Annotated in this window: 108 protein-coding genes, 1 other RNA gene and 3 pseudogenes (1 of these 112 running past the window's edge); 61 read left to right on the top strand and 51 right to left on the bottom strand. The window is 36.2% G+C overall.

Annotated features, from left to right (window positions below):
* Positions 1 to 433 precede the first annotated feature (433 nt).
* Entirely contained in the window at positions 434 to 982 is a 549-nt protein-coding gene (locus DK866_RS01375; RefSeq protein WP_109407417.1) for an NADPH-dependent FMN reductase, read from the bottom strand.
* Between the two features lie 439 nt (positions 983 to 1,421).
* Here DK866_RS01375 and DK866_RS01370 point away from each other — a divergent pair, with 439 nt between their 5' ends.
* Together DK866_RS01370 and DK866_RS01365 are read left to right on the top strand one after the other, a co-directional pair.
* Positions 1,422 to 1,919, top strand: coding sequence for a hypothetical protein (locus tag DK866_RS01370; RefSeq protein WP_244179635.1), 498 nt, complete (start codon positions 1,422 to 1,424; stop codon positions 1,917 to 1,919).
* A 5-nt stretch (positions 1,920 to 1,924) separates the two neighbouring features.
* Complete coding sequence (locus DK866_RS01365; RefSeq protein ID WP_109407415.1) at positions 1,925 to 4,741, top strand: sugar transporter; 2,817 nt, start codon at positions 1,925 to 1,927, stop codon at positions 4,739 to 4,741.
* A 56-nt stretch (positions 4,742 to 4,797) separates the two neighbouring features.
* On the opposite strand, the gene DK866_RS01360 is transcribed toward DK866_RS01365, so the two are convergent.
* Positions 4,798 to 5,691 (bottom strand): T3SS regulon anti-activator ExsD domain-containing protein, encoded by an 894-nt coding sequence (locus DK866_RS01360; RefSeq protein WP_109407414.1) that lies wholly within the window; start codon positions 5,689 to 5,691, stop codon positions 4,798 to 4,800.
* A 66-nt stretch (positions 5,692 to 5,757) separates the two neighbouring features.
* Positions 5,758 to 6,594 (bottom strand): helix-turn-helix transcriptional regulator, encoded by an 837-nt coding sequence (locus DK866_RS01355; protein WP_109407413.1) that lies wholly within the window; start codon positions 6,592 to 6,594, stop codon positions 5,758 to 5,760.
* A gap of 1,170 nt (positions 6,595 to 7,764) precedes the next feature.
* Between DK866_RS01355 and DK866_RS01350 the strand changes: the two genes are divergently transcribed.
* Positions 7,765 to 8,280: a bactofilin family protein gene (locus DK866_RS01350; RefSeq protein ID WP_227335824.1), complete on the top strand. Its 516-nt coding sequence runs from the start codon at positions 7,765 to 7,767 to the stop codon at positions 8,278 to 8,280.
* A gap of 74 nt (positions 8,281 to 8,354) precedes the next feature.
* A complete protein-coding gene (locus DK866_RS01345) occupies positions 8,355 to 8,927 on the top strand; it encodes a GNAT family N-acetyltransferase (RefSeq protein ID WP_109407411.1) in 573 nt (190 codons plus the stop codon).
* On the opposite strand, the gene DK866_RS01340 is transcribed toward DK866_RS01345, so the two are convergent.
* Positions 8,890 to 9,255 (bottom strand): nitrous oxide-stimulated promoter family protein, encoded by a 366-nt coding sequence (locus tag DK866_RS01340; RefSeq protein WP_109407410.1) that lies wholly within the window; start codon positions 9,253 to 9,255, stop codon positions 8,890 to 8,892. The genes DK866_RS01345 and DK866_RS01340 overlap by 38 nt on opposite strands.
* A gap of 178 nt (positions 9,256 to 9,433) precedes the next feature.
* Here DK866_RS01340 and DK866_RS01335 point away from each other — a divergent pair, with 178 nt between their 5' ends.
* Positions 9,434 to 9,679 (top strand): DinI-like family protein, encoded by a 246-nt coding sequence (locus DK866_RS01335; RefSeq protein ID WP_162556965.1) that lies wholly within the window; start codon positions 9,434 to 9,436, stop codon positions 9,677 to 9,679.
* 119 nt (positions 9,680 to 9,798) lie between these two features.
* Here DK866_RS01335 and DK866_RS01330 read toward each other — a convergent pair whose 3' ends face one another.
* The gene (locus DK866_RS01330) at positions 9,799 to 10,038 is read right to left on the bottom strand and encodes a YecH family metal-binding protein (protein WP_109407408.1); all 240 of its coding nucleotides are present in this window, start codon (positions 10,036 to 10,038) and stop codon (positions 9,799 to 9,801) included.
* Positions 10,039 to 10,149: 111 nt separating this feature from the next.
* Positions 10,150 to 10,365 carry a DUF465 domain-containing protein gene (locus DK866_RS01325; protein ID WP_109407407.1) on the bottom strand — a complete coding sequence of 72 codons (216 nt, stop codon included), beginning with the start codon at positions 10,363 to 10,365 and terminating at the stop codon, positions 10,150 to 10,152.
* A 252-nt stretch (positions 10,366 to 10,617) separates the two neighbouring features.
* Here DK866_RS01325 and eco point away from each other — a divergent pair, with 252 nt between their 5' ends.
* The gene (gene eco / locus DK866_RS01320) at positions 10,618 to 11,109 is read left to right on the top strand and encodes a serine protease inhibitor ecotin (protein ID WP_109407406.1); all 492 of its coding nucleotides are present in this window, start codon (positions 10,618 to 10,620) and stop codon (positions 11,107 to 11,109) included.
* 86 nt (positions 11,110 to 11,195) lie between these two features.
* Here the strand turns inward: eco and DK866_RS01315 are convergent, their stop codons facing one another.
* Positions 11,196 to 11,633 carry a universal stress protein gene (locus tag DK866_RS01315; RefSeq protein WP_023581562.1) on the bottom strand — a complete coding sequence of 146 codons (438 nt, stop codon included), beginning with the start codon at positions 11,631 to 11,633 and terminating at the stop codon, positions 11,196 to 11,198.
* Between the two features lie 535 nt (positions 11,634 to 12,168).
* Here DK866_RS01315 and DK866_RS01310 point away from each other — a divergent pair.
* Positions 12,169 to 13,083 (top strand): cation diffusion facilitator family transporter, encoded by a 915-nt coding sequence (locus DK866_RS01310; RefSeq protein ID WP_109407552.1) that lies wholly within the window; start codon positions 12,169 to 12,171, stop codon positions 13,081 to 13,083.
* Between the two features lie 76 nt (positions 13,084 to 13,159).
* Here the strand turns inward: DK866_RS01310 and ghrB are convergent, their stop codons facing one another.
* Entirely contained in the window at positions 13,160 to 14,119 is a 960-nt protein-coding gene (ghrB, locus tag DK866_RS01305; protein ID WP_109407405.1) for a glyoxylate/hydroxypyruvate reductase GhrB, read from the bottom strand.
* A gap of 579 nt (positions 14,120 to 14,698) precedes the next feature.
* Between ghrB and galE the strand changes: the two genes are divergently transcribed.
* From galE to DK866_RS01255, 10 genes are all read left to right on the top strand, one after another.
* The gene (galE, locus tag DK866_RS01300; protein ID WP_109407404.1) at positions 14,699 to 15,715 is read left to right on the top strand and encodes a UDP-glucose 4-epimerase GalE; all 1,017 of its coding nucleotides are present in this window, start codon (positions 14,699 to 14,701) and stop codon (positions 15,713 to 15,715) included.
* 45 nt (positions 15,716 to 15,760) lie between these two features.
* Complete coding sequence (locus tag DK866_RS01295) at positions 15,761 to 16,816, top strand: UDP-glucose--hexose-1-phosphate uridylyltransferase (RefSeq protein WP_109407403.1); 1,056 nt, start codon at positions 15,761 to 15,763, stop codon at positions 16,814 to 16,816.
* Between the two features lie 131 nt (positions 16,817 to 16,947).
* Entirely contained in the window at positions 16,948 to 18,108 is a 1,161-nt protein-coding gene (galK, locus tag DK866_RS01290) for a galactokinase (RefSeq protein ID WP_109407402.1), read from the top strand.
* On the top strand, positions 18,108 to 19,178 hold the full coding sequence (galM, locus tag DK866_RS01285) for a galactose-1-epimerase (protein WP_109407401.1): 1,071 nt from the start codon (positions 18,108 to 18,110) through the stop codon (positions 19,176 to 19,178). Before galK ends, galM begins: the two co-directional genes overlap by 1 nt.
* Positions 19,179 to 19,359: 181 nt before the next feature.
* Positions 19,360 to 20,370: a substrate-binding domain-containing protein gene (locus DK866_RS01280; protein ID WP_109407551.1), complete on the top strand. Its 1,011-nt coding sequence runs from the start codon at positions 19,360 to 19,362 to the stop codon at positions 20,368 to 20,370.
* A 326-nt stretch (positions 20,371 to 20,696) separates the two neighbouring features.
* The gene (locus tag DK866_RS01275) at positions 20,697 to 22,331 is read left to right on the top strand and encodes a sodium/sugar symporter (RefSeq protein WP_109407400.1); all 1,635 of its coding nucleotides are present in this window, start codon (positions 20,697 to 20,699) and stop codon (positions 22,329 to 22,331) included.
* Between the two features lie 255 nt (positions 22,332 to 22,586).
* The gene (locus tag DK866_RS01270; RefSeq protein WP_109407399.1) at positions 22,587 to 24,623 is read left to right on the top strand and encodes an IreA family TonB-dependent siderophore receptor; all 2,037 of its coding nucleotides are present in this window, start codon (positions 22,587 to 22,589) and stop codon (positions 24,621 to 24,623) included.
* 115 nt (positions 24,624 to 24,738) lie between these two features.
* Positions 24,739 to 25,596: an alpha/beta hydrolase gene (locus tag DK866_RS01265; RefSeq protein ID WP_244179634.1), complete on the top strand. Its 858-nt coding sequence runs from the start codon at positions 24,739 to 24,741 to the stop codon at positions 25,594 to 25,596.
* A gap of 392 nt (positions 25,597 to 25,988) precedes the next feature.
* The gene (locus DK866_RS01260; RefSeq protein WP_109407397.1) at positions 25,989 to 27,158 is read left to right on the top strand and encodes an MFS transporter; all 1,170 of its coding nucleotides are present in this window, start codon (positions 25,989 to 25,991) and stop codon (positions 27,156 to 27,158) included.
* A gap of 203 nt (positions 27,159 to 27,361) precedes the next feature.
* Complete coding sequence (locus tag DK866_RS01255) at positions 27,362 to 27,949, top strand: DUF1287 domain-containing protein (protein WP_244179633.1); 588 nt, start codon at positions 27,362 to 27,364, stop codon at positions 27,947 to 27,949.
* 481 nt (positions 27,950 to 28,430) lie between these two features.
* Here DK866_RS01255 and DK866_RS01245 read toward each other — a convergent pair whose 3' ends face one another.
* The 8 genes from DK866_RS01245 to DK866_RS01205 form a co-directional block, all read right to left on the bottom strand.
* A complete protein-coding gene (locus DK866_RS01245; protein WP_109407394.1) occupies positions 28,431 to 28,814 on the bottom strand; it encodes a YkgJ family cysteine cluster protein in 384 nt (127 codons plus the stop codon).
* A 404-nt stretch (positions 28,815 to 29,218) separates the two neighbouring features.
* Positions 29,219 to 29,563 carry a DMT family protein gene (locus DK866_RS01240; RefSeq protein ID WP_109407393.1) on the bottom strand — a complete coding sequence of 115 codons (345 nt, stop codon included), beginning with the start codon at positions 29,561 to 29,563 and terminating at the stop codon, positions 29,219 to 29,221.
* Between the two features lie 254 nt (positions 29,564 to 29,817).
* Positions 29,818 to 30,372, bottom strand: a complete 555-nt coding sequence (locus tag DK866_RS01235; protein WP_109407392.1) for a hypothetical protein — start codon at positions 30,370 to 30,372, stop codon at positions 29,818 to 29,820.
* A gap of 481 nt (positions 30,373 to 30,853) precedes the next feature.
* Positions 30,854 to 31,558: a LutC/YkgG family protein gene (locus DK866_RS01230; protein ID WP_109407391.1), complete on the bottom strand. Its 705-nt coding sequence runs from the start codon at positions 31,556 to 31,558 to the stop codon at positions 30,854 to 30,856.
* A 1-nt stretch (position 31,559) separates the two neighbouring features.
* Positions 31,560 to 32,981, bottom strand: a complete 1,422-nt coding sequence (locus DK866_RS01225; protein WP_036934851.1) for a LutB/LldF family L-lactate oxidation iron-sulfur protein — start codon at positions 32,979 to 32,981, stop codon at positions 31,560 to 31,562.
* Between the two features lie 11 nt (positions 32,982 to 32,992).
* Positions 32,993 to 33,712, bottom strand: coding sequence for a (Fe-S)-binding protein (locus DK866_RS01220; protein WP_099659343.1), 720 nt, complete (start codon positions 33,710 to 33,712; stop codon positions 32,993 to 32,995).
* A 120-nt stretch (positions 33,713 to 33,832) separates the two neighbouring features.
* Positions 33,833 to 35,359 (bottom strand): L-lactate permease, encoded by a 1,527-nt coding sequence (locus DK866_RS01215; RefSeq protein WP_109407390.1) that lies wholly within the window; start codon positions 35,357 to 35,359, stop codon positions 33,833 to 33,835.
* Between the two features lie 1,947 nt (positions 35,360 to 37,306).
* Positions 37,307 to 38,857: a methyl-accepting chemotaxis protein gene (locus DK866_RS01205; RefSeq protein ID WP_109407388.1), complete on the bottom strand. Its 1,551-nt coding sequence runs from the start codon at positions 38,855 to 38,857 to the stop codon at positions 37,307 to 37,309.
* A gap of 447 nt (positions 38,858 to 39,304) precedes the next feature.
* Here DK866_RS01205 and DK866_RS01200 point away from each other — a divergent pair, with 447 nt between their 5' ends.
* Positions 39,305 to 39,889 (top strand): histidine phosphatase family protein, encoded by a 585-nt coding sequence (locus tag DK866_RS01200; protein WP_109407387.1) that lies wholly within the window; start codon positions 39,305 to 39,307, stop codon positions 39,887 to 39,889.
* Between the two features lie 101 nt (positions 39,890 to 39,990).
* Here the strand turns inward: DK866_RS01200 and DK866_RS01195 are convergent, their stop codons facing one another.
* Positions 39,991 to 40,524, bottom strand: a complete 534-nt coding sequence (locus DK866_RS01195) for a LysR substrate-binding domain-containing protein (protein ID WP_244179640.1) — start codon at positions 40,522 to 40,524, stop codon at positions 39,991 to 39,993.
* A gap of 5 nt (positions 40,525 to 40,529) precedes the next feature.
* On the opposite strand from DK866_RS01195, the pseudogene DK866_RS20285 reads away from it, so the two are divergent.
* From DK866_RS20285 to DK866_RS01180, 3 genes and pseudogenes are all read left to right on the top strand, one after another.
* Positions 40,530 to 40,697, top strand: a pseudogene (locus DK866_RS20285) (MBL fold protein); the annotation flags it as partial.
* 24 nt (positions 40,698 to 40,721) lie between these two features.
* Positions 40,722 to 41,510 (top strand): MipA/OmpV family protein, encoded by a 789-nt coding sequence (locus DK866_RS01190; protein WP_109407385.1) that lies wholly within the window; start codon positions 40,722 to 40,724, stop codon positions 41,508 to 41,510.
* 644 nt (positions 41,511 to 42,154) lie between these two features.
* Positions 42,155 to 42,622 (top strand): hypothetical protein, encoded by a 468-nt coding sequence (locus DK866_RS01180; RefSeq protein ID WP_244179632.1) that lies wholly within the window; start codon positions 42,155 to 42,157, stop codon positions 42,620 to 42,622.
* A 187-nt stretch (positions 42,623 to 42,809) separates the two neighbouring features.
* On the opposite strand, the gene DK866_RS19795 is transcribed toward DK866_RS01180, so the two are convergent.
* Positions 42,810 to 42,962, bottom strand: coding sequence for a hypothetical protein (locus DK866_RS19795; protein ID WP_162556964.1), 153 nt, complete (start codon positions 42,960 to 42,962; stop codon positions 42,810 to 42,812).
* Between the two features lie 140 nt (positions 42,963 to 43,102).
* On the opposite strand from DK866_RS19795, the gene DK866_RS01175 reads away from it, so the two are divergent.
* Positions 43,103 to 44,533, top strand: a complete 1,431-nt coding sequence (locus DK866_RS01175; protein ID WP_109407382.1) for a DNA translocase FtsK — start codon at positions 43,103 to 43,105, stop codon at positions 44,531 to 44,533.
* A gap of 239 nt (positions 44,534 to 44,772) precedes the next feature.
* On the opposite strand, the gene DK866_RS01170 is transcribed toward DK866_RS01175, so the two are convergent.
* Positions 44,773 to 44,955, bottom strand: coding sequence for a hypothetical protein (locus DK866_RS01170; protein WP_109407381.1), 183 nt, complete (start codon positions 44,953 to 44,955; stop codon positions 44,773 to 44,775).
* Positions 44,956 to 45,122: 167 nt separating this feature from the next.
* Between DK866_RS01170 and DK866_RS01165 the strand changes: the two genes are divergently transcribed.
* The 3 genes and pseudogenes from DK866_RS01165 to DK866_RS01160 all read left to right on the top strand — a co-directional run bounded on the left by DK866_RS01165 (position 45,123) and on the right by DK866_RS01160 (position 47,051).
* Positions 45,123 to 45,692, top strand: a complete 570-nt coding sequence (locus tag DK866_RS01165) for a hypothetical protein (protein WP_109407380.1) — start codon at positions 45,123 to 45,125, stop codon at positions 45,690 to 45,692.
* Positions 45,693 to 45,869: 177 nt separating this feature from the next.
* Positions 45,870 to 45,965: pseudogene (locus DK866_RS20295) on the top strand (type I restriction-modification system subunit M N-terminal domain-containing protein); the annotation flags it as partial.
* A 549-nt stretch (positions 45,966 to 46,514) separates the two neighbouring features.
* A complete protein-coding gene (locus DK866_RS01160) occupies positions 46,515 to 47,051 on the top strand; it encodes a hypothetical protein (RefSeq protein WP_109407379.1) in 537 nt (178 codons plus the stop codon).
* A gap of 39 nt (positions 47,052 to 47,090) precedes the next feature.
* Here the strand turns inward: DK866_RS01160 and DK866_RS01155 are convergent, their stop codons facing one another.
* From DK866_RS01155 to DK866_RS01135, 5 genes are all read right to left on the bottom strand, one after another.
* On the bottom strand, positions 47,091 to 47,450 hold the full coding sequence (locus tag DK866_RS01155) for a hypothetical protein (protein ID WP_109407378.1): 360 nt from the start codon (positions 47,448 to 47,450) through the stop codon (positions 47,091 to 47,093).
* Between the two features lie 438 nt (positions 47,451 to 47,888).
* Positions 47,889 to 49,580, bottom strand: a complete 1,692-nt coding sequence (locus DK866_RS01150) for a DUF2326 domain-containing protein (protein WP_109407377.1) — start codon at positions 49,578 to 49,580, stop codon at positions 47,889 to 47,891.
* Entirely contained in the window at positions 49,567 to 49,803 is a 237-nt protein-coding gene (locus tag DK866_RS01145) for an ABC-three component system middle component 6 (protein WP_109407376.1), read from the bottom strand. The genes DK866_RS01150 and DK866_RS01145 overlap by 14 nt, the downstream gene beginning before the upstream one ends.
* Positions 49,790 to 50,341, bottom strand: coding sequence for an ABC-three component system protein (locus DK866_RS01140; protein ID WP_109407375.1), 552 nt, complete (start codon positions 50,339 to 50,341; stop codon positions 49,790 to 49,792). Before DK866_RS01140 ends, DK866_RS01145 begins: the two co-directional genes overlap by 14 nt.
* Positions 50,342 to 50,358: 17 nt before the next feature.
* Positions 50,359 to 50,700, bottom strand: coding sequence for a hypothetical protein (locus tag DK866_RS01135; RefSeq protein ID WP_109407374.1), 342 nt, complete (start codon positions 50,698 to 50,700; stop codon positions 50,359 to 50,361).
* Between the two features lie 122 nt (positions 50,701 to 50,822).
* On the opposite strand from DK866_RS01135, the gene DK866_RS01130 reads away from it, so the two are divergent.
* On the top strand, positions 50,823 to 51,185 hold the full coding sequence (locus DK866_RS01130) for a mCpol domain-containing protein (RefSeq protein ID WP_109407373.1): 363 nt from the start codon (positions 50,823 to 50,825) through the stop codon (positions 51,183 to 51,185).
* Between the two features lie 3 nt (positions 51,186 to 51,188).
* Positions 51,189 to 51,803, top strand: a complete 615-nt coding sequence (locus DK866_RS01125) for a hypothetical protein (protein WP_109407372.1) — start codon at positions 51,189 to 51,191, stop codon at positions 51,801 to 51,803.
* A gap of 183 nt (positions 51,804 to 51,986) precedes the next feature.
* Here the strand turns inward: DK866_RS01125 and DK866_RS01120 are convergent, their stop codons facing one another.
* The 7 genes from DK866_RS01120 to DK866_RS01090 form a co-directional block, all read right to left on the bottom strand.
* Positions 51,987 to 52,823, bottom strand: coding sequence for a DUF932 domain-containing protein (locus DK866_RS01120; protein ID WP_109407371.1), 837 nt, complete (start codon positions 52,821 to 52,823; stop codon positions 51,987 to 51,989).
* Positions 52,824 to 52,950: 127 nt separating this feature from the next.
* On the bottom strand, positions 52,951 to 53,370 hold the full coding sequence (locus DK866_RS01115; RefSeq protein ID WP_109407370.1) for an antirestriction protein: 420 nt from the start codon (positions 53,368 to 53,370) through the stop codon (positions 52,951 to 52,953).
* A 120-nt stretch (positions 53,371 to 53,490) separates the two neighbouring features.
* Positions 53,491 to 53,706, bottom strand: coding sequence for a hypothetical protein (locus DK866_RS01110; protein ID WP_109407369.1), 216 nt, complete (start codon positions 53,704 to 53,706; stop codon positions 53,491 to 53,493).
* A gap of 89 nt (positions 53,707 to 53,795) precedes the next feature.
* Positions 53,796 to 54,245 (bottom strand): hypothetical protein, encoded by a 450-nt coding sequence (locus DK866_RS01105; protein ID WP_109407368.1) that lies wholly within the window; start codon positions 54,243 to 54,245, stop codon positions 53,796 to 53,798.
* 52 nt (positions 54,246 to 54,297) lie between these two features.
* Positions 54,298 to 54,516, bottom strand: coding sequence for a hypothetical protein (locus tag DK866_RS01100; protein ID WP_109407367.1), 219 nt, complete (start codon positions 54,514 to 54,516; stop codon positions 54,298 to 54,300).
* Positions 54,517 to 54,542: 26 nt separating this feature from the next.
* Positions 54,543 to 55,223, bottom strand: coding sequence for a helix-turn-helix transcriptional regulator (locus DK866_RS01095; protein WP_109407366.1), 681 nt, complete (start codon positions 55,221 to 55,223; stop codon positions 54,543 to 54,545).
* A gap of 39 nt (positions 55,224 to 55,262) precedes the next feature.
* Positions 55,263 to 55,994 (bottom strand): DUF3944 domain-containing protein, encoded by a 732-nt coding sequence (locus tag DK866_RS01090; protein ID WP_109407365.1) that lies wholly within the window; start codon positions 55,992 to 55,994, stop codon positions 55,263 to 55,265.
* Positions 55,995 to 56,434: 440 nt separating this feature from the next.
* On the opposite strand from DK866_RS01090, the gene DK866_RS01085 reads away from it, so the two are divergent.
* Together DK866_RS01085 and DK866_RS01080 are read left to right on the top strand one after the other, a co-directional pair.
* Positions 56,435 to 57,871, top strand: a complete 1,437-nt coding sequence (locus tag DK866_RS01085) for a YfjI family protein (protein ID WP_109407364.1) — start codon at positions 56,435 to 56,437, stop codon at positions 57,869 to 57,871.
* A gap of 299 nt (positions 57,872 to 58,170) precedes the next feature.
* Positions 58,171 to 58,755, top strand: coding sequence for an inovirus Gp2 family protein (locus DK866_RS01080; protein WP_109407363.1), 585 nt, complete (start codon positions 58,171 to 58,173; stop codon positions 58,753 to 58,755).
* Positions 58,756 to 58,970: 215 nt separating this feature from the next.
* On the opposite strand, the gene DK866_RS01075 is transcribed toward DK866_RS01080, so the two are convergent.
* Positions 58,971 to 59,189, bottom strand: coding sequence for an AlpA family phage regulatory protein (locus tag DK866_RS01075; protein ID WP_109407362.1), 219 nt, complete (start codon positions 59,187 to 59,189; stop codon positions 58,971 to 58,973).
* Between the two features lie 158 nt (positions 59,190 to 59,347).
* Between DK866_RS01075 and DK866_RS01070 the strand changes: the two genes are divergently transcribed.
* On the top strand, positions 59,348 to 60,511 hold the full coding sequence (locus DK866_RS01070) for a hypothetical protein (protein ID WP_109407361.1): 1,164 nt from the start codon (positions 59,348 to 59,350) through the stop codon (positions 60,509 to 60,511).
* Positions 60,512 to 60,751: 240 nt separating this feature from the next.
* On the opposite strand, the gene DK866_RS01065 is transcribed toward DK866_RS01070, so the two are convergent.
* Complete coding sequence (locus tag DK866_RS01065) at positions 60,752 to 62,335, bottom strand: hypothetical protein (protein ID WP_162556963.1); 1,584 nt, start codon at positions 62,333 to 62,335, stop codon at positions 60,752 to 60,754.
* A 690-nt stretch (positions 62,336 to 63,025) separates the two neighbouring features.
* Here DK866_RS01065 and DK866_RS01055 point away from each other — a divergent pair.
* Both DK866_RS01055 and DK866_RS01050 read left to right on the top strand, forming a co-directional pair.
* A complete protein-coding gene (locus DK866_RS01055) occupies positions 63,026 to 64,033 on the top strand; it encodes a potassium channel family protein (protein WP_162556962.1) in 1,008 nt (335 codons plus the stop codon).
* Positions 64,034 to 64,549: 516 nt separating this feature from the next.
* Complete coding sequence (locus tag DK866_RS01050; protein ID WP_109407357.1) at positions 64,550 to 65,860, top strand: hypothetical protein; 1,311 nt, start codon at positions 64,550 to 64,552, stop codon at positions 65,858 to 65,860.
* A gap of 214 nt (positions 65,861 to 66,074) precedes the next feature.
* Here the strand turns inward: DK866_RS01050 and DK866_RS01045 are convergent, their stop codons facing one another.
* The 3 genes from DK866_RS01045 to smpB all read right to left on the bottom strand — a co-directional run bounded on the left by DK866_RS01045 (position 66,075) and on the right by smpB (position 68,407).
* The gene (locus DK866_RS01045) at positions 66,075 to 67,316 is read right to left on the bottom strand and encodes an integrase domain-containing protein (RefSeq protein WP_109407356.1); all 1,242 of its coding nucleotides are present in this window, start codon (positions 67,314 to 67,316) and stop codon (positions 66,075 to 66,077) included.
* A 182-nt stretch (positions 67,317 to 67,498) separates the two neighbouring features.
* Positions 67,499 to 67,865: a transfer-messenger RNA gene (gene ssrA / locus DK866_RS01040) on the bottom strand.
* 59 nt (positions 67,866 to 67,924) lie between these two features.
* Positions 67,925 to 68,407, bottom strand: coding sequence for an SsrA-binding protein SmpB (smpB, locus tag DK866_RS01035; RefSeq protein ID WP_109407355.1), 483 nt, complete (start codon positions 68,405 to 68,407; stop codon positions 67,925 to 67,927).
* A 155-nt stretch (positions 68,408 to 68,562) separates the two neighbouring features.
* Between smpB and DK866_RS01030 the strand changes: the two genes are divergently transcribed.
* Entirely contained in the window at positions 68,563 to 68,997 is a 435-nt protein-coding gene (locus DK866_RS01030; RefSeq protein WP_006533588.1) for an SRPBCC family protein, read from the top strand.
* Positions 68,987 to 69,283, top strand: coding sequence for an RnfH family protein (locus DK866_RS01025; protein ID WP_409076898.1), 297 nt, complete (start codon positions 68,987 to 68,989; stop codon positions 69,281 to 69,283). The genes DK866_RS01030 and DK866_RS01025 overlap by 11 nt, the downstream gene beginning before the upstream one ends.
* Positions 69,284 to 69,485: 202 nt before the next feature.
* Here the strand turns inward: DK866_RS01025 and bamE are convergent, their stop codons facing one another.
* From bamE to nadK, 3 genes are all read right to left on the bottom strand, one after another.
* Positions 69,486 to 69,848, bottom strand: a complete 363-nt coding sequence (bamE, locus tag DK866_RS01020) for an outer membrane protein assembly factor BamE (RefSeq protein WP_023581587.1) — start codon at positions 69,846 to 69,848, stop codon at positions 69,486 to 69,488.
* A gap of 113 nt (positions 69,849 to 69,961) precedes the next feature.
* On the bottom strand, positions 69,962 to 71,623 hold the full coding sequence (gene recN, locus DK866_RS01015; RefSeq protein ID WP_109407353.1) for a DNA repair protein RecN: 1,662 nt from the start codon (positions 71,621 to 71,623) through the stop codon (positions 69,962 to 69,964).
* 87 nt (positions 71,624 to 71,710) lie between these two features.
* Positions 71,711 to 72,610: an NAD(+) kinase gene (gene nadK, locus DK866_RS01010; protein WP_109407352.1), complete on the bottom strand. Its 900-nt coding sequence runs from the start codon at positions 72,608 to 72,610 to the stop codon at positions 71,711 to 71,713.
* A 100-nt stretch (positions 72,611 to 72,710) separates the two neighbouring features.
* Here nadK and grpE point away from each other — a divergent pair, with 100 nt between their 5' ends.
* Complete coding sequence (grpE, locus tag DK866_RS01005; RefSeq protein ID WP_109407351.1) at positions 72,711 to 73,322, top strand: nucleotide exchange factor GrpE; 612 nt, start codon at positions 72,711 to 72,713, stop codon at positions 73,320 to 73,322.
* Between the two features lie 120 nt (positions 73,323 to 73,442).
* On the opposite strand, the gene ung is transcribed toward grpE, so the two are convergent.
* On the bottom strand, positions 73,443 to 74,123 hold the full coding sequence (gene ung, locus DK866_RS01000; RefSeq protein ID WP_072068730.1) for a uracil-DNA glycosylase: 681 nt from the start codon (positions 74,121 to 74,123) through the stop codon (positions 73,443 to 73,445).
* 334 nt (positions 74,124 to 74,457) lie between these two features.
* Here ung and grcA point away from each other — a divergent pair, with 334 nt between their 5' ends.
* On the top strand, positions 74,458 to 74,841 hold the full coding sequence (grcA, locus tag DK866_RS00990) for an autonomous glycyl radical cofactor GrcA (RefSeq protein ID WP_023581591.1): 384 nt from the start codon (positions 74,458 to 74,460) through the stop codon (positions 74,839 to 74,841).
* 141 nt (positions 74,842 to 74,982) lie between these two features.
* On the opposite strand, the gene srmB is transcribed toward grcA, so the two are convergent.
* The gene (gene srmB, locus DK866_RS00985) at positions 74,983 to 76,347 is read right to left on the bottom strand and encodes an ATP-dependent RNA helicase SrmB (protein ID WP_109407349.1); all 1,365 of its coding nucleotides are present in this window, start codon (positions 76,345 to 76,347) and stop codon (positions 74,983 to 74,985) included.
* 264 nt (positions 76,348 to 76,611) lie between these two features.
* Here srmB and trmN point away from each other — a divergent pair, with 264 nt between their 5' ends.
* The 12 genes from trmN (at position 76,612) to acpS (ending at position 87,199) form a co-directional block, all read left to right on the top strand.
* Entirely contained in the window at positions 76,612 to 77,367 is a 756-nt protein-coding gene (gene trmN / locus DK866_RS00980; RefSeq protein ID WP_109407348.1) for a tRNA(1)(Val) (adenine(37)-N(6))-methyltransferase TrmN, read from the top strand.
* 296 nt (positions 77,368 to 77,663) lie between these two features.
* Positions 77,664 to 78,242, top strand: coding sequence for an RNA polymerase sigma factor RpoE (gene rpoE, locus DK866_RS00975; protein ID WP_023581594.1), 579 nt, complete (start codon positions 77,664 to 77,666; stop codon positions 78,240 to 78,242).
* 38 nt (positions 78,243 to 78,280) lie between these two features.
* On the top strand, positions 78,281 to 78,910 hold the full coding sequence (rseA, locus tag DK866_RS00970; RefSeq protein WP_244179631.1) for an anti-sigma-E factor RseA: 630 nt from the start codon (positions 78,281 to 78,283) through the stop codon (positions 78,908 to 78,910).
* Positions 78,911 to 78,956: 46 nt separating this feature from the next.
* The gene (gene rseB / locus DK866_RS00965; protein WP_109407346.1) at positions 78,957 to 79,925 is read left to right on the top strand and encodes a sigma-E factor regulatory protein RseB; all 969 of its coding nucleotides are present in this window, start codon (positions 78,957 to 78,959) and stop codon (positions 79,923 to 79,925) included.
* A gap of 12 nt (positions 79,926 to 79,937) precedes the next feature.
* The gene (gene rseC / locus DK866_RS00960) at positions 79,938 to 80,402 is read left to right on the top strand and encodes a SoxR-reducing system protein RseC (protein ID WP_072068725.1); all 465 of its coding nucleotides are present in this window, start codon (positions 79,938 to 79,940) and stop codon (positions 80,400 to 80,402) included.
* Positions 80,403 to 80,704: 302 nt separating this feature from the next.
* On the top strand, positions 80,705 to 82,501 hold the full coding sequence (lepA, locus tag DK866_RS00955) for a translation elongation factor 4 (RefSeq protein ID WP_109407345.1): 1,797 nt from the start codon (positions 80,705 to 80,707) through the stop codon (positions 82,499 to 82,501).
* 14 nt (positions 82,502 to 82,515) lie between these two features.
* A complete protein-coding gene (lepB, locus tag DK866_RS00950; RefSeq protein WP_109407344.1) occupies positions 82,516 to 83,487 on the top strand; it encodes a signal peptidase I in 972 nt (323 codons plus the stop codon).
* 195 nt (positions 83,488 to 83,682) lie between these two features.
* Positions 83,683 to 84,363, top strand: a complete 681-nt coding sequence (gene rnc, locus DK866_RS00945) for a ribonuclease III (protein WP_072068722.1) — start codon at positions 83,683 to 83,685, stop codon at positions 84,361 to 84,363.
* A complete protein-coding gene (gene era, locus DK866_RS00940; protein WP_036935334.1) occupies positions 84,360 to 85,268 on the top strand; it encodes a GTPase Era in 909 nt (302 codons plus the stop codon). Before rnc ends, era begins: the two co-directional genes overlap by 4 nt.
* Positions 85,269 to 85,277: 9 nt before the next feature.
* Positions 85,278 to 86,018, top strand: coding sequence for a DNA repair protein RecO (gene recO / locus DK866_RS00935; protein WP_088495032.1), 741 nt, complete (start codon positions 85,278 to 85,280; stop codon positions 86,016 to 86,018).
* A gap of 69 nt (positions 86,019 to 86,087) precedes the next feature.
* Complete coding sequence (gene pdxJ / locus DK866_RS00930; protein WP_109407343.1) at positions 86,088 to 86,819, top strand: pyridoxine 5'-phosphate synthase; 732 nt, start codon at positions 86,088 to 86,090, stop codon at positions 86,817 to 86,819.
* The gene (gene acpS / locus DK866_RS00925) at positions 86,819 to 87,199 is read left to right on the top strand and encodes a holo-ACP synthase (protein ID WP_072068719.1); all 381 of its coding nucleotides are present in this window, start codon (positions 86,819 to 86,821) and stop codon (positions 87,197 to 87,199) included. The genes pdxJ and acpS overlap by 1 nt, the downstream gene beginning before the upstream one ends.
* A gap of 41 nt (positions 87,200 to 87,240) precedes the next feature.
* Here the strand turns inward: acpS and DK866_RS00920 are convergent, their stop codons facing one another.
* From DK866_RS00920 to DK866_RS00910, 3 genes and pseudogenes are all read right to left on the bottom strand, one after another.
* A complete protein-coding gene (locus DK866_RS00920) occupies positions 87,241 to 87,501 on the bottom strand; it encodes a YfhL family 4Fe-4S dicluster ferredoxin (RefSeq protein WP_072068718.1) in 261 nt (86 codons plus the stop codon).
* A gap of 246 nt (positions 87,502 to 87,747) precedes the next feature.
* Entirely contained in the window at positions 87,748 to 88,056 is a 309-nt protein-coding gene (locus DK866_RS00915; RefSeq protein WP_109407342.1) for an addiction module antidote protein, read from the bottom strand.
* Between the two features lie 3 nt (positions 88,057 to 88,059).
* Positions 88,060 to 88,377: pseudogene (locus DK866_RS00910) on the bottom strand (type II toxin-antitoxin system RelE/ParE family toxin).
* Between the two features lie 170 nt (positions 88,378 to 88,547).
* Between DK866_RS00910 and DK866_RS00905 the strand changes: the two are divergent.
* Entirely contained in the window at positions 88,548 to 89,183 is a 636-nt protein-coding gene (locus DK866_RS00905; RefSeq protein ID WP_109407341.1) for a LysE family translocator, read from the top strand.
* Between the two features lie 107 nt (positions 89,184 to 89,290).
* A complete protein-coding gene (tadA, locus tag DK866_RS00900; RefSeq protein ID WP_109407340.1) occupies positions 89,291 to 89,821 on the top strand; it encodes a tRNA adenosine(34) deaminase TadA in 531 nt (176 codons plus the stop codon).
* A gap of 8 nt (positions 89,822 to 89,829) precedes the next feature.
* On the opposite strand, the gene DK866_RS00895 is transcribed toward tadA, so the two are convergent.
* The 6 genes from DK866_RS00895 to mltF all read right to left on the bottom strand — a co-directional run bounded on the left by DK866_RS00895 (position 89,830) and on the right by mltF (position 97,770).
* Entirely contained in the window at positions 89,830 to 90,378 is a 549-nt protein-coding gene (locus DK866_RS00895) for a fimbrial protein (protein ID WP_109407339.1), read from the bottom strand.
* Positions 90,378 to 91,448: a fimbrial protein gene (locus tag DK866_RS00890; protein ID WP_109407338.1), complete on the bottom strand. Its 1,071-nt coding sequence runs from the start codon at positions 91,446 to 91,448 to the stop codon at positions 90,378 to 90,380. Before DK866_RS00890 ends, DK866_RS00895 begins: the two co-directional genes overlap by 1 nt.
* A 25-nt stretch (positions 91,449 to 91,473) precedes the next feature.
* A complete protein-coding gene (locus DK866_RS00885; RefSeq protein ID WP_109407337.1) occupies positions 91,474 to 92,238 on the bottom strand; it encodes a fimbrial biogenesis chaperone in 765 nt (254 codons plus the stop codon).
* Positions 92,239 to 92,274: 36 nt separating this feature from the next.
* On the bottom strand, positions 92,275 to 94,755 hold the full coding sequence (locus tag DK866_RS00880; protein ID WP_109407336.1) for a fimbria/pilus outer membrane usher protein: 2,481 nt from the start codon (positions 94,753 to 94,755) through the stop codon (positions 92,275 to 92,277).
* A gap of 184 nt (positions 94,756 to 94,939) precedes the next feature.
* The gene (locus DK866_RS00875; protein ID WP_109407335.1) at positions 94,940 to 95,488 is read right to left on the bottom strand and encodes a fimbrial protein; all 549 of its coding nucleotides are present in this window, start codon (positions 95,486 to 95,488) and stop codon (positions 94,940 to 94,942) included.
* Between the two features lie 809 nt (positions 95,489 to 96,297).
* Complete coding sequence (mltF, locus tag DK866_RS00870) at positions 96,298 to 97,770, bottom strand: membrane-bound lytic murein transglycosylase MltF (protein ID WP_109407334.1); 1,473 nt, start codon at positions 97,768 to 97,770, stop codon at positions 96,298 to 96,300.
* A 264-nt stretch (positions 97,771 to 98,034) separates the two neighbouring features.
* Between mltF and purL the strand changes: the two genes are divergently transcribed.
* The 7 genes from purL to DK866_RS00835 all read left to right on the top strand — a co-directional run bounded on the left by purL (position 98,035) and on the right by DK866_RS00835 (position 109,401).
* Positions 98,035 to 101,925: a phosphoribosylformylglycinamidine synthase gene (gene purL, locus DK866_RS00865; RefSeq protein ID WP_109407333.1), complete on the top strand. Its 3,891-nt coding sequence runs from the start codon at positions 98,035 to 98,037 to the stop codon at positions 101,923 to 101,925.
* Positions 101,926 to 102,614: 689 nt separating this feature from the next.
* Positions 102,615 to 104,063, top strand: coding sequence for a sensor histidine kinase (locus DK866_RS00860; RefSeq protein WP_162556961.1), 1,449 nt, complete (start codon positions 102,615 to 102,617; stop codon positions 104,061 to 104,063).
* A complete protein-coding gene (gene qseG, locus DK866_RS00855) occupies positions 104,063 to 105,094 on the top strand; it encodes a two-component system QseEF-associated lipoprotein QseG (RefSeq protein WP_244179630.1) in 1,032 nt (343 codons plus the stop codon). Before DK866_RS00860 ends, qseG begins: the two co-directional genes overlap by 1 nt.
* An 11-nt stretch (positions 105,095 to 105,105) precedes the next feature.
* Positions 105,106 to 106,443, top strand: a complete 1,338-nt coding sequence (glrR, locus tag DK866_RS00850) for a two-component system response regulator GlrR (protein WP_087803278.1) — start codon at positions 105,106 to 105,108, stop codon at positions 106,441 to 106,443.
* 73 nt (positions 106,444 to 106,516) lie between these two features.
* Complete coding sequence (locus DK866_RS00845; protein WP_109407332.1) at positions 106,517 to 108,133, top strand: NAD+ synthase; 1,617 nt, start codon at positions 106,517 to 106,519, stop codon at positions 108,131 to 108,133.
* Between the two features lie 15 nt (positions 108,134 to 108,148).
* On the top strand, positions 108,149 to 108,487 hold the full coding sequence (gene glnB, locus DK866_RS00840) for a nitrogen regulatory protein P-II (RefSeq protein WP_109392985.1): 339 nt from the start codon (positions 108,149 to 108,151) through the stop codon (positions 108,485 to 108,487).
* Between the two features lie 266 nt (positions 108,488 to 108,753).
* Positions 108,754 to 109,401, top strand: coding sequence for a hypothetical protein (locus tag DK866_RS00835; RefSeq protein WP_109407331.1), 648 nt, complete (start codon positions 108,754 to 108,756; stop codon positions 109,399 to 109,401).
* A gap of 106 nt (positions 109,402 to 109,507) precedes the next feature.
* Here the strand turns inward: DK866_RS00835 and hmpA are convergent, their stop codons facing one another.
* Positions 109,508 to 110,704: an NO-inducible flavohemoprotein gene (gene hmpA, locus DK866_RS00830; RefSeq protein ID WP_109407330.1), complete on the bottom strand. Its 1,197-nt coding sequence runs from the start codon at positions 110,702 to 110,704 to the stop codon at positions 109,508 to 109,510.
* Between the two features lie 366 nt (positions 110,705 to 111,070).
* Between hmpA and glyA the strand changes: the two genes are divergently transcribed.
* From glyA to DK866_RS00810, 4 genes are all read left to right on the top strand, one after another.
* Complete coding sequence (glyA, locus tag DK866_RS00825; RefSeq protein ID WP_109407329.1) at positions 111,071 to 112,324, top strand: serine hydroxymethyltransferase; 1,254 nt, start codon at positions 111,071 to 111,073, stop codon at positions 112,322 to 112,324.
* Positions 112,325 to 112,416: 92 nt separating this feature from the next.
* Positions 112,417 to 113,571 (top strand): 3-phenylpropionate MFS transporter, encoded by a 1,155-nt coding sequence (locus tag DK866_RS00820; protein WP_166540787.1) that lies wholly within the window; start codon positions 112,417 to 112,419, stop codon positions 113,569 to 113,571.
* Between the two features lie 165 nt (positions 113,572 to 113,736).
* Positions 113,737 to 115,005 carry a M24 family metallopeptidase gene (locus DK866_RS00815; protein WP_109407327.1) on the top strand — a complete coding sequence of 423 codons (1,269 nt, stop codon included), beginning with the start codon at positions 113,737 to 113,739 and terminating at the stop codon, positions 115,003 to 115,005.
* A 26-nt stretch (positions 115,006 to 115,031) separates the two neighbouring features.
* Positions 115,032 to 115,343, top strand: the 5' end (the start) of a protein-coding gene (locus DK866_RS00810) for a CerR family C-terminal domain-containing protein (protein WP_109407326.1). The gene runs 351 nt beyond the window's last position; 312 of the gene's 663 nt are visible here — the first part of the coding sequence; its start codon is at positions 115,032 to 115,034; its stop codon lies off the right edge, out of view.

Below are 115,343 nucleotides of genomic sequence, written 5' to 3'. Positions count from 1 at the left end.
ATTTAGAGATGTATCGCACATTATGCCTAATATTCTAATCTAATATAAATTATTAGAAATAATTATCAAATTCTAAATTCCACCAATGAATATCGATAGAAATTTATTGATATTTTCGAACTTTGAGGTGACTGAGCGATGTAGTGTATTTTGATCTTGTATCTGTTTTTATTTAAATTGCTTTACTTTTGCTTATATAATAAGCATTTTCATTATAATTGTAATGTGTGTCTTTTCAGGATGGTCTAAATTAGTCTTGATGTGTTGTTTAATATTAAAATGAGGTGGTTATATTATTTAGTAAATATTAAAACATCTATCAGTGGTGATTTATTCATAGATGAGAAATAGAACACTTTATTTTTTTAATGGTCAAAAAATGAAAATAAAAAGAGCAATGTATTAAGAACAAAGCTCTTTTTAGTGGTATTGATTATTGATTATTTTGTCTTACAAAAGCGACATAAGCATCAACCCAATTTTGCATAAAATGTGCTGTTTTTTCAGAAAATTCTCCATCTTCAACCATGCCATCATACCACTTCAGATAACACTCAGGCTGATTTAAGGTCGGCATATTTAAGAAAGATAGCGAGTTACGTAGATGCTGTTGTGCTATAGCTGTACTAATATTACCAGTTGAAACACCGATAATACCCGCAGGAATTTTATCCCAAGCATTCATTCCATAAGGGCGAGATGCTTGGTCAAGCGCATTTTTGAGGACACCAGGAATAGAACGATTATATTCTGGTGTGACAAAGATAATGCCTTGGCACTCTTTTATGTGTTTCTTGAAACTGATAACAGCAGAAGGTGTATTATTGTCATCATCTTGGTTATAGAGAGGAAGATTACCGATATCGATAAAATCGTGACTAAACTCTTTAGGAAATAACTTAACTAATGCATTTGCTGTTTGTTTGTTATGCGAATCTTTTCTTAAACTACCGACAACAATACCTATTTTAAAATGATTCATTTTAGTTCTCCTATATTGAAGGATAGAAAAAATATCAGTGACAATATCTGATATTCATTTCTTGATTTTATCTTAGTCGTTAAAGAACGATAACAAAATATAAGCTTAATTTTTACACGTAAATGGTGTAAATAAATGATAAAATTAGTATTATTATTTTTATTATTATCTGGTATTATTTTACTGAAATAAAAAATAACCAGTTTATATGACAACATTTTTACTAAATAAATCCGATATTCAAAAAATGACATCTTTAGTGTGATGTAGGTAGTGTTTTGAGAAAAAATAAATGAAATGATAGGAGCACTCATTGCAACCTTGAGTGTTAGCCTATTTATTTAGTATGCAGTAGGTAATAGAAAATTATAATAAAATGGCTTAAAATGCGACAACTCATATGCTCTTATTTAAGTCTGATCGGGATTAAGGAAAAATGATGTCCTTATTACAAAATAAAAAGAATGTCCTTGCTGTATTTATAACAACCAGCATTCTCGCTTTGTCTGGGTGTGTTTGGCCAGATCAAACACGTCCAGTTGAGACGCCAGCACCGGTGCAAGCTCCAGCAACACAGCCCGTTGCTGTGACTCAGCCAGTAGCAACAGCACAACCGATTTCTATGACACCTACAGCAGGGGCTGTTGACAGTGGCGTAGATGCAAGAAAATTAGGATTAGCACCACAAAGCGCTTGTATTAAACAACTTGATTCTCTAAAAACTTTTTCTCCATCGGACTATCAATCCATGATGAGTTCATTTAAAGAAATTAGTGAAATTAATGCGATGTACCGTAGTGTTCAAGGTACTGCAAGTAAAGATAGCTTAGATTTACTAAAAATGAGTATTGAATCAAAAACAGAAGTTTTGTGTGCAAAAGTTCGCTATCTGTCGATTATGTCAGTTAATTCGACATTGAAAAAACTAGGTGAATAATTACTATGAAATTAAAGCAGAGTGTTTGTCTCGCTTTTATGCTGTTTCCAACACTGTCGTTTGCCAATAATGAGTTTAATTCTGTTATTGAAGATTTTGACCGTTATTTTGAAACGCAAGAGCCAATTAAAATTGAGCCTAAAACATCTGCTACAATTTCATCGTCAACGAGAACCGGTCAGGCTAATCGTGGAGTAAACCGAGCAACAACGGTATCTCAACAAAACAAGCCAGAGCAACGAGTTAAGCCGTCTACACCAGCAGAAACAGATAATCAGGTTGTCGAGCCTGTAAAGACACCTGATATCACGCTGGCTGAAAATTGCCCAGTCTTATCTTCAGATTATTCTAAATTTAAGAGTGATAATACTCGTTATTTGACCCCATTACTCTCATTTGTTCCGATTAAACCTCAGTTTACACCCGAAGATCTTAATCGGTATCAGTATAGAAATAATGCTACGGTTTATAATCCATTAGCGCTTTATTCGAAAGAAAGTTATTCAAAACCTCAACAAAATCAAAATTTCTTATTAGATATTATTCCAGGCACATTTTATTCTGTGACTGCAATTCCTTTCCATTTTGTATATCAATTTAATCGCTCTGTGCTCGATCATAAACAACCTCTTTTTAATAAAACGTTGTTGAATCGTTTAGCCGACACAAGAAATAAATATCAAACTCTGTATCAGAAATATACAGAGCAAACACTAGCGTTAAAGGAACATTTAGAAAAACTTCAAAATGCGAATAACCAAATTAAGCAATTGGAACTATCGCTGGCTGAAACAGAAGAAAAATTAGCGACTGCAAATAACTTACTCAATGATGATACATTGAAACAAGCTGTTGCCAAGCTACAAACAGACCTGAAAGAAACAAAAGAAGAACGTGATTTATTAATTAAGCAATTAGCAGATAAAGAAAACGTGTTAAGTGCAACAACTGCAAAAAACACAGAGCTAGCAAAACAACAACAAGATTTCGAAAAACAATCAGAAATACTTAAAAATTTAGAAGTGAAATTTACTCAACTTGAGCAAGAAAAAGAGCAATTACAATCTCAGTATTTGCAGGCTCAAGCACTACTAAAAGATGATAGTGCTAAAAAAGAAATTGATAAGTTACAAAAGTCACTTGAGAGTACGAAAGCCGAACAAGAAAAACTATTAAGTCAATTAAATGAAAAACAAACATTATTGACTAAAATCGAGCAAGAAAAAGAAAATGTTCAAGCTCAATATGTACAAGCTGAACAATTACTCCAAGGTAGTCGTGAACAAAAAGAACAAGAGTTAGCCAAGCTAGAAGCTGTAAAAAATAAAGAAATAGTAGCATTAGAAAAATCGTTATCGACAATAACCAATGAACAAACTAATTTGGCCAAGCAACTGGCTGATGTACAGAGCCAATTAGCAACCATTAAAAAAGAAAAAGAAGATATTCAATCTCAATTTGTTCAGGCACAATCTTTATTAAAAGATAATACTGCGAAAAAAGAGATAGAGAAACTACAAAGTACATTATTGAAAATCACATCAGAACGTGAAGATTTATCTAAAGAGCTTGCATTAAAAGTAGCAGATGCAGAAAAACAACAAGATGCTAATAACAAACTTGTTGATGAACAACGTCAAGAGATAGCACAATTAAAAACACAAGTTGAAAAGAATAACCAAGAACAAAATCAACTTAATAAATCACTTTTAGCTGTTCAACAGCAAAAAGAGCAGGCTGATGAAAAGCTGAAAGCTATACCAGAATTAAAATTACAATTAGAGAGTAAAATAACAGAATTAGCTGACCTGAAAAAAAGCTTATCTGCAGGTGAAAAAGCGGTTGATAATTTAATTACAGATAAAAATAATTTAATTTCTAAATTAGAAAAAGCACAAAATGAGTTGTCAGCTAAATATCAAGCATTAGATACCCAATTTAAAGAAAGTAATATTGCATTAGCACAATTAACAGTGAGCCAAACAGAAAGTGCCAAGGCATCTGCATTATTGGAAAAGCAACTTACTGAAAAACAAAATGCTGTTGATAAATTAAGTAATCAATTAGCTGATGTAAAAGCACAATTAGAAAAACAAAATATAGAAAGTACACAGCAAATTAGTGTATTAAAGCAACAGCAAACAGAAGCAATTGGGCAATCAAAACAGCAAGAAAAGATATTAGCTGACACCCAAAAAGAGATGCTTGATATCACCAAACAGCTTGAAACTCAACGTGCATTAACTCAATCTTTAGAAGAAAAGAGTACGCAATTAAACGAGCAAATTAAGGCAAAAGAAGCTGAATTAGCGAAAGCTAATACTGAGACAAGCAATGTATTAAAAGAAAATAAAACATTGAAAGAGCAACTTGAGAAAATAGCAGGTGAAGGGCAAATGATTGCAGGGCAACTTGCTTATGCTTATTCAATTATTGGTAAAGATAATGCTCAACGCAATAAGTCTATTCTATCTGAGATTCAAAAACAAAATTATATACAGTATGACGATAATACCTATTTTAAAATTTTAAAACAGGGTAAACCTGTTGATTCAATTGCAGGTAAAACGGTTATATTTACGATGCATGAAGAGTTAACTGACGGGACTGTAACGCTTAATTATGATAAAGCTAAACCACTTACTTTACCTTACCGCCAACTACCATTACCACTGAATACCTTTATTGCTAAAGCTGGTATCAATGGTAAAGCTAAAATTTATATAAAACCAGGTGGTGGCTATGGAAAAAATGGTGTTCCTGGACAAGTACCACCGGAATCAATGTCTATTGTGACAATTGAAGTTTTAGACGTTAAATAAATGATTAAATGATAGTATCAGCTCTTTTTTTCTTTAAAAGAAGAGCTGATTTTTATTCATCTCCATAAAAATAGATCATTCTTTAAACAAAGATCCCTTTCTAATAACCAATCTTTTAATTTATGACAATTTTCAGGAGCCTCTGGAATGCTATTTAAAATCTCCCATAAAGGTTTTAATAGTTCAGAATTCGGTGTTACATTACGTATATAATCTAGTGTATTAGTAATTTCAATATTAAATACGGGTTCGGTTTCCCAATGTTCTAAGAGTAACTGAATACTTTTTTGTAATAAGTCATTAATGACAATCAATCTAACATTATCTGTACTAAGTTTAATATTGATATCATCTAAAGATAGAAAAGAGTCTTTTATATTTGATAATTGTTTTTCTTCAAATGACTTAATGTTTTCACATTGCTTAATTTGAAGCTCAAGCTCTTTTTTTGTTTCATAGAGAGTGAATAATTGAGGTGTAATATGTTGAGCCCACCAAATAAAAAGTGGTTTTATAATAGCTTGAATTAAGCGCATATGCTCATTGATATTAACGGTTGCTCTTAATGACTGATCCCAATCCATTACAGTAAAAGCAGAATATAACCGCGGTGGATGAAAAGAACGGGAAATCTCAATGATGTCGCGAATGTCCTCTTTAGTAATAACGATAAAGCAATGTTTTTTCCGTAAAAACCATGTGGATTGTAATAAGCTATCTAAACTTTCACGGCATAGTACGCGAGATAATATTTTTATCTGTTGCTCGTTTATATTGTATTCGTTAGTAATACTTTCATTGATATGCAAAGAAAACTGTAGGTTAAATAGTCTATCTACAGTTTTTTTATCATTGCTAGCCATCATTTTTTTTAGTAATGCTAAGTAGTCATAATAATGAGGTTGGGGAGGGAATCTATTTTCTTTTATCACGATATACAACTCACTCATAAGAATAAATTCTAAGCATTCTAACGATGAATGGCTTTTTTATATTATGATAATCGACCGGATTTTTTATAATTTTAATCTAAGGTTTCTCGCTTTGCTCGGTGTCATGTTAAAACGACGATGGTAGCTTTGTGTAAAGTAAGATTGACTTGAAAAACCAGATTCCATTGATATATCAACGATACTCATCTCAGTGGTAAGTAGTAACTGATGTGCATAAATGATCCTTCTTTCACAAATCCATGTTCTTGGGGACGTTCCATAGACATGGTTAAAAAGCTCTTTAAATGTTGTTAATCCCATACCAAATTCACGAGCAAATTGTTTGAGTTTCCAATTTTTTAAGTGATTTTTTTCCATAAACAGTTTTAAACGATCGATTTGGCGGTGACTGAGTTGGCGCAATAATGCCATTAAATCTGAGCCTTGTTCGGTTGAAAGCAAAAGGATTAAAAGTTCTTCAATTCGTAACTGTGTAAATGTTTCAGGGCAAGAGTGAATAGTAATATATTCAAAACCATTACTACAAAACTGTATAAGAGGTGAATTTTGGAAACAGATAAATGCACTCGAAAAATCCTCATCTCTTTCTATTTGACTGAGAATATCATTGTATTTTGATGTGAAACCTCTTAAAAAATCATCAGAGAGAGGTATGTAAATAATCTCTGCTGGTTCTGTAGCGGGTGTTTTTATTGTGTAATTACCTTGCTGTAAAAAAATAATCTGATCTTGATGAACCGTTACTGTATCAGTGCAATTTTGTAAAATAAGTATGTTTTTTCGTATTATAAAGAGTGCTTTTTGTTCATTTTCTAGTATTTGATATTGTGGATAAAAATAAGATTTCTTTTGAATCAAGCAATCATATTGGTTTTTATTATCACATTGTATGGTATTCATTTTTCGCCCAAAAAATCATTATATTAGTATCACTGTGTTTTTATAAAAATAAATATAATAGTATTTACAAAAACACTTCTTTATTATTTAAATGCTATTAAAAATAAAAAAAAGAATGTTTTCTTTAATTTGATGTGGTTTTTTTTTAGATATTAGACATTGAATTTCTATTGCTAATTTAAGATAAGGAACGTTGTTGATTTTAAGATGTTATTAATGATTTGCAAAAGAAAATTAAAGATAGGAAAAATTTAATCAGTAACAATAAAGGATGCTAAACATATTTATGTAATAAATAATTTACATTTTATTTTTTTATTATTAAATGTATTGTATAACAAATAGTTGGATTTATTGTTTTTCTTTACAGTGTAAAGAGATAGTAAGTGCATTTAGAATGTAACTATACTCTTTGTTTTTTTAATTGTAGTTTATTTGATATCAGTTTGTTGCTATTTGGGGGTAATTGAGTGTTTTTTGTGTGCAAGAAAACTTAAGATTAAATTAATTTCATTTATTTTAAATAACTTACCGTTATTATAACCTGCGTTTTTATAAGTTCTATAAAATGGAAAACAAAAAATTTAATAAAAATAAGTTTCTTCTTATTAAGAAGAGGTAGTTCTTTTTCTTACTGCTTTTCATTTATGCGACTGTGGTCTCAGATTTTCAATAGAAGCAAATAGAGTAGAGCTTGTTAAGTTTAAATATTTTTCCTAAATAAAAAGATAAGTATGTACATATAATGTTAATTTGTATTAAAAAATATTTATCTAAAAAAGAGTGATGTTTTCACAAGTTACTTACATTAAAGTTGGGTTATTTAAATAAATAGCTTTATAGCTTTATTCTATTTATGCAATTTCTCTTAAGGGACAAATCAATAAACTAAAAGGTAATAATGGCCTTATTATTGGCATCATGCTTAGCGTAAATTTATTAAAATGGTGAATGCATAAGTGTATTTATTGTCAGGGAGGTAGGGTATAGCTAATTATGGAGAATAAGCGGACACTGCGAAATATTATATTTAGTGGGATATGGATAATTTGGACTCTTGCATTAATCGCCTTTTGGCGTTCTAAAATGGCAGGAGAGTTTTTGATTATCTTGATCCTAATTTTTAGCATTATTATTTATTCCATGACTTTGAGGTTAAAAAAAACCGCTATGTTTAGTCGTAAAACTGAAACACCAAAAGTAGCAGAACCTGTTACACCAGTCATAACAGAAGAGAAAAAACCGATGCCAGAGCAGAAACTGTATACTATTATTGCAAAAGGAACGGTATTCCAAGGTGATATTAATGTCGATGGCGATATCCAAATTTGGGGTAAAGTATCAGGAAATATTAATGTCAAAGATGGTGTTATTCGTGTTATGCATGCAGGACAAGTTGAAGGTGAATTAACTGCGCCTGATATTATTATTGATGGTTTTGTTAAAGGCATTTGTGCTGCAAATAATCTAGATATTTTAGAGCATGGCGAGTTACGTGGTACCAGTCGTTGTGGAAGTATGTCTATTAAGCGTGGTGGTATTTTTACAGGGCAATCAGAGCAAGTTGAACATCAAGCTAAATCCGTTGCTCAACAACGAGTGGTTTCAATCAAAGAAAGTGCTAATGTAAATAAAGATAAAGTAACGGCACCTGTAGAAAACCAACTAAAAGAAAATAAAAAATAAGTCTTCTTTTTATTATTTTTTGCTTGTCCTATTTTATCGATATTACCTTAGTTCTGTATAAATAGAGAATAACGATGAATTTAGAGACTCCTAGACTACACTTACGAGAATGGCGTGAAAGTGATAAAGCGCCATTTTTTTATGAAGTTAACTCCTCATCTGAAGTAATGCGTTACTTTCCTTGCACTTTATCTCAATTAGAAAGCGATAAAATGGTTGAGACTATCCGTGAAAAATTTATTCAGCAAAATGGATGGGGAATGTGGGCGGTTGAATTAAAAGAAACTCAAGAATTTATTGGCTTTGTTGGGTTAAATATTCCAGCAGCCTCTTTACCTTTTAGTCCTTGTGTAGAAATTGGCTGGCGTATAGGGCAAAAGTATTGGCGTAAGGGATATACTTATGAGGCCGCTTTAGCTGTATTTAAATTTGCTTTTGAAACGTTGAAACTAGATGAAGTTGTTGCTTTTACCGCTGTTTCAAACCTTCCGTCTCAAGGTGTGATGCAAAAATTAGGTATGCATCAATCTGATAACTTCTTTCATCCCGCATTAGATAAAACTCACCCTTTAGCGGAACATGTTTTATATCGATTGAATAAATCTGACTTTATTTTTCAGTTGAACGATTTTCAGTTGAACGAATAGTACGCTTTTTTTCAGGAAGCGGAGGTACAGGTTTTTTATCATCAATAAGATGACGTATTGCCAAAATTGGATGATAAATCAGCATCCGTGGGCCAGCCCAACGCATGATTTGTTTCATGGTTTCTCTTTTTATAGGTTGGTAACAATGGATAGGACACTGCTTACAGGCGGGTTTGTCTTCACCATAGCGACATTTATCTAATCTGTTGTAGGCATAATCGATTAATTTTTGATAATAATCTGAGTCGGTTTCAGGATGTGATTTTGCATAAAGAGAAACCATTTTTTGAATGGTTTGTTTCTCACGAGAAATTCTTTTTCCTGACATATCTTTCTCTCTTAATAATGTTGCATTTATTATACATCTTATCATTAAGCCTATAGAGACGCTAAAAAATTATTTAATGAACAATGATGAAAAAATTTTAGTAAAAAGGCTTTTCTTTTTTCTTAGAATATAATACTGTATTTATATACAGTTTATTTGCCTTTAAATGGTGAAACCAATGCGTGTGGAAATTTTATTTAATAAACAATCTAAGATAACCGACTCATTATTTCCGCTTTTAGAACACGAACTAAGAAAAAAGATCATTCCAGAATATCCAGATATGCAGTTTCGTATCGCTTTTAGTAGCATGAACTCAATTCAAGTTACAGGCATAAAAGATGAAACTAAGCACGAACATATTATGGAACTTATTCAAAGTGTTTGGGAAGATGATTCTTGGTTACAAACAGATGATGATTAAAGTTCAATAAATAAAGTCCTTACGATTGCCAGAAATAATGGTCTTTTATTTTTTAAAGTTAAAAGCACATTAACTAGAAAAGGAAATCACTGGCAATCGAGTTTTAAACTGTATATTTATCAATGGCGACAAATTTTATTTTCACTTGTTGTAAAGCCACCTTCAGCAGGAATAAATTTCCCTTTCTTTTCTAAGAAATCAACTAATTCAGTTGCTGTCATATTTTCAGCTGAACAAGTATGAAATCGAGAGTCATTGCCAAATTGCTGATGAATAGCATCAATAAGTGACGCTTTGGTAAAAGCCGTATCTGAAGAAAGGATCATTTGTAAAACTTCATGACCATGGATCGATGACATGTTGAACCCCTAAAAAAACAAAAGATACATTAATTATGCATCTTTATGGGGTGATATCTTTGCTTTTAATCATAAAAAGCGATGACATCTATCATCGCTTTAAAAAGATCATTATTTTTCACTTCTCTGAAGTATTTTTTGCATTTCATCTTTGAGATGAAGTTTTTCTTTTTTTAGTTTGACCACTTCATCATTATAGCCTGCTCCATTAGGGCCTTCTAATTTTGCAATTTCTTGATTGAGTCGGTGATGTTTATCGTAGAGAGCCTGAAAGCGAGGATCACTGTTTCTTAGTTGAGAAACAAGGGCTTGTTGATCTGAGAACATATAACCTCCTATGAAAAGAAATTGGGTCTCTATTTCAGTATAATCATAGATTGGATATCTGCATGGTGGAGTATCACAAATTTACATTTCATAAAAAAACATGATTTTTCTTTTTAAAACATTCAGAATTATCCTCTCATAGTGATATTTACTAAGATGTTAGCATTCAAGCACTAAAAATATTAGTATTCAGATAATGAGCAATAAAAACATCTGACTAATTTTATTAACAGCGAAGTGTTCGCTGTAAAAATGGAGAAAGTGATGAACAAAGTAATATTATCTTTAGTAGCAGCAATGTCTTTATCTGCGTGTGCACAAGCTACCGACAGTTTAGATAAAGTTGCGCCTTATCCTAAAGCTCAAGAAAATCAAGTTCGTCATGTTATCGAGTTAGAACAAAAAGATAATGAAGGTAATTACCAAGTTGAGCTAATCGTTGGCAAAGAGCTAAAAGTAGATTGTAATCATCAGTGGTTTGGTGCCGAACTAGATGAAAAGAATTTAGAAGGTTGGGGCTATAGCTATTATGTTGTTAGTGATTTAAATGGCCCAATGTCTACTATGATGGGTTGTGCGGATAACACGAAGAAAGATGCTTTTGTTCAGGCCAATATGGGCTCTGATGCCTTCATTCGTTATAACAGCAAATTACCTATTGTTATTTATGCACCAAAAGACGTTGATGTGAAATACCGTATTTGGTCTGCTGCTGATACTGTCCAAGATTCAGTTAAAAAATAACAGCTAGCTTTATTTAAAACGACCTTAATTTACTAAAAGCCCTTTGTTATTGAAACAAAGGGCTTTGTTATTATTGAAGTGACAGATTAACGGATAACTAAAACTGACATTTTTGCATGACGTACAATAGATGATGCTGTTGAACCTAATAAGTAGGATGAAACATTAGGTCGATGCGAAGCAATCGCAATTAAATCAGCGTCAATGTGGCGGGCATATTCTAAAATTTCATCTTTTGCATTACCAACACCCACATTACATATAATTTGCTCATCAGGAATTTTCGCATCTTTGATCATTTCTTGTAGTGCGACAAAAGCAAGACGAGTGCGTTCTGATGAATCTTTGAATTTTTCAGGAATAGCCGCAAATTCAATACCAAAGAAAAGTTCGGCGTTAGGGATAACGGTGAGGAAGTGGATCTCAGGTTTACCCACCTTTGCAATTTGTTCAATGTGAGCGATCAGTTCCTGAGAAAGTTCATCTTCTAAAATATCAATAGGAACTAGGATTTTCTTATACATTACAAACCTCACTTAGCGTTAGTTTAAAATATTTACTATTATTACATAATAGTGAAAAATAGCTGTGATCTGTGTTTTAAATAAGAGTGAGAATGATTATTTACTGCTTTACATTATAAATCATAAAAAAGTAAATACTGGCTGAAATAATATCAAAAATATAATTAAAATAAGTTATACACCTTAACTTACTGACAGAAAAGCAATTAATAATATCGTCTTAAAAATAAAAAATCTTTACCTTGTTCTCAAAGAGAAAATGCATAAAAGAATGATTATCAATTATATTATTGTTCTGTATCTATAAGATTTTATTAGTAAAAATAAGAGACATAAAGAATTAAATATGGCATATTAATAGGTAATGACATCTCAATATGATGTCTGGACAGCAATCTTAGTCCCTAAACTGGATTGTTATTCAGAGTCGTCCTTTATCCTCACCAATGAGTTATGGAACCTGAAATAACCTATGGAACTCTATTTAGCTATTATAAATAGAGTAGGCTATTTAAAACCAAATAAGATTATTATTATGACACATAATCACATTGATGATATTGAGTTGGATCGGGCTAGTAATACGCAGTCTGAAAAGTTTAAAGCAGCTAAAAAAAGCACGTTAGTGAGCGTTTTTGTTAATATTTTTTTATCCATTTGGCAAATTACCGTAGGTTTTTTCTCACACTCTCAAGGCTTAATTGCAGATGGTATTCACTCACTTTCTGATCTTATTGCTGATTTTGTTGTTTTAATTGCTAATAAAGGCAGTCAAAAACAACCTGACGCAGATCACCCTTATGGTCATCTGCGTTATGAAAACGCAGCTTCACTTATCCTTGGAACTATTTTATTAATTGTCGGCTTAGGAATGGTGGTTTCTGCAATCCATAAAGTTTTAGATCCCTCAACTATTCCTGAAGTCCATCGCGTTGCATTGTATGTTGCTTTATTAGCGTTAGCGGCCAAAGAAGGGCTTTTTCGTTACATGCTTGGTGTCGCTAAAAAAGTAGATTCTAATATGCTGGTCGCGAATGCATGGCATGCGCGCTCAGATGCCGCCTCTTCATTAGTTGTTGCTATTGGTATTCTTGGTAGTCTTGCTGGATTTAAGCTCTTCGATCCGCTTGCAGCATTAATTGTAGGTTTATTTGTTGGCCGTATGGGATGGCGTTTTACTTATCAAGCCTTGCAAGATTTAATGGACAGAGGGGCAGACGAAGAAACCTTGGAAGAAATTAAACAGAAACTGATTACAACCCCAGGTGTGCAAGGTGTGCATGATTTAAAAACCCGCCGTTCAGGTGATTATTTATTGGTAGATGTACATCTTGAAATAAAAGGGGATCTCACTGTTAGCGAAAGCCATGAGATTGTCGTTAGTGCTCGCAATAATGTTTTGCAAAATAAGCAGATATTAAGTGTGATGGCTCACGTAGATCCTGCTTAAATTAAAAATATGATAAAAAGGTAATGGTAAATTTCCATTACCTTTTTTTGTACCTAAAAAAGATCTATTTACTACTTTAGAAATTAACACAGTTTTCTTTTACGTTATCACTCAGTGCCGCAATCAGATTATCTACCGCACATTCGGCCATTGCGTAGCGAGTTTCTTTTGTCGCAGATCCAATATGTGGAACGGCAACCACATTTTTCATGCTCAATAAAGGTGATGACAGCGACAGTGGCTCTGTTTCAAAAACATCAAGTCCAGCACCTGCAATTTCTTTTTGTTCTAGCGCATTAATTAATGCTTTTTCATCAACAACAGCTCCTCTACCTGCATTAATTAAATAAGCGTCGGGCTTCATCATCGAAAATTGATTTTGGCTTATTAAATGATGTGTTTCTGGTGTTAATGGTAAGGTGATACACACAAAATCAGATTGCTGTAGTAGCGTATCTAAATCACAATACTTAGCATCAAAACGGTCATTTGCATCAGTATATTCTGTCCTTGAGTGATAAAGAATATTCATATTAAAACCAAAGTGGGCGCGTTGTGCCAATGCTTTACCAATTCGGCCCATACCAAGAATACCCATGGTTTTATGATGAACATCAGTACCGTACCAATCTGGTGTGATACCTTTAACCCATAAACCTTGTTTAACATTATCTGCGAGCTCTGGGATACGTCTTGATACAGCAAGCACTAATGCCATCATAGTGTCAGCAACGGTGTCTGTTAGTACGGTTGGCGTGTGCATTAGCTTTATATTGCGTTTAGTTAGTGCGTTAACATCAACATTATCATAGCCAACCGAAACGGTTGAAACCGTTTTTAAATGAGGGGCGTGGTCTATAAAATTTTTATCAATATTGCCACCAGCGCCTAGTAATCCAGAAGCATTGGCAAGTGCTGAACGAAAATCATTCGAGTCTAAAGAGAGCGTGTTAAATTGTTTGATATCAGCAAAGTTAGACAGTTTTTTGTACAGTGTTTCGGGTAGATTTTGGTAGAGCAAGACAATCGGTTTCATTATGTTCTCCATTCAATACTTGTCATACTTCAATACTCGTCATACTTCAAACTACATGCGTTTATTCGCACTAGTCACATACTAATGCATGCTCCTAGCAACTCATTTACTTGTCGCTTAGCGGTGACTTGAATTATTTAGAGTATATATTCAATGTGCTTATTAATGGTGATTATTGTATGTAGTCGTTGACTCGTTTTTCCCCGAATTATCTAGAGGGGGAGTGTTCTTATCCCGCTTAAACATATTAGCGGGGAGCTTAATAAGGTATGATAAAACGTATTGAATGTCAGTTTTATCATGTAATTAACTGATTATTTTGGATGTAATCGTTTACTTTTTCTGGGTGTTGTTTTTAGTGATAAAGAGGTGGGATGTATTACATGCTTTATTAACTTGCTGTAATACAATTCTAAATTAAGGTTTTTATAAAATATAAGTGTGTGCGAAAAGAGTGTAAACGTTTACATTAAATGTCGGTTTGATCACGAAATTATTTTGTTGATCTTGTTAAACTCTGTGTCAGTGAACAGAAACCGTCTTGCTCTTTTCCGTTGAATTGAATCAAAAGAGGTGAATGTGGAAATATTAGTGACAGGTGGCATGGGATATATTGGTAGTCATACTTGCGTTCAAATGATTGAAGCTGGTATGACCCCAATTATTTTAGATAACCTTAGCAATGCGAATGATGAAGTGCTTAACCGCGTTGAAGCATTAACCGGTAAACGCCCACTGTTCTACAATGGTGATATTCGTAATGATCAATTATTAGCATCAATTTTTGCTAAACATACAATTCAATCTGTTATTCATTTTGCAGGATTGAAAGCAGTAGGTGAATCTGTTCAAAAGCCGATTGAATATTATGACAACAATGTTAATGGCACATTGGTGTTAGTGCGCTGCATGCGAGATGCTGGTGTTAAAAGTATTATTTTTAGCTCGTCAGCAACGGTTTATGGAGATCCTCAATCTGTACCTATTAATGAAGATTCACCTGTTGGTGGTACAACCAATCCATATGGCACCAGTAAATATATGGTTGAGCGTATTTTATCTGATTTATATGTTGCTGATGAGAGCTGGTCTATCAGTTTACTGCGCTACTTTAATCCTGTTGGTGCCCATCCATCAGGCACGATGGGAGAAGATCCTAAAGGTATTCCAAACAATTTAACGCCATATATTTCTCAAGTCGCTATTGGTCGTCGTGAACACGTTGCTGTGTTTGGTAATGACTACCCAACAAAAGACGGCACAGGGGTTCGTGATTACATTCATGTTATGGATCTGGCGGATGGCCATATCGCTGCGTTAAATGCATTAGGTAAAAAAGCAGGTCTTCATATTTATAATTTAGGAACGGGTAACGGCACGAGCGTGATAGAAATGATTGAAGCATTTCGTAAAGCCAGTGGTAAACCGATCCCTTATCAACTACAAGCTCGCCGCCCTGGTGATATCGCTGAATGTTGGTCAAGCCCCGCAAAAGCAGAGAGAGATTTGCATTGGAAAGCCATTCGTTCAATTGATGATATGGCTGCTGATGCTTGGCGTTGGCAGTCACAAAACCCAAATGGTTATCTGAAATAAGATTTACAGTATTCAGATAATCTTGAATAAATAAGAGAGAAGGTTATGTCAAAACTGATTTTTGATCCTGTTGAACATCCTCATCGTCGCTATAATCCACTCACTGATCAGTGGATTTTGGTTTCACCTCATAGAGCGAAACGACCTTGGAATGGTAAAGATGAAAAACCTCAGATTGCGACCCTTCCCTCTTATGATCCGCATTGTTATTTGTGCCCAAATAATATACGTGTTTCTGGTGATCAAAATCCAGATTATACCGGAACGTATGTCTTTAATAACGATCACTCCGCGTTATTACAAGATGAATATGATGTTGATCCTTCATCAAATCCTTTATTTCAAACACAAGCAGTAAGAGGAATTAGTCGCGTTATCTGTTTTTCGCCTGATCATGGAAAAACAATACCTGAATTGCCTTTAAGTAGCTTACGTAAAATTGTCGATACTTGGGATAACCAAATAGAAGAGCTCAGTAAAGAATACCTTTGGGTTCAAGTGTTCGAGAATAAAGGTGAAACAATGGGATGTTCCCAACCGCATCCTCATGGGCAAATTTGGGCGAGTGATTTCTTACCTAATGAATTAGCGAAAAAAGATACACATTTGAAAACGTATTTTGAAAAATACGGGCGTAATTTATTAATTGATTATGTTGATGCTGAATGTAAAGACGCAAGTCGAACCGTTGTTGAAACTGAGCATTGGCTGGCAATAGTACCTTATTGGGCAGCTTGGCCTTATGAAACAATGTTATTACCTAAAACGCATATTCGTCGAATGAGTGAGTTAAATAGTACTCAACGCGATGATCTGGCTATTGCAATGAAAAAACTAACCAGCCGTTATGACAATTTATTTCATTGCTCTTTCCCTTATTCAATGGGGTGGCATTTTGCGCCATCTTTTAAAGACAGCAGAAATACCGATCATTGGCAATTACATGCACTTTATTACCCGCCATTATTACGTTCAGCCACTGTGCGTAAATATATGGTGGGATATGAAATGCTGGCGGAATCGCAAAGAGACCTAACACCAGAACAAGCGGCAAATAATTTACGTCAATTAAGTGACATTCATTATAAAGAGCAACGTTAATAACCTGCAATATGGCAAGGTATTTTAGTTAATCTGCTTTTTGCGCACCAAATAAATTAAACCAAACATCTCATTATTTACATAATGATGTGGTGGGATTTTATTACTTAATTTTAAGCTAAGGATTTATTATGCAGGCACTTATTAATAATGTGACTCGTTCATTTACATCTATTTTTGGTTATGCGCCTACACATTTTATTCAAGCGCCAGGAAGAGTAAATCTTATTGGTGAACACACTGATTATAATGATGGTTTTGTTTTACCTTGTGCTATTAATTATCAAATGGTCGTCGCCGCAGCAAAACGAGAAGATAACATTATTCGAGTGATTGCAGTTGATTACCAAAATGAGGTTGATGAATTTAGCCTCGATAACACCATCGAATTTTTACCTAATAAAATGTGGGCGAATTATGTTCGGGGTGTTATTCATTTTCTACAAAAAGACAATTATTCTTTTCATGGTATGGATATCGCAATATCAGGAAATGTCCCTCAAGGCGCGGGATTAAGCTCCTCCGCTGCGTTAGAAGTGGCTATTGGTCAAACGCTTAAAACACTTTATCAATTACCTATTAGCCAAAAAGAGATCGCATTAAATGGCCAAAAAGCAGAAAACCAATTTGTTGGCTGTAACTGTGGCATTATGGATCAGCTTATTTCGGCTTGTGGTGAAGAAAATCATGCACTATTAATCGATTGTCGTTCACTAGAAACATCTGCCGTAACGATGCCCGAAAATATGGTTGTGATGATTATCAATACCAATAAAAAGCGTGGCTTAGTTGATAGCGAATACAATACCCGTCGCCAACAGTGTGAAGAGGCTGCTCATATTTTAAATGTGACTGCATTAAGAGATGCCACATTAGAGGATCTACTCGCTAAAAAAGCAGTAATGAGTGATGTGGTTTATCGTCGGGCACGCCATGTTATTACTGAAAATAGTCGTACATTAGATGCTGCAGAAGCCTTACGTCGTGGTGATTTAACCACATTGAGTCAATTAATGATGCAATCACATCACTCAATGCGTGATGATTTTGAAATCACAGTCAAAGAGGTTGATTCATTGGTTGAAATAGTGAAATCGGTGATCGGTGTTCGTGGTGGTGTGAGAATGACTGGTGGTGGATTTGGCGGTTGTGTCGTAGCATTAGTGACACCAGATTTAGTGGATAAGGTCGTTGACTCTGTTAAAGCGCAATATGAAGCCTTAACAGGGTTGAAAGAAACTATTTATGTCTGCTCTGCAAGCCAAGGGGCGGGCTATTCGGAGGCAAAATAATGGCGACTAATGAAATTCGATTTCTAGAGCCAGAACAAATGACTGCACAACCTGCATCAGACGGAAATCCTGCACAAGTTGTCGTGCTTAAAAATCGTTTTGGTATGTCTATTTCTTTAATGGATATTGGTGCGACTTGGTTAACTTGTATTGTACCTGTTAATGGATACCGTCGAGATGTTTTGTTAGGCTCTGCAGATATGAATACCCATAAACAGCAAACAGCTTATTTGGGGGCCACAGTAGGGCGTTTTGCCAATCGTATTGCTGGTGCAAAATTCGTATTAGAAGGGCAAGAATATCAAATTAGTGCTAATGAAGGTAAAAACACATTACATGGTGGTAAACAAAACTTCAGTCATCGTCGTTGGGGGATCACGGCACAATCATCTCAATCAGTGACCTTTTCATTGATTTCAAATGATGGTGACCAAGGTTTTCCCGGTACACTCAAAGCTAGTGTGACTTATACACTCACTGATAATAATGAAGTTTGTATCGATTATCAGGCAATAAGTGATAAAACCACGCCACTTAGTTTAACTAACCATGCCTATTTTAACCTTGCAGGTGAACACACTGAACGCACAGCGCTTGAGCACGATTTAAAAATCTGCGCTTCTCATTATTTGAAAAATGGCGAAGGCAATATTCCTACTGGAGAGTTTGTGAGCGTTGTAGGAACAGGATTTGATTTTTGTAAATTAAAACGCATCGGTCTTGATTTTATGGTTGATGAGTGTCAAAAAGCAGCGAGTGGTTATGATCATGCATTTATTTTAGATAAACAGGCTATCGACGATAAAGCACCTATTGCAACGGTCATTGCACCTGAAGGCGAGCTTAAAATGGATGTTTTTACTACTCTGCCTTCTGTTCAATTCTATACAGGTAACTTTTTAGCTGGAATAAAAGGAAAAAGTCGCCGTTATGGTAATTATTCTGGATTAGCTTTAGAGACACAATACTTTCCTGATGGGCCGAATCACCCTGAATGGCATGAAAATCAAGGTGTTTTACCTGCGAATACGCCATGGAATAGCCAAACTATCTATAAGTTTTACTCTTAACAATAAAAGGAAAGTGTAAACGCTTTCCTTTTCACTATTTATTTGATCTTTTTACTTTTTAAATTTCACTTCTTCGCTGATAATCAAGCCACTTAAATTTTATTATTTCCTTTTTTCTTTAATCTTAGATTAACAACCCGTTATTTTTTGATAATAAAGAAAGGTGATCCATGAGGTGGATATGGCGACTATCAAAGATGTAGCAAAAGAAGCGGGAGTTTCTGTTGCTACGGTGTCAAGAGTCATTAATAACTCGCCGAAAGCAAGTAAGACATCAGTAGAAACAGTTAATGCGGCAATGCAAAAACTAGGTTATCGACCTAATGCAGCGGCTAGAGCATTGGTCAGTCAAAGTACACAAACTTTAGGTGTCTTAGTCCATGATGTTTCTGATCCCTTTTTTGGCACATTGGTGAAAGCGGTTGATAATGTGGCAAGACAAGCGGGCAAACATATTTTGGTGTGTAATGGCTATCATGATGCACAAGACGAACGTCAATCTATAGAGTTGTTAATTAATAGTCGCTGTGATGGTTTAGTGATCCACTCAAAAGCACTCTCTGATGAAGAATTACTAGCTTATGCTCATGAAGTCAAAAGTATGGTACTGATTAACCGCTTTATTCCTGAAATTGCGGAACGCTGTGTCGCTTTAGATAATTACAAAGGGGCATGGATGGCAACAGAACATCTTATTCGCCAAGGGCACACCAAGATTGCTTATATCTCTTCCACGCATCATATTGAGGATACTACTCAACGCCTTGCGGGTTATAAGGCTGCTCTTGAAGCCAATAACATCATATTGCCCGAAAGTTATATTGAGTATGGTGAGCCTGAAGGTGAAGGCGGTGAAAAAGCAATGATGCACCTATTAACGAAATCAATCGATTTTACAGCCGTAGTGACTTACAACGATTTTATGGCTGCTGGTGCTTTATCTGTTCTCGATGAAAATGAGATCCCTGTACCTGAAAAAATCTCTGTTATTGGTTTTGATGATGTATTAATTGCTCGTTATATCCATCCTCGCTTAACAACCGTGCGTTATCCGGTACAAATGATGGCCGAACAGGCTGCTACGTTGGCGATTAGACTATCTAAAGGTGAAGTCCTCGAACAAAAACAACGTATTTTTTCACCTACTTTAGTTCAACGTAATTCTGTTTTTAATCTTAGCCATCTCTCTTAACCACACCACTTATTTTTATAATATTGTCGATCCTCTTAATGAGGATCATCATCACCTTAAAAGCCATTCTTACTTAACTTGTGTAATCGTTATCACTTTAATGTTTTTTTAAATTTTATTTTAAGATACTTTCTTCTTAGATAAATATTAAGAGAGAATTTTTAGTGATAATTTGGCTTTACTCGTCATAGTAATCGTTTGTTTTTTATTTTTAGATGCATTTACGTAACATAAGCGACAAAATTGTGAAGGGAGTAACGGAAAAAGATTGTGAAAACGTTTACATTAAAAATCTATTCTCTCTATGGGTCTGAAAGGAAAATATTATGCATACAGAAGGTGTTGGATTAAGCACAATAGACTATGCAATTTTTGCCCTCTATGTTGTCATCATTATTAGTCTAGGATTGTGGGTTTCTCGTTCAAAGGATGGTGAGAAAAAAGGAACAAAGGACTATTTCTTAGCAGGTAAAACCCTTCCTTGGTGGGCAATTGGTTCTTCGCTTATTGCCGCTAATATTTCAGCAGAACAATTTATTGGTATGTCAGGTTCTGGTTTCTCTATTGGTCTTGCTATTGCTTCTTATGAATGGATGGCTGCACTGACACTGATTATTGTGGCGAAGTATTTTTTACCTGTATTTATCGAAAAAGGTATTTATACCATTCCTGAATTTGTTGAGAATCGATTTAAAAGCCGTAACCTAAAAACGATCCTCGCGGTATTCTGGCTCGCATTATTTATCTTTGTTAACTTAACATCTGTACTTTATTTAGGCTCATTGGCACTAGAAACTATTTTAGGTGTACCAATGATGTATGCCATTATTGGTTTGGCATTATTTGCCGTTGTTTATTCACTTTATGGTGGCCTTTCTGCCGTTGCGTGGACAGACGTGGTGCAAGTATTCTTCCTAATTCTCGGTGGTTTATTTACCACGGTATTAGCTGTCAGCTATATCGGTGGTGATGGCGGGATCATGGAAGGCTTAAGCAAAATGACACAAGCCGCGCCCGATCACTTTAAAATGATCTTAGAAAAAGATAATCCGCAGTTTATGAACTTACCAGGTATCGCTGTGCTAATTGGTGGTTTATGGGTTGCTAACCTTTATTATTGGGGTTTTAACCAATACATTATTCAGCGTGCTTTAGCTGCTAAATCTATAAATGAAGCACAAAAAGGACTAGTGTTTGCTGCATTCTTAAAATTAATTGTTCCTGTTCTTGTCGTTGTTCCCGGGATTGCCGCATTTGTTATTACTACTAATCCAGACTTAATGGCAGGGTTAGGCACAATGGCTCCACAGCATATTCCAACGCTAGCACAAGCTGACAAAGCCTATCCTTGGTTAACACAGTTCTTGCCTGTAGGTGCAAAAGGCGTTGTTTTTGCAGCGCTTGCGGCGGCTATTGTTTCGTCTTTAGCATCCATGCTTAACTCTATCGCGACTATTTTCACGATGGATATTTATAAAGAATATGTTGGACCTAAAGCTTCTGAAACACGCTTAGTGAATGTGGGGCGTATCAGTGCGGTTGTTGCTCTGATTATTGCTTGTTTTATTGCACCATTATTGGGTGGTATCGATCAGGCATTCCAATATATTCAAGAATATACTGGCTTAGTAAGCCCAGGTATTTTAGCTGTATTCCTATTAGGCTTATTCTGGAAAAAAACAAACGCAAAAGGTGCAATTATTGGTGTGGTTTTATCTATACCATTTGCTCTATTCCTAAAATTAATGCCTTTAGGTATGCCATTCCTTGATCAAATGATGTACACCTTTATGTTTACAACTGTCGTGATTGGTTTAGTAAGCTTAACCTCAACGAAAACAGATGACAGCGTAGGGGCGATTGCATTAACAGATAAGACCTTTAAAACACAAAGCGGATTCAACATCGCTTCCTATGCCATCATGGTTATATTATGTGTACTTTATGCTGTGTTCTGGTAATAACAGCGTGATGATTTGTTGATCCGTTAAATCTAAAAATATCCTACAAAAGAAGAAAGCAGAGGGTTAATACCTTCTGCTTTTTTACATCTGAAATTGTTTATAAAGTGGCCTAGCGAAAATGGTGCTGATTTGCTTTGATACAGATTAAAAAAAAACACTAAATATGAAAAGAAAATCATTCTCATGAATATTTGATTAAGCTAATATTAATCATTCTCATTACTATAACCGTTATAATTTCAGGGAACCACTATGAACTTTAAAATAGGTGTTTTAACAGCCTGTATTTTATCTGCCTCTTATCCGCTGTATGCACAAGAAAATAAAGAAGAAAAACTTGTTGTATCAGCATCAGGTTTTGCTCAACAAATTACAGATGCACCAGCAAGTATCACTGTGATTAGCAAAGAACAACTTGCAAAGAAACCGGTTCATGATTTAGCTGATGCTGTAAAAGGGGTTGAAGGTGTTAGCATTAACGGTAATGCCAATAAACAAGAAATCACGATGCGTGGTTTGCCAGGTGAATACACGCTTATTTTAGTTGATGGCCGCCGTCAAAATAGCCGCGAGTCGCGCCCAAATGGGAGTGGTGGTTATGAAGGTGGTTTTATTCCACCCGCAGATGCGATCGAACGCATAGAAGTTATCCGCGGACCAATGTCATCACTATATGGCTCTGATGCAATGGGGGGTGTTATCAATATCATCACCAAACCAGTAACAAAAGAGTGGCATGGCTCTGTTGCACTTGGCGGTACGTTGCAACATAACCGTGATGCTGGCGATTCTATCAATGGTGATTTTTATCTTTCAGGGCCTTTAATTGAAGATAAACTAGGCTTACAGCTTTATGGCAGTAGCTACTTACGTGCAGAAGATAAAATTACTTATGGCCAAGGTCGCAATGACAATAAAAACATTACAGCGAAATTGGCATTTACACCAACTGATAATCAAACCATTTTATTAGAAGCAGGCCGCAATACGTTACAGCGTACAACGACTCCAGGTAAATCCATGAGTGAATTTACTATCCGTGGCGGCAAAGCGGATGAAAATAAAATGTTAGAAACCAATAATGACCGTAATCACTGGGCATTAACTTATAAAAATCAGTTTGATATTCTGCATTCAGAATTAAGTGTGTATCAAGAACAAACTAAGCGTATTACCAAAACAGAAATGATTGATAAAACGACGAAGGAGCGTGAAGAGTATTACGAAGATCGTCGTCCTGAAATCACTAACACCGTTTTTGATGCGAAATTTACTGCATTTTTACCTGATAACGTGATGACCTTTGGTGGTCAATATCAATACTCGCGCTTAAAAGATGAATCATCTACTGGCTCAGGCATTAAACAATCCACTATTACTGCGGATCAAAAAGCGTTATTCCTTGAAGATGAATATAGCGTAACAGACAATCTTGCGTTAACCGGCGGTGTGCGCCTTGATGATCACGAGTATTACGGTAATCACTGGAGCCCAAGAGCCTATGCTGTTTATCATTTAACGGATGAATTCACCTTAAAAGGGGGCGTGGCGAAAGCCTTTAAAGCACCAAGCCTGCGTGAAATTAGCCCTGAATATGGCACTTCAACAGAAAAAGGCCGTGCAATTATGTACGGTAATCGTGATTTAAAACCTGAAACATCAGTCAGCCAAGAAATTGGTATTGGTTATGATAATGGAGATGGTGTGACTGCGAGTGTGACTTTCTTTAATACTGATTTTAAAGATAAGTTAACGAACTATGACTCAGGTGAAATAGATCCAATTACAGGTTTAAAACTGTACCAATACGATAATGTGGGTAAAGCCAATATTAAAGGGATTGAAACTGCGGTTGGTTTCCCAATTACAGAAAGCTGGCATGTCAATGCTAACTACACCTATATTGATTCAGAACGTAAAAGTGATGATGAAAAACTAGGCTCTGGTGAATCACTAAAAGGCTACCCATTAGATTTAACACCTAAACACAGTGCGAACGCGCGTGTTGATTGGCAGTTTGATGAAGCGACCAGTTTTTATGCCAATACGGCTTATACGGGCAAACAAATTTGGGCGGCTCAACGTAATGGTTACACAGGTGCGCGTTATCGTAGTGGCTACACAACCTTTGATTTAGGGATGACCTACAACTTTAATAAAAATACCATGTTTAACTTTGCGGTATTAAATATTACAGATGAAACAGGCCCTGCTGTGAATGATAAAGGCGGTAACTGGGTAGTTGATGAAGGACGTCGTTATTGGGCGAACATTAAATATAGTTTCTAATTGAGTCTAAATTGAAATAAACCCCGTATTTATATGGGGTTTATTTTTTTATCACTTTCTATTATTTTCAGTTTAACTGTTCACCTTTTTATATTACTGACAGAGTATCTGATTTATGCGAATACTAATGTTATGTGGAATGATTATGTTATCTGCGGTTGCTCAAGCCAGACCAAACCAAGAAGTGCCTAAGATTGAAGATCAAGCACAATCTTATTATCAAATCACACAAAAAGAAGTCGCTTATGAAGGCAAACAATATCGCCTTTTTCTTGCTGTACCTAAAAATACAACAAAGACCACATTAATTTATGGTGTTGATGGTAATGCGCAATTTCCATTGATGGTCAATGAAGCCATAAAACAAAAAAATAGCCCATTGCCTGCGATTATTAGTGTGGGCTATGTGGGAGATAAGGCCTATTTTATTACAGAAAGAACGCATGATTATACGCCAAGTGTAAAAGGTGAAGCATTTGACCGTGGTGGAAATGCAGAGAATTTTTATCATTTTATCTTAACGCAAGTCAGGCCTTATGCGTTTGAACAACTTGCGAAAGAGAATATTTCAGTTACCCAGCAATCTCTTTTTGGTCACTCTTTTGGTGGTGTATTTACGTTGTACGTTTTATTTAATCATCCAGATACATTCCAACGTTATATAGCAGCAAGCCCTTCTTTATGGTGGGGAAACGGTGAATGGGTAAAAAAAGAGCAATGGAAGGCCATCCCTAATGACATTTCCATTGCAATAACGCTAGGTGAAAGAGAAGAAAAACCAGATTTAAGTAAATTAAGTGAAGAACAACAAAAAAATTATCAAGAACGCAGTAGTTGGTTAACGCAACGCCAGTTATGCCAATATTTATTGGATGAAGGAAAACAGTGTGAATTTTATCTATTTGAAGGTAAAGGCCATGGTGGTTCAATTCCTGATGCCATCAATATTGCTTTAGAAAAAAGCATGAAATAAACACCATAACTTCTTTAAGTTTAGCTATCCTATTCGATAACAATAGGATAGCTATAACAATTTTTTATTTTACCGAATACGTATTTATCCGTAATAATTTTAATAAAAAAGACTTATCTTTTTATTAAAATAAATATCTTAACCAAGCTATTTCTTTTTTGTAGGAAAAGACGATAATCGTGATTGATATAAATAAAATTGTTTGTTGGCATTAGATTTTATAATTTTATTTATGGCAGTTTAAGCGCTATATTCGCGTCTCCTGAATTTAGGGACGCCATCCACTGTTTTCACCTTAGTTTCTTTTATCTTTCCTAGATAAAAAAATTGCCTCTATCAGGCATCGAGAAAACAGCGCATTATCAACCGTTTTGATTGTGGAGACGAGGGTAGTGAAACAGAACACTACTTTGGTACATCAAGGCGACAGTACACTAGTACCTGTAGCTGGGTTAACGGTATTTGCTATCGCGTCAGGCTATTTAATGAGTTTAATTCCACTGTCTATGGACAGTTTTGGAATGGATACACTCTATGCTAGCTGGTTAGCAAGTATTTATTTTATCGGATTATTAATAGGTTCAGTGATGATAGAACCTATTATTGCAAGAATAGGGCATCGTCTTTCTTTCGTCGTATTTTTATTATTATTGGCAGTAACTGTCGGTATATTACCTTTAATGCCTTATTTATCAGTATGGATGGTTTTTCGTTTTATTGGTGGTATGGCGGTTGCTGGTATTTTTGTTGTGGTCGAGTCATGGTTATTAATTGGCGATAATCCTAAAGAGCGGGCTAAACGCTTAGGTTTTTATATGACCTCGCTGTATGGTGGCACAACATTAGGACAGTTAGCGATTGGTGCAATTGGCACACAAGGTGCAATTCCGTTTATGACGGTATTAGCCTTGTTATTAATTGCAGTATTACCGCCTCTGTTTTTTAAACAAGGGCAACCCCAAGGGCATGACCATAAAAGTTTATCACTTAAACAAATGCGCCGTTTAAATAAAGCTGCTTTAGTGGGCTGTATGGTCTCTGGTGTGGTGATGGGAAGCATTTATGGCATGATGCCCTTAGCATTAAACCAAGGGCAATTTACAACAGACCAAATAGGTGTGTTGATGGCAGCAATTATTTTAGGTGGAATGGTAATTCAGCCTATTATTAGTAAGTTGTCTGTGGCTATCAGCAAAACGTTGTTATTAGCGATGATGTGTTTAGTGGGCGTGTTTGCTATGGGGCTGACTTATCTTTCTAACGATTATATGGTGCTTATAATAGCACTGGCGTTATTGGGAATGTCTTCTTTTGCACTTTATCCTATCGCTATCACTTTGGCGTGTGATCATGTTAATGCAAGCTATATTGTTGCAATCACACAAGTCATGTTATTAAGTTATAGCATTGGTTCTGCCATTGGACCTTTAGGTGCAGGAATGTTTATGGCCCAAGCTGCTAATAATGGCATTATGAACTTCTTCTTTGTGGTGTTATTAGTGACAGCGATTTATATGCTTTTTGCCAGCTTACGGCGCAAAAGCCATATTGTGTTGAACTAACAATTTCTTTTACTTTGATCTTTTTCTCTTTCATTTTATTATCAGCCGAGCTTACTGTAAAAAGTAGCTCGGTTTTTTTATGTTATATTTAAAAATGAATTAAGATTCCACTTATATTTTTATACTGTATTTTATCAGTATAAACAGATCACCCAATCCCTTCTGTAAAGATAATGGATTTAACTTTTCATGGAGATTATATAATGAAAATAACGGTACCCTGCTTTTTACTTCTATTAATTATTCCTTTTTCAAGTGCCAAAGCAATAACGGCAGAGCAAAATAAAAAGCTGGTGGAATATGCCGCTGATTTACCAAGAGTCGTAATCTATGACTCTGATTATCGCAAAATAGATTACCCAAATGGTGATGTTCCTGCTTATAAAGGGGTTTGTAGCGACGTTATTATTCGTAGTTATCGTGGAATTGATATCGATCTACAAAAATTACTGCATGAAGATATTAAGGCAAATTTTTCAGCTTATCCGAGTAAACGGATGTGGGGATTGAATAAGCCAGATACAAATATAGATCACCGTAGAGTGCCTAATTTGGAGGTTTTTTTCTCACGAAAAGGCAAAGTAAAGCCTATTACCAAAAATGCAGAAGATTATGTACCCGGTGATATCGTTAGTTGGCGTTTAGACAACGGTCGTCCTCATATTGGTATCGTGGTAAATAAAAAAAGTTGGGACAATCAACGTTATCTTGTCATGCATAATATTGGCTTTGGACAAGTTGCCGAAGATGTTTTATTTTCATGGAAAATAACGGGGCATTTTGTTTACTAAATAAAAACAGGTATTAGAGAAAATAGAAACTTTTAATTTTTATAAAAAATAAAATAGAAGTAATAACAACAAAATAAATCTAAAAACTAAACGATAAGTAAAATAATGCCCATACTAATTTTATGTAAAGTATGGGCATTATTTCTGGGAAAGAATATTTTCATCAGAAATATTCATAATTATTCCTCTAAGCCACCGAGTAACATACTAACGACAGCAGTAGAACAGATAAAAGAAAGGAAAAGGATAAAAAAAGAGCTACTGATCATAATGCCCCCCAAATTCATTGCTATTTTTAAATAAAAAACCTCACAAAAGACACATTATTAATTCATTACCTTATATATTAGGTTATTTAAAAATAAAGTCAAACTAACGTATTATTTAATAATGATTTTTTGTGATGTAATTTTATTTTTTATAAAAACAAATAGATTGGATAGTGTTAAATGATCAGGAGGGGCTTAACCCCTCTGATGTCTTACGCAGAGTGAGGTAACGTAGTGCGTGTTAATGGTGGTAGACCATAAGCAGCTCTAGCACGATCACATGCTTCATTAGGAACACCATTTACCCAAGATTGTTGAAACTCACGACAAGGGGAAGGGCGCTGTTCGTAAATAGAACAACTTACACACTCACCCACTTCTCCAATAAGTTTGTCACAACGCGGTTTTTTAGAATTGGTGCCTTTCATACAAGAGAGGAAAGGAGTAAGTGGCTCAGTTAACTCATCAGGAACAACTCCTCCCCCACTCACCATTTCAGCCCAATAGAACGAAACTCTAAAATAGGCACAACAAGCGCCACAATGCATACAGGGATTATCCTGCATATAAATAAAATCATTAGAATGTTTGCTCATACCAGATACCATTTTATCTGACGTTAAAATGACAAAAAGCACGTTTTAAAGGTGCCGTCGTTTAAGAGAAGCAAAAATAAAGGTAGAGAAACGATGCTTCTCCTAGAGCAATCATTATGCGCCGAATGAAAAATATTTTTCAAGAGAAATGTTTCTGTATGCAGAACATATTTATTTCAAAATAGACTATTATTTTGTAAAAAATAGCTATGTAGACTATATGACTTAATGATAAGTGATTTTATTATTTAATACCTGTAAAAAGCACATCCCAGTTAGTATTAAAAACAATCAAAAATTGAGGTTTTAAATAAAAAGAAGCCCTATCATTTTTGATAAGGCATAAAAAAGCATAGACAAATAAGGTTGAAAAATGATCTATATTGTTTGCTTATGGAGGGGACTTAAAAAGGGCCTTTAAAAATAAATAAGGCGCCTGCACCAATTAAAAGAAAACCAATAAAGTGATTTAATGTGAAATTTTCGCCTAAATAAGTGACAGAAAAAATAGCAAAAATCGTTAACGTGATCACTTCTTGTATGGTCTTTAATTCTGCTGCGCTGTAATAATTATGGCCAATTCTATTTGCAGGCACAGCAAAACAATACTCAACAAATGCGATCAACCAGCTTAGAAGAATGACGATGATCAGAGGTTTATTGCCATATTTTAGATGACCATACCAAGCGAACGTCATAAAAATGTTAGAAATTATCAGAAGAATGATAGGTGTAAATTTGTAGAACATTATGCTCATACCATTGGGTGATTTTCTGGCGATTTTGCCAATAATAATGACATGAGATTACTGCAAAAAAAGCAGGTTTTCTATCAGTATGATAAGGAAAATGGTGTAATTTACATTGAGATTATTTTATGTTAAAAAACAGACATTGAACTATTAAATAGCAGAGTAATAACTTAAATTATTAAATACTATTTAAAATAAAGAAAGGTTATTAACCTTTCTTTATTGAAATAATAAGATAACGACTATTTAAATTAATTATCTTTATTTTGAGTGGCTATTAATAAATTATTTATTCTGGTCATTGATAAATTCTGAATTTCAAGTCTATCAGGAAGAGTTTTATCATCAGAGCTAAAATAAATATCAATTTCTTCAGTGATTTTTTCTTTTAATTTTATTGTTTCGTCATGAATTTTATTCATTTTAGGTATGATTTCATCTGTGTTTTGTGTGGTAAATTCAAATGCTTTTTGGTATTTTTCTTCTAATTTCTTAAAGTTATTATCAATACTATTTTTTTTGGTGCCTAAGAGTTTGATTTGTTTTTCTGAATAGAGATTAGCTTCTGTTTTTTCGTTCTTAATTTGTTGGTTTGTAATTTCGATAAGATGATTAACAAAGATACTGATTAACTTTTTACCTAACTTGGTATCTAACAATATTTTCTCTCGTAATGTTTCTATTTTTTGTTGATTACTTCCCATTTTTAAATTAGTGTTTTTTATTAATATAGTTGTCGTTTTTGTCGTTTCTGGGTCTTTGATCGCTTTGATGCTATGGGATTGATTTATATGTGATATTCTCATTTTTTAATACCTTTTTATATTTTGAAAGTTAAAATATCTTTATGTTTTATTAATGATGGAATAAATAAAACAAGAGTATTATTAATATTATAAATAGGTGGTTTTTATTAATATCAGATTTCAAACTAGACATTACTTTATGTTTTTTAATAGTATAAATATTAAAATAATAAGCTTTTTTTGAAAGAATTTTTTATCAGTATTAAAGGGAGGATGTAACACTTGTATTAATATGATATTAACTTATCAGACAATAATATTGAAATTTTTTTGAAAATTGGGTTATTGAAGGTGATGTATTGAGCTGAAAAAATTGAGAAAAGTTATTCACATTGATTGTGTAGATCAAAGTTCCCATCTGAAAATGGGAACTTTATCAGTAATTTTAAGGTTTTATATAACCTTTTTATATTGGTCAATCCTTTGACCATGACTTTAAGTTATTTAGTTATCGTACTTTTTATTGTTGATTTATATTGAATTAACAATCTTCTATGATCAAATAAGCCGCATGAACAGGGCCATGAACCCCCCATACTTTAATCAATTCAATGTCTGCTGTAGAACTTGCACCACCAATTAAATTGATACAAGACGGCATTCTTACGCCTTCTTGTGCCATTTTATGTAAACGTTCAGCAATTTGAGCTACTCGAGGCAAAATATCACTTTTACGTAGAATAACAATTGATGTTTCAGGTAATAAACTAACAGCACGCCCTTTTTCTGGTGAAGAAAATAAGACAATCCCTCCAGATTCAGTCAGACCTGCTTCTGCAAATACAATTCCAATTTGAGAGCGTTCCGCATGAATAATATTTTCATGACCAAGTTCTGGGTTCCAAATATAGGTTTCGTATTTTTCACTGATAGCTTTTGTTACACCTAGTGCATTTAGGCGATCATCACCACTTATTACCACTGAGCCTTTACAATCATAGCTTTCACAGAGATCAATTAAGCTATTGATGAGCTCTTCTGGTTTACTAACAACACATTTCACCATTTGGGTTTGTGCAAAATCGGTAAATTCTTTGCACAATTCATCTTGATTCAGATTAGCTAAACGTGTTTTAGCTAAATTATTCACTGGAGTTGGTTGTGGTTGCGGTTTATGCGCAATTGGACGCCCTAATTTTTCAGCAATAGTTTGCAAAAACTCATTACGGTTTTGTTCGTTTAACATATTATTTTTTTCCTTCTGCTTTATGGCGTTTAAACCAACTACGGAAGCTATAGCCATCCGGTTTAGGGAGATCTCGTGACTCCATCCAATCATTAAGAACACTGATTTTGATTGGTGTAGAACCATTTTTGATCATTAATCCCGCCATTTTCGCACCAACATTCATTCCCACTTTCCAAAGTGCAGGGTGTGAATTGAGGTAGTTAAACATACCTGTGACTCTGCGCTCTGCTTTCGGTGTTAAACCGGTTTCAGCCATCACTCGACGATGTTTTAAAATTAACTGAGCTAAAGGAATTTTGACTGGGCAAACCACATTACATGCATTACATAATGAACAAGCGTAAGGAAGATCGTGGAAATCTTTATAACCCCCTAGTAGTGGAGAAATGACCGCACCAATTGGACCTGGATAAATTGAACCATAAGCATGGCCACCAATATTACGATAAGCAGGGCACGTATTAAGGCAAGCACCACAACGGATACAGCGTAAAATATCTTTAAATTGTGAGCCTAAAATTTCAGAACGGCCATTATCCACAATCACTAAATGGAATTCTTCAGGACCATCAACATTGCCGGCTTCACGAGGACCAGTCACCCAAGTGTTATAACTGGTTAAACGAGAACCAACTGCGCTACGGCATAACATAGTAATTAATGGATCAACTTCTTCAAATGTCGGTGCCACACGCTCCATACCCATAACAGCAATATGGGTTTTAGGTAACGTGGTAGTCATTCTGGCATTACCTTCGTTGGTGACTAAACAGACGGTGCCTGTTTCAGCTACCGCAAAGTTACAACCAGTAACGCCAATATCAGCAGAGAGGAAATCTTGTCTTATACGTTGTCTAATGAAAAGTGTCATATCTTCAGGCGTTTCACTGCCTTCATAATTGAGTTTTTCATTTAAGACTTTGCGAATTTGATAACGATCTTTGTGGATTGCTGGAACGACGATGTGAGACGGTGGATCGTTATCTAATTGAAGAATATACTCGCCAAGGTCAGTTTCGATGATCTCAATGCCTTCATTTTGTAAGGCTTTATTCATCCCAATTTCTTCGGTGACCATTGATTTAGATTTTACGATCTTCTTCGCGTTTTTCTTTTTGGCAACGTCACAAATGTAGCGAGAGGCATCTTCTGCTGTTTTAGCAAAATAAACATGACCTCCGTTTTCTGTTACTTTTTCAGATAATTGATAAAGATAAGCATCTAAATTTTCAAGAACATGGTTACGGATTTGTTCAGCGCGATCTCGCCATTCTTCCCAATTTCCCAGCTCTTTGACCATGATTTGACGGTTAGCCCCAATGCGCTCTTGTGCCATAACGACCGCATTACGCATGATTGTGTCTTTCATTTCATGTTCTAGGCGAGGTCTGAAATCGATATCACTGGTTTTGATAGACATAGCAGGCTCCCTTATTGGCTCATTAAAACTTGTGCAATGTGCAACACTTTTACAGGGCGTTTTTCACGGCTTAGACGGCCTTGTATGTTAATTAAGCAACTTGTATCTGCACCAATGACATAATCAGGACTAACATCCATAATATGTTTTACTTTTTCGGTTACCATTTCGCCTGAAATTTCAGACATTTTTACAGAAAATGTTCCACCAAAACCGCAACAGGTTTCTGAATTCGCAAAAGGTAACATTTCAAGGCCCTCAACGTGTTTTAATAGTGTTAAAGGCTCACTAACAACACCCAGTTTTCGGGTTAAACTGCATGATGGATGATAAACCGCTTTACCTGGAAGACGGGCACCAACATCGACAACGCCCAAGGTATTAACAATAAAACTGGTTAAATCAATAAGACGATCGGCAACACCTTGTGCACGTAATGCCCATTGTGGTTCATCAGCAAGATAAGTTGGGTAGCCTTTTATGGCATAAGTACAGGAGCCAGCAGGGGAAATAATCGGGTAGTCATTTACTTCTAATGTTTCAATTAACGATTTCATGGCAGGTTTTGCGTTATTGACATAACCGCTATTAAGTGCGGGTTGACCACAGCAACCTTGGCGCTCTTGAAATAGTACTTCGCAACCTAATTTCTCAAGTAACAAGACGGTGTCTCTGGCTGAATCTGCTTTCAGCACATCACCAAGACAGGTCGCATAAAAATTAACTTTCATTAATCGAACTCCAAAACATCGCTCAGATGTTGTCATTTTTACTAAAGATAAAATTCTTTTTATTGCTTCGTTATAAGAGGAGAAGGGAATGGAATAAGCTCATTCCCTTTTCCTTATTAATTAGTTCATTAAGTGATAAATAATGCCGATCTTAGCCCCAAGAATAACGATATAGGCGATACAATATTTTAAGGTTTCACGCATAATGGCACTGCTTTGGCCATCCATTTTTGTCGCTGAAACAGCGATGGCGATACTTTGAGGTGAGATCATCTTACCGCCCGTTGCGCCAGAGGTATTGGCGGCAGCCAGGATGAATGGGTCAATATTAAGTTTAGCTGCAGCACTGGTTTGTAATTTACCAAATAGCACGTTGGAGTTAGTGTCACTGCCAGTTACAAATGTTCCCAATGCACCGATCACTGGGGCAATAAAGATAAATCCTGCACCTGTAAAATCGACCAAGGTTTCAGCAATACTGCCAATCATGCCACTGAAATCCATGACTGTTGCCATTGCCACAATTGCAGTGATAGCAATAATCGAGTTTTTCAGTTGGATAGTTGTTTTAACAAGCACAGAGATAAGTGTTGAAACGCTAGCACCTTGAATGGTTCCCCCTACAAAGCTAGCTAAAATAATCAACACACCTGGTGTGCTTAACCAAGCAATGGTTTGATATTCAGTTTGTGTTTCACTTAATACAAACGGGATCTTGGTGGAAATAGCCCCCGCCATACTTTGTATCGCAGGAAATAAAGGTGAACATGCTAAAATAAAGATAAAGGTAAACAGATAAATAGAACTAGCTACTAACAACTCTTTTCCAGTGTGTTTTTTGACATTTTTTTGTTTGTCACCACTGTTTTTCATGCGTTTAGCAAGGAAAATAACGACAATTAAGCTGACTAAGCTACCTGCAAACGCCGGTAATTCAGCACCTAAATTGGCTGCAACGATATATTGAGGGATTAGTGTACTGATACCACACATTAAGGTAATAAATCCGACACCTTTAATTGCTTTAATGCCACCACCCGCAATGGCTACGATGACAAAAGGTAAAAGGATATTGAATAATCCTAACTGAATAATGATGGTTTTACTCAACACTAATACATCAAGCCCAGTGTTTTGCGCCAAAATAGAAACGGGAATACCCACTGCACCAAAAGCAGTAGGAACGGTATTGGCAACTAAAGAGGCAACAGCGGCTTTAAAAGGATCGAATCCAAGTGCAATTAAAATACCGATAGGAATGGCAACTGCAGTACCATACCCCGCAACCGCTTCAAGAAATCCTCCAAAGCACCATGAGATAAGCAAAACTTGCACTCGTTTATCATCACTTATTCCTGCAAGCACATCTTTAAGTACTTCCATCCCCCCTGTTTTTAACATTAGGTTATAACTATAAATAGCAGCAAGGATCACGATAATGATTGGCCACAATCCTTTTATTGCGCCATAAAGCACAGAAACAGAGGCAAATTGAATGGTGTTGTTCCAATGGAAAATAGCAAGTGCAACAGTTATCACTAAAGAAACTAGTACGGCATGGTGAACGGCTGATTTCATTTTTAAGATCATAAAAATCAAAACCGCTAAAGGTACTATACCTAATAAGAATGAGAGATAGTCTGACATGATTATTTTTATCCTTAAGTTTGCAATTTTTATCGTTTATAACTGCGTTGGCAAACCTATAAGTTGGTCATTATATAATTGTGTAGGGTACTAGGTTTTATTAATGCTCTACTTTGCTGAAACGATAAATCATAAATAAAAAAAGATAGTTACTAACCTAAACAATGAAAGGTATCATTACTTAGGAAATTGTCAGGTTAGATTAGTTGGCTATTGTAGGGAATATTTATTGAGATGTAATAGAATAAAATCAATTGTGTGACAAATATAAAAAAATTCCTTTTTTCTCATTATTTGCTTGTTAATTGTCGTGTTTTTTGATGTTCATCAATGTAATTGAGTTATTAATGTTGTTATCAAATTGGTTTTTGATGAAAAAAAGAACGATATTGATGGTTCCAGCCATGTAACAGAACAGTGAAAGTAGACAGCAAATATCATTTTTTATGATAAAAACAACCATAATAACCATGTTGAATATTAAAATAAATTAATGTATTGTGATTGTATTTACTTTATTAGCAAATAAAATAAAAATTATCTTTCATTTATATTTGGTTTATTTTTTTTGTTTTTTAAATTTTCTTTCTTAAATTATTTTAAAAGTGTTTAAATCTTATTTGTAATAAACTTAATATTGATTTTTTGTTTTTATTTTATTTTTTACTATTAGTAATCATTTGAAGTTAAATATTGATTGTTTTTGTTTTAATTTTATCAATGCCTCTGTTTTTATTATTTGTTTTGTTCTTGATCCTTAGTGCTTTTTATTTGCATTTTTATTGTTTTATATTGTTTTATTTTTTAATTAAAAATTATTCATATTATTTGTTTTGATTTTAATTGTTATTTAATTTGTTATTTAATTTTTAATTATACTTATTTTATATTTTTATATTAACTGTTTAAATAAATTTTAATGTAAATTTGTCATCAATGATTAACTTCTTTTTGATGCTTAAGTCGCATGATTGTTCAGTTTTATGAGTTTTTTATTTGTAATACAAATCATGGAGATAACAAATACTTGATGAGAAGAATAATTAATAAATGAGAATGATTCTTTTTAAATTCACTCACATAACGGGATAGATAGAGTGATCTCGATCATATAGAAAAAAAGGTATAATTATATTTTTTATTTTTTTATCACAAAAAAAATAGACAATATATTTATTTTTAATAATAGAGAATGCCTTATTAAACCAGTTTGTTTACCATTTTAGAGAGTTTTAATGGATTTTTAAAGAAAAGGGAAAAAATGAAATGTTTTTGAAGTTATTGGGCTCATTTTTAGAAGAGATATAAATTTCACCTTAGTAATTGTCATACAAATAATCAAGATGAAAAAAAGATGGCCGAAAATGAGTGTACAGATAATCATTGTAGCGTTAACTACGTAATAATCTCTAATGAGGTATTTTCTTTTGATGGAAAGTAACCATTGCTTCTTTTTTCCTTTTTCGTTATCAGTATTTTTTTCACAACTAATGACATTATTGTGGGTAATTAATTGTGGGAATATTAATGATAAAAAGATTCTTTCCATCATCAAATAGCCCTATTTTGATAACAAAAATCAGCGATTATGTTAGTGATGTTTTAGGATTTAACATTTGAGACCATATTCTTTTTCTAAAAGAATGGGTGAATTAACAACAACCTGTCTGATATTAGGAAAATTGTCTGTATTTCATCGTTGATAAAATGACAAATAAAAAAAGAACCAAAGTGTGAGCTAGGTTCCTTTTTTAGTCACTGTAAATCGGAATTAAAGATGGATCGAAGCTGTGTAATGGCTATTTTTACATGGCAGTTGTGTCTAATAAGTATGCATTGTAGTCATAATTTATTATTTTTGTACGGTTGCTTGAGAGGAGCGTTGATATAAAGGCCACTTAAATATGACGTTAAGTGACCTTTATAAGAAGTTAATATCAGCGTGAATTAGGCGCGAGTGATCTGGAAGTAGTTCACTAATTTGTTAAGATTGAGCGCCTGTTCATTGAGTGAACCCGCGGCAGCAACCGACTCTTCAACTAATCCTGCATTTTGTTGCGTTGTTGAATCAAGCTGGCTTACGGCATTGTTGATTTGTGAAATACCATCACTTTGCTCATTACTTGCTTGTCCAATTTCTCGTAATAATGCACTGATTTCTTCAACATCAGTGATCATTTTTTGGATCTGTAATTCAGCTTGTTCCACTAAATCCATCCCTTCTTGTGTTTGGGTTGATGAATTTTCAATCAGTGTACGTATATCATTTGCTGAATCAGCACTTTTTTGTGCTAGTAATCTGACTTCACTTGCGACAACGGCAAAACCTTTACCATGTTCGCCAGCTCTTGCCGCTTCAACCGCAGCATTAAGTGCAAGAATATTTGTTTGGAAAGCAATGGAATCAATCAAGTTAATAATGTCTGTCATTTGAGATGATGAATTATTGATTGCTCTCATTTTTTCCGTTAACTGAAGCATCATTTCACCATTATGATGGACGGCAATTTCTGTTTTTTCAGCAACATTAATCGCATCAAGAGTATGCTCTGCAGTATTTTTAACCGTTGACGTCATTTGCTCCATTGAGCTTGCCGTTTCTTCTACGGAAGTTGCCTGTTCTTCTGTTCTTGCTGCTAAATTTTGGCTACCTGCTGTGATCTGCTCAGCGGCAGATGAAATGTTTTCAGCACCGTTTTGTACATTTTGCACAACATCTAATAGATGTTTTTTCATTTCAGCAAGCGCTTGCAATAACATTCCTGCTTCATCATGATAATTAGTGTTTACTTCTTGTGTTAAATCACCATTAGCAATCGCTTTAGCAAAGTTCACAGCTTCATCTAACGGGCGAGTAATGCCTTTCGTAATAAACCACCCTAAAACACTACCCAAAATAATGCTAATAAGTGTTAATAATACTAAAAATACTCTCTTCTCAATAAAATCGCGTTCAACAGCTTCACCTGCCGCATTCATTTTTTGATTTTGTAACGCAATAAATTCCAAAAGTTTATCGCGATACATAAGTTGAATACCTGCTGTTTTGGTGATCAATTCATTAACAGCGGCGTGCCGATTATTTTCGTTAAATGCTTTTACTACAAAATTTTGAGAGGTGATATATTTCTGACGGATCTCATAAACTTCAGCGAGTATTTTTTTTGACTCATCATCGTGAGCCGTTTCTTCTAACTCTTTTAGTAATTGAGCAACTTTGGCGGTGATCTCAGCTTTTTTACTCTCTTGTTCAGAGGCTAAACTTCCTTGCTCATCTAGCATGGTGAGTTGCTGAAAGATAATAAATTCATTGAAATTATTAATTAGCAAATTGGCTTTTACTGTGGCTGGATAGATATCGTCAACGACATCATGAATATCTTGATTTGCACTATTCAATCCCATTAATGCAAAACTAGAACCTAACATAATTAACATTACCAATGTTGTAAATGCGATAGTTAACTTGGTACGAATTTTAACGTTTTTAAAGAACATGCTTAACCCTGGATAAATAATAATTAATAAGTATTAGTAACTTATTGAAGAAAAGACAGTATCGGTAAGCAGTGACAGAACTTTAGTCATTAAACGAAATAAAGGCAGATAAAAAGACTTGCATTGATTTTTAACACACTATTTTTAGTGTGAAAAAGAGATTTCCTCCCTTTTTTTATCTAAATGTGCTTAGTATTTAATTTTCATTCAATTTTATAAAATTGAGAGTTAATTAATAAGAGCTCAAGATATTCTTTATTTTTTGTTAACAATTGTTTGCCTTGTTTTTATGTATGTTAATTTGATCTTGAAGATTAAGAAGATATCGTCTCTGAAAAATTTTCGGCTATGATAAACTGAGTGAGCCGCACAGGTAAGTTTATGGCTAGTGTTAAATATATAACTCTCCATACTTCTTATACTTAACTGACTTAAAGGTAACGCTGTATGCGCAGTGTATTTATATTTTTGAGCGTATTTATTTTAGGGTTTAGTCATATGGCGTATTCAGATCAAACACTCGTTTTTATAAGACATGGTGAAAAACCTGATAATGAAAGTGGGCAACTGACCTGTAAAGGATTAAATAGAGCCCTCGCTTTGCCTGATGTACTTATCAATCAATTTGGTAAACCTGATGCATTATTCGCAGCAGCGCCTAAACAAAGTAAGTTAGGTAATTCATTACGTTCACTTCAAACTATCTCTCCCATTGCTATTAAAATGTCATTACCTATCCATCTTCATTATCATGCTAAAGAGATAAAAGAGTTACGTGAAGACCTGTTAAGCCAGCAATATGAAAACTCAGTTATTTTTATTGCATGGGAGCATGATAATTTAGTCAAAGTGGCACGAGATATCATGAAGAAAGAAGGGGGAGATCCTAAATTAATCCCTAAATGGAAGAGTAGTGATTTTGATAGTATTTATATCTTAAAAATTATCCGAGAGGGTGATAAAAAAAGCATCATCTTTGAACAAAGACAACAAGGGTTAAATGATGTGTCGGACGATTGTGGTAAGGAGTAATTAAATAAGGATGGATAGTTATAGTTAATAAAGGTCGTTAAATAACGACTTTTATCTTTTGCTTAGTATATGAATTTTTTTTGTAAAATCTCTACATATTGTTATTGATCCGTCGGTTTATAGTACACCGCAACTTTCGCTTTAAGTGACGATACGATTTTTTTCTTCCACGGCAACATTGATTTTCTATTCATCATAAATAAATGCCCTACAGCAAGGCTATCAACGAGTTTAATTTTATAAACGGTATGTTTGAGTGATTGATATTCTAGCCATGGTTCAGGCACAACAGCGATATATGGACTGCTATTAATAGCGGGTATAACTTGTGCATATTCAGGACATTTAAATCCGATCGTTCTAAATAGTCCTCTTCTACGTAATTGCCTATCAAGTTCATTATCATCTTGAGACCAAGGTAAGCAATAAACATGTTTATAAGAAACCAATTGTTCAAGACTAAAATCGTCAATATTTTTTAAAGCTGATCTTAATGGCTCTCCATAAATAATAACGAGCCTACTTTTACCTATGGTTTCAAATTTTAAAGACGATACTGGGTTTTGATCTCCACCAACAGCAAAGAATAAGTCTACAGTGCCATCAAGTACTTCTTCATTACAGTTATCAAGTATTAAATAATCAAAAGGTGGATATATTTATTGCGAGTAAAGGAGATCGATTCAATTTATTAGATAAAATTAAAGATTTAAATAATGGAAATGAAAAGGCATTTTATGATGCTAATGGCCTTAAACAATATGTTGAAAAATCAAGAATATCCTTAATAAATCAATTAAACAAATAACTTTTAATAAAGAATGGAATATATATGTCATTAAAATATTTACTCCCCATTTTTGGTGCTTTTGTTTGCTCAAATTCTTATGCAGATGAATTAAAAATAGGCGCAGGCATTGGCATGTCTTTGCCATACGAAGGATCGGATAAGTATATTTTAATTCCAGATGCTATGCTGCAATATACAACAGAAACAAATAGTTTTGGTTTATTTAGTCTGGGCACCAGTGGAGCAAAATGGCAATTTAATATTTTTGATAATATTCATATTGCTCTGCTTGGAACGTATATGCAGGGTCGTAAAGAAGAAATAGGCTTTTCTGGTAGTAAAAATAAAGATTTAAAAGGAATGGGAGATCTAAAAGGAGCCGCTGGTGCAGGTGTTGAACTAAGTTACAATATTATTGGCCATTCTTTTTATATAAATTCGCTGACTGCTATTGGTCATAGAGATTATGGTGGTAAAAATATTGATAATGCCACTCGGTTCGAGTTTGGTATTAATTCGTATTTCGATATAAATAAAAATTGGTCTATTGATTCGAATATATCCACAAGATATGTAAACAAAAACTATAGTCAGGCTTATTTTGGTGTCACAGAAAAACAGGCACTTAATACTGATTATTCTATTTATACACCAAATTCTGGAATTAAGGATGCTGGTATTTTAATTGGAATAAATTATAAAATAAGTGAAGGGTTTTTTGTTAATTTAAAATCGGGTGGTTATTACTTGTTTGGTGATATGGCAGACAGCCCGATCACAAAACAGAAATACGGATTAGTAAATATAATTGGCCTATCATATCTTTTTTAAAGATCATGAAAATAAATACTAAATGTTTTTTATTTATATCCATGTTTATATTGAGTGGGTGTGTTGTTGGCCCAGGTTGGTATAAAGAAGGAGTAAGCTATGAAAACTCTCAAGATATATTAGCGAAGTGTAAATATGATATTGGTATCGCTAAAGTAAATATAAATGAAAAGCCAGAACTAATAGCTTAGTGTATGAAATCTCAAGGATATAGATATAAAAACTATTCACATACTTATTAAGTAAATGTTTTTAATAATAAAAGATGCTGATTTACAGCATCTTTTTTCTATTTATAAATAGTGTTGCTTTAATGTTGTTTAATCATCTTTAATAATATTTTATTAAAAATAATTTATAACATGAAAACTATATACAATATCGAGAGAAAAAATATAGACTGAAATAAAGGATTGATTGTTATAAACTAATATTTATTAGAAAGTAAGTATGTATAGCATACGGCTTTTTAAGCACTAAATTAGTTTTAATATAAAACTAATAGATAAATGTTCTGCGAAAAATTTTTTAACTGGTATAAGGTTTATATGGACTATCAATTCAAATCATATAGTAAGAATAGCAAGAAAAAATCACTGCCTATTTACCTTATCTTTATTCCTTTTGTTCTCTGGATAGCTTACATGGGTTGGTCAATAAGTTTACACCGTAGAGTCGTGATGTTTGAATGGTTTCCCAAATGGACTATTTCTATTACTTTTGCTGTTTTTTTAGGAATGATTGGGGGGATTTGGAGTATTTTTCGTCGCCCAATAAAACATGCATTTAAAAATTTCCTCTCGACTGGGTTTGCTGGTTTTGTATTAATAGTACCTGCATTTGATGTGCTGACGTATTTATTATCAGTGAATACAATTCGCTATCAGACAGAATATAAAATTACATCGCCAGGCCCTATAACCAACAGATTTGGTCGATGTGAACACGGTATATGGATAAAAGAAATCTATACTGAACGAGGGGCATTATTTTGTATTAGTGATCCAAAATCGAAAACTCAGAAAAACATAGGAACACTATGGGTCACAACAATGACGGGTCCTATTGGTTCATATATTGTTGAATATCAGTTCACACCATTCAATTCTTAATTATGGTTTTACATGTAATGATACTTCAAAGAGAATTATATTCTTGCCAAAGTGTCTAATTCCATCTTCAATAATCTCTTTATTTTTAATGTGTGACTATTTTTTATTGTGAAAATTGCCAATAAACACAGATTTATTGTTATATAGATCTAATAAATCACCAGCATAAATGCCTAATTCCTCTGGATTAAGAATATAATATTAATTTTCCGATAATAGTTTCTTCATCAAATTCTTTATAGTTATAAATATCACCTTGAATTTCAAATAAATTTCTCTCTTCATAATCGGAAGTTATTGATGTAAATTGATAATCAATATGACTTATTTGTTCTTTCATAATAACAGTTACTTTTTATTTTAAATGTAAGTAAGCATTTGTTGTTAATAAATGGTAGACTTTTTATAAGATTAAAAATAGCTGTTTTTAATTGATTTAACTTTATGTTTTACATGGTATTTATACTTTTGGATAATGCAATGTATCAATTAATAAAACAAGAAATAGGATCTTGCTGGACACATCAGGAATTAGATGAGATGTCTCATTCTATCGAATCATGCTTACTTATTTATAAAGTAAATGTGTCAGTGGTTGATTATTTCATGGGGTCATCATTTACTCTTTTTAGATTAAAAGTTGATGCTAAAATACGAGGAATGCATGTTAAATCATTGATAACTGAGTTATGTCGAGCCCTTAATGTTATTAATATTAAAGTAATTGATTTTTTACCAGGAACACCCTATATAGGATTACTGATAACGAATAAATATCGTCGATTAATTCCTTTTTCATCATGTTTTAATCAATGGTTAAAACAGAAAAATATTTCTCCATTATCGATTATGTTGGGTGAAAATATTATAGGGGAGCCTATCGGTATTGATTTGATCCCATGCCCACATTTATTAATTTCAGGTTCTATTGGTTCAGGAAAATCAACATTAATTCATTCTATTATTATGAGTATAATATATCGTCTATCTCCTAAAGAGATTAGACTGATTATATTTGATACAAGTGGAATAGAACTGACTCCTTACTTTAATCTTCCTCATTTAATGTTTCCAATAGTTGATGATATGTCTGAAGTTATCAGAGCATTAGATTGGATTATAGCTGAAATGAATAAACGCTATAAATTGTTTAGTGCTTTAGGTGTTAAAAGTATTGATAATTATAATGAAAAAATTATCCAAGCAGAAAAATTCAATAGATCAATTCCAGATCCTTTTTGGAAGCCCGCTAATATTAATGATGTTTCAATGCCTTTTCTGAAAGTTATGACTCCTATAATGGTTGTTATGGACGATTATATTCAATTTATATCTTATAATAATGAAATTGGTCGTAAGTTAATTACCTTAAGTCAATCAGCAAATATAGTTGGAATACACCTTATTTTATCTACAAGAAATCTATTATCATCGAGCATAGATAATCAACTGAAAGTTAATATACCGACTCGTATCTCTCTTACTATGCCTTCTAAAAAGGAATCACGATCTATTTTAAATCAAAATGGTGCAGAAGAATTATTTGGAAATGGCGATATGCTTTATTTATCACCTTATCTTGAAAGGTTAGAGCGTATTCAAGGTGCATTTGTTACTGATGAAGATATATGGCAAGCAATAGGTTACACTTTAAAATGGGAAAGGGCTGAATATATTAATTTAAACTCTAAAACTGATTATTTATTAAAAAATAGCGATTTTGATGAGTTAGATATTTTATTTTATGAAGTTGTTGAGTTTATCGCAGAAACAAATAGAGTTTCTATATCAGGTATTCAAAGAAAATTTAGAATTGGATATAACAGAAGTGCAATGATTGTAGAGCAGCTAGAAATGCAAGGATTAATAAGTATTCCTGATCATAATGGAACCCGAACTGTTTTAATATAATTTTAGGGGGTATTAACGATTTGTAGCGTAGATATAAATATATAACCATGTTCCAGTGTCGATTTAAATCGCCACCAAATCTATCCATTAATGCAGTTTGGTTTAGTTCATATGTTAATGAATTCTGATTGAAGCAATATTTACTGTTAGTTGCGCTGTGGACTAATGAGACAACGGCTATTCAGTCAATAATCAGTACTTTTTTTTCTTCAACTGTAGTGGATTTTGGACATTTAATCTTAAAGCTGTTTGGCCACATCGTCTACAATTTCGGCGTATTTAATACCGTTACGACGGATCGTATTCTCTAATGTTCTACCACCAAAATACTGTAGTTCTTGAACAAATAGGCATAGAGTTTCTTCATCTGATTTATTATAGTTTTTAGCGTTCAGTAACACACTTTTTACTTTATTTGACATTGAAAAATCATATTTACCAGTATTAGTTATGTAATCAATCAGTAAATCGATGTCACTTTAGAGTTTAAAATAATGGTTCTTATTATTTTCACGGAAGGTTATGGTAAGTAAATAGGTAGTCAATCTGAACAATAAATAATTAATTTAGGGAAATAATTAAGGTTTCTATGGAATATCAATTCAAATCATACAGTAAAGGTAGTAAGAAAAAATCATTACCTACTTACATTTTTATTATCCTTTACGGCTCTTGGTTAGCTTATCTATTTTTGTCGTTTTATTTAGGTGATAACATCGTATTATTTGAATGGTTTCCTAAATGGACGATTATTATTGTTTTTGCCATTTTTACAGGGATTATTGGAGGAATTTGGCAGCCCTTCTTTCGCCCATCAAAGTATGTAATCATTGATTATTATTGGGGCGGCTTTCTTGGGCTTATGTTTATTATTCCAACTTTCAATGTGCTTGTTTATTTATCATTAGACCAAACAATTCAATACCAAACAGAATATGACATCGTATCGCCAGGGCCTCCGTGCCTTAAATCCCCTCAATGTGAATATGGTATACGGATAAAAGAAATCTATACAGAAGAATGGGGTTTATGGTGCATTAGCGATCCAAAATCGCAAACAAAGGAAAATACAGGAACAGTGTGGGTTACAACAAAAACAGGACCTATTGGTGCATACATTGTTGATTATCAGTTTTCTCCTCCTAACTTTAAGCAATAAGTATTGGGTTATATAGGTTGATATAATGTTAGCTTTAGCCGCTCAAACCCACCTGATTTTATACGATAATCTTACCTAAACTTATTTTGTATACATTATCGGCAGTTAGCGTAAAAATAACTGACACTAACTCTGTGCTTGCCGATTATAACGGATAAGAAAAGAGAATCTATTTACATGGCTAAATCACCAGCGAAAAGACCGACGAAAGGCTTTGAAGAACCCCTTTGGGATACCGCTAATCAACTGCGTAGCAGTATTCAAAGAACGAAAGGCTAAGTACATAGCGTCAGGCATTAATAGAGTTCTTTGGTTACACAAATTGAGAAAAGACAAAGAATTTTATTTTCGTGATATTTGTATATCCTACGATTTACCAATGTTCGGTATGCTGCAGGACGAAAATAATAATTACTATTTGCCTCAATTCTCGATTTCAGTAGATCAGTTCATTACTGGTGTTTTAAATAAAAAGTTAGCTTGGTACCCACAAAATAATGCAAAGCTACAAGCGAAGGTTATTTTGTATAAAGAGAAATGTTGGTGCTGAGGAAAGAATACTAACAGCGTCCGTGGAATAGGGGGGGATTATGGGATAGGTGCGAATGCGCCTTATTTTACTGATAATGATGTAAAAGATAACTCGAAAGGAACTAATTTCTTTTCTCAGGAGGCCGCTGTTGGTAGCAATTATTTCGGTGGGTATGGCTCTGGTCTTTCAATTAAATATGACAATAGCATATCATTTAAACTTTTTATTATGGGAGATGGCGCTGTAATTGCTGAGTGTTTAAATGCTGGGAATCAACGCCGTAATGTTCTATGGGAACAAGAAATACAATCATAGATAGCAACGGTTTTATCAAAAAAGCCTCCCCAATTATCGACATCAATCCTGACGGTACATTCACAACTAACGACGAATCCGAAGGTGCTACGGTTACTCGAGTAGCTCAGGGTGAGTATCTTATCGAAGGTGTATTGGGTTTTAACTCAGATGCTGGATGGGGTGGTGTCGATGGCGGTATTGAAATTCCTTTCGATGTTAATAAACAGCTGTTGATATGGGGTAATTCTAAAATCAACAAAGACGGTTCGATTCTCGTTAAAACGTATCACCGTACACATCTTAATGCGCCTGAGTTTGCCCGTAATGATATTGACGACTTCAATGACGGCGACCCAATTGATATCCCTGATGGTCGTTTTATTTCCGTGCGTGTACAGATGCCAGAAGGCTCAATCTATAACGTGAGAATGCGTGAGATGGAAGAAGCACAGAAAGCGGAAGAGGAACGCAGACAAAAAGAAGGGGTAGAAAATCAGGACACCAATAGCGCACCAGAAATTGATAACTGATTGATTATATAACTCGGTCGGTTCCATCGAGCATTGGAACTACTCTGTTTCTTTCAATAAATTAGCCATTTCTGACATCCGTTTAGATCTGGAATTTAATTCCTTTATTATATCCAAGGCTGTAATTGAAGGGTTGGACTCTATCATTTTTACCACATCATTTATTTCACTAACTCGCGCTGATAATTCGACAATAGATGTGCGTCTATTATTTTCTTGTAGATCTCCCCACATCTCATCGGCATCATAGGAGTTGAATTGTATATATGTATTGGGTGGGGCGTGGTAAACATTTTCAACGCCACAAGGGAGCCAATCATCACCAGTAACAATGTCAGCATCAAAAGGTACAGTTTTATCTATTTCTTGTAGCTTCTTAATTAATTCTGACGTTTTCATTTTTCACCCTTGTCGATCTTAATAAAAAGGCCCACCGAAGTGAGCCTTTTTGAACTCTAAATTATCCGCGTACGATTTGCGTATGATTTAGAGTCCTATCTGTGTCAGTGTGTAGTCTTGATGATTTCGCTAACTTCTTGTTTTTGAAACCGTTGTCCTATCACTGACCCACCAAATTTGGTGGGCTGGCGGAGTCTGAATTCGTCGCTTAACTAAATGATTTTATAGTGCTAATGTTCAATTCAACTTTTCAAAAGTGCCTAATAAGGTGCCTAAAAATATTTTGATTGATTTTTAGGCATTGGATTTAGTGGGTACTTATTTACTGTAGTTTGGTATTTTATCAGCTAATGTGGAAATTACTACTTTGCTTCCGTTGCTGATATTCTGTAAATAGTGACATTATAGAAAAGGCTACTAATTTAGTAGTCATAAATATTACAGCTTGAAGAATTTGTTATCTTGAGATAGTTCAAGAATGATGTAAGGCTTATATTTCTGGTAATCTTTTTGAACTAACTTATCAGATAACATTGATACAATGTGTTGCCCTGATAGTTTAATTGACTCGTCAAAAACTTTGCGGATGTACTGAATATCGATTTCATCAATAGAGTCATGCAGTACAAAGTTAGGCCTCATCGCGTGTTTATCACAAACTGTTTTTATATATGCCAGATCGAATGTAACAACTTCAAGTCTCTTTAATCCCCCTTCGTTGTTTGATTCGACATCATCTACATGAGGGGAACATTCGCCTTTTTCTTGGTTTAAATGAAGACTAAAATTGTATTCAACACCATAAAAATTAAGAGTGTAATCTTTAAAATTTTCTATATATTCTTGTTCAAAAGAGGTTACGCTAGTAAGCTCTTTTTCTAGTTCTTTTGACAACTCAGTTAAGTGTAGATTTTCAATTACTAATTTCGAATTGATGTCATCTTTTTTATCAATAATGGCGGTTAATTTGGCTAGTTCTTTGTTTAAATTACCAATTTCTTTAACTGCATCAGAAATTTCTTCTATTTTCTTTTTTGATTTGAGCTCGTCGAAAAGGTTCAGTTTTTGATTTTTAAGTTGACTAAATTTTAATGTTGCTTTTGCATGTTCCTCTTGAAGCTTATCTAATCCATGAGAAACGAATTCGCGCTTAGTGTTTAATAGATGGGCATGGAACTCAAGCGCTTGTTGATAATCTTCAAGTGCAGATTCTATTTTAACTGATGCGTACTCATAAATTACTTGTAGCTCATTTAGTAAATGTAGTTGTTCATTATTCTTAAGTATTTTATTGGTTTCTAAAATGTTTTTTATCTTTAAGTCTAGCGATAAAATTTCATCGGATAAGCAGTTTTGTTCATCATCAATTGCATTGATTCTAGATACAATCTCTAGCTTGTTGATGCTTTTTTCAGATGATAAAAGTGACTTTTCTAATTTAGCAATTTCTCGTTTTATTTTAGATATCGAGCCAACTATTTTATCTTGAGTAATTACACTATTGAATGCTATTAGATTTTTTTCATAACGCTTGATAGTTGTTTTCAGTTTATGGGCTTTACTAAGAATTTCAGTGTCATTAAAGTTGAATAAATATAAAAAAACAGTATTGATATCTGACTTAGAAACGTTTTTGCTGTTGTCAAAATTAACTGTTTTTGTCATACGGTGCTGTGTTGTTCTAAAAAATTTTGGAGCAAGTTTTCTGATAGTTGGTTTAGCTGAGTATACATTGAAAATACTAGCCATAATGTGAGAAATATATTCTTTACTTTTTACTTCGAGTCCATTCAAAATATAGTTTTGTAGATCTATATTTGCAGAAAGTCTACGTTTAATAACGGTGTGTTGATTGTCTAAACCTAAATATTCTAGTGAAGCATATACTTCACTATTAGTAAAAAGTTGTTCAATTTCTTGTTTAGGTGTTTGAAATTCCTCATCAATGTAGATGGGTTTAATTGAACCATCAAACAAATAATCAAGAATTCTGCCTAAAGTTGATTTACCAACGCTATTTCCCGGCTCATCAGATTTCTTTTTACTTGTAATTATATTTAAGTCATTGAGAAATAATATTTCTCGTATTTCTTCTCCATCTATTTCCAAGAGAAACCTAAGTAGCTTCATTGATAAAAATCTCTTTTTCATTGTAACCAATAGCTGAAATAATATACAGCCAGTCTAATGTTAAAATAATGTGGTCTACAGAAACAGAAAGCTCTTTACTCCCAATTTTCATTAGTTGAGTGATCGTCATGCGCTTTTTTTTGTGCTTATGAAGATTTTCCAGAATAAAGCCACCTATATAGAGTACGTTCATTTTTGGATGAGAGCCCTTAATCGGTAGCATGGTTAGGATTCTCCAAGATACAACACTCAACAAATGCATGTGCCACAACAACATTTAGGCCAATTTCTACTTGTTCTTTATATTGAGTTACATTGGCAGAATTATAAACGAACTTCCTAAGTTGCTTAATTACATCGTTGATGATTTCATCTGCATGCTGTCGTACTTTAGTTATATCAGGTTCAAAAGAATCAATTTCATATTTCTCAAGTGAATTGCAGTACATTTCATTCAACAGCTCCATAGCTGATTGTTTTCCGTTGATTATATTTTGCTCAGCAAGAGTGTAGGCTCTTTCAACATGAGAAGAATATGATTTGTATTGCAAGACTATACGACGCCTATTATTAAGCATATTGTGCTTGATTTTTGTAGTAACATTAGCAGGAAAAGATCGATCACTATGGTCAATTTTCACTTTAGCAGATGCAATATCACCAATGATAATGTTTATAATTGAGTCAACATTATTTTCTGGGGCTGTCATATGGTAGAAGTCACCTTCTATTTTTTTTATATCAAATTTTGTTTCGCACATATATAAGCCTAGGACTCTTATTTGTTGTAAATAAAGTCGCCTTTTATGACACCTTGGTTAAAATTATTTTGGCCATGTTGATGTACTTTTTGATAGTTATCGTGAACATCATTTTGTTCTGTTGTGATTATTTTTTGTTCAAGGGTGGTGTTCTGAATCTTTAACTCGCTGTTGGAGATTTCTAAAGACTCGTTCTTTTGCTGAAGAGTATTATTTTGAATTATTAGATCATTGAATTTTTGTTTGATATTACTCACATTATTTTTTTGAACGAAGGCATAGATGCAACTGGCAACTGTACAGATCCAAGCAATAGCCACAAAAGGTGCACTACCAAAAATTTCCCAAAATCCTTGCATTCTTATCTCAGCTTCTATACATGTGGACAATATGTTTATAATAGCTGCTCTTATAAGGTAAACAAGAATTTTCTATTAGATGTTTAATATTAGTAAAAATTATAATCAAGGGGGGAGGGAGTATGGTTTACGTAACAATAGATGGAGATGATGTAGGCCAAAAAATAACTTCATCGTATCTTTCAAATGATGTGACGAAATTGATATCAATTAATGAATATGTAAATAGTGCAACTTCAAAAATATCTGAAATATTAGCTTATAATGGATTCGCTATAATATTCTGTGCTGCGGATGGTGTAGCAGGATATTCCTTTGATGATACTGTCAATATAGAGCTTATATATGAGGAGATTCAAAAAAACTCAGATTTTGGCATCACGTTTTCTATGGGGGTTGGTGATTCATTAAAAGATTCTTACATAGCATTAATTTCAGCAAAAAGTAATGGTAAAAATCAACTCTGTAATTTAATGGTTATGTAACTTATGTTTAGAATAATCGACTTTATTAAACTATTAAGATTTTCAGCGATTCTAACTACGGTTGTTAGTATTTTGAGTTATCAGTTTTTACAGCATTATTGGGATAGTGATTTACCTTTAATCAGAGTAATTAGTATAACACCATGGGTAAGTTTTATTATTGTTATATTATTAACAACAGCATCAACTTCAAGGCTCTTTTGGAGCATATTGAAATATTTTAATAAGTCGTTATACCCAGATTTAAATGGAAGTTGGGAGGGCGAAATAACCACGGAAACAGGTCAAGTAATAGAAGCAAAAGCGACGGTTAAGCAATCGTTGCTCAAAACAGAAATTATACTTCACACTGAAACCTCGAAATCAGTAACGCTTGAAACAACGCCGTCGCTAGAAAGTGGGCAGTATAGGCTTTATTATGTATATAGATCAATTCCTCAAGATCCATCAAGACCAGCATATACAGGTTCAACTATCTTTGATGTTAGAACAAAGTATGCAAATTCTAACTCTATTTTGGAATTGTCAGGTTTTTATTTCACCGATAGAAAAACTATTGGTAGGGTTAGGTTAGAGCAAGTAAGTAATGATGTTCATAAAGACGTTTCTTTTTATTGATTTTACAAGTTAATATCGTAGCTAAAGGGGATTGGAAATTAATTTTAGATTTTTAGTTAAACGGATGCGAATATTTAGTGTATTGGTGGTAGAAATTATATTAATTTAACCAAAAAATAAAACTGCTTATCAAATAGATAGCTGCACATTATTTGATGAAAAACAATGTGCTACTATTATTATCTATATTCTTCCTCTGCCAGAAAAATGTTCATGCATCTTTTCAGTCATCACCCACAGCGCCTTATTCAATTTAATGTCCCCATCGATACCATTCACTGAACGAGTGCGAGCCCGCTTACCTTTCGCATTTCTACCCGATAATCCTCCTTTAATTAAGTTTTCCTGTAAACGTTGGTATACCGTCCACAGATCATCTTTCTTATCCTCCCAGCGACGAGGCTGTAATACTTGTTCTTCTGTAACAGGTTGATGTTCCTCACCAAAGCGATAAGTTAAAGCTGCTTGTGCCAAGGCTTGTTGTGCTGGTGGCGGTAACAATAGTGACTGCATCTGTTCGCGCTTTTCTGCCACCGAATCAAAGGTTTCTAATACTTCATAAGCGCCTTCAATCACTTTACCGACGACATCGCCTTTGTGCGGTACACGTACTTCACCGAAGGTATCACCGCACACTAGTCCATTCTGACACACCGCTCTAAATAAGCCCGGTAACATCTGATAACTGCTTGAGCCATCATGACTGTTAAGTAAGATGATTTCAGGCACTTGTATTCCTGTAATTTGGTCATGACGACGTAGGCGTAACATATGCTTGGTATGCTCCCGACGACTCACATCACGCACTCGAGTTTGACAAGCAAAGAAAGGATAAAAACCTTCTTTTTGAAGGCTATCGAGTAAGGTAATGGTTGAGATGTAAGTATATCGGTCACTTCTGGATTCATGTTTTTCTTCAGAGAAAACACTCGGTACAGTACGGAATAATTCTTCAATGGTTAACGGGCGGTCACGACGAATACTGTTGGCACGCCCAAAGCGTGAGGCTAATCGACTCATCATCAATTCCTTAAATAATATATTGGGTTAGGGTGAGATAAATAAACGAGTTAAATACAGTGAAGTAATGCAGACAAAGATAAGAAAAACGGGATAAATATAGAGGGAGAAGAAAACGTAAAATAGATTAATCAATCAAGTAAAAGATGGCGTCTGCTTCGGGGTGTTGCGAAGCAAAATCCCTCAGTTGATAAAAACGTTCACACATCACCTCACTTTCTGTTTTAAATGACCACAAGCTGAAAACTAATAAGCACACGACAATGCCCATCGCGTGAGGCGAAACCTGCGCTTCATGCCCATTATACGGATTGATTAATAGCAGTTTCTCTTCAGGCAAATCCGGGTAAAGGTAAGCGCCTTGATTTGATAACGTACAGAACGACCAAAAACCGCCGTGATAATCAGGGCATAATTGGCCGAAGGTGTGAAAAATAACGGATTCTATTTTTAACCATTGTGGAATAGCACCAAAGTGCTGAAACCAAAAATTATCACGATGGTGTAACGAAACTTCTTTAGAGATAACGTGTTCAATTGAAGACATGATAAATTTCCTTGTTGAGGGCATAAAAAACGAGGCGTGATGAGCCTCGTTATAGGGATTAAAATGTTAATGAAAGCAAATCAGGATGGAGTGAGTAAAACCAACGGCCCATCGCGATAGTTAGGGTTTAAAAAGCGCTTGTATGCTTTTATCCACCACACTGCCGACGATAACGGCACACGTAAACGCCGCACCCAAACGGGCTGTTTGACGGCTATCATCACTGAGTTCAGGGCGTTGCTGTAACGCTTCATCCACCGCTTTTTGGGCACAGTAGGCGGACGCTAAAACCACGAGTGCCCCACTGGCTTGGGCAACCCATCGACATAACGACATAGAAAAACCTCAAAAAAAAGCCACTCAATGTGAGTGGCGTATAAAAGGGAAACGTGTTGATGTTAATAACACTATCAACCTATATTGACTCATTGAGGGCCAGACCATGTATCCGATTGTAAGGTTAAAAATGACTCACAGCGTGGTTCACCTACTTTACACACTTTAGTGGCAATGGATTTAGCAGGCCATTGACGTGACGTGCTGTACTCAAGACCTTGGTTATCTAAACACGCCACTTTTAACCAATTCGCTTGTGCCCCCGTATTAAAGTAAATACTGCTGATACAAGTAATCGCTTTTGGGGCGGGCTTATTTCCTGATTTTCGCCAATCAGTTTCTGAAATAAGTTGTCCTGCTGGCAATCCTGCACGCCATTTACCTTCCCGTTTATCATTTTCCATTTTTAACGTTTGTGCAAATTCAGGGGTTAAATAATAGGTATAACGGTCAGGTTGAACTTCACCGGGTAAATAAAGGGCACTTGCGGAAGGAATAATCACTGCACTCATCACGAATAAACCGATTTTCTTAAACATCATAAAATTCCTTAATTAAATTATTCATACGATAATGAAAAATACGTATCACCTATAAAGAAGAGAAAGTGGCTTTTATCATGGCGTCAGATATCCCACCGATAATCACCACCGTCATAAAGGCCATCAGCAGTCGCACCGCGCGTTGTAAGGGAATGGAAACATCATCGTGTAACCTATTCACCTTACAGCGTGCTTGGGCTTGGTAGGCGAGATAAAGCGTAGTGACAGTACCGAGTAGGCTTGCGACACCTCGATTGAATGAAAACATCATAAAACTCCTTATTGCTCACTGGACTAAGAGGGCGAAGTCAGTGCCTTGATATAGTGAAAGTGAGGTAATGCGGTAATAAATTGGGGTTGTTGTATTAGGTGTTCTATCTCCTTTTGTTTAATAAAGGTACGTTGAGTGACAAACACATCACTCATCTCTTTCATGTAGAAAACCTGTATCGCTTTCTCTTTGGCACCACAAAAATACCAATAGCCATCAAAGTAAATCAGCTTATAAGGCGCAATCCCTTTTACGGTCGTATCGCGATACAAAAATTGAATACAGCGTTTATCAATAATGGCTTGCGTCAATACAGCGAACGCGCCAAACAGCGAAGGCGAATGCTGAGGTGCCTCGTGATAAATTAGATAAGGCGGAGCTTCTTCGGTGTCTAATAACACCGAAATAAGCTTTCTATCGAGAGAGGGAAAGAACGGCACCATACTTGTCATGGACGCAAATTGCAGAATGTCTTTATCGGTTCTAAAAAGACGTTGTGATTTTGCTAACCCATAACAGCCGTCTTTGTATTCCAAGTCGAGATAAATCAATCGTTCATTAAAGTCACGCTGTAAGGTACGCACTGACACATTAAACTTGTGTGCCAATGCCGTCAGCGACAACGTTTCACCTTTAAACAACTGCGTAATAATAAAGGCTAACCGTTGTGCTAAACGGTCATGACGATGTTGAGACAATGACATAGACGTTATTCCGTTAAAGCCAACAAGCGAAAAATGACGTTAGTCGTGAGAAAGGTGTTTTTGGCGTAAATAAGCCACAATAATGCAAGCCGGCACCGTGACACGATAGGCGGGGCCTGCGATATCAGACAGTAACCAAGCAGAACTGAGTGCGAGACCAATAGGACCGGCAATAAACGACAGCGCGCGTTGAGCCACAAACAGCGTGCCAAAGGTCGCGACACCGCCTAAAGCATTAATCACACTGATAGCGGATAAGGTCGCAAGTTCTAAGGCCGCAAAACCGGATGTTCTGATGGCGGCCTGCATGGCAATTAACACCAATTGCGGGGTGGGATTGGTGAGATTTAATTGTAATTCTTGAGCCAGTGTTTTTAATTCCTCCTGTGTCATGTTATCTAAGCTTTTTTCAAAGACTTTTAATAAAAGATTTAATTCAATGGTTTCTGTTTCACTGTTTTTGGCGTAATTCACCGCCAACTTATCACAGACGTCCGTTAATATTTCACGATACAGCACGCCTTTATTACCGCGAAATAAACTGACGACACTATTGGCACCATAGGTTTGTAATTCAGCGCAAATAGCAGGCCAGTATTTCTGGTGATTAGGGTAGAAGAGTTGATATTCAGGCGTGCTTGTTAAGGTTTCAGACCACCGTTTTTCACCGTCTTTAACATCATGCGTTAAGACGGATAATAATAACGAGAGGTCTTCATTACTGCATTGCCCAATAAAGGATAAATCTGCATCAATACGATAAGTTGCCATCTTGGTATACCTCATTAAATATAAGATGGCATTACTATAAAACACCCGCCTGACAGGATATGGCAGGCAAATTGATTATTTTCGACAAATAAAAAAGACTGAAACGACAGGGTGTGTCGTTTCAATGATAAAGCCTTTTGTTTGGCTTCGAGTGATTAATATATATCTGAAAAATATTTGAAATAGTAAAGCGATTATTTATCACTCAAAAAGAAACTATAAGATTTATTATTAATAATTTTGTAAATAAATGTAAATTAAATAAAAAAAAGAGTCTAAAAAATAGTTTTTCTCTTATCTGATTCCATCTAATTAAAGCCAATACAACCTAATGAAATCTAATTAACATTCTGATATATAAGATTTTTGTTGTGTTGACTTGCGATTGGAAATGCGATTAATTAGGCATCTCTAAACCGAAATAAATTTAAGGTGTAATTATGTCTCATTTTCCATTACAGGCTTTTCCATCATGTATTCGTGAGGTTATCCTTGATATTAATGAATGTACTCAAGCTCCGATTCCTTTGATCGCCTCCTCTGTTCTTAGTGCCATGTCTTTATCTTGTCAAAGTTTGATAAATGTGAAAGTTAATCAAATGGAACCATTTCCCGTATCATTATTTTTACTTGTGATTGCAAATTCAGGGGAACGTAAAACAACGGTAGATAAAATGGTTATGAAACCTTTCTATCAACATGATTTAAATTCATTAAAAACGTTTGAACAAGAAAAAATAAACTATTCACTTGAAATAACGGTTTGGGAGCAAAAAGAAAAAGCGATTTTAAGCCAGATTCGTAAGAAAACGACCCAAGGACAAAATACGGAGGAACAGCTAGAAAGACTAAAAATACTACAAATAGATAAGCCTATTATGCCGAGATGTCATCGGTACATTTATAACAATGTGACACCAGAAGCACTGCAAATAGGTATGTATAATCATTACCCTTATATTGGATTGATTGCAGATGAAGGAGCTAATATTTTAGATAGGCAAGTAATGAAGGATTTAAGTTTTATTAACTCAATGTGGGATGGTGTGGCTTTTCGTATTGATAGAAAAACGACACAAAGTTTTACGATAGAAGATGGGCGAATTACGCTATCAGTTATGGTACAGAGAAAACCTTTTGATTTATATTTAAAGAGGCAAGGAGATAAAGCTCGTGGAAGTGTTTTTTTTGCGCGTTGCTTAGTTGTACATATTGATGATAATTTGACGACTCAAGGTGAGCGTTTTATAAGAGATAGTCCAAATCATAAAGAATACCTCGATAAATTTTATATCCGAATAAATCAATTATTAACTGAGAATAAGGAAAGAAAAAAAACAGATAGTAAATCATCCTTATTGTTAGATGATTCAGCTCAATATGCATGGGAAGAAATTTATGATGACATCGAAAATAAACTTCGTCCAGAAGAAGAATATGCCAATATGAGGGATTTTGCATCCAAATTAGCAAATAATATTGCACGTTTAGCAGCAGTTTTTAGTTATTTTATTGAAGGGGGTTGTAAAATAAAAAAAGAATATATTGATGGGGCTGAGGCTATCTGTGAATGGTATATGCAACAAGCTGTTAATTTATTTGGTTATGAAGATGGGTATTATGAAGCCCTATTATTATCATGGTTAGATCGTGAGTATTATCGAAGTAATACGAACAGTATAAGGCTGAATGATATTCGGCGATATGGACCAAATGTATTACGAAAAGGTAAGTTACTACTTAATGTTATTTCAAAACTTGAACGAGAGAATATAGTATCTATTTATGAACCACCATACGGTGCAAAAAGGATCGAAAAAAACAGAGATTTCAATAACAATATTTTTACAAAACACCCTATGTTTCTACTTTATTAATTCGCTACTGTTGCTACTGTAGCAACTAATCGCAGAATTTAATGATGAATTCTCTCGAAAATAATATCAGAGTTAAATGACCATTATTTAAAGTGTTAGATAGATAAATAAAGGTCCATGGCTTTTGTATTTACCTAACTATTAAGTTCTGTTGTGTCGGTATAGTAATATATATAATATGTTATTATATATGCTTAATAAATTGAGTATATAATCCTTTAATTTTTATTTTAACTATATTTGTAATTATATATACCGATACTCACTTAAAATTCTTATTAAGGAGTATTAAACTTACAATGAAAGCTTATACTTATAACTCTCAATATCAACAATCATTCTTGACTGTAATAAACTATGCTGTACAGGAGTTTCCTCGTACACTTGCTTTACGAGTTGATCTTCATTTTCCATCTTATTATAAATACGGTGATTCAAATAAAGAGATAACTCGTTTTATTGAGTCTTTAAAGGCTAAGATTGAAGTTGATTGTAAAAATAAGAATCAGGATTGGGAGCATAACTGGAGTAATCGCCTACGGTATATTTGGGTTCGTGAGATTGGAGAGCTTAATCATCGTAAACACTACCATATTTTATTGTTATTAAATAAAGATTTCTATTATAGTGCGGGGAAGTTTGATTCAAAGACTAGTTTGGCTGGGTTAATTCAACAAGCATGGTGTAGTGCGTTGGGAATTGAAAGATTTCAATGCAACGGACTAATTCATTTTACTGAAAACGGTCAACATATGCTCAATATTAATCAAAGGGACTACTCTCAGCAATTAGCAAATTTACTTCATCGAATGGATTATTTAGCAAAAGATCACACAAAGAGTTATCACGATGGATATCGGTCTATAGGAATGAGTCGAGGATAAATACGGGGTAATTGTAATAACGAAGTTAATTTAATTATCAGTTTGAAAATAATTAATCAAGATATTTTAAGTGTTGGTCATTATTTATACTAATTAACTTTTCTATGGATTCTCAGCTAATATGGACGTTAATACTGGTTTAACGTCCGTAATAATCAATATAAAGTGTAATATAGGTGAATAAAGTTACGCGCGATAATACCAATACAATGTATTTATAGCTTAGTTCTACCACATTGATGCAACCATTCATCTAAGTCGGCTTCTATCCACCCAACAGACTTTTTTCCCAACTGCTTTTGCTTTGGAAAGGTAGGATCATAGCGTTTTGAATTTGGATTTAGCCAGTCGTATATCGTTGAACGTGCTACACCAATCTTGGTCATAACCGCAGAAATACGAAGAATTTTCATAGTCTGAGTATGATAACTCATATTTTCACCTCTTAAACTCTAATAATTTGAAATATTTGCTAAGTAACGATTTTCTGTTATCCGCTATCGAACTGATTAGCTGGTATGAGATGAATTGTAATGAAGGTGAATAGTGTCTAAAATGAGCATTTATTACTTACTTTTTTTGTCATTGATTTATGCCATCTACTACACCTTTACAAAAAGCAGCGTTTGATGCGATAGATACTCTTCATTTTGGAAACATTTTTAGTTATGTGAGAGGAGAGATAGTCGCAGAACGATACCATTGCATTCTTGAACGAATAAATGGAATACTCCGAGAGAAAAAAATAACGGGAAAACAGGCAGAAATAAACAAGCACTATATACTTGCTAATCTTGAAATTCATTTATCTATTGATAAGAAGAAATGTAAAAAGAATGTTAAGAATAAAATAAATTCTGTACTTTCCATACTTTCTAAGATTATAGATGTCAATGGTATTGACGGTAAATTCATCAATCAGGTAGTTAACGAGTTGATAAACGATAAGACATTATCTTTATCAGCAATGCCTTTTTTTATTAAATTTCGACTGACTGAACGTTGTTATGCAATTGAATATCCGGATGCGGCTTTTCGTTTTTATCATGAACTGGTGAGTCGCAATATTATTTTATGTAAAAAATACTCTCGTAAAGCTGATAAGCATGCACCAAACTTAGACTCAGAGCTATCGCTATTATTTATCCGTGCTGGCTTATTTTTTGAATTTAGGATGTTTCAAAGAGCGATTAGTGTAATGATGGATAAAAATAACACTATTGCCTTTCCAACTCTAGCTCCTGATGTATCTCATACCGAACGTAAAATGATAGCGGATTACTATAAAAGGCTTATTGATGTTTTTTTACTAGAAGAGAAAAAAATCACGATTGTGATTTTTCCGTGTAAAGAACATGTTTCAGAAACGACAGCTGAAACGTTGCTTAAAAACATGAGTAAATATTATCTTCATAAACGAATGTTTGGTGGTACACAAGGACGCTGGCTAGGAACCCTAGGGGCATGTGAACTTGAGATTAGATATTTGGAAGAGCCAAACAAAGCGATTTATTATGAGGCTGACAATAGCAACACAATCTCAGAAAACGTTAAATTAAAGTTTCTAAATTACGGTTTTAATGTATCAGCAAAAAGTTTATATTTGCGAGATAAAAAAATAAGAAAGGAAGAAGGTGGGTATGATGAGTTTGAACATTATGGTTCACTTTTAATGAATGACGGATATATGCAGCCTTGGTATCTTAATCACGATCGTTATTACGATTCAGCCTTTAAATATAAAAAATATGAATAAATAGTGTTTTTTCGGATGAGGTAAGTACTCCTAAGTACTTACTTATTGATCAAAATAGAAAATATCCTCGTTTATAATGGATTGAAATAACATGTGGAATATGTACTTCAATATTGTTTGCTTTTGTCATAGAGTAGTTGGTGTTTAGCGTGCAATGTTTAGGCGACAGAGCAACAGCAAGGCTTTTAAAATATATCAGATACTTTTCTCAAGTTAAGTTGTGGTATTAGCTGCCAATAATTAGCGACCAAAATAATAGTGAGGGGCCAAATCGATGGCTTCCATTAGTGAACCCAAACGCTTAAACTCACCTTTAAAGCAATTGATAGCTCCCGTATTGGCATATGGTCTAAGTGCTTCTTCGATAATTTCAGAACGTAGTACAATCGATTTTTTATCAACAGCAACAGCGTGTGGGGCAATGAGCTGTTCAATATAGAAAAAATCTTTATGTAGCCCTGTATGCTCTATTAGCTCGTTGAACAAAGTCTCGTAGAGTATTTGCGTATTTTTAGGTTTATTGTCGACGATTTCAGCTAAGAGACTCAAGGCTAAAATATCCCATGTTTCAAATGGCCAAAGACAAGGGTAGCTTCGGATATAAGTAAGTGCATGAGGTAAATTGGGGTGTTTCTTAGAAGGGCTATATTGGAATAACTTATTCTTTATCATCCATTTTGACCACTTGGGATAGTCCCTTTTGAATAAGTGATTTTTTGAAGTTAGATAAAATTTAGCATTGGTTGTTGCTTGTTTTACTGCGTCTTCTGTTGTTCTTGCCTTTTGGGCTTTTAAGTTGGATTCCTCAAAGAAATTGTGTTCATATTTCTTAATTTTTTGAATTAATTTAGGGTATTTTAACCAAGTCCATGTCGCTTGATTATTTTCAGATGTTGCTGGAGTACGAATAATTACACTACCATCAAGGTTATCAATCTCTTTTGGTAAATAATTTTTTAATAATAATACTACCCAAATATAGCTGTTACCTATCGACGCTTTAAGTAAAAGAAATTCCTCCGTCAGTTTTACCTGAACAACACTATCTACTGGCTGTTCTGATCGAGAATAAATGCTGACCTCGTCTTTATATGTATAACCGTCAATTATACACTCAAACTTTTGGGTAAGACTTGGCAAAAGAATATGGTTGCCTTTGATGAATTTTCTTGCTGTGTCTTTTGCACTACGAATACGTTTTTTTTCAATTTTTTCGTTTTTTTGTGTCAGTAATTTTTCATATTCATCTACAAGCTGATCCCTGCACCACTCATAAAGCCACTTGTAAGGCACTTTGTTGGTTTTTAAATCAAAAAGAGCTTCTTCAATACTACGATTAAGATAAGTACTTAAATCAAACTCAATAGAAGGAATTTTATTTTCTTGGTAATACTTTGTTTTATCTGATTGATTTCTATGAGTGACAAAAACTTCAATTACTATGTTGCCAATATTGGTTTCCAAAAACACATCTGCAACATATTGCCCAATACGAGTTTCTAAGTCTGCATTATATACATTTGCAAGTGCTTCACTTTGGTTCAGTACTTGTCCCTTGTATTGAAAGGATACAGGGGGGATAAAAAGGGACTGAGATTCAAGGAAAAAGTGTTGTGCTACTATGTGAAGTTGGGTCATTAAACAACTATTATTTTCGTTTTTAGAATAATGAGCGAAATGATGTATTGTGCCACTAACTCCATTATTTTTGGCAATAAGGCGGTCTCCGCAGCCAGCGCATACACAATTGCATTTTAAGCCATTTTCTACATGGTCTATATGTCTTAAAGTGTTCAAATCCTTTTGTAATGCATATTTAAGCACCATTATTCCTCTAGACTTAGATGGGTATATCACACATTAATAATCTGATATCAAGTGTATATGTTTCAATAGATTAGAAGTAGATAAATTTGTATCCAATTTATATATCAAATAGTAGAGTTGGATTATCATTTTGCAGTTTTTAGTTGTAAAAATGCGGAAAGTATTATCACCATAATTGACATGTAAGATGTATATTTTTAAGTCTGTAATGAGCGAGGAGCAGAAATTTTGTCCCTTTCATAAAGCACTGGTAAATATCGGCTTTACCCCAAAACCGGGCATGTTGCTTGATTTCCTTAGTCTTAATAAAGTAGCTGTTCACATAACCGACATGGTTCAATTTAAGGGGGGGCCATCGTTAATTATCTAGTGATTTACCAAGAAGTCTCAGTAATATCGTAAATTAAAAATAAATTAAGAGATTAGTTCTCGCTCTCGGTATAGTTGTGTGGTCAGCTTTAATAGAGAGTGGTAAGCTATTGTATATGGCCAATTTGCGACAAATTCGTTACTGGCGACATGGATACAATTAACTATTTTGCCTGTTATAAATACGAAGATGGGGGTTAGGAAACTAATTCGGGTAGACGTTTTTTAACAAGCGCAGCACCCGATAAATTTTCCGCAATGCTCCAAATTTACCCGTGAGTGTGGTGCGGATTTTTTGAGTTAAATCAAGGGGTTGATTTGAATTTAAAGACAAAAAACAAAAAATTCTTGGATGTAACCTCCTACGCACCACTTGCTTATGGAGTGGTTTATTTAGCAAATATTTTGATATTCAGCCTGATTTATGTATTTGTATTCACCAATGACTTCAAAGGTGATTCAATAAGTTATGTGCAATCGTTATATTTTAGTGTCATCACAGTCACCACATTAGGTTTTGGTGATTTGACTCCGAGTCTTGATGCTACCCCACTTCTTCTCGTAGTAACTGCGCAAGTTGTTTTGGGAGTTATTACTATTGGTTTATTCTTGAATTCCATATCTCACAAGCTGGGTGAACGAAAAGACTTTGCCCAAAGAAAATTTGAAGAAGAAGTTGAAAAGAATACCCTGAAAAAGCTACTAACAATTTTAAAGCCAGCGGTTGTCAACTATATGGAAGTTCTCTCCGAAACCTATAAGGTGACAACAACTAGAGTAACAGATGACTTCGTAAAATTAGTTCCTAAAAATCTATTTTCTCAAGAATATTATGATCAAATATCCCTGCAAGATTTCTTTTCAAACGAGACTAGGTATGGGAAAAATGTAATAACTTGGGGAGACTTTATTGAACAAGAGAATAATAAGTTCTCTGCACAGATAGACGACTATTTGAATAAATTTGCCACGTCACTACCCATTGATTTAATTGAGTTACTTGTTGGTTTGAAAAACCATAATTTTCTAAATCATTGGAGGCGAGCTAAACAAATGATCCAGTTAGAGAGAGAGCAAGGGTTCAAGATTCCTCGCATCAACATGTTAACTATTGAACACAGCAGTGTTGAAGTGCCTGAGAAACCGAATTCAATTAGAGACTTCCATGAGAAACTGCTAAACCTAATCGCTCTGCTAGATGAAAATACATCAGGAGAGCACATTCTTATGACTGTTGATTTAAGGAAGGGGGTCACTGCCCCCTCAATTGGCTCTGCTATTGCCGACATTATTAAATTTGCTCCATCTGAGCAGCAAAAAAATTAACAAACTCGTCAATTAGGACGCTCGTAAGCTCGCGCCTATTACGTGAGCGTTATGAAATCGCTATCTATAGCTAGCTTATGTACAGTTCTAACCGTCTTTGTTGTGACTTTTGTCGTCAGTGCGATTGATTCAATTGGTACTGCATCTTCTGGTATAGCTATATCGCTATTAACGGCAAATGTTGCGACAATAGTGGCCATAGTTGTTGTAATAGCTTGGGCTTTGCCTTTGCACTATGTGTTTAAAAATTAGAGAGGCAGGATTTTTATTGGTACTTACTAGATTCTTTAATTCCCTGTGTAATATTCATTTATGGTTTTAATCCGTTCGGTCAAGACTAACGTATTGATCTAATGAAACAAACATTATTTTTCAGCATGTGCGGTCTTATTGGTGCGGCTGTATTCTGATATGTGGCTGTATCGTACACGCATAACAAAGCGCCGAAACAAGGACGCGCTAACATACACAGCTTAGATTTGTACTAGCTGCTTGTCAGATATTGGAGCATAAGAAATGCAAGAATTTTCTCTAGAATTGATTTCAGAGCAAATCCATTACGGAAAAACAAAAGGGTACTTTCAAGAAGTATTATCCTCATATAATAATGGAAACTATCGATCCTCAGTCGTTATGCTTTGGTCAGTAGCAATATGTGACATCGTTTACAAGCTTCAGAGCTTAATAGATTTATACGATGATGCGGCAGCAAAGGAAATTCTTCAAGAAGTTACCACAATCCAAAATGAAGACTACAAGTCATCAGCATGGGAAATAAAACTTCTTGATGATGTTCATGGTAAGACTTTCTTACTAGATACCTCTGAGTATGAAGGCTTACGTTATCTCCAAAAACAAAGGCATCTTTCTGCGCATCCGGTTCTTAATTCAGAGAGGGAGCTTCATTCACCAAACAAAGAAACTGTGCGCTCTCTCCTGAGAAACACTTTGGAAGGGTTGCTTATTAAGCCACCGTTTTATACTCAACGCATAATGAAGGAATTATTGGAAGACCTTGCAGAGTCATCTGATGTTCTTAATAGCAGAGAAAAAGTAAAAAAGTATATTGAAAGTAGGTATCTTAGTAGAACGAGACGGTCAGTAGAGATAAATATTTTTCGTTCTTTGTGGAAGCTAGTTTTTAAACTAGATAATGAGGAATGTGAAAAAAATCGAAAAATAAATCTGCATGCTTTAGAGGTTCTATCCTCTCGGAATATACCTGCAATACCAGCAGAAGTTCAAGGCGACAATGACTATTACAGCAATATAGCATCAACCGGAACACCACTATCTTATCTTGTTTTTTATCTTTCAAAAAACCACCAGATTTATCCATTATTAAGCGACGATGCGCGCCTAAAGATAGAGCATTGCATCAACACTGATGATGTAGGTAAAACAGTTGGTTGGTTTATAAAATCTGATTTAAATGTGCATGGAAATGATGTTGAAGATTGGATAAAGAGTGATGAACATCCTACATTTATTCCGGGGCAATTTGACGTCTTATTAGAAATATCAGATTCAGAGGAGTGGCAGAAAAAATTCTGCCGCATCGTGACTGCGTACTATTCAGTTAGCTATAGCTATGATCAAGCAGACGCTCGGTTTCAGGTCGCAATTCAAAAATATATAGGCTTATTTGATCGCGACTCACTTAGTCATTTAGTAAAACAAATCGAGAACAATGGACAATGTTATGCTCGGGGTAGAGCACGAGAAGACTATGTTGTGATCAAGGCACGTATAGACGAGCTATTTGGTGATGACTTTGATTATGAAGGCGTACCTTCTTTTCGGCATAGAGTGGTAACGGCGGAGTGATGTAATCGTTGATTACTTGTCCTGTCTTTATGGGCAACGGGAATCTAAAGCCTAGATTCGCCTGATGAACCAGCTGATTCCCTTTGCTGATGAAGAAAGTCAGACCAGCGTATGAAAGTCGAACGTCTGAAAATGGCACAGAACCGATGTCTGGATGACGTGTATAACTCTGTGCCATTATAGTACTAATTCAATTTGAACTAGTGCTCATAAGTTACCCAACTAGCGATATCCCTCTTATTCCACCTTCAATAATACTTCCCCTATCAGCCGATTCAATAAAATCAGCCCACCATTGCATCATAGGGCGTCTTTGCTCTAAATAATCACTGCGGTTATAAGCGCGTCTCACTTCGTTTTTATCAACGTGGGCGAGGGCTGCTTCAATTACATCAGGTGGGAAGCCTTGCTCATTTAGGGCGGTACTAGCAATTGAGCGTAGACCATGAGAAACCAATACACCGCCGAATCCAGCGCGTTTTAATGCAGCGTTGACGGTTTGGCTGTTCATGGGGTGGGTGGGCTTAATACGGCTAGGAAAGATAAACTCACGATTACCACTGAGTGGTTTCATTAGCTCTAGAATAGCCAAAGCAGCGTCAGATAACGGAACTGTGTGCTCACGGTTCATTTTCATTCTAACAGCAGGTATCTTCCATTCCTTAGTCTCAAAGTTGATTTCATCCCAACGGGCTTCAGCGGCTTCAGCAGGGCGCGAGATGGTGAGTAGCTGCCACATAAACAAGCATCGAGTAGATAGGCTAATACTAGCTGTACGCATTGTCTGCATGAGTTTTGGTAGCTGATCTGGAGGGATACTTGGCATATTCTTTTTCTTGGGCTTTTCAAACGCTTTACCAATATTGATACTTGGCACAGCATCAATTAAGCCAGTATTTTGAGCATAGATCATCACTTCATTGATTCGCTGACATAGGCGACGAGCAGTTTCTAATGCGCCTCTTGCTTGAACGGGTTGTATTGCTTTAACCAATATATGGGCTTTGATATCAATAACACTGATATCACCAATAGCAGGAAATACGTCACGTTCAAGTGAGCGCCAGATATCTTTACCGTAATCTTCGGTTACGGTGGACTTCTTCACTTCCCACCAACGTTCAGCAACAAGTTGAAAAGTATTTTTCTTTGCTTCTAACGTGTTACGGATTTGTTCTTTCTGGTGATCTTGTGGGTCTATCTGTTTCGCGAGCAATGTTCTTGCTTCAAGTCGGTAACTGCGTGCCTCAGCAAGACTGACCGCAGGATAAGCGCCAAGACTTTTCTTAGCGCGCTTTTTGGTGAGGGGGCGAATATAACGAAATGACCACAGCTTGCTGCCATTGGATTTAACCAATAACTCTAATCCATCTCCATCATAGAGGACATAATCACTCTGTTTTGGTTTCGCTGCATCGATCTCTTTTACCGATAAAGGTTTGGTTTGTCTTGCCATTTTTGATGTTCCATTATTTTAGGCACCTCAAAAACTATAAAGGTTAACGAGGTGCCTATCAAGGTGCCTAAGATGATTGGATTTAATTAGGTGACATCAGACTGCGCAGGACATAAAAAAGCCCGCAACTCATTGAGTTAGCGGGCTTTTCAGTCTTCTTTGGACGTCCTTAGAAGATAATTTGGTGGAGCTGGCGGGAGTTGAACCCGCGTCCGAAATTTCTACATCCTCGGTACTACATGCTTAGTCTATCTTTAATTTCACTTACCCACTGCGGACAGACGCGCCATGAATAAGCTAGCTTGATTAAGTTTAACGCTTTGACCCCAAGCTAGGTCTCCACGCGATCTCTTTTGGGTTTGACCTCTCTTGATCCCCGTCTTAAGAGCGGAAGCTAGGGAGAGAGGGCTCTAAGCAGGTTATTAAGCTGCTAGTGCTTCGTACTGATTGTCGTTTGCGACTATCTTTTTTGCGGCTTTTTACGAGGCCAACCGCCCCTCGGCATGCACCTTGGGTTTCGCAAATCCCGTCGAATCCAGAATCAGCCCCAAGTTGTTGAAAGCGAGTATATCAGAAAAATACTTGTAATTGCTAGTACTTAACGAAATTTAGCGGTTAGCATTTTTCATGATACGTGCTTTGTCTAATTTCCACTCACGATCTTTAATGGTATCGCGTTTATCGTGATCTTTTTTACCTTTGGCTACGCCAATTTTAATTTTACACCATGCATTCTTCCAATAAAGAGAAAGAGCAACGACGGTGTATCCATCACGATTGATTTGACCGTAAAGTGAATCTAATTCGCGTTGTTTTAATAATAGTTTACGGGTACGAGTCGGGTCACAAACGACATGGCTTGATGCAACATTTAAAGGAGTAATGGTTGCACCAAAAAGATAAGCTTCGCCATCACGCATGATAACATAGCTATCACTGATGTTTGCTTTACCGGCACGCAGTGATTTAACTTCCCAGCCTTGTAACGACAGACCCGCTTCAATCTCATCTTCGATGAAATATTCATGGCGAGCACGTTTGTTTAACGCAATGGTCGCGGAACCAGGTTTGTGTGATTTTTTCTTTGTCATAATGTCCACATTATACTGTATGAGCAATAGAAAGAAATCATTTAACCGACTGTTTTCTTTTCAATTGCATAAAACTTAAGCTATATTCCATTAGATTTTTAATTAGTCACTGTTCAATGATATGATCCACACAGTGTTGTCGTACAGGAATAACTATGCCTCAGATTAGTCGATCTGCTCTCGTCCCTTTTAGCACAGAGCAAATGTTTAAACTGGTTAATGATGTTCTTACTTATCCTGATTTTCTACCAGGATGCGTTGGAAGTAAACTGATCAAAAGCACACCAGAAGAAATGATTGCATCAATAAATGTCTCAAAAGCGGGAATTAGTAAAACATTTACTACCCATAACTTTTTAAAGACTAATGAACGTGTTGATATGCGTCTTGTTGATGGCCCCTTTCGTAAATTGACTGGGGGGTGGGTGTTTACCGCACTTGATGATAATGCGTGTAAGATAGAATTTCAGCTAGACTTTGAGTTCACTAATAAATTAATTGAGTTAGCTTTTGGCCGTATTTTTAAAGATTTAACGAACAATATGGTTCAAGCATTTACTCACAGAGCGAAAGAGATCTATCGTGACTAAAATATGGGTAGAGGTAACCTATGCGTTGCCCGATAAACAGTATCTTATCCCTGTAGAACTAACGCTAGGGGACACTGTTGAACAAGCCATTATTGCTTCAAATATCTTAACTATTTGTAATGATATTGATTTAACTAAGAATAAAGTTGGTATTTATAGTCGGCCAGCAAAGCTAAGTGATAATGTGAGAGACGGTGATAGAGTTGAAATTTATCGACCTTTAATTGCCGACCCTAAAGAAATGCGTCGTAAGCGTGCTGAAAAAGCACGACAAAAAGCGGAGTAACACCATGCTTTTGCCCAATATAGGGGCGCTACATACTGCATTGATAGGCGCTTGATTACAGACAGATACAATAAAAGACAACACTGCTATAAAGTAATTTCTCTTTATAAAAACACACCCCAACGTCAAATTTAACGTATGGGGTGCAATTCGCTTTTGCCAATCTTATATAAAACTAAGCTTTCTTAGCACTGTAATCACATTACGATTTAGTTGCAGGTGCTGAGAAATTAGGCATATTGCCTTGCTTGTCAATCTTAGTCAGTATGCCATTGCTATCAAAAGTTAGTGTCAGCGTTTCTTGACGTACTTTCTGGTGACCTGGCTCCTCACGGAAAACATAATACCAAGTTTGGCTTCCGAAAGGATCTTTAAGCATTGGCGTACCAAGGGCAAATTGAACTTGCTGCTGTGTCATTCCTTGCTGAACTTTTGCGACTTCGGCTGGTGTTAAATAATTTCCCTGATTGATATCTGGGTGATAAACCAGTCTCTCGAACATAGAGCAACCTGAAGTCATTACGACTAAAGATAAGGCGGCAACTTTTAACAGTTTAAAACGCATGGTTATTACATTCCTTTTAGGGTCATAGTGACGATGATAATCGACAACGCAGCAATTGAAAACCTTTCACGCTCTGCCTATGACCCTAAATATCAATAAAAGTTTGTTAATCGTTATGCAGCCAACAAATCTTTCGCATTTGCTAAGGTATTTTTGGTGACTTCACTTCCTGCTAATAAACGGGCGAGCTCTTGTAATCGTTCTTTTTTCGATAATAGTTTCATTGTGGTTTCTGTCTCTTCACCGTTGGTTTCTTTATTAACAAAATAGTGTTGATGTCCACAACCCGCGACTTGAGGTAAGTGAGTAACACACATTACTTGAGTTGACTCACCCAACTCTCGCAATAATTTACCTACAATAGCGGCTGTAGGGCCACTGATCCCCACATCTACTTCATCGAAAATTAGAGCTGGTGTATCCATTTTTTTCGCTGTGATCACTTGTATTGCGAGCGCAATGCGAGATAACTCACCACCAGAAGCCACTTTAGAAAGCGCTTGGTGAGGTTGTCCTGGATTAGTAGTGACATTAAATTCAACTTTTGTGGCGCCATCGATTTGCAGTGAACTGTCATCAAAGTAAGTATCAACGGTAAAGTAACCATGAGGCATTGATAACTGATGCATACTGTTTGTGATAAGTTGGCTTAGTTCATTAGCATATTGTTGGCGAACTTGATGTAATTGTTTAGCAACATCTAACGCCATTAAATGATCTGCCTTTACTTGTTCGATTAACGTTTCACAATCATCATTTTGGCGAAGTAAGGCATTTTTCTCTTCAATTAATTGCTGATGAAGATCATATAATTCTTCAGGTGCTACGCGATGTTTACGTGACAAACTAATGTATTTAGACATGCGTTTTTCAACTTCAAATAAGCGATTAGGGTCCATTTCTAAACGATCACTATAGTGGCGAAGTTCGTCACTCACTTCACTAATTTGGATTGAGGCTTCTTCTAGCATCTCTAACAATGAATTAAATTGACTCTCCATAGAGGTGAGCTCTGCAATTTCATGTTTAACGACATTGAGCATACTTAAAATATTTTGTTCTTCGTTGTCGCTTAAGAGTTGTAAGCTATTTTGGCTTAGGGTCAAAAATTGTCCGCAGTTAGATAGGCGTTTATATTCTTGATCTAATTCAGGATATTCACCTTGTACTGGTTGAAACTCGTTAAGCTCTTTTAAATGATAATCAACCAGTTGTTGCCTTGCTTCTCTTTCTAGGGAAAGTTGTTGAAACGAGGCCAATGTCTGACAACTTTGATGCCATGTTTGATAGGCTAATTTCATGCTTTTTAATAAAGCAGGCTCATGAGCATAAATATCAAGCAGTTGTTTTTGATAACGAGGTTCTAAAAGTTGCTGATGAGCATGTTGCCCATGAATTTGGATAAGTAAAGAACCTAGCTCTCTTAATTGTGAAAGGGGCACGGAAGTACCGTTTATAAAACCACGAGAACGCCCATCAGCGGAGATGGTTCTTCTTAATAGGCATTCGTTATGATCATCAAGATGATGTTCTTCAAGCCAACGTTGTGCTGATGGCGTGTCAGAGAGTGAGAATCGTGCGCATAAATCAGCTCTAGCTGCACCTGGGCGCACCATATTAGCATCACCACGGTTACCTAAGCATAAACCTAGTGCATCAATGGCAATAGATTTACCGGCACCCGTTTCACCCGTAATGGTCGTCATGCCGCCAGAAAAATCGATTTCAAGTTCACGGACTATGGCAAAATGACTAATAGTTAATTGAGTCAGCATAGTGCCTCTCCTGTGTATAAAAACATATCTGTAATTACATACAGTATAAACTGGTTTTTTATACAGTAAAGTAGTGAGGCACAAAAATTAGAACATTTTTTTTGACCACCCTAATTTTGAGCTGAGTGTATTAAAATAATTGTAATCAGTCGGATGAACCAAATTGAGTTTTTGACGGCTACGTTTAATGATAACTTCATCGCCTTCTTTAATAGGTAATACTAATTGGCTATCACAACTTACTTCGTAATCGATATTCGTTTGTGAGAATTTTAGACGAATTTGACTATCACTACTGATAACTAAAGGGCGTGCTGACAAGGTATGGGGAAACATAGGTACAAGCGCAATAGCATCAAGATTAGGCGTTAAAATAGGGCCACCAGCAGACAATGAATAGGCGGTTGAACCTGTGGGGGTAGCTATAATTAAGCCGTCAGAACGCTGTGAAAAGGCAAAGCGATCATCAATATAAACCTCAAACTCAATCATATGAGCCACTTTACCAGGATGAAGAACCACTTCATTTATTGCTGTACCAATACGTGTTCTTTGACCTTCAGCGCAGACTCGAGCTTCAAGTAAGAACCGTTTTTCTTCACGATAGTGTCCTGCTAAGACATTAGTTAATTGTTGTAAGGCATTATCAGGATCAAGATCAGTAAGAAAACCTAAGTTACCACGGTTAACGCCAATTACTTTGATATTATAGCGAGATAACACTCGCGCAGCACCGAGCATGTTGCCATCACCTCCGACGACAATCACGAGATCAGCGACTTTACCCACTTGTGTTAAATCACCCGTTTGTGCATTTTCAAGTTTTAGCTCATGAGCGACTTGTGTATCAATAATAACATCATAGCCTTGAGCTTGTAGCCAATGATAAAGCATTTCATGTGTTGAAAGTGCCTCTGGATGGCGAGGATGGCCGACAATGCCAATACATTTAAAGTGTTTTTTTTCCGTTACGGTATTATCTGGCATTTTTTTACCCTCGTTTTGCGCCAATTCCTTGAAACCCGTTTATTGATCCCCATAATAAACTAAATATGAAGATGAATACCAAAACTACGCGGAGATGTTCATGAGTAGTAAAGAACAAAATGTACATGAAGAGCAAGTCTCAAAAGAAAAAGAAGGAATGGGATCAGTAATGGATGAATCTCAAGAGCAGGTAATGACCGAAGAAGCACAAGCGGATTTTAATGCTCAAGCTGAATTAGTTGAGGCATTAGCGCGTATTGATTCTCTTGAAAAACAACTGGAGCAATCACAAAAAACAGAGCGTGAAGCTATGGCTCGTGCTTTGGCTGAAGTTGAAAATGTGCGTCGCCGTACTCAACAAGATATTGAGAAAGCTCATAAATTTGCACTTGAAAAATTTTCTAATGAATTATTGCCAGTACTTGATAATTTAGAGCGCGCTTTATCTGCTGCTGATCATGAAAATGAATCGCAAAAACCAATGATTGAAGGGTTAGAGTTAACACTGAAGTCATTCTTAGATGCCGTGCGTAAATTTGGCATTGAAGTCGTTGAAGAAAAAAATGTGGCATTTAACCCTGATGTTCACCAAGCGATGACATTGATTGATAGTCCTGAACATGAATCTAATCATGTTGTTGATGTTATGCAAAAAGGATATACCTTAAATGGTCGTTTATTACGTCCAGCTATGGTTATCGTTTCTAAATAGCATTAATAAAAGTATTCGTTATCACACGTTTTATTCAGTGTAGATAAAGTAAACCGCACAATACGAAGTTTATAAATCTTCAAGTTATTGTGCGGTTTTATATTTTTTTAAAGGCTGGTCTTACTCAATCGCGTCAAGATACCAATTGATAGGTGTTCGGCCTTGTTGCTGTAAAATATCATTAGCCTGTTTAAAATGACCACAGCCTAAAAAGCCTCTATGTGCAGAAAGTGGTGATGGGTGAGGTGCTTTTAAGATAACGTGTTTATTTGTATCAATAAAACGACCTTTTTTCTGAGCATGGGCTCCCCAAAGTAGGAAAATAACCCCTTCTCTACGTTGATTAATCTGCTCAATAACAGCATCTGTGAATATTTCCCAACCATAATTAGCGTGAGAATGTGCTTGGCCTTTCTCTACGGTCAATACGGTATTAAGCAATAAAACACCTTGTTTTGCCCAACTTTCTAAGTAGCCATGGTTAGGGCGCTTAAAATCAGGGTATTCTTTTTCAAGCTCTTTATACATATTAACTAGTGAAGGGGGGGCAGGTACACCAGGGCGTACTGAAAAAGAGAGTCCATGAGCTTGGTTTGGGCCATGATAAGGATCTTGTCCTAAAATAACCACATTCACATTTTCAAAAGGCGTAAAACGAAAAGCATTAAAAACGTCTTCTTGAGGGGGATAAATAATTTTGCCTGCTTCTCTTTGTTGTGCGACTTGAGACATAATTTGATGAAAGTAAGGCTTCTCTTTTTCAGCACCTATTACATCATGCCAAGTTAATGCGGTAGTCATAACATAAAATCCTTATTGATATCTTATAGTGCCTAAGCTTACAGATTTCATTGAATGAATGAAAATATAATGGTTTAAAAATTAGAATTAATTGAATTTTCAAATTTTCTTTTAAAATTTACAAAAAAAATTGCAAATCAAGAAAGGGCGATTGTTGATTTAAAACAACACTTTGCACCTTGATTGATAAAGTGCTTATGAATTTTATTGATATTAGTCAAAGAATGACGCCATTTATACTGGTATATAAGTAGACAGAAACATTGGTTAGACCAAATACCCAAGTTCTGATACGAGATTAGAATTTGATTTTGCGCCCATATTGGAGGTCGAAATGATTACTGGTATCCAAATTACTAAAGCTGATAACGACGATTTATTACACTCTTTCTGGTTATTAGATGATGAAAACGGCGAAGCTCGTTGCATCTGTGCTAAAAAAGGCTTTGAAGAAGGCCAAGTGATTAACCGTAAAGAGTTAGGCAATATCGAATACCGTGAAGTGCCTGTAGAATCTAAACCGGTTGTTCGTGTAGAAGGTGGTCAACACCTTAACGTTAACGTGTTAAGCCGTGAAACACTGGAAGATGCAGTTAACAACCCTGAGAAATATCCTCAATTAACTATTCGTGTTTCTGGTTATGCAGTGCGTTTTAACTCACTGACTCCAGAACAGCAACGTGATGTTATTACTCGTACTTTCACTGAAAGCCTGTAATTTTCACTAAAGTAATAAGTTAATGATAAAGCTCGATATGAAAATATCGGGCTTTTTTTATGCACAATAAGTGTTATTAAATAAAAAACCGTAGCGATATTAATTCGCTACGGTTCTAAATAAATGAAGAAATAATGCAGATTATTCGCTATCAGTCAGTGTTTCTTTTGCTGAATTTACTGGTGCTGCACTTTTTGTCGTGCTATTGGTGGCCGTTTTACGACGCTTGCCAATATTTTTACGATCGCGAGCGCGTACTTTTTCTTTGACTGCTTTTTTCTCTTCGTCTTTTTTCGCTTTACGTTTAGCCAGTACTTTTTTAGATGGCTTAAAGGTTGCTTTTTGACTCGGTGCTTTAGTGGTTGGACGTAGTTCAGCGACGACACGGTATTTTATTGGCTCTTGAACATAACGGCCAATCTTGCCTAATAATGGGTGATCGTGTGCTTCAACCAATGAAATGGCGATACCTTTACGACCAGCACGTCCTGTACGACCAATACGGTGCAAATAAACATCAGCAGTGCGAGGTAAATCAAAGTTAAACACATGGGTGATGTCGTCCAAATCAAGACCACGAGAAGCAACATCTGTCGCGACCAATACATTCATTTGGCCTGATTCTAATCGTTTTATTGCATCATTACGTTGTGTTTGCGCCATCTCACCTTCAAGATAGCTACATTTAATACCTTGTTTTTCTAACGCAGAAACGAGCTCTCTTACTCGCTCTCTTTTACGCACAAAGACAATCGATTTTTTAACATCGTCTTGCTTTAGTAATGCGGCCAGTAATGCTGTTTTATGTTCAAGATTATCTGCATGATAATAGAACTGCTGAATTTTTTTACGTTCACGGCGTGAAGGGTCAGCATTCAGTTCAACGGGCTCATTGAGGATACGTTGTGCAAAATCAATGACGGCATTACCTTCAAGTGTTGCTGAGAATAGTAATGTCTGTTTGCGCCAGCGAGTTTCGCCCGCGATGGTTTCAATATCATTAGCAAAACCCATATCTAACATGCGGTCTGCTTCATCTAAAATCAGCATTTCTACCGCACGGCAGTCAAAGTTTTCTTCTTTGATGTACTGTAATAAACGACCTGTTGTTGCAACAACGATATCTTGGTTTTCGCTGAAGACTTCAGCATGATTCATATAAGCAACACCGCCCGTGATAGTGGCGATATCTAAATGTGTGTGCGCACATAATTCTTTTGCCTGCTCGGCAACTTGCATAGCAAGTTCGCGTGTTGGTGTCAGTATAAGAATACGTGGCGGGCCTGATTTTTTACGTGGGTAATCAAGCAAGTGTTGAATTGCCGGAAGCAAAAAGGCCGCAGTTTTCCCTGTGCCTGTTGGCGCAGAGCCTAAAATATCACGTCCATCCATTGCTGCTGGAATAGCATCTGCTTGAATTGCAGTAGGACGTTGATATCCTTTTTCTTCTAATGCGGTCAATAAACTTTCATCAAGTTCAAGACTAGAAAATGTCGTGGCTGTCATTGTATACCTCTGTTTAGGGCGCGGATTTTGACATTATCCCCTGCTAAAAGCCAGCGGATTTACCGCTATCACATTATATATTACCGATAGACGAAGGTATTCGTTGTTTTTAGGCTTAATCTAAATAAGCGCGCATCGTATACAAATAGTTTAATGTTAAGATAGGGGTTGCAGAAGCGTTATCATACCATATATCTCTTTTTCAATGACATGAATGATAAGTAATAAAAAAGAGATAGTAAGACGAATCAATAGAGCCTATAGATGAATCAAAAGAAAGTGAAAAAAGCGGGATTACGCAAAGGTGGTTTTACATTTAAACAATTTTTTGTTGCTCATGATAAGTGTGAAATGAAAGTAGGGACAGATGGCGTTTTATTAGGAGCCTGGGCACCTATCGAGAATGTAAAAAGAGCTCTTGATATCGGTACGGGGAGTGGATTAGTTGCTTTAATGTTGGCCCAACGGGCTAACCAAATTGAATGTATTGATGGCATTGAACTTGATGAAAATGCAGCATTACAAGCTACAGACAATGCCCAAGCATCACAATGGTGTTCATTAATTCATATTTATCATTGTGATATTCATCATTATGCAGAACAAACACAAGGTAAGTATGATTTAATTGTCAGTAATCCCCCTTATTTTGAGCCGGCAATTGCTTGTCGTAATGATGTTCGTGAACAAGCTCGTTATACTAAAACGTTAACGCATGAGGGATTATTGGACAGTGCGCAATCACTTATTACAGATGATGGTTTATTTTGTGTTGTGTTGCCCTATGTTATTGGTGAACAATTTATTGAAATAGCAGAAAAAAAAGAGTGGAATATTGTCAAGCGAGTGAATATCAAAGATAGCGCAGACAAACCTTACCATCGAATATTGTTAGCATTTCAAAGACAAAGTGAAAGTTGCATTGAATGTAATATAGAAGAGCTTATTATTCGTCATAATGAAGGTCATTACACTGATAAGTTTCAATCTTGGGTAACTGACTTTTATTTATATTATTAAATCTATATTTAATAATGCCTTGTTTAAGATAATATATATTGTTGTAAGTAATCGTATATATCTAAATAATATCATTGTGTTATCGTTTCTTTATTGGCAAATTGCATATTGGCTGGTGATCACCATGATAATTTTTTTGTGATTCATCTCTTAAAATAATGATTGAATTGAACTTCATACTATTTTTACGCTCTAAGTCATGTAGCTCATAAAAAACGAGAAGGAATAACGAGAGTAAATATGACGGAGTCATTTAAAAATAGTGCGAAGCTAGACTTCGGGAGAGTCCATCTCTAATGAGCGAGCAGTTAACGGACCAAATGTTGGTTGAAAAGGTACAAAATGGTGACCAGAATGCGTTTAATTTGCTGGTTATCCGCTATCAACACAAGGTAGCAAGCCTGATTTCCCGTTATGTACCACAGGGTGATGTGCCAGATGTTTCGCAGGAAGCCTTTATTAAAGCTTACCGAGCCATAGGTTCTTTTCGTGGTGATAGTGCTTTTTATACATGGCTTTACCGCATTGCGGTGAATACCGCAAAAAATTATCTGGTGGCACAAGGGCGACGTCCGCCTTCAAATGATTTAGATGCGAGTGATGTCGAAAATTTTGAATCACCAAACGCATTAAAAGAAATTTCGAACCCTGAGAATTTAATGTTGTCTGAAGAGTTACGGAGAGTGGTTTTTCACACCATAGAGTCATTACCTGAAGATCTAAGGGTTGCTATAACACTTCGGGAACTTGACGGACTGAGCTATGAAGAGATAGCCGTCATTATGGATTGCCCTGTCGGAACAGTACGTTCACGTATTTTTAGGGCGCGAGAAGCTATTGATAATAAGGTTCAACCATTAATACAAGAGTTTTGATTGTGGGTGAACCATCATTGACTGAAGGGTACTTTTACATGCAAAAAGAAAAACTTTCTGCATTTATGGATGGCGAGATTCTTGATAAAGAATTAATGGGAACAATTGCGCGTGATGACTCAATGAAAGAGACATGGCAACGTTACCATTTAATTCGTGACACAATGCGTGGTGATGTAGGTGAAGTAGTCCACTTTGATATCGCAAGTCGCGTTGCGCTCGCTTTAGAGAATGAGCCTGTCCGCATAAGTCCTGAACAACAACGAGAGCAGCAACCTGCGCCATCACAATGGCGTCAGCACTCTTTCTTACAAACGTTACGTCCTTGGGCAAGTCAGTTAACTCAAATCGGTGTCGCGGCTTGTGTTTCATTAGCTGTTATTGTTGGTGTTCAGCAATATAATGGAAAGAATGGTTCTGAAGATTTCCAAGTAGACACTCCTGTATTTAATACCCAACCTATTATGGGTTCAGGTGCGCCAGTAAGTTTAAATCTTCAAAACGATACTTTAGGCAAAGACCAGCAAACACGTTTACAAGAGCGCAATCAGCGTCTTGGCTTAATGTTGCAACAGTACGAGTTAGATCGTCGTATTTATAATGCACCACAAAATGAAGCACCTGCGAATGAGCAAGGTGTCACTCAACCAGTAGCTGCACAGCAATAATAACGACGTGAATGTATAAATAACGTGTGGGAATGAAACAGTCGTAATGAAAAAATCATGGTTATCCGCCTTATTGTTGGTGGGCAGCCTGTCAATGTCGATACAAGCCTTGGCACAACCCCAAACGGGTAGTGTCGAGGCTTTGTTGCAAAAGATGGGTCATACAAGTCAAACTTCTACCTATGAATTATCTTTTATCAATATCAATTCTCAAGGTATTGTCCCAATTCGCTATCGTCATACTCTTATTGATGGCAAACCCCTTGCACAACTAATGCAAATGGACAGTACACGTCGTGAAATTGTTCAACGTGGCAATGAAATTAGTTATTTTGAGCCAGGATTAGATGCCTTTAGCTTGAGAAATGATCATATTGTTGATTATATTCCAGCTATTATCTACCAAGATTTCAATGAATTATCGGGATATTATAACTTTATCGATGCAGGTAGAACACATATCGGTGATATTCCAAGTCGTGTTGTGCGCGTGCTATCAAAAAATAATGACCGTTATGATTATGTCCTGTTTATTGATGAAGAAAGATATCTTCCTTTAAGAGTGGATCTTTTAGATAAAAATAATGACATTATTGAACAATTTAGGGTGATCACGGTGAATGAAGGCAATGAGGTTGAAACTAAATTGAATTCATTACGTACGGTGAATATGCCGCCAGTGTTACTTATCCCTAAATCTAAATCTTTAGTTTATAACTGGTCAGTCAGCGAGTTACCTGATGGTTTTAAAGAAGTAAAACGTAGTAATCATCAGATTTCTGAAACTGAATTTAGTCAGTCTATTTTATTTAGTGATGGCTTATTTGACTTCTCTATTTATGTTAATAAAAGTGGTCAGCAAGCAAATTCGCCCGAACGCGATAAAATGTTAAGGTATGGTCGTAATACAATTTATACCTATGACAAAGAAGGCAATGAAATTACCTTTATTGGTCAATTACCATTTTCTACGGCACAGAAGATAGTCAACAGTGTTGTATTTACGAAAAAGTAAAAGGTATAAGTTATGGTTAAAGAGTGGGCAACAGTTATACATTGGCATGAAGGAAGAGCGTTATTGCGCTACGGTTCCTCTTCTGGCTGTGGTAGTTGCCAAGCTCGTGCCGCGTGTGGCTCTTATTTATTAAATAAAATAGGGCCCGAAACTGTTCATCAACTCGAACTTCCTGTTGCACAACCTTTAGTTGAAGGGCAAAAAGTGGAAGTAGGGATACCTGAAAATAATTTACTCCTTTCGGCTATGTTGGTGTATTTAACGCCACTTATTGGTCTATTTATTGTTGCGGGTATTGCGAGCCTTTGGTTTTCCAGTGAATTTGCTATTTTTTGTAGTGGTCTTGCTGGTGGACTTCTTGGCTTTTTATTAGCAAAAAAAGTGGCAACATGGTGGAGTAAAGACGAAGGGTTTGAGCCTGTTATATTACAAATAGGTCTTCCTCCTCATGAACTTAAGGTTCAATTTCAAGAGTAGCTGACAGATAAAAAAGATGGGGCATTAGCCCCATTATTTTTTGCTTGGCTAATTTCGTTATCGTTTTCATCTTAAATTAACACGTTTCGATATCTGGAAATTACCTTAAAAAAATCACAAATAAATGTAAGTCTTAGCATAAATGTTTGTGTTTGATGAACGTTTCTTTGAGTATAATGTCTCTAGTGTGTAGAATGCGTCATCAATAATAACTCCTGCAATATAGAGTTTTCGCTTTGTGTCCATGAATGACTCCAAAGCCAGATTTATAGAGCAAAGCAATAGAGAAAAATAATTTCAGAATGAAAAACATACGTAACTTTTCCATTATCGCACATATTGACCACGGTAAATCGACGTTATCAGATCGAATTATTCAAATTTGTGGTGGCTTATCAGATCGTGAAATGGCTGCGCAGGTTCTTGATTCTATGGATCTTGAGCGTGAACGTGGTATTACAATCAAAGCGCAAAGCGTAACCTTGAATTACACCGCAGATGACGGTGAAGTTTATCAGCTTAACTTTATCGATACCCCAGGACACGTTGACTTCTCTTATGAAGTATCTCGTTCACTTGCTGCTTGTGAAGGCGCCTTATTGGTCGTTGATGCAGGACAAGGGGTTGAAGCACAAACATTAGCAAACTGCTATACGGCGATGGACATGGATCTCACCGTCGTTCCAGTTTTAAATAAAATAGATTTACCTGCAGCTGAACCTGAGCGCGTTGCTGAAGAAATTGAAGACATTGTGGGAATTGATGCCACAGATGCAGTTCGTTGTTCTGCAAAAACAGGTATTGGTGTTAAAGAAGTTATCGAACGCCTTGTTAAAGAAATTCCAGCACCTGAAGGTGATCCCGATGCTCCATTACAAGCACTGATCATTGATTCATGGTTTGATAACTATCTTGGTGTTGTTTCACTGATCCGTGTTAAAAACGGTAAAGTGAGTAAAGGTGATAAAATTAAGGTGATGAGTACTGGTCAAGTTTATAACATTGACCGTATTGGTATTTTCACACCAAAACAAATTGATACAACACAATTAAATTGTGGCGAAGTAGGTTGGGTTGTTTGTGGTATTAAAGATATTTTAGGTGCACCTGTTGGGGATACCTTAACAGCGGCCCAAAAACCAGCAGATAAACCATTACCAGGCTTTAAAAAAGTGAAGCCACAGGTTTATGCAGGTTTATTCCCAATTAGCTCTGACGACTATGAATCATTCCGTGATGCATTAGGTAAATTAAGCCTGAATGATGCTTCATTATTCTATGAGCCAGAAAGCTCAACCGCGTTAGGTTTTGGTTTCCGTTGTGGTTTCTTGGGTCTTCTTCATATGGAGATCATCCAAGAACGTTTAGAACGTGAGTATGATCTTGACCTGATCACAACAGCTCCAACCGTAGTTTATGAAGTTGAAATGACGAACGGTGATATTGTATTAGTGGATAGCCCGTCTAAATTACCGCCACTGAATAATATTGAAGAAATCAGAGAGCCTATTGCTGAATGTCATATGTTATTACCGCAAGAATACTTAGGTAATGTAATTACTTTATGTATCGAAAAACGCGGTGTTCAGACCAATATGGTCTATCATGGTAATCAGGTCTCATTGACTTACGAAATTCCGATGGCTGAAGTGGTCTTAGATTTCTTTGATCGATTAAAATCCACATCACGCGGTTATGCCTCTTTAGACTATAACTTTATCCGCTTCCAAGGCTCTAACATGGTGCGTGTTGATGTCTTAATAAATGGTGATCGTGTTGATGCATTAGCATTGATTACACATAACGATAATGCACCTTATCGTGGACGTGAATTGGTGGAAAAAATGAAAGAATTTATTCCACGTCAACAGTTTGATATCGCTATTCAAGCGGCAATTGGTAACCATATTATTGCTCGTTCAACTGTTAAACAGTTACGTAAAAACGTATTAGCCAAATGTTATGGTGGTGACGTTAGCCGTAAGAAAAAACTGTTACAGAAACAGAAAGATGGTAAAAAACGTATGAAGCAAATTGGTAACGTAGAGCTACCACAAGAAGCGTTTTTAGCCATCCTTCATGTTGGTAAAGATAAATAATTTAAGGAGAAAACATGGCTAACACGTTTGCCTTGATCCTAACGCTGGCAACGCTAATAACGGGAGTTTTTTGGGGAGTTGAGCGCTTTAAGCTCAAGCCAGCCCGAAAAGCAAAACTAAAGCGTCTTCAAGAGATGACGCAAGGGACCGAGGATCAGCAAGAGTTAGCAAAATCAATTAATAAGCCAAGCTGGGCTGAAACCTTAGGTTCTCTTTTTCCAGTATTGATTATTGTTTTGGTTCTGCGTTCATTTGTGTATGAGCCGTTTCAAATACCTTCTCGCTCCATGATGCCAACCTTATTGGTTGGCGATTTTATCTTGGTTGAAAAGTTTGCTTATGGATTAAAAGATCCAATAACACAAACAACGTTAATAAATACAGGAAAGCCAAAACGAGGTGATATTGCTGTCTTTAAATATCCTCGTGATCCTTCTACTGACTTTATTAAACGCGTTATTGGATTACCGGGCGATAAAATTGTTTATGATATGATGTCGAAAAAAATACATATCTACCCAAATTGTAATAAAGCGATTTGTAACGATGAGATTTCGGTGACATATGGTACCGCTTATCCAAGTGAATGGACGCTGTTGTTACAAAATGTACCGGGTGGTCAGCGTATAAATGGCATGAAATCAATTCCGATTGAAGATCCTATTTCAACAGCAACTCAACTACGTGAAGAAGAACGCGTAGAAACGATAGGAAAAGTTTCTCACCGTATTATGACAATACCTGGTGATATGACGATGCCTGAGTTTATCCAACCAGGATTACCCGTTGGTACTTGGATTGTTCCTGAAGATCATTATTTTATGATGGGGGATAATCGTGATGGAAGTTCTGACAGTCGTTTCTGGGGCTTTGTACCAGAGAAAAATTTAGTCGGTAAAGCGACAACGATTTGGATGAGCTTTGAAAAACAAGAGAATGAATGGCCTACAGGTGTTCGTCTCAGCCGTATTGGTGGCATTAAGTAACTATTGACAAAATAGCTACAGCATTCCTTTCTATCTCAGTGTAGAATATGCCACTTCTTTAAATATGATTGGCTCCTGTTATTCACAGGAGCCAGTGCAAACGCAACAGTTCTGTTATCCAACCCGATAATTTCTCGTTGTCTTAAACAGATTTGTTGCGTGTGCTTCAAATTAAGTTATGGAACTTGATCGCACATGAATACTTTATTAGTAAACCAGTTACAAAAGAAACTGGGCTATACTTTTACGCAAAATGAATTATTACTACAGGCTTTAACGCATCGTAGTGCAAGCAGTAAACACAATGAACGTTTAGAATTTTTAGGTGATTCAATTCTAAGCTATGTTATTGCTAACGCGCTCTATCATCGATTCCCTCGTGTTGATGAAGGGGATATGAGCCGAATGAGAGCAACGCTTGTTCGTGGTAATACACTCGCTGAATTAGCGCGTGAATTCGAACTAGGTGAATGTCTGCGTTTAGGCCCTGGAGAATTAAAAAGTGGCGGTTTCCGCCGAGAATCAATTTTAGCGGATACGGTGGAAGCTTTAATTGGTGCTATTTTCCTTGATAGTGATATTCAAAATATCGAAAAAATTATTTTAAAATGGTATGAGAATCGTTTGGCTGAAATCAGCCCAGGCGATAAGCAAAAAGATCCCAAAACTCGTCTGCAAGAGTATCTGCAAGGGCGCCATTTACCACTACCATCTTATATTGTGGTACAGGTTCGTGGTGAAGCCCATGACCAAGAGTTTACGATCCATTGTCAGATAAGCGGTATCGATCAACCTGTCAAAGGGATGGGTACAAGCCGTCGAAAAGCTGAACAAGCCGCTGCTGAACAGGCATTAATACAACTGGAGCTTGAATGAGCGAAGAACAAACCTATTGCGGATTTATTGCGATAGTCGGTCGCCCAAATGTGGGAAAATCAACACTACTGAACCAATTATTGGGGCAGAAAGTATCTATTACATCACGTAAACCGCAAACAACGCGTCATCGTATCATGGGTATTGATACTGACGGTGCTTATCAAGCGATTTATGTTGATACACCGGGCTTGCATATTGAAGAAAAGCGAGCTATTAACAGACTAATGAATCGCGCAGCAAGTAGCTCGATTGGTGATGTTGAACTGGTGATTTTTGTTGTTGAAGGCACCAATTGGACGCCTGACGACGAAATGGTATTGAACAAATTAAAATCATTGCGTTGCCCTGTTTTATTAGCAATTAATAAAGTGGATAACGTCATTGATAAAACCAAGTTACTTCCACATATTGGCTTTTTAAGCCAACAAATGGATTTTCTTGATGTTGTGCCAATTAGTGCAGAAAAAGACATGAATATCGATACAATTGCAAAAATTGTTCGTAAATGTCTGCCTGAAGCTATTCATCATTTCCCAGAAGATTATATTACTGATCGCTCTCAACGTTTTATGGCGTCAGAAATTATTCGTGAGAAATTGATGCGTTTCTTAGGTGAAGAATTACCTTATTCTGTCACTGTTGAAATTGAGCAATTTGTGACTAATGAACGCGGTGGTTACGATATCCACGGATTAATTCTGGTTGAGCGTGAAGGCCAGAAAAAAATGGTTATTGGTAATAAAGGCGTAAAAATCAAGAAAATTGGCACCGAAGCCCGTATGGATATGGAAGACCTATTTGAAAACAAAGTTCACTTAGAACTTTGGGTGAAGGTTAAAGCAGGTTGGGCTGATGATGAACGTGCCTTACGTAGCCTTGGCTATGTGGACGATTTAAAGTAGGTAACTGAAGTGGATGGCTGGCAACGTGCATTCGTTATCCATGCTCGACCTTACAGTGAAACGAGTTTATTACTCGATTTTTTCACTGAAAATGAAGGGCGAGTACGCATATTGTCAAAAGGTGCGCGAGGCCGTCGTTCTCCCTTAAAAGGGGCACTTCAACCTTTTACTCCTCTGCTCATTCGTTGGAGTGGGCGAGGAGAAGTTAAAACCCTTCGTGATGCTGAACCTATCTCTTTAGCTTTACCGCTGACAGGCTCTGTTCTTTATAGTGGCCTGTATCTTAACGAACTCTTATCTCGTGTTTTGGAAAATGGCACTTCTTACAGTGTGCTTTTTTTTGAATATCTTTCTTGCTTACAAATTCTTGCAGCTAGCGACACTACACCAGAAGCCGCCTTAAGACGCTTTGAACTGGCGCTATTAACCCAACTTGGTTATGGACTGGATTTTTTGCATTGTGCAGGAAGTGGAGAGCCTGTTTCAGATTCGATGACTTATCGTTATCGAGAAGAAAAAGGTTTTATTGCGAGTTTAGTGGTTGATCATAATAGTTTTACTGGATTTGAATTAAAATCCTTAGCCAGTCGCGAATTTCCTACTGTTGAAACATTAAAAGCGGCAAAAAGGTTTACTAGAATGGCATTAAAGCCTTATTTAGGTGGAAAACCATTAAAAAGTAGAGAACTTTTTAGACAATTTGCCATTAAAAAAGCCCCAAAGAAAAGGGCATTGATGGTAGAACAGTAATATTGTCTTTTTCTTCTCTATGGAATGTGTAAACTAAGGTAATGCAACGTTATTTTTCAGGAGAAGAGCATGTCTGATATTCTACTTGGCGTTAATATTGACCATATCGCCACCCTTCGTAATGCCCGTGGCACAACGTATCCCGATCCTGTTCAAGCGGCTTTTGTTGCAGAACAAGCGGGCGCTGATGGTATCACTATTCATTTACGTGAAGATAGACGTCATATCACTGATCGTGACTTAATGCTGATAAGCCAAACAGTTCAGACAAGATTAAATCTGGAAATGGCTGTCACTGAAGAAATGATCGAGATCGCGTGCCAAACACAACCTGATTTTTGTTGCTTAGTGCCTGAAAAACGCCAAGAAGTAACAACAGAAGGTGGTTTAGATGTTGTTGCTAATGAAGAAAAGATAGCTGATGCCATTAAACGCTTATCTTTGGCGGGTATTAAAGTTTCTCTGTTTATTGACCCTGACCATGAACAAATTAACGCGGCGGATCGTGTTGGCGCACCTTTTATTGAGATCCACACTGGCGCTTATGCTGACGCTGAAGATGAAATGGCTCAAGAAAAAGAATTTGTACGTATTCGTGATGCAGTGACTTATGCCGCCTCTAAAGGCTTAAAAGTAAATGCAGGGCATGGTTTGCATTATCACAACGTACAACGTATTGCTGCCTTACCTGAATTGTATGAACTGAATATTGGTCATGCCATTATTGGTAGAGCCGTATTTAGTGGTTTAGCGCCAGCAGTTGAAGAAATGAAACGTTTAATGCGAGAAGCGCGTCGCTAATGGCTATTGTTGGTTTAGGTATGGATATTGTTGAAATATCACGTATCGAAGAAATTATAGGGCGTTCTGGTGAACGCCTTGCTCGTCGCATTCTCACTAATGCAGAATGGGAAATTTACCAATCCCATAAACAGCCAATACGCTTTTTAGCTAAGCGGTTTGCAGTAAAAGAGGCCGCTGCAAAAGCATTAGGAACAGGTATTCGTTTAGGATTGGCTTTTAATCATTTTGAAGTACGTAATGATGAGTTAGGTAAACCCACATTGCATTTTTTAGCGGTTGCAAAAGAAATGGCAGAGAAAGCGGGGATAAACTCTATTCACGTGACACTTGCTGATGAACAGCGCTATGCTTGTGCGACAGTTATTTTAGAAAAATAGCTCTCTTAGATTTATCACCCACAAAATCATGGATATAAGGTTTAGATCTTATCAGCGTGGTGGATCAACACGAATTTTTCCCATAACTCATCTTGAGATTCAGTATGAGTAGGATCAATGATGATCGTGTTAGTAATCGGACAAACCGATTGGCAAGTTGGTTTATCGTAATGTCCTACACATTCAGTGCAAAGATCAGGATTAATTTCATAAATATCATCCCCCATTGAAATAGCATCATTTGGACACTCTGGTTCACACATATCGCAGTTGATGCATTTCTTCGTAATTAGTAAAGCCATATCAGTCACTTAATATATAAATTATTAAATTTCAGTAACTTATATCTTGCACTTATATGTTACCATCTATCAGTTTTGTGTCGCTATATCCGATAAAGTAGTGTTTTATCATTCAAATAGGAATATTACCCCAATCTTTTTGCTTAATAGGCACTATAAGTATAGGGGGGAGTAAGGTTACCATTTATAGTGAGTTTCCTAAAGTAGCATCGCTCAAATGCTTTATTAGAATGTATAAATAAAAGATTAAATATTTGCTAATGAAGAGAAATGAAAGCCAGTTGCACTAATAACATTACGTAATGTTTTTAATGTTGGGTTTCCTGTAGGTGATAATGTTCGATAAAGCGTTTCTCGAGATACTCCTGCTTTTTTGGCAATTTTTGCCATACCGCCCCGAGCTTCTACGACATGGCGTAATGCCATAAGAAAAGCTTCTTGCCCACCATCTTCATCAATATCAAGAAAAGCTTGGTGTAAATATGCTTTTGCAAAACTAGGATCTTCACGCAAAAGCTCAATCATTGCGTCATCGTGTAAACGAGATTTTGGCATAATCTACCTCTTTAAATAATCTTTCAGACATAGGATGGCTTTATTGATGTCAGCATCCTGAGTTCGTTTATCTCCTGCTAGAAGTAGCAATATAATTTCGCCATTGATTAAACTATAGTAGACGCGATAACCCACATCTTGATCAATTCGTAGCTCTCAAATGCTTTCACGACAAGGTTTATGATCGCCAAAACATTTACTTGCCATTCTATTTACTCGCGATGCAATTTTGGCTTTAGCAACAGGATCACGTATCTTTCTGAAATAGTCGGCATATAAGTCTTTGCCATCTATTGTTAGATAATGTTTGATAGTTTTCATTGGTAAAATGTAGCTTATAAGCTACTAAAATATATCAGTAATATATTTAAAGCAAAACTATCTAAATAGAAAAATGAAAACAAATAACAAAAAATAGTATTTTTTGTGGTATCCCGACACCTAACACTCTGTTATTGATGTTAAATAATGCAATAAATAAGGGGTGTATTATGCCAACACTGTTTAATATGTGGACATTTGCGCTTTTGTCCTTGGGTTTGGTATTAACACCAGGCCCTAATATGATTTACCTGATTTCACGCTCAATCTCTCAAGGGAAAAAAGCTGGATTTATTTCATTAATCGGTGTGGCTGTTGGCTATATTTTTTATATGTTATTAGCTGCATTTGGTATTACAGCTATTTTTATGGCGGTACCTTATGCTTACGATACATTAAAAATTTGTGGTGCTATTTATCTGTTTTATATTGCTTGGCAATCGATTAAACCTGGTGGACGCTCTATCTTTCATCCGAAAAAACTCCTTTCAGGTAATACGACAAAGCTTTTTGTAATGGGATTTGTCACTAATCTTCTCAATCCTAAAATTGCATTGATGTACCTTTCACTTCTACCTCAATTTATAACTATTGGGAATGGTAGTGTATTAAATCAGTCATTAGTCCTTGGTAGTATCCAAATTATTATTAGTATTGCAGTGAATGCCTTGATTGTTATTGCTGCGGGATCAATCGCTGGATTCTTTATGCAAAGACCACGCTGGGCATTAATTCAACGTTGGTTTATGGCGACAATCTTAGGGGCTTTAGCTATAAAATTAGCCACAGAAGCGCGTGTAAACTAAAGTTTTATCTTGCTATCTTTGTCATAAACAATTCAAGACAATCTCTTTAGTTATCAATAGAAAACAGGGTACAATATCCCGCTATATGATAATGAAGAGATATCCTTGTGAATAAAGTTAAAGATGATATTTATTGGATGCATAAAGCGATTGAACAAGCGCAAAAAGCACAAGAAATCGGTGAAATACCGGTGGGCGCTGTATTAGTCGTTGATAATAAAATCATTGCTAAAGGATGGAATCATTCAATTATTGATAACGATCCCACGGCACACGCAGAGATTATGGCGTTACGCAAAGGGGGAAAGCATTTACAAAATTATCGTCTCCTTGATGCTACTCTCTATATTACTCTCGAGCCTTGTGTGATGTGTGCTGGAGCGATTGTACATAGCCGTGTAAAACGCGTGGTTTATGGTGCATCCGATCTAAAAACAGGTGCTGCTGGCTCATTTATTGATATCTTACAGCATCCGGGAATGAACCATAAAGTTGAGATAACGTCAGGTGTATTAGGTGAAGAGTGTTCACAGCTTTTAAGCCAATTTTTTAAGATGAGAAGGGCTGAAAAGAAACAACTTAAAAAGCAAAAGAATAGCCCTGTTTTAGTCAATACAGAACAAGCTACAAAAGAATAAATATCTGTTTACTGATAATTAAGGGTATAGGTTGCTTGTGCTTGAAAAGGGCCTGTTAGCAATGTTTGATTTTTCAGTGCAGAGGGTGATGCCTCAACATACGTCATAAAATTAAACTGAATACGTTTATTATTAAGAAGTCGAGTTGTGCTCGGCTTTTTTAATTGAATAACATTGCGTTGCACATCAGTAAATACAATCCCGATACTTTTAGGATCTTCAGATCCTGTACCAACAACGGCAAGATGATTCGACATAGTTGGATGCTCTTTCCCATCAAGTGTAATAGTGACACTTTTATAAATATCTTGGCTGCAATTTTCTAAACTAATACTAAAAGCAACGGGTTCACTTTTTTGAAAGGTATAGAGATCTTTGGCAGATATCTGCTTAAAATCGATTACCTTATTTTCATCACCAGCAACTATGGTACAACCATGTGCAACCACAACGCCTTTAAACTCCATATCACCACCAATCAGCTCTGTCGCAGCAAAGGCAGAAGGTGATAGTAACAATAAAAGAGAAATAGCAGATTTTATTATTGGATTTTCCATTACATAAACTCCGCAACTAATGTGGCATGTGCTGAAAACTCACCCTCTGTGATTTTGCTTCCTGCCTTTGCAATCGGAGCAGCAGTGACTTCCCAATTACCTTTAAAATTATTCAGCTTCCCGACAGAAAAATATTTATTAGGTGGCACAATAGTTCCTGATTTGTCCCTTAAAACAATACCTAAATTTGTTCTATCTACAGGTCCTGTTGTACCAAGATAATTAGGGTTAAAGCTGGCAACACCTGAGCTTCCTGTTTGAATTTTAAACATAATTCGACTGTTAGGGTTAGTAAAACTACCACCTTCACATTTTATTGGAATATTGCGTGTGATTTTATAGTTTTGGCCATTCAAATAGTCAGAAGTATTACCAACATTGCCAAAATCAAAGGTAATTGGAGAGCCATTATTAAATATGCATCTATCTTCAGTGGTTAAGATCCCTGAACTAATCACTAATTTTGAAATTGGTTCAGGGCCATACTCTTGATATAAGCCATTACCTACACGGGCATACATTTGTGCTACAGCTTGCCCTGTTAATGAAACCCCATTAATAATCGGTTTTTTCAGACGAAATACTAATACACCGCTACTTCCGGATGACATGTTGGGTTTTGGTGATTCAGGAACGCGACAACCTTGTTGCCCATTTCGATTGTTAGGTTTTTCAATAAAAGGAACTGTAGGAAGTGTTTCTGGGCCCCAAATAGAAAACTTGATCTGAACATCGACGTATTCATTAAGCTCATAGTAATTATTGCCTAAATAGCGTAGGTCAGAATTCGCCATATAATAAGTGCGAGAATTCGGTACTAAGGGATCTTTAGGACAATAAACCGTTGCTAAATATCTATCAGGTAAAGAAAAATTTACTGTGGCAGTTTCACCAGGCCTGTTATTAGGAAATGTTGCGTTATTTAACTCAACTCTAAAAATATTAGGTCCTCCGACAGTGCGAACTTCACCATGAATATAAGCAGACGCTACAATCGGAGTACATAATATTGCGCCAGTAAAAAATAATTTTAGCGTATTGAAATAAAAATTTGCTGTTGTTGGTTTCATTTTATTCCTACCGGCGTCAAGTTGATTAATATTTTGGTTGTTGTTCTTTTGGTGCCACTTTGCAGCTGTTTTGTTGGCAAACAAATTTCAATTCAGGATGTCCACCATAATCATTTACATACATCATATAAAATTGATTGACGTTACTGGTTTTAACTGGAATTTCCAGTGATGATTTAGGTGCAACCATTAAACCAGGGAACGTGGTTAACTTATCGCTATCTTCACCATTTAATTTATTCGAAAGACCAATAATAGTGATGTAGTAAGGTGTTGGATTTTCTGCGATAAATTGATTATTTTGTTTCTTAAATACCAACTGATCTTGCCAAACCATGCCCGGTTTTTCAGGAATAATAGCCGTAGGTCGATAGAATAATTTGATTCGTGACTGCATTGCCATTTGCAACACATTCGCTTGTTTTGGTGCTGGTGGAATTTCACGAACGTTTAAATAAAACAATGATTCTCTATCTTGTGGCAAAAGCCCAATCTCTGCAGTTTTAGTTATTCTTACAACCCCTTTTTGGTCACCATCAAGGCGTTGTAAAGGAGGAAGCGCCACTAAAGGAGAGGCAATTTTTTGCCCATGTTCATTTTCAACCCATGATTGAGCCAAAAATGGAATATCAGGACTAGTATTTTTTAAATTTACGCTGGCTGAATTTTCACTACCAGTTAACACGATCCGTGTTCTATCTAATGACACACCAGCTTGTGTTGTATTCACCATGCTTAATGCAAGTAGTGAACCGCAAAAAAGTGTTTTAAGTGTGTTGAATGAGTTCATACATTTATCTCTAGTAATTCATTTTGTTCATTAAAATCACTGACATAATAACAATTCACGTTTTAGTGGATCGTTAATGGTTGCCGGGATCGTAATCGTACATTGGGTTTTACCACCCCAGATCACGTTTAATGATTCATTGAGGTTAACACCCGCAATATAAACTAGGCCTTCTTCCATCACCATTCCCATATTTTCACCATCTTTATTAGTGACGTCAGCACCAAACGGCGGATACTTTTGATCAGCTGTTTGCAAGATAGCCATTAGACGTTCACCTTGACGCACTGGGAATGTGTAGTAACCAATAGCCCCTTCAGTTAATGTTGTGGAGGTGATGGCTTTATGTGTTTCAATATTTGAATCCATTTTATCAACATCAATACGCGCATCAACGTTGTTATAGCTGGTTAAGTCAGTAAGTACCCCAATACCAAATAGATTTGTTGTCGTACTTTGGTTATTAAAAGGCACACCTGAGACGCCATCTGTATCAACCATCATTCGAGCTGTACTGGATGTCATACTGCTACTATGTAATGCAGCTCCATGACGAGTAGCTGTAAATCCGCCTTTTACTGTTGCACCTACAGCAACATAATTATCTTGTTGATAGCTTGCATTAGCGTTAATTTCTGCATATTGCGAACGGTGTTGATAATAACCATCAGTATTGGCTTTATGGTCTGAACTTAACCCCGCACGGACACGCCACAAATTATTATAATTGCTATTATCAGAATAAGAGGCCATTTGGTTCACTTTTCCGTTACTGTCTTGCAGGCTATAACCTATATTTTTGCCACTGCCTAATGGAACTGAAATATTGAAAGAAATACTGTCATCAGTATTTCCTTTATGCTGAGTACGGAATGCAGACAAGTTAGTGTTAATCTGCTCTATACCCATAATCGAAAAGTTACGGCTTACCGTTACACCATATTGTTCTTGTGTATTTTTATCCCAATAATTTTGATGACGATAAGAAAGATAAAGCGTTGTTGATTTTTCAGTGTCATCAGCCCAGAAAGTTTTGTTACCAGTAATGGTATACATCTCTTTTTCATAACCATTGTTATTGATAGCGTTGTAACGCTCATCAATATATTGAGAAAAAGAACGGAATGTTTTCTCTGAAAAACGATAGCCTGCAAAAGTAATTGTACTATGGTATTCATCGAATGTTTTTGCATAGTTCAGTTTGAATGACATACCGTTGATATTTTCATTATCATAGGTTTGGCTATAAGATTGAGTTACATCACCAGAAAGCGTACCTAGGCGCCCCATATCGTGACCTAAACCTAATGACCACGCATTGTAATCTTTAGCTGTTAATAAAACACCACCATACAGTGACCATGTGTTATTCATTCCCCATGAAAAATCACCTTGATAAAAAATAGGGCCTTGCATTTTATGGTTATTGAGCGATGGCTGACCGATTGATGTGTTATAACGCACTGAACCAGGGCGTGTCATATACGGTAAATTAGCTGTTTGCACTTGAAATTCGTTTACTTTGCCGTTTTGTTCTTCTACTCGAACATCTAATTGACCTTGTACCGTATCTTGTAAATGTTTAATAACAAAAGGGCCAGCAGGAACAGTGGTTTCATAAATTAAGCGACCATTTTGAGTGACGGTAACTTTAGCATTGGTAGTTGCAATACCATGAATTTCTGGTGCATAACCTTGTAAAGATGGTGGCAACATTCTTTCATCACTTTGAATATTGGCACCAGTAAAACGAAAACTATCAAAAACTTGGGAATTTAAATACGTTTCACCTAACGTTAATTTAGCTGCTTGATTGGGCAGTGGTTTGTAGGCGTAGATCTGATTCCAATCAAAGCTATTGTTTGATGAGTATTCAGATGAATAATTTCCTTGGTATTCAGCGCGTAAACGCCATTCACCAAAGTTAATACCCGCTTGCCCATAGCCTGTCAGCGAGTTGTTATTATTACCTTTATTAGGACGTGTTGATGTTCCTGTTAAGGTGTAGTCAAGTAACACCCCTGATACACCTGGGTCCCATAATTCGGGAGGAGTCCAGTCTGCATCTTCGTATTTCATTATTGAACGAGGAATAACAATATCAAGAATACCGCCATCATTTTTGATGGAGATACCTGGTAATTGATTGATATTGAAGCAATCAGGGGAAATTTCTTCGATAAATTTTTGATTTTCTTCGTTAATGGTTAATTTTTTTAGAAGAGAAGGGTCAATACAAGCAACAGAATAATTAGGCTTTACTTCAACATAATTAATGTTTTGGCGAGGAAAATCACGTCCATTTATACGGATATCCAGATAGTACATACCAGGAATAATGTAATTAGAAGTTGCAAAGCGAGACAGATCGACATTATCTCTATCTTCAGCATCTAACATGTGAATGTTAAATTCCACAGAATCATCTTGCTCGGCTTGAGCGAAAAACGCTAAGCACAATAGCAAAATGGCACAAATGTTTTTCCATATTGTGCTGTGAAAATAAGAAATTAACATGAATAAACGCCTAATTATTAATTAAATAGAAACTAATTAATTAAATAATGAATATTTATTTAATTACTTTTTATTTTTATTTTTTATTAAATTGAAGTGTTTTATCAAATTTAACGCAGAGGAAATCCCCTGCGTTAATGCAGTAATTAATTTATTATTTAATTAATTTAAATAAATAAAACGATTACTGATAATCAACTTGGAAGTTGATAACGGCTTGGAATTCACCCGGAGTTACAGCTGTGTCTGCTGATTCAGCTTGAACGTAAGCAACGAATGGAATTTTTGAAACACCATTAACTAATTGTACTGGCGTTGTTGCTGTATTCCATTTAACTGATTTGCTACCAGCATCCATTAAACCGATACCCGCACCAGAAGCTGAGCCAGAAACGAAAGAAGCTAAATCTTTGTTTGTTGCATTAACAACGCTTGGTGTATAGCTAACAGTTGCTGTTTTTGCTACGGTAGTATCACAGTCTTGTAATTCGATATCTTTTTTAACGTTACCCGCTTTTTGCATATTTGCTAATGCAGATGTTGGGATTTCGCTGAAATCAACAATAACTGGACTTGAAGAAGCTGCTAATCCACAAGCTGAATTAACAATTTCACCTTTTAATTGAATTTCGCCTTTAGTTGCGCCAACTTTTGGTGCAGAAGTTTCAGCAGTTGCAACAGAATTAATACCAAATACTAAAGCAGCAGCTAAAGCAATTTTACTCAGTTTCATTATAGATAATCCCTTGAAGATCGTGCGTATTATTATTTATGAAAAAATAATATTAATGTCGGAATATAAAAATTGATTTGCATTATATTTCGAGTTGTTTCGAATAATGACTGGTTTATATGATATCAACAAAGGCATTCTATTTGATATAACGTTTTGTCAGTTTCCGCAAATTTCAGATTTAATCTGGCCTATTCCACATTAATAGAATTTTATATAGATTTATTCTTTTTATTACTCAATTTATGGGTAAAAAAGTTTATCAGGCAGATAAATTTAATAGACAATATAATTAACATTGTTTTAACTTTATAGAAATTGATATTATTAACATTACTTTAAGAAAATTAATAAAATCAATTATAGATTATCATAATACATACAATTCAAAGGGTTATATGTTAATAACATAGATATTAGGTTAATTTTTATCGAAAAAAAAGTTTTCCAAAAAGAATAATCATAAAATGAATAATAACTAATGAGATAATTCCTACGTATTTAAGTTAATTTTTTCTTATATTTCACCTATTATGATAGTCAAAAAAAGACTTATTGGGCTATTTTTGATACATTTTACTCATCGAGTGAGTGATTTAACTAATGAATGTTACCATTTATTAACACGATTTTTTTCCAACTTTGGTTAAATAAAGGTAGGGGAAAATGTAACAATTTTTAATATTAAGAAAATATTAAGGAGATATTGAGAGGGAAAATCTGCTATGGGATATCAGAAATGGCAGGGTAAATGTGTTAAGCCTAGAATAAGCCTCTATAAAAGAGGCTGAACGGTATGTAGTACATCATTAATAACGAGATGGCTCTTGAGTTAATGTTAATGATGATGTCTCTTGATCCGCACCTTCAGTGCTTTCTTTGTCTTTAGATAGGATCTTGTTTTTACTCTCTTTAGCTTGGAGATAGCCTACAAGGCTCAGCTGATATCGACGAATATTCTCAACGTAGCGATAAGCTTCATGTCCTCTTGCGTAGCCATAAGGGAGGTCAACATAGTATTTTTTCTGACTAAGTAGCGGTAATCTTGATTTTACATCTAACCAACTGTCAGGATCTGCGCCTTGTTGTTCGGTCAGCCTTCTGGCGTCAAGCATATGACCAAAGCCCATGTTGTAGGCGGCTAATGCAAACCAAATTTTCTCATCTTCAGGGATAGACTCAGGTAAACGAGAAAGAAGATGTTTAAGATATTGAGCACCACCACGAATACTTTCTTCAGGATCAAGCCTATCAGTGACTCCCATACTTGATGCTGTAGGGCGTGTTAGCATCATAAGCCCCCTAACGCCTGTTGGTGATGTTGCATGAGGGTCCCAATGTGACTCTTGCCATGCCATTGCTGCTAATAATCGCCAATCAAAGGTATCCGCATATTTCTCAAAAAGAGGTTGATAGTTTGGCAAAATGGAATCAATTGCAGTAATAAAAGAGATAGTGTCGAAGTAATCAAATGAACCTACATGACCAAAATACTTTTCTTCCAATCGTGCTAATACATCTTCTTGAGATAATTGGTTAAAGTAATCTAGCATAGCGGCATACAAACTATTATCTTCACTATCAGGTAAATACCATGTCAGAGGACGACTTTCAGTGACTTCAAATCCTACGGCAACATTAGGGTGAATACGTTGTTGTACCGCAACACTGATTGAGTCGGCTAAAACATAGGTAATTTTTCCTTCTGATAGCGCTTCAAGTAGTTGAGAGGTTGTTTGATTGTCTGATTCTTCCCACTCAAGCTCAGGGTATTGCGTTTCTTTTAGTGTACGCAATAAGCTTGCATGGGCTGAGCCTGCTGTGACAACAAGGCGTCCATCTAAAGCATCAAAGCTACGTGGCCTTAATGTTCCTTTACGGTAAATTAATTGCTGAGACACTGAAAAGTAAGCAGGCCCACTACGTGTCGTATCTAATCTCTCTTTGTTATAAAGTAATCCAGCTGCGATAAAGTCTGCTTTATTGTTCTCCAGATCATCAAACATTTGGTTGATATTTGTCCGCATATTAACGACAAGCTTCACGCCCAGATAATCAGCAAAGCGTTTCACTAATTCATAATCGAAACCTACGGGGTCCTTTTTATCGTTCATCGTTATCAATGGTGATGACATCGTACTAATTCTTAACTCACCACGAGATAAAATCTTATTTATCTGCGCTTTTTGCCTATCGGGCCAAGTAATATTCAACGCAATAATTGCCGCTGAAAAGAGCGCTATGATAACGATAACGAAATAGTTTATCCTTATATTATTCAATAGGTTATTTCTCGTTAACGTTGTTTGTTGTTGTGTGTAAAGTCGTTATCCTAACATGGATAAATTTCCAGTAATCGAGCATTTTGCTTAACATATTGGTAATACGCAACTTGATTACACCAATTAATCATTAAAACACACTAAGTTAAATGCCGTTATTTTGTTCACGCAAACGGTTTCGTCTGGGCGGTTATTCTATTATACTAGGCGCGTTTCCCCTGAATGATTGATCAGGCTAGCTGCTAAAAGAGAGAACTCAATACTATGGAAATCCTGCGTGGCTCCCCCGCTTTATCCGCGTTTCGTATTAATAAATTACTCACTCAATGTCAGGAGAATGACCTTCCTGTACAAGGTATATATGCGGAATTTGTTCATTTCGCAAAAGTGGAAGGGCAGTTATCTGAAGATGACCAGATTAAATTAAGCCAATTATTACATTACGGGCCTTCATTAACAGAGCATGAGCCTGTTGGGGAAATGCGAGTGGTGACACCTCGCCCTGGAACGATTTCACCTTGGTCTTCTAAAGCAACAGATATTGCACATAACTGTGGTTTATCCAAGGTGGTCAGAATTGAACGTGGTATCGCTTACTTTATTGAAGGCGATACGATGACAGAAACTCAATGGCAACAGCTTTATGGTTTGATTCATGACCGAATGATGGAAACCATTTTCTTAAATTATCAAGATGTGAATGCACTGTTTGCAGAGCAAACGCCAGCACCATTAAAAACGATAGATGTGCTTGCTAAAGGTAAAGATGCGCTTGTTAAAGCAAACATTGAAATGGGATTAGCACTTGCTGATGATGAAGTTGATTATTTAGTCGATGCTTTTAATCGTTTAGCGCGTAATCCAACGGATGTTGAGCTTTATATGTTTGCACAAGCCAACTCTGAACATTGTCGCCATAAAATATTTAATGCAGATTGGATTATTGATGGCAAAGTGCAAGATAAGTCATTATTTAAAATGATTAAAAATACGTTTGAGCAAACTCCTGATTATGTCATGTCGGCATATAAAGATAATGCGGCGGTTATGGAAGGGTCGGTTGCTGGACGTTTTTATCCTGATGCTGAAAAAGGGCATTACCATTATCATCAAGAACCCGTACATATCTTGATGAAAGTAGAAACACACAACCACCCAACAGCGATTTCACCTTGGCCGGGAGCTGCAACAGGCTCTGGTGGTGAAATTCGAGATGAAGGTGCAACGGGGCGTGGTGCTAAGCCTAAAGCGGGTTTAGTAGGATTTTCAGTATCTAATCTGCGTATTCCAGGATTTGAACAGCCTTGGGAAGAAGATTTTGGCAAACCAGAGCGTATTGTTAATGCATTAGACATCATGACAGAAGGTCCACTGGGTGGTGCCGCATTTAATAACGAGTTCGGTCGTCCTGCATTATTAGGCTATTTCAGAACTTATGAAGAACAAGTTAATAGCCATAATGGTGTTGAAATTCGCGGTTATCATAAACCAATTATGCTAGCTGGTGGTATTGGTAATATTCGTGAAGACCATGTTCAAAAAGGGGAGATCACTGTTGGCGCTAAGTTGATTGTATTAGGTGGCCCATCTATGAACATCGGTCTGGGCGGCGGTGCGGCTTCTTCTATGACTTCAGGGCAATCTGATGCGGACTTAGATTTTGCTTCTGTTCAACGTGACAATCCAGAAATGGAGCGACGTTGCCAAGAAGTTATCGATCGTTGCTGGCAGTTGGGTGACGATAACCCTATCTTATTTATTCATGATGTAGGGGCTGGTGGTCTTTCTAATGCGATGCCTGAATTAGTCAATGATGGTGGTCGTGGTGGTCGTTTTGAACTGCGTGATGTTTTAAATGATGAGCCGGGGATGAGCCCACTTGAAATCTGGTGTAATGAATCTCAAGAACGTTATGTGTTGGCAGTATCACCAGAAAAAATGCCTCTGTTTGATGCGTTATGCCAACGTGAAAGAGCACCTTATGCTGTAATTGGTGAAGCAACGCAAGAGCGTGAATTAGTATTAAACGATACACACTTTGATAATAAGCCCATTGATATGCCATTGGACATATTATTAGGTAAAGCGCCTAAAATGTTACGTGATGTGAAATCACAAAAAACAGAAGGTGAGTATCTAGATCGTAAAGATATTGATTTAAAAGATGCAGTTTATCGAGTGCTTCATTTACCTACTGTGGCAGAAAAAACCTTCTTAATTACCATTGGTGACCGCACTGTAACGGGCATGGTTGCTCGTGATCAAATGGTTGGTCCTTGGCAAATTCCTGTTGCTAACTGTGCTGTTACCACAGCAACATTAGATAGCTATTATGGTGAGGCAATGTCGATTGGTGAACGGGCGCCAATCGCACTATTAGATTTTGCTGCATCTGCACGTATGGCTGTCGGTGAAGCGTTAACAAATATGGCTGGCTGTGATGTAGAAGCACTTAATCGCATTAAGCTTTCGGCTAACTGGATGTCGGCGGCGGGGCATCCTGGTGAAGATGCAGGTTTGTATGATGCAGTGAAAGCTATTGGTGAGGAGTTATGCCCAGAGTTAGGTATCACTATTCCTGTTGGTAAAGACTCTATGTCAATGAAAACACGTTGGCAGGATAAAGATGGAAAAAACAAAGAAGTTACCTCTCCGCTTTCTTTAGTTATTACAGCATTCTCTCGCGTTGAAGATGTACGTAAAACGGTAACGCCTGAATTATCGACACAATCAGGTAACCGTTTATATCTGATTGATCTGGGTAATGGACATAACGCATTAGGTGCGACAGCTTTAGCACAAGTTTATCGCCAGTTAGGTCAAAAAGCCGCAGACCTTCGTAATGTAGAACAGCTAAAACAATTCTTTAATGCGATGCAACAATTGGTCAATGAAGGCAAATTGTTGGCTTATCATGATCGCTCTGATGGCGGTTTATTTGTCACTCTTGCAGAAATGGCGTTTGCTGGTCACTGTGGGTTAAATGTTGATATTAGTGCTTATGATGAAGATATCTTAGCGGGACTCTTTAATGAAGAGCTAGGTGGCGTGATCCAAATTAGCGCTCAACATCAAGATGCAGTTGAATCATTATTTACCCAATGTGGTTTAGCCGATTGCTTACACTATTTAGGTCAAGCAACACAAGATGATGCCGTTGTAATTCAAAGTCGTGAAACTGAAGTTTATAATGAAAAACGCAGTACGCTACGTCTTTGGTGGGCTGAAACAACATGGCAAATGCAACGTTTACGCGATAACCCTGAGTGTGCTGATGAAGAACATCAGGCAAAACAGGACATCAATGATCCGGGGTTAAATGTACATTTAACCTTTGATCCAAGCGAAGATATTGCAGCTCCTTATATTGCAACAGGAAGCCGCCCTCGTATTGCTGTACTAAGAGAGCAAGGCGTTAACTCTCATGTTGAAATGGCGGCAGCTTTTGACCGAGCTGGTTTTGATGCCATTGACGTTCATATGAGTGATCTACATTCGTCACGACGTTCATTAAGTGATTTTGATGTGCTGGTGGCGTGCGGAGGATTCTCTTACGGTGACGTATTAGGTGCAGGTGAAGGTTGGGCTAAATCTATTCTATTTAATTCTCGTTTACGTGATGAATTTGCTCAATTCTTTGAACGCCAAGATACCTTATCGCTTGGTGTCTGTAATGGTTGTCAAATGATGTCAACATTATCTGAACTTATTCCGGGGGCGGATTTATGGCCTCGTTTTGTTCGCAACCGTTCTGAGCGTTTTGAAGCTCGCTTTAGTTTGGTCAAAGTGACAGAAAGCCCATCATTATTGCTACAAGGCATGGTGGGTTCACAAATGCCTATCGCTGTTTCTCATGGGGAAGGTTTTGCGGAATTTCGTCATGCTGAACAATTAGCACAATTAGAGGCACAAAATTTAGTGGGATTACGTTTTGTTGATAATTATGGTCAACCAACAGAACAATACCCATTAAATCCTAATGGTTCAGTAAAAGGGATCACGGCTGTCACAACAAAGGATGGACGTTCAACTATTATGATGCCTCATCCTGAGCGTGTATTTAGAACGGTCAGTAACTCTTGGCATCCTGATAACTGGGGTGAAGATAGCCCTTGGATGCGACTATTCCGTAATGCAAGGAAGCAGTTTGATTAATTAGAAGTAAATTATCTTAGTAGTAAATACATAAAGCCTCTACTTAGCGAGAGGCTTTATTATATTGATAATAAAGGCATTATTTTTTATTGTGTAAAAACAACGACACTTAGTCATTAGCTTGTCTCTTTTTGGCGACACTTAATTTATTGAAATATAAGCGTTTATAAAATATTGGATAACTCTGTCTGGATATGGAGACAGCTTGGTTACTTTATAACTAGATAAAAGAGAGACGTAATTAAAATATCATAGAGGTGTTTTTATTTCTTGTTTTATTTCAATTACTTAATGATATTCTTGAAAAGTTGGCACGTGTTGTGCATTATATAAATCAGTTGCTCATTCAACTTTTTATGTCGGTCCACAATATGGGTGGGAACATACCACATAAGCCAGGAATGACGCCAGAGTAAGGTGCCTACCGTCCAACATCATGATACTCGTCTTCGGACCTTATCAAACACAGGGCGACACGTGGAGTGAGGCACCACCTTCATCCTCTTTTAGAGAGAAAAGAGATGAAATTTTGACGGGCGGAATATCTCAGTAAGATATTCCGCTCTCCCACTTCTAGAGCCTGTCATATTTTCTCGCTTGTGTTTGTTATCCTCACCTGATTTTCTAATGTCGGACTTTTTTCTTGTTATCAAGTCATGTAGCATCGCATTACTCTAATAGGTGTTGAGATGATTTCATTGAAAAAGTGGCGTATTTTTCCTCGTTCTTTAAGACAGCTCGTGATAATGGCATTTTGGATGGTGCTATTACCTTTACTTGTCCTTGCTTATCAAGCTTATCAAAGTCTCGATCAATTAAGTAATCAAGCAGCAATTACTAATAAAAATGCATTAGCTGATACTGAACGCAGTGAGGTTATGCGAAATTTAGCTATTGAGATGGAAGGAAACTATCGTCGTTATTGTGTTTTACGTGATAAGACTGATGATGATATGTACCAACAACGCTATCAGCAATACACCAAACTCTTCTCAACATTACAACAAACCATAATTCCACTTTCTTCATCTAAAGAAGCCGACGTGCTTAATTCTTCACTTGAAAAGCTAAAGTCTATTCAGTGTGAAAGCAGTGAACCTACGAAAGACATGCAACAAGCTCTTGAGCAGTTCTCTTATGCCAATAATCGTATAGTAATGCTAACAAAAGAGATTATCTTTAGCCGTGGCGAACAGTTACAAATGGCAATTGCTGAGAAAGGACGTTATTTCGGCTGGCAAAGTCTTATTGTGTTCGTATTCAGTTTGATCCTCATCGCACTATTTACACGAATGATCATCGGCCCTGTTAAGGGAATTGAAAAGATGATCAATCGATTGGGAGAAGGGCGAACGCTTAGTAATAATTTGGATTCTTTTCAAGGGCCTAGAGAGCTTCGATCGTTAGCTCAACGTATTATTTGGTTAAGTGAACGATTAGCATGGCTTGAATCACAACGTCATGAGTTTTTACGTCATATTTCTCATGAGTTAAAAACGCCACTTGCTAGTATGCGAGAAGGTACAGAATTATTAGCTGATGAAGTTGCGGGTCCTTTAACGCTCGATCAAAAAGAAGTAGTTTCTATTCTTGATAATAGTAGTAAACAGTTACAGTTATTGATTGAACAACTGCTTGATTATAATCGTAAACTTTCTGAGGTTCCTCAGCAAATTGAAGAGGTCGATTTAACTCATTTAGTGAATGATGTGGTATTAGCACACAGCTTACCAGCTAGAGCAAAAGAGATTAAAACGATAATTTCACTTAATCTGACAAAATGTCGAGCAGAAGCGACATTATTATCACGAGTTATCGACAATCTCTATTCGAATGCGGTGCACTATGGTGCTGAATCAGGTAATATCTGGATCTCTAGTTATCAAGTTGAACAGAAGATAGTGATTGATATAGCCAATAAAGGAACGCCTATCCCTGAATCTGAACAAAAAATGATTTTTGAGCCCTTTTTTCAAGGTTCTTTACTACGCAAAGGTGCTGTAAAAGGAAGTGGTTTAGGTTTAAGCATTGCTCATGACTGTATCAAAAGAATGGAAGGTGAATTAAGTGTTGTTCCTTCTGACTATGCCGATGTCTGTTTTCGTATTGAATTACCGCTACTTTCTGAGAATAAATAATGCAAATCAGGTCACAAATACAAGCATCTCCTCATCATGAGTATAAAAAAATAAATAAACAGATGCTTGGTACTGAACCGTTATCTATGGCTCCTGCATCAACTAGAAAGATCGCATTAAATTGGAAACAGTGTGTCTTGTTTATTATGCTTCCACTGGTTCTTTCGGGCTGTACACCAAAGTCGCTCACTGCGTCGTTAGAACCAGAGCCTGATGTACCCGTTGTTAAACAAAGAACAATTGATTACCGTTGGGCTGAATGTAAAACATTAAGTGCTTTTTATGATGAAGGCATTAATAATGCACTTTATTGGTTACGCACAATTGAATGTACGAATCGCATTATGACTACAGAAGCACAACGCCAAGCAAATAGTGTTGTCGTTACAGGTTGGGATGATGCATTTTATAAAAGCATTTTATTAGAGCGTGCTGGTATGACGATTGCTGATCGTCGAACACAATTAGTGTTACTAGAAAGCTATAAGCTACAATTTCCAAGTTCTATGCGTGTTTTATTATCAACATGGATTGAAAATCAAACACTCATCCTCTCTTTAGCAGAAGAAAAAAATCGTTATCGTCGTTTAACCACAGAAACAGATAATAGAATAGATACCCTAAGAAAAGAGAATAATGCATTACAGCATGAACTGAATATCACACTGAAGAAGCTTGAAAGCCTTACCCAAATTGAAAGGCAGTTATCGAATAGAAAACAAAGTGGCTCTGTTGATTCGTTATCACAAAATGAAGACTTAACGGAGAGTGTGGCAACCACATCCCCTGAAACAGAAAAAACAGTTGTTGAAAAGCCAGTCGTTGAAAAACCGACTGAAAAGTCTACTTCTACACATACACAATCGATAACAGAAAAAACAAAGGGTGAGGAAAAAACACCTTCTGCAACAGCGGTTAAACCCGAACCTTCAAAACCAGAATCTGCAAAACCTGAAGTGGTTAAACCTGAGCCTGTTAAAACTGAAATAGAAAAACAGGATGCTAAACCGACTGAAGCAGGATCTAAATAAGGAGAATGTGCATGGCTGGCCATAAATCAGCAAATCTTTTACTTGTCGATGACGATCCTGGGTTATTAAAGTTACTTGGTATGCGGTTAACAAGTGAAGGTTTTCATATCTTCACCGCTGAAAGTGGGCAAGAAGCACTAAAACTTCTCTTAAAAGAAAAAATAGACCTTGTTATTAGCGATCTACGTATGGATGAAATGGATGGTATGGCATTGTTTGCTGAAATACAGCGCCAGCAACCCGGAATGCCAGTCATTATTCTAACTGCTCATGGCTCTATTCCTGATGCCGTTGCAGCAACACAACAAGGTGTATTTAGCTTTTTAACTAAACCCGTTGATCGAGATGCACTTTATAAGGCAATTGATGAAGCGCTGGAATTAGTGACCACGGTTTCAGATGAAGAGTGGTCAAAAGATATCGTGACACGTAGCCCACAAATGCTACGTTTATTAGAGCAAGCAAAGTTAGTCGCACAATCTGATGTCAGCGTACTTATTAATGGCCAAAGTGGTACAGGTAAAGAAGTTCTTGCTCAAGCTATTCATCGTGCAAGTCCTAGAGCCAAAAAGCCTTTTATAGCCATTAACTGTGGCGCCTTACCAGAACAACTTTTAGAATCTGAACTATTCGGTCATGCGAAAGGTGCCTTTACAGGAGCAGTAAGTAGTCGTGAAGGTCTATTTCAGGCAGCTGAAGGCGGTACACTGTTTTTAGATGAAATTGGCGATATGCCAATGGCATTACAAGTTAAATTATTACGTGTTTTGCAAGAGCGAAAAGTTCGCCCATTAGGAAGCAACCGTGATATTGATATTGATGTCCGTATCCTTTCTGCCACACATCGTGATTTACCTAAAGCGATGGAGCGTAATGAATTTCGTGAAGATTTGTTCTATCGTTTAAATGTGGTGAATCTACGAATTCCTACATTAAGTGAGAGAGCTGAAGATATTCCTGTGCTTGCAAATCACCTATTACGCGAATCAGCTAAACGCCATAAGCCTTTTGTCCGAAGTTTTTCCACTGATGCGATGAAATGCTTGATGACAGCAAGTTGGCCCGGAAATGTGCGTCAATTAGTTAACGTGATTGAACAATGCGTCGCTTTAACGACAGCTCCAGTTATTAGTGAAGCTTTAGTGACACAAGCCTTACAGGGTGAAAATACTGCTTTACCCACATTTGCTGAAGCAAGAGGGCATTTTGAAATGACTTATTTGAGAAAGCTACTGCAAATGACGAAAGGCAACGTGACTCAAGCGGCACGCATGGCAGGACGCAATCGAACTGAGTTTTACAAATTGTTATCCCGTCATGAGCTAGATGCGAATGATTTTAAAGAATAACCTTTTCAGATAACGAATATATTTTTAAACTAGCTTTCTTTTAATGCGAAAGATAGCGGAGAGACTAATTTTTATGAGTCGTAAATTAAAACTCGCAATGGCTCAACTCAATTGGGTTGTTGGCGATATAGAAGGTAACTGTGAACGCATGTTATCTACCGTTAAAGCGCAAGAAGAGGCCGATCTGGTCATGTTTTCTGAGCTGGCGTTATGCGGTTACTCTCCTGAAGATCTGCTATTTCGTCCTGATTTCCAGCAACGCTGTGAAACACAACTTATGCGTTTAGAACAAGCAAGTAAAAAAACAGCGATTGTTGTTGGACATCCTTGGTGGCAAAACGGCAAAATTTATAACGCACTCTCATTTTTCTATAAAGGTGAGTTACAAGCACGTTATTTCAAACAACAATTACCTAATTACGGTGTGTTTGACGAAAAACGATATTTCCAACAAGGAAATGAACGTTGTGTTGTGCCATTTAAAGGTTACCACTTAGGTTTGTTAATTTGTGAGGATATCTGGATTAATGAGCCTATCGATGCATTAAAACAAGCAGGGGCAGATCTTGTTTTATCTATTAACGCCTCGCCATATAACCGTGAAAAACCCCATGTCCGTACACAGTTAATTAAAGAGCATTGTCAAAGAACGCATCTTCCAGTGATCTATCTTAATCAAATTGGCGGTCAAGATGAGCTGGTCTTTGATGGTTGTTCTAAAGTATTTGATGAAAGAGGCACGATCACTCATCGTTTAGCTGCATTTGATGAGCAAACCGCAGTTGTAGAGCTTGATGAATTAACGATTATCCCAATGGTAGATCCTGCACCAGAACTTTCACCTTTAGCGCAAGTGTATCAAGCATTAGTGCTTGCAACGCGTGATTATGTCACTAAAAACGGTTTTAAAGGGGCAATTCTCGGATTATCTGGGGGGATTGATTCTGGATTAACGGTTGCTATTGCTGCTGATGCATTAGGAAAAGAGAGTGTTCAAGCGGTTATGATGCCTTTTCGTTATACTTCTGAAATGAGTATTCATGATGCCAAAGAACAAGCAGATTTATTAGGTATCGAATTCGATACGGTATCTATTGAACCCATGTTTGATGCCTTTATGGCACAGTTAGCACCTATGTTTAAAGATACTGCCGCTGATACTACAGAAGAAAATCTACAGGCTCGCTGTCGCGCGGTGATCTTGATGGCGATGTCAAATAAACGCCGTCGTTTAGTGCTCACCACAAGCAATAAAAGTGAATCCGCAGTGGGATACTCGACATTGTATGGTGATATGGCAGGGGGCTTTGATGTGTTAAAAGACGTCCCTAAAACATTAGTTTTTGAACTATCTAAATATCGTAATACACTTTCACCGGCTATTCCTCAACGTGTGATTGATAGACCACCATCAGCAGAGTTAGCGCCGGGGCAAACTGACCAAGATAATTTACCACCTTATGATATTCTTGATGCTATTCTTGAAGGTTATGTTGAACAGGATAAATCTGTTTCTGATTTAGTTGCCGCTGGATTTGATGAAGCAACAGTCCGTAAAGTGATAAAATTAGTCGATATTAATGAATACAAGCGACGTCAAGCCCCTGTCGGGCCACGTATTACAAGTCGTAATTTTGGTAAAGATCGCAGATACCCAATAACAAGCGGTTTTGGTCGCCACAACTGGTAATAGCAGGATAATACGATGAAAAAAATTGAAGCGATAATTAAGCCGTTTAAGTTAGATGATGTAAGAGAAGCGCTTGGTGAAGTGGGTATCACTGGAATGACCGTAACTGAAGTGAAAGGTTTTGGTCGTCAAAAAGGGCATACTGAACTTTACCGTGGTGCGGAATACATGGTCGATTTTTTACCTAAAGTAAAAATTGAAATTGTTGTTGCTGACGAAATTGTTGAAACCTGTGTAGATACAATTATGACAACAGCACAAACAGGTAAAATTGGTGACGGTAAGATTTTTGTTTTTGATGTGAATCGTGTTATTCGTATTCGTACTGGCGAGCAAGACGAAGAAGCTATTTAATTATTGTTCAAACTTAAGCTAAATAGTTACATTATTTATTTTTATTAAAGCCTGATATTTTTTAATCAAAATATCGGGCTTTTTCATTTTCTTGCGCATAATTAATTTTTTTATGTTTTACCTAAAATGCTATTTATATCTAATGCAAGTCTATTGATGATTATTAACGATTTATTTTACTATTTTTTATAAATTCTAAGGCACAAAATGTTATTCAATAACTTTTAAGTAAAGCTATTATCATCGACATTAAAAATCATTAAGGTATGGGCAAAATAATGTTTAATTATTTATTAAAGCGTCTTGCTTTATTTTTATGTGCAGCAGTGTTAATAGCTATCACTACGGGATTTATATTTCTTGATATTTTGGTTTTTGATAATGGTATTTCAGAAACGTCAGTAACTGAACTAGGCCAAGAAACTATTGTCGCAATGATTTGCTTATTCTTTTTTGTTAAAGCCTATCAAGACAGTGAACAACGGGGAGCGTTCACTCTAATTATGGGCTTTTTCTTGTGTATTTTAATTCGTGAGTTAGATGGTGTCTTTGATCAGATTGCACACGGCTCTTGGGTTTGGTTTGCTCTAACGGTGACGTTTATTAGTATTGCTATTGCGATCAGAGAAGGAAAGAGAACATTAAAAGGCTTAATTCACTTTATTACTCATCCAAGCCATGGAATGTTAGTTGCAGGCCTATTATGTATTTTGTTGTTTTCTCGTCTATTTGGTATGGGAATATTATGGTCTAAATTATTAGGTGAGGATTATAACCGCACTGTTAAAAATATGGTGGAAGAGGGATCTGAATTATTTGGTTATACACTCTGTCTAATTAGTGTTATTTGGTACGGTTTTTCTGCTAAAGATCATGTTATTCCTGCTACGATTGAAAATAAATATCAACCATAAAAATAGCATGATCTAAATAACAAAAGCGCTGATAAATATGATGCTATCAGCGCTTTTTCATTATTCTATTTTAAAGCTTTGTTTTAATGGTTTGATTATATATTGATTATAAATCTTGCATAATAACAGCATGAGGGCCAAAACATTCATAATGAAGTTTTTCACGATTAATACCTAATTCAATAAGTTGTTTTGCAACAGACTGCATAAAAGGTAATGGTCCGCAAAAATAGAAATGCATATCAGGAATGCTTATCCAATTCTCAACTTGTTTTAATGTCATTAGACCTTCAAATTGATATTCTTGATTTTGTACATCTTCAGGTCGTGGTGTGCGATACCAAACCGCTTGTTGATAATGTGGAAGTTTACTACCGACTTGATGAACTTCACTTTTAAAGGCATGAACACCTCCATGTTCAGCAGCATGTAACCAATTAACATTGGCTTGATGAGCAGAAAGTGTGTGTAACATTGATAACATGGGGGTTAAACCCACACCCGCTGAAATTAATGTAACAGGTGTTGTTGGTGATACCTCTAAATAAAAATCTCCCCCTGGTGCGGCGACTTGTAAAGTATCCCCTTCTTGAATATGGTCATGAAGAAAATTCGATAAAATACCTTTCTCTTCGCGTTTGACTGCGATGCGGTATGTTTTATTATTTGAAGATTGAGTTAATGAATATTGACGTATTTCTTGGTTTTCAAGACGTTCATCACGGATATAAAGACTTAAATATTGCCCAGCTTGATAAGGTGTAATATCAAGGCCGTCTTCAGGCGCTAATTCAAAGCTGGTAATAACATCACTTTGTTTTACTTTATGGGTGACTTTAAAAGCTCGTAATCCTCTCCAACCACCGCTTGTTTGTTCTTTTTGTTGATAAATTTGTTCTTCACGATTAATAAAGACATCTGCTAACACTTGATAAGCGGCGCCCCAAGCGTCTAACACTTCTTGACCAGGATTAAACATTTCATCAATTGTAGCCAATAAATTCTCACCTACGATGGGATAATGCTCAGGAAGAATATTTAAACTGACGTGTTTTTGTGCGATTTTTTCAACTGCCGGTAAAATTGTAGGTAAATTTTCAATATTAATTGCATAAGCGCATATCGCATTAAATAAGGCTTCACGTTGAGCGCCACTACTTTGGTGACTCATGGTGAAGATATCTTTTAATTCAGGATGACGAGAGAACATTCGATCATAAAAATGTGCGGTTAATGCAGGGCCTGTTTTAGCAATAAGAGGAATTGTTGATTTAATTGTCGCGATAGTTTGTGCATCTAACATAATTGCTCCTGAAAAATTTTCAGTTTATTGTGAATTTTTATAAATTGCATTTTACATGCAACTTATCGCTTTTTGATTATTTTGTAAATAACTGTTTTTATTTTTTAACAAAAAATCTCAAATCTTAGAGAATGATGCGGGGTGTTTGCATAATAAGGCGAGATGTGCCTCAAAAAGAGGAATAAGCACAGGATAAAATGAGGTTGTTAAAAAGTAATAAGATGCTGTTATAATTGAATGGCAAACGATTGCGTATTTTTTCATTAGGGGCTATCTCAATGAAGAAAAAGAGTTTACACTGTATGCCATTCTTTCTCCCGTATGGGAGTTTGTCTTTAGTGAAGTTAGCTGAGTCAGGAGATCTGAATGTTAAAACGTGAAATGAATATTGCTGATTACGATCCAGAATTATGGAATGCAATGGAAGGTGAAGTGACTCGTCAAGAAGAGCACATCGAACTTATTGCTTCTGAAAACTATACCAGTCCTCGTGTTATGCAGGCGCAAGGATCTCAGCTGACAAATAAATATGCTGAAGGCTATCCGGGTAAACGTTACTACGGTGGTTGTGAGTATGTGGATGTTGTAGAGCAACTGGCAATTGATCGTGCAAAAGCATTATTTGGTGCTGACTATGCTAACGTACAGCCTCACTCAGGTTCACAAGCGAATGCGGCTGTTTATATGGCATTGTTAAAACCGGGTGATACTGTTTTAGGTATGAACTTAGCACAAGGCGGTCACTTGACTCATGGTTCACCAGTTAACTTCTCTGGTAAACTATATAATATCGTACCTTATGGTATTGATGAATCAGGTAAAATTGATTACGAAGATATCGCTGTTCAAGCTAAAAAACATCAACCAAAAATGATTATTGGTGGTTTCTCTGCCTATTCTGGTTTGGTTGATTGGGCAAAAATGCGTGAAATTGCAGATAGCATTGGTGCCTACCTGTTTGTTGATATGGCGCACGTTGCGGGTATGATTGCTGCGGGTGTTTATCCTAACCCAGTTCCTCATGCACATGTTGTTACAACAACAACGCATAAAACATTAGCTGGCCCACGTGGTGGCCTTATCCTTGCTAAAGGCGGAGATGAAGAGTTCTACAAAAAACTGAACTCAGCAGTGTTCCCTGGCTCTCAAGGTGGCCCTTTAATGCACGTTATCGCGGGTAAAGCGGTTGCATTAAAAGAAGCAATGGAACCTGAATTTAAAGTTTATCAGCAACAAGTTGCTAAAAACGCGAAAGCAATGGTAGACGTTTTCTTAGAACGCGGTTATAAAGTAGTGTCTGGCGGAACTGAAAACCACCTGTTTTTATTAGACTTAGTTGATAAAGATATTACAGGTAAAGATGCAGATGCAGCGCTCGGTCGTGCAAATATCACTGTTAACAAAAACAGTGTACCAAATGATCCTCGTAGCCCATTTGTCACTTCTGGTGTTCGTATCGGTTCTCCAGCAATTACACGTCGTGGTTTTAAAGAAGCGGAAGCTCGTGAATTAGCCGGTTGGATGTGTGATGTCCTTGATAATATCAATGATGAAGCGAACATTGAGAAAGTGAAACAAAAAGTCTTGGATATCTGCGCTAAATTTCCAGTTTACGCATAAGTTTGTAACGATATAATAAAACCCGTTGTACAAGCCCGCTTCGAGAACTTGTTCTTGGCGGGTTTTTTTGCATCTTAAAAATGGGGGATTGGATGGTTATTCCATCAACACTGTGGCTTGCCTTAGATTATTTTACGTATTTTTTCTCATACGGTATCTTTTTACCTTTTTGGTCAATATGGCTAAAAGGAGAGGGTGTCGATCCTGCAATGATAGGTCTGTTATTAGGTGTAGGTTTAACTGCACGTTTTGTCGGTAGCCTCATCTTAACGCCTGCAGTAAAAGATCCATCAAAACTTATCACTGCATTACGACTATTCGCCTTTCTCTCATTACTCTTTACTGTTGCATTTATGATGGGCAGCCATTGGGCATGGTTATTCTTTGTGATGACTGGATTTAACGTATTCTTTTCACCTATGGTGCCTTTAGGGGATTCCTTGGCTGGAACTTGGCAAAAACAGTTCCCTTTTGATTATGGAAAAATCCGTGTTTGGGGCTCTATTGCTTTTATTATTAGTTCATCATTGTTGGGGATTTTAATTGATGCTTTTGGGCATCCCATCATTCTTTATGGGTTGATTGCCAGTACCCTCGCATTATTTCTTACATCGATGCTTCGTCCTAAAGTCATGCCTCAAGGAAAGGTCAAAAAAGCAAAACAGAGTAACGTGTCTTTTATGAAACTCATTTCTGATGGGCCTGTTTGGCGCTTTTTGTTATGTGTTTCTCTACTACAAGGTGCACATGCAGCCTATTATGGTTTTAGCGCGCTTTATTGGGAAAAGGCTGGGTACGACACAGCAACAATTGGCTATCTTTGGTCATTAGGTGTGGTTTCTGAAGTTATCGTTTTTATGCTCAGTCACCGTTTATTCCGCCGGTGGAGTGCAAGAGATCTACTGCTACTTTCTGCTTTTGCAGGGCTTTTACGTTGGGGATTAATGGGAAGTTTTACCGCATTACCTGCACTTATTGTCGTTCAAATCTTACATAGTGGTACGTTCACAGTATGTCATTTAGCTGCAATGCGTTTTATTAGCGCCCGCCAAGAACACGAAATTATCCGTTTGCAAGCAGTGTATTCCGCTTTAGCAATGGGAGGAAGTATAGCCATTATGACAATTATATCGGGCTGGCTATATGAAAAACTCCCAAATCAAGAATCGTTGATCTTTTGGTTAATGGCAGCATTAACGATCCCAGCGATGTTTATCAGACCTAAAGTACAACCTCAAAATACCTAATTCTTTTATTTCATAAAAATTAAGATCTGTAATGTTCCTGATATTGCAGATCTTTTTTTTCTCCTTTTAAAAGCGCATTTTTTGATCAAAAGAATAATTGACCATTTTAAATATTAGGCTTAAATTTAATTCATTCAAATGAATGAATATAGAGAGAATATTATTATGAACAATAAATCGGTGATCCCAGCAAGTTTTTCTTTACAGGAAAGAGACAGACGCTGGCAATTAGCTAGAGATCTTATGAAAGATAATCAGTTAGATACATTGATTATCTATGGTGATAGAGAATCCGCTGCACCTGCACCATTTTGTATTGATCACTATTTTACAAATGATCGACTAGGCTCAGTTGTTATTTTTCATGAAGATAAAAAACCCTTAATTGTCACTTTTGCACCAATGATGATCGCTGATCATATGCAGGCAAAATTACGCGGTGATTTGCAATGGATAGATGAAGATAGTCTTGTTGTAGGAAAAACAGGGCGTAATATTGCTCAATTTCTGAAAGAAATGGGTGTACAGCAAAATGCACATATTGGTGTTATTGGTTTAGAGCCTTATCCTCCATTCTATTTTGATGGTGCAATGCCGTTTAATACTCTAAACGGTATTAAAGATGCATTCCCTCATGCGAAATTTAGCTGTGTGTATCGTGATTTCTTTAAGCGCGCATCGGTTAAAAGTGAAGAAGAACTGACACATGTAAGATATGCTGCCGCTATTGGTGAAGCAATGAGTGAAGCAATGCGAGTCACCACCAGACCTGGAGCGACAGAAGCCGATCTTGCAGCCGCTATTACTGCAACTTGCTTATCAAGAGGTGGATTTACGGCTGAAATTCTAATGGGATCAGGTTCTGAATATATCGGTTGGGGGCCTCCAGCTTGGCAATATCGTTCACAAGCACCTCGTGAAATTCAAATCGGTGATATTGTGTTATCAGAAATTTTTGCTTTATATGGAATGTATGAAACACAACATCAGGCTGCTGTTGCCGTAGGTAAAATTCACGAAAACTTAGAAAAAGCCGCTTTGGTTGCTCGTGAATGTTATGAAATAGGTGTTGAACATTTAAAGGCGGGGATTACTTTTGGTGAAGTGGTTGATTTAATGGAAAAACCATTATTAAAATCAGGAGGATGGCATGTGCATCCACTTATCCATAGTATCAATCCATACGGACCTATTGGGTTTGGTACTGCTCCAGGTATAGAATCATTGCCATTAGCGAGTCGTTATAAAAAAATTGAACGATTACCAAATCCGGGACGAGAGCTTGTATTGCAAGAAGGCATGACGTTTGCGTTTGAGCCTAACTGTGGCTTCGGTCATCACTTATGTAATTTAGGAGGTACGGTTGTTGTTGGTAAAAGTAAAGGGATTGAGTTAAATTCAAACTCAACACAATTAATGCGTGCTGATCTATAAGCCAAATATAAAATAGTTAACAAATAATGAAAAACACCAGTAAAACCGCGATAAGTACAGAACAGACTCAAGAAAAGTTAATACAAGAAGGGATTAAACTTTTTGCGCTACATGGAATTAGCGGGTTGAGAACGCGACAACTTGCGCAGGATGCTGGTGTTAATCAGTCAGCAATTCCTTATCATTTTGGTGGGAAACTTGGCGTGTATACTGCTGTTATTCAATATATTGCGACAGAATTAGCCTCAGAAATTCATTTTGACCAATTTGATAATAAACTTCAGCGTATATTAAAAGAAGATAAACTTAATTATGAATTATTTGCTGAGTTAATTCCT

Source organism: Proteus genomosp. 4 str. ATCC 51469 (genome assembly GCF_003144375.1).
In the GTDB taxonomy this organism is placed as follows: Bacteria; Pseudomonadota; Gammaproteobacteria; order Enterobacterales; family Enterobacteriaceae; genus Proteus.
The sequence above is the reverse complement of the archived record's forward strand: the minus strand, read 5'-3'. Positions and strand labels throughout refer to the sequence as shown.

Coding starts and splice junctions, on each gene's coding strand:
- DK866_RS01375 (WP_109407417.1), bottom strand. CDS start 982: ATGAATCATTTTAAAATAGGTATTGTTGTCGGTAGTTTAAGAAAAGAT.
- DK866_RS01370 (WP_244179635.1), top strand. CDS start 1,422: ATGTCCTTATTACAAAATAAAAAGAATGTCCTTGCTGTATTTATAACA.
- DK866_RS01365 (WP_109407415.1), top strand. CDS start 1,925: ATGAAATTAAAGCAGAGTGTTTGTCTCGCTTTTATGCTGTTTCCAACA.
- DK866_RS01360 (WP_109407414.1), bottom strand. CDS start 5,691: ATGAGTGAGTTGTATATCGTGATAAAAGAAAATAGATTCCCTCCCCAA.
- DK866_RS01355 (WP_109407413.1), bottom strand. CDS start 6,594: ATGAATACCATACAATGTGATAATAAAAACCAATATGATTGCTTGATT.
- DK866_RS01350 (WP_227335824.1), top strand. CDS start 7,765: ATGTTTAGTCGTAAAACTGAAACACCAAAAGTAGCAGAACCTGTTACA.
- DK866_RS01345 (WP_109407411.1), top strand. CDS start 8,355: ATGAATTTAGAGACTCCTAGACTACACTTACGAGAATGGCGTGAAAGT.
- DK866_RS01340 (WP_109407410.1), bottom strand. CDS start 9,255: ATGTCAGGAAAAAGAATTTCTCGTGAGAAACAAACCATTCAAAAAATG.
- DK866_RS01335 (WP_162556965.1), top strand. CDS start 9,434: ATGCGTGTGGAAATTTTATTTAATAAACAATCTAAGATAACCGACTCA.
- DK866_RS01330 (WP_109407408.1), bottom strand. CDS start 10,038: ATGTCATCGATCCATGGTCATGAAGTTTTACAAATGATCCTTTCTTCA.
- DK866_RS01325 (WP_109407407.1), bottom strand. CDS start 10,365: ATGTTCTCAGATCAACAAGCCCTTGTTTCTCAACTAAGAAACAGTGAT.
- eco (WP_109407406.1), top strand. CDS start 10,618: ATGGAGAAAGTGATGAACAAAGTAATATTATCTTTAGTAGCAGCAATG.
- DK866_RS01315 (WP_023581562.1), bottom strand. CDS start 11,633: ATGTATAAGAAAATCCTAGTTCCTATTGATATTTTAGAAGATGAACTT.
- DK866_RS01310 (WP_109407552.1), top strand. CDS start 12,169: ATGACACATAATCACATTGATGATATTGAGTTGGATCGGGCTAGTAAT.
- ghrB (WP_109407405.1), bottom strand. CDS start 14,119: ATGAAACCGATTGTCTTGCTCTACCAAAATCTACCCGAAACACTGTAC.
- DK866_RS01295 (WP_109407403.1), top strand. CDS start 15,761: ATGTCAAAACTGATTTTTGATCCTGTTGAACATCCTCATCGTCGCTAT.
- galK (WP_109407402.1), top strand. CDS start 16,948: ATGCAGGCACTTATTAATAATGTGACTCGTTCATTTACATCTATTTTT.
- galM (WP_109407401.1), top strand. CDS start 18,108: ATGGCGACTAATGAAATTCGATTTCTAGAGCCAGAACAAATGACTGCA.
- DK866_RS01280 (WP_109407551.1), top strand. CDS start 19,360: ATGGCGACTATCAAAGATGTAGCAAAAGAAGCGGGAGTTTCTGTTGCT.
- DK866_RS01275 (WP_109407400.1), top strand. CDS start 20,697: ATGCATACAGAAGGTGTTGGATTAAGCACAATAGACTATGCAATTTTT.
- DK866_RS01270 (WP_109407399.1), top strand. CDS start 22,587: ATGAACTTTAAAATAGGTGTTTTAACAGCCTGTATTTTATCTGCCTCT.
- DK866_RS01265 (WP_244179634.1), top strand. CDS start 24,739: ATGCGAATACTAATGTTATGTGGAATGATTATGTTATCTGCGGTTGCT.
- DK866_RS01255 (WP_244179633.1), top strand. CDS start 27,362: ATGAAAATAACGGTACCCTGCTTTTTACTTCTATTAATTATTCCTTTT.
- DK866_RS01245 (WP_109407394.1), bottom strand. CDS start 28,814: ATGAGCAAACATTCTAATGATTTTATTTATATGCAGGATAATCCCTGT.
- DK866_RS01240 (WP_109407393.1), bottom strand. CDS start 29,563: ATGTTCTACAAATTTACACCTATCATTCTTCTGATAATTTCTAACATT.
- DK866_RS01235 (WP_109407392.1), bottom strand. CDS start 30,372: ATGAGAATATCACATATAAATCAATCCCATAGCATCAAAGCGATCAAA.
- DK866_RS01230 (WP_109407391.1), bottom strand. CDS start 31,558: ATGTTAAACGAACAAAACCGTAATGAGTTTTTGCAAACTATTGCTGAA.
- DK866_RS01225 (WP_036934851.1), bottom strand. CDS start 32,981: ATGTCTATCAAAACCAGTGATATCGATTTCAGACCTCGCCTAGAACAT.
- DK866_RS01220 (WP_099659343.1), bottom strand. CDS start 33,712: ATGAAAGTTAATTTTTATGCGACCTGTCTTGGTGATGTGCTGAAAGCA.
- DK866_RS01215 (WP_109407390.1), bottom strand. CDS start 35,359: ATGTCAGACTATCTCTCATTCTTATTAGGTATAGTACCTTTAGCGGTT.
- DK866_RS01205 (WP_109407388.1), bottom strand. CDS start 38,857: ATGTTCTTTAAAAACGTTAAAATTCGTACCAAGTTAACTATCGCATTT.
- DK866_RS01200 (WP_109407387.1), top strand. CDS start 39,305: ATGCGCAGTGTATTTATATTTTTGAGCGTATTTATTTTAGGGTTTAGT.
- DK866_RS01190 (WP_109407385.1), top strand. CDS start 40,722: ATGTCATTAAAATATTTACTCCCCATTTTTGGTGCTTTTGTTTGCTCA.
- DK866_RS01180 (WP_244179632.1), top strand. CDS start 42,155: ATGGGTTGGTCAATAAGTTTACACCGTAGAGTCGTGATGTTTGAATGG.
- DK866_RS19795 (WP_162556964.1), bottom strand. CDS start 42,962: ATGAAAGAACAAATAAGTCATATTGATTATCAATTTACATCAATAACT.
- DK866_RS01175 (WP_109407382.1), top strand. CDS start 43,103: ATGTATCAATTAATAAAACAAGAAATAGGATCTTGCTGGACACATCAG.
- DK866_RS01170 (WP_109407381.1), bottom strand. CDS start 44,955: ATGTCAAATAAAGTAAAAAGTGTGTTACTGAACGCTAAAAACTATAAT.
- DK866_RS01165 (WP_109407380.1), top strand. CDS start 45,123: ATGGAATATCAATTCAAATCATACAGTAAAGGTAGTAAGAAAAAATCA.
- DK866_RS01160 (WP_109407379.1), top strand. CDS start 46,515: ATGGGAACAAGAAATACAATCATAGATAGCAACGGTTTTATCAAAAAA.
- DK866_RS01155 (WP_109407378.1), bottom strand. CDS start 47,450: ATGAAAACGTCAGAATTAATTAAGAAGCTACAAGAAATAGATAAAACT.
- DK866_RS01150 (WP_109407377.1), bottom strand. CDS start 49,580: ATGAAGCTACTTAGGTTTCTCTTGGAAATAGATGGAGAAGAAATACGA.
- DK866_RS01145 (WP_109407376.1), bottom strand. CDS start 49,803: ATGCTACCGATTAAGGGCTCTCATCCAAAAATGAACGTACTCTATATA.
- DK866_RS01140 (WP_109407375.1), bottom strand. CDS start 50,341: ATGTGCGAAACAAAATTTGATATAAAAAAAATAGAAGGTGACTTCTAC.
- DK866_RS01135 (WP_109407374.1), bottom strand. CDS start 50,700: ATGCAAGGATTTTGGGAAATTTTTGGTAGTGCACCTTTTGTGGCTATT.
- DK866_RS01130 (WP_109407373.1), top strand. CDS start 50,823: ATGGTTTACGTAACAATAGATGGAGATGATGTAGGCCAAAAAATAACT.
- DK866_RS01125 (WP_109407372.1), top strand. CDS start 51,189: ATGTTTAGAATAATCGACTTTATTAAACTATTAAGATTTTCAGCGATT.
- DK866_RS01120 (WP_109407371.1), bottom strand. CDS start 52,823: ATGAGTCGATTAGCCTCACGCTTTGGGCGTGCCAACAGTATTCGTCGT.
- DK866_RS01115 (WP_109407370.1), bottom strand. CDS start 53,370: ATGTCTTCAATTGAACACGTTATCTCTAAAGAAGTTTCGTTACACCAT.
- DK866_RS01110 (WP_109407369.1), bottom strand. CDS start 53,706: ATGTCGTTATGTCGATGGGTTGCCCAAGCCAGTGGGGCACTCGTGGTT.
- DK866_RS01105 (WP_109407368.1), bottom strand. CDS start 54,245: ATGTTTAAGAAAATCGGTTTATTCGTGATGAGTGCAGTGATTATTCCT.
- DK866_RS01100 (WP_109407367.1), bottom strand. CDS start 54,516: ATGTTTTCATTCAATCGAGGTGTCGCAAGCCTACTCGGTACTGTCACT.
- DK866_RS01095 (WP_109407366.1), bottom strand. CDS start 55,223: ATGTCATTGTCTCAACATCGTCATGACCGTTTAGCACAACGGTTAGCC.
- DK866_RS01090 (WP_109407365.1), bottom strand. CDS start 55,994: ATGGCAACTTATCGTATTGATGCAGATTTATCCTTTATTGGGCAATGC.
- DK866_RS01085 (WP_109407364.1), top strand. CDS start 56,435: ATGTCTCATTTTCCATTACAGGCTTTTCCATCATGTATTCGTGAGGTT.
- DK866_RS01080 (WP_109407363.1), top strand. CDS start 58,171: ATGAAAGCTTATACTTATAACTCTCAATATCAACAATCATTCTTGACT.
- DK866_RS01075 (WP_109407362.1), bottom strand. CDS start 59,189: ATGAGTTATCATACTCAGACTATGAAAATTCTTCGTATTTCTGCGGTT.
- DK866_RS01070 (WP_109407361.1), top strand. CDS start 59,348: ATGCCATCTACTACACCTTTACAAAAAGCAGCGTTTGATGCGATAGAT.
- DK866_RS01050 (WP_109407357.1), top strand. CDS start 64,550: ATGCAAGAATTTTCTCTAGAATTGATTTCAGAGCAAATCCATTACGGA.
- DK866_RS01045 (WP_109407356.1), bottom strand. CDS start 67,316: ATGGCAAGACAAACCAAACCTTTATCGGTAAAAGAGATCGATGCAGCG.
- smpB (WP_109407355.1), bottom strand. CDS start 68,407: ATGACAAAGAAAAAATCACACAAACCTGGTTCCGCGACCATTGCGTTA.
- DK866_RS01030 (WP_006533588.1), top strand. CDS start 68,563: ATGCCTCAGATTAGTCGATCTGCTCTCGTCCCTTTTAGCACAGAGCAA.
- bamE (WP_023581587.1), bottom strand. CDS start 69,848: ATGCGTTTTAAACTGTTAAAAGTTGCCGCCTTATCTTTAGTCGTAATG.
- recN (WP_109407353.1), bottom strand. CDS start 71,623: ATGCTGACTCAATTAACTATTAGTCATTTTGCCATAGTCCGTGAACTT.
- nadK (WP_109407352.1), bottom strand. CDS start 72,610: ATGCCAGATAATACCGTAACGGAAAAAAAACACTTTAAATGTATTGGC.
- grpE (WP_109407351.1), top strand. CDS start 72,711: ATGAGTAGTAAAGAACAAAATGTACATGAAGAGCAAGTCTCAAAAGAA.
- ung (WP_072068730.1), bottom strand. CDS start 74,123: ATGACTACCGCATTAACTTGGCATGATGTAATAGGTGCTGAAAAAGAG.
- grcA (WP_023581591.1), top strand. CDS start 74,458: ATGATTACTGGTATCCAAATTACTAAAGCTGATAACGACGATTTATTA.
- srmB (WP_109407349.1), bottom strand. CDS start 76,347: ATGACAGCCACGACATTTTCTAGTCTTGAACTTGATGAAAGTTTATTG.
- trmN (WP_109407348.1), top strand. CDS start 76,612: ATGAATCAAAAGAAAGTGAAAAAAGCGGGATTACGCAAAGGTGGTTTT.
- rpoE (WP_023581594.1), top strand. CDS start 77,664: ATGAGCGAGCAGTTAACGGACCAAATGTTGGTTGAAAAGGTACAAAAT.
- rseA (WP_244179631.1), top strand. CDS start 78,281: ATGCAAAAAGAAAAACTTTCTGCATTTATGGATGGCGAGATTCTTGAT.
- rseB (WP_109407346.1), top strand. CDS start 78,957: ATGAAAAAATCATGGTTATCCGCCTTATTGTTGGTGGGCAGCCTGTCA.
- rseC (WP_072068725.1), top strand. CDS start 79,938: ATGGTTAAAGAGTGGGCAACAGTTATACATTGGCATGAAGGAAGAGCG.
- lepA (WP_109407345.1), top strand. CDS start 80,705: ATGAAAAACATACGTAACTTTTCCATTATCGCACATATTGACCACGGT.
- lepB (WP_109407344.1), top strand. CDS start 82,516: ATGGCTAACACGTTTGCCTTGATCCTAACGCTGGCAACGCTAATAACG.
- rnc (WP_072068722.1), top strand. CDS start 83,683: ATGAATACTTTATTAGTAAACCAGTTACAAAAGAAACTGGGCTATACT.
- era (WP_036935334.1), top strand. CDS start 84,360: ATGAGCGAAGAACAAACCTATTGCGGATTTATTGCGATAGTCGGTCGC.
- pdxJ (WP_109407343.1), top strand. CDS start 86,088: ATGTCTGATATTCTACTTGGCGTTAATATTGACCATATCGCCACCCTT.
- acpS (WP_072068719.1), top strand. CDS start 86,819: ATGGCTATTGTTGGTTTAGGTATGGATATTGTTGAAATATCACGTATC.
- DK866_RS00920 (WP_072068718.1), bottom strand. CDS start 87,501: ATGGCTTTACTAATTACGAAGAAATGCATCAACTGCGATATGTGTGAA.
- DK866_RS00915 (WP_109407342.1), bottom strand. CDS start 88,056: ATGCCAAAATCTCGTTTACACGATGACGCAATGATTGAGCTTTTGCGT.
- DK866_RS00905 (WP_109407341.1), top strand. CDS start 88,548: ATGCCAACACTGTTTAATATGTGGACATTTGCGCTTTTGTCCTTGGGT.
- DK866_RS00895 (WP_109407339.1), bottom strand. CDS start 90,378: ATGGAAAATCCAATAATAAAATCTGCTATTTCTCTTTTATTGTTACTA.
- DK866_RS00890 (WP_109407338.1), bottom strand. CDS start 91,448: ATGAAACCAACAACAGCAAATTTTTATTTCAATACGCTAAAATTATTT.
- DK866_RS00885 (WP_109407337.1), bottom strand. CDS start 92,238: ATGAACTCATTCAACACACTTAAAACACTTTTTTGCGGTTCACTACTT.
- DK866_RS00880 (WP_109407336.1), bottom strand. CDS start 94,755: ATGTTAATTTCTTATTTTCACAGCACAATATGGAAAAACATTTGTGCC.
- DK866_RS00875 (WP_109407335.1), bottom strand. CDS start 95,488: ATGAAACTGAGTAAAATTGCTTTAGCTGCTGCTTTAGTATTTGGTATT.
- purL (WP_109407333.1), top strand. CDS start 98,035: ATGGAAATCCTGCGTGGCTCCCCCGCTTTATCCGCGTTTCGTATTAAT.
- DK866_RS00860 (WP_162556961.1), top strand. CDS start 102,615: ATGATTTCATTGAAAAAGTGGCGTATTTTTCCTCGTTCTTTAAGACAG.
- qseG (WP_244179630.1), top strand. CDS start 104,063: ATGCAAATCAGGTCACAAATACAAGCATCTCCTCATCATGAGTATAAA.
- glrR (WP_087803278.1), top strand. CDS start 105,106: ATGGCTGGCCATAAATCAGCAAATCTTTTACTTGTCGATGACGATCCT.
- DK866_RS00845 (WP_109407332.1), top strand. CDS start 106,517: ATGAGTCGTAAATTAAAACTCGCAATGGCTCAACTCAATTGGGTTGTT.
- glnB (WP_109392985.1), top strand. CDS start 108,149: ATGAAAAAAATTGAAGCGATAATTAAGCCGTTTAAGTTAGATGATGTA.
- DK866_RS00835 (WP_109407331.1), top strand. CDS start 108,754: ATGGGCAAAATAATGTTTAATTATTTATTAAAGCGTCTTGCTTTATTT.
- hmpA (WP_109407330.1), bottom strand. CDS start 110,704: ATGTTAGATGCACAAACTATCGCGACAATTAAATCAACAATTCCTCTT.
- glyA (WP_109407329.1), top strand. CDS start 111,071: ATGTTAAAACGTGAAATGAATATTGCTGATTACGATCCAGAATTATGG.
- DK866_RS00820 (WP_166540787.1), top strand. CDS start 112,417: ATGGTTATTCCATCAACACTGTGGCTTGCCTTAGATTATTTTACGTAT.
- DK866_RS00815 (WP_109407327.1), top strand. CDS start 113,737: ATGAACAATAAATCGGTGATCCCAGCAAGTTTTTCTTTACAGGAAAGA.